Source organism: Sphingobium sp. S6, from assembly GCF_905120495.1.
Taxonomy (GTDB): Bacteria; Pseudomonadota; Alphaproteobacteria; order Sphingomonadales; family Sphingomonadaceae; genus Sphingobium; species Sphingobium agri.
In genome coordinates, this window is sequence record NZ_CAJHOG010000001.1 from 54,205 (window position 1) to 143,772 (window position 89,568).

The window sequence follows — 89,568 nt, forward strand, 5'->3', positions numbered from 1 at the left end:
GGGTCAACCTTGCCCCGCGTCGCCTTCTCATTGAGGTTGACCGTGAACTGCTCCAAGGCACTGTCCTTCTTGCCCTTGCTGTCCTGCGCCTTCTTTTCCTCCTCCTGAGAGCCCTTGGCGGCGCTCTGTTCAGGAGCGGCAGTACCCTTGCCGACGCCGTGGCTGATGTAGCTGACGGCATCCAGTCGGCTCATGTCCTGCTGCTGGAGGAAATAGACGGCGTAACTCTCCCTCTCGGAGAAAAGCGCGACGAGCACATTGGCTCCCGTCACTTCATCCTTTCCGGAAGATTGCACGTGCAGGATGGCGCGCTGGACCACGCGCTGGAAACCGCTGGTGGGGGATGGGTCGCTTGATCCCTCCAGCTTCAGGCTGTCGAGTTCGCTGTCGAGATATTGGGTGACGGCGTCGCCCAGTTCGCCAAGCTCTACACCGCACGCCTGCATCACCTTCGAAGCATGCTCGTCATCGATCAGCGCGAGGAGCAGATGCTCCAGCGTCGCATATTCGTGGCGGCGCTCCGACGCATGGGTCAGCGCGTTGTGCAACGTGGTTTCAAGGGCGGGTGCGAAAGATGGCATTTCTATTCTACTCCTGAGCCCGCAAGAGGGGCTGTCTTGAACCATATGTCGGCATTGCTCGACGGCGGATCAAGGAGGGGTCCCTGATCGCCGGAATTGCCAGACTGCCCGTGCCCGAAGAGACCCTGTTCAGGGCCGCAGGGGGCGGGGCGCGGGTTCATCGCTTGAATAACGCCTCGGCACTTGATTTGTGGTTAACGGCGCTTTCAATCTTTGATCTGGTGCGGGCTATTTCACCCTCCAGCGCCGCGATGCGCTCTTCCAGATCGGCAAGGGACAAGGGACCCAAATCCTGTCGAAGCAGTTGGGCCAGCGGATCATCAATCTTGCGAGGCAGATCGTCGTCCATGTCCATATATGCCAATGTTGACCCTCGCGGCGGCTCTGTCAATAAGGGGCTTGAGCCGCTGGCGAATTTCAGCTGCGGCTTGATGATGGGGCTGGGGGAACGTGATCATGGCGATTGAGGCGGCGTTGCCCCAGGAAATGATGGCGGTCGCCATTCCCGTTCCGGGCGGCCCTGAGGCGCTGGTGCCCGAACGCCGCCCTGTGCCGGTTCCGGCCGAGGATGAGGTGCTGATCCAGGTGGCGGCGGCGGGCGTCAACCGGCCTGATGTCTTGCAGCGGCAAGGAAAATATCCGCCGCCGCCGGGCGCTTCGGACATTCCTGGGCTGGAAGTTGCCGGAACCATCGTCGCGGCTGGCGGCAGCGCCGGACGGCTGATCGGCCAGCGCGTCTGCGCCCTGCTGCCGGGCGGCGGCTATGCGGAATATGCGGTCGCGCCTGCCGGGCAGTGCCTCCCCGTTCCGGACAGCTATGACATTGTCGAGGCGGCGGCCTTGCCAGAGACGCTCTTCACCGTCTGGACCAATTTGTTCGAGCGGGCCTATGTCGTCGGCGGCGACACGGTGCTGGTGCATGGCGGCACCAGCGGCATCGGCACCATGGCGGTTTCGCTTTGCCGCCTGTTCGATATCACCATCATCGTCACTTGCGGCAGCGACGCGAAATGCGAGCAGGCGAAGGCGTGGGGCGCGGATCACGCCATCAATTACCGGGACCAGGACTTTGTCGAGGAGGTGAAGCGCATCACCGGCGGGCAGGGCGTGCAGGCGGTGCTCGACATGGTGGGCGGGAACTATGTGCCGCGCAACCTCCAATGCCTTGCCGAAGATGGCCGCCATGTATCCATCGCGGTGCTGGGCGGCGCCAAGGCGGAAATCTTCATTCCGGCGGTGATGTCCCGGCGGCTGACGCTGACCGGATCGACGCTGCGCCCCCGCTCCTCCGCCTTCAAGAGCCTGGTCGCCGATGAAATTGTCCGTGAGGTCTGGAGCTTCGTCCAGGAAGGCAGGCTGCGGCCGGCGATGGACCAGCGCTTTCCGCTCGCCGAGGCGGCACGGGCTCATGCGCGGATGGATGCCGGGGAGCATTTCGGCAAGATCGTGCTGACCGTCTGACGCGGTGCCACAGTAGCAATTCCGTCACATTCGGTGCGGGATTGTAACATTGCCCGGCTAAGGATTCGGTCCCGAGGACAACAGCTCCAAAGGCCCGTTTCATGAATGCCATCACGCGCTTGCCCTTTCTGGCGGACACGGATGAAGGCACGCACAGCCTCGATACGCCAGAGCGTGCGGGGAAGCGCAAACGCTACCGCACCATCTGGATCTCCGATATCCATCTCGGCACGCGCGGCTGTAACGCCCGGATGCTGATCGACTTCCTCGACAGCGTCGATAGCGACACCATGTATCTGGTCGGGGATATCATCGACGGCTGGAAGTTGAAGCGCCGCTTCTACTGGCCTGCCGCGCATAATGACGTGGTCTGGCGCATCATGAAGCGGGCCAAGCGCGGCACCCGCGTCGTCTACATTCCCGGCAATCATGACGAAATGTTCCGCCAGTTCACCGGCCTCAGCTTCGGCGGCGTCGAAATCAGGCGCAAGGCGATCCATGAGACCGCCGATGGCCGCAAGCTCCTCGTGCTGCACGGGGACGAGTTCGATACCATCATGCTCGCCCATCGATGGCTCGCTTTCGTGGGGGACGCGGCCTACACGTTGCTGATGCGCCTGAACGTCGTGGTGAACGCCGTTCGGCAACGCATGGGCCTGCCCTATTGGTCGCTCAGCAAGACGGCCAAGCACAAGGTCAAGAATGCGGTCGAGTTCATCTCCCGCTTCGAGGAGGTCGTCGCGCATCAGGCGGGCACGCGCGGCGTCGATGGCGTGGTGTGCGGCCATATCCATAATGCCGAAATGCGCGAGATCGGCGGCATCCAATATTATAATGATGGCGATTGGGTGGAAGGCTGCACGGCGCTGGTTGAACATTTCGACGGCCGCATGGAGGTGCTGCACTGGGCCGATGAGGTTGCCGCGCGCACCGCCGCCACTGACGCGAAGATGGCCGCCTGATGCGCATCGTCATCGTGACTGACGCTTGGTCGCCCCAGGTGAACGGCGTCGTCCGGACGCTCCAGACCATCATGGCGGAGCTTGAGGCGCGGGGTCATGCCGTCAAGATCATCTCGCCCGACCTCTACGGTTCTTTCCCTTGCCCGACCTATCCGGAAATCCGGCTCGCATTCGTCCGATCAAGCGTCGTGGGCGAGGCGATCGCGGCCTTTCAGCCGGACGCGGTCCATATCGCGACCGAGGGGCCATTGTGTCTGGCTGCGCGGCGCTGGTGCCTGCGGGGCGGGGTGCCTTTCACCACGGCATATCACACGCATTTCCCCGACTATGTCTCGCGCCGGACAGGGCTGCCCGCCAGCTGGTTCTGGTCCTATATCCGCTGGTTCCATGGTCCTGCTCGGGCGGTGCTCGTCTCCACCGGATCGGTGCGGCAGCAGCTCCGCGCGCATGGCCTGGCGCAGGTGCGGCCGTGGGGCAGGGGCGTGGACCTTGCCGCCTTCACGCCCGAGGCAGAGCCGCCAGCGCTCTTCGCTAGCTTGCCGCGGCCCATCCAGCTCTATGTCGGCCGCGTCGCGATCGAGAAGAATCTCGAAGCCTTTCTCGGCAACGCGCATTCCGGCAGCAAGGTCGTCGTTGGGGATGGTCCCGCCCGGGCCCAGCTGGAAACCGCCTATCCGGACGCGCATTTTCTCGGTCCGCTGTTCGGGGCGGAGCTTGCCGGCGCTTATGCGGGGGCTGACGTGTTCGTCTTCCCCAGCCGCACCGACACGTTCGGCCTTGTCATGATAGAGGCGATGGCCTGCGGGACGCCCGTCGCCGCTTATCCCGTCAGCGGCCCGATCGACATCGTGACCCCGGCGAGTGGCGCGCTTTCCGATGATCTGGAGGACGCCATCGCCCTCGCGCTGCGTGGCGATCGTGCCGCCTGCGCCGCCCAAGGCCGACGCTTCAGCTGGGCACGCAGCGCCGACGAGTTTCTCACTGGCCTTCACTGCATCGATGCCGCCGCGAGAGACAGCGCGGCCTGACGCTTTTCCTTGCTCCACCGGGCTTCTTGCACTATCTCAGGACGGGCGTGGCCGCCCTGCTTGGGCGGCCCTTGTTGTTTTTAGTGCCGGAGAATCCTCGTGTCCCAGCCTCTCATGCCCCATGCGACCGCCAGTTGGCTGGTCGACAATACCGCGCTCGGCTTTGATCAGATCGCGGAATTTTGCGGGCTGCACATCCTGGAAGTACAGGCGATCGCGGATGACACGGCTGGCATCAAATATACCGGCCGCGATCCCGTTCGTGCCCATGAAATCACCATGGACGAAATTCACAAGGGTGAGGCGAACCCCGATTACCGTCTCAAGATGCTGAAGGGTCCCGAGCCGGTTCGCCGTACCAAGGGGCCGCGCTACACGCCGGTGTCGAAGCGTCAGGACAAGCCCGATGGCATCGCCTGGATCCTGCGCAACCATCCGGAAATCTCGGACGGCGCGATCGGCAAGCTGATCGGCACCACCCGCACCACCATTGCCGCGATCCGCGATCGCACGCACTGGAACATCTCCAACATCGTGCCCAAGGATCCGGTGACGCTCGGCCTCTGCTCACAGCGCGAACTGGATGCGCTGGTGACGAAGGCCGCGAAGAAGGCCGGTATTGAAGCGCCGACCGACTCCCGCCTGGATGGCGACCGCGAAGCGCTGATCGAAGAACTGCGCCGCGAGCGCGACGATGCCGCCCGCCGCGCCGAGGAAGCGTTGAAGAGCGAGTCCGACCTGATCTCGGGCGCCGCGACCATCCTCGACCCGTTCAGCAACAACCAGGGTCAGGTCTGATCCTCTTCTGACGCCCTGCTTTACGCTTGCGTAAAGCAGGGGTCCGGCTTACACCTGCCTTAATGGAGAGCAGCGAAGCGGTCTGGAAAGACCATTATAATCATCCCAATGCCTGGGATCAGTCCTTTCCCCCCCTGTCGATGGTCGACATGGTCGTCGCCAGCGCGAAGGCCAATCCCGACGCGGCGATGATCGATTTCCTCGGCCGCCACACAACCTATGGCGAGATGCTGCACGCCATCCGCCGCGTGGCCAAGGGCCTTCAGGACATGGGCGTGCGCAAGGGCGACCGGGTCGGCCTCTACCTTCCCAACGTCCCCCATTATGTCGCCGCCTATTATGGAGCGATGATGGCGGGGGCGATCGTCGTCAATTTCTCCCCCCTCTACACCGCCGCCGAACTGGAACATCAGGTCGAGGATAGCGGCACAAAGATCCTCTTCACTCTGTCCGCCAAGGCGCTGCTGCCGACCGCGCTGGAGGTGCTGGACAATAGCAGCCTGGAACGGCTCGTCGTCGGCTGCGTGGCCGAAGCACTGCCCCCTGCCAAGTCGGTCCTCTTCCGCCTCTTCAAGCGCAAGGAGACGGCGCAGATCCCCCATGATCCGCGCATCACCAACTATGCCGACCTGCTGCGCCATGGCGAAGATCCGGCGGCTGTGGAGATCGATCCCGTCAACGATGTTGCCCTGCTGCAATATACCGGCGGCACCACGGGGCGGCCCAAGGGCGCGATGCTGACCCACCAGAATCTGACCGCCAACGCCCGCCAGATCCGCCTCATCGATCCCCACCCGGAGGCCGTCGATCGCATCATCGCGGTGCTGCCCTTCTTCCACGTCTTCGCCAACACCTGCGTTCTCAACCGCACGGTGCTGAATGGCGGAGAGATGGTCATGCTGCCCCGCTTCGAAGCCGTGCAGGTGCTCGCGGCGATACAGCGGACCAGCCCCACATCGATGCCCGGCGTGCCCACCATGTTTCAGGCGCTGCTCGATCATCCGGCGACGCCCAACATCGACTTCTCCTCGCTGCGCCTCTGCATTTCGGGCGGCGCGCCATTGCCGCTGGAAGTCAAGCAGCGGTTCGAGGCTGCGACCGGCGCGAAGCTGGTCGAAGGCTATGGCCTTACCGAAAGCAGCCCCGTCGTCTGCTCCAATCCCTATGAAGGGCTGAACAAGTCCGGCACCGTGGGCCAGCCGATCCCCGGCACCCACGTCAAGCTGGTCGATCGCGAAGACCCGACCCGCCCGCCGCCCGCCGGAGAACCGGGCGAACTAGTCTTCGCCGGGCCGCAGATCATGAAGGGCTATTGGCAACGCCCCGACGCCGACAAGGACGTGTTTGTCGACGGCTGGCTCCGCACAGGCGATGTCGGCCTCATCGACGAGGACGGCTATGTGAAGATCGTCGACCGTTTGAAGGACATGATCGCCGTCGGTGGCTTCAAGGTGTTCCCAAGCCAGGTCGAAGCGGTGCTCTACCATCACCCCGCCGTCAAGGAAGCGCTGGTGATCGGCATCCCCGACGCCTATCGCGGCGAATGCCCCAAGGCGTTCGTCACGCTTCAGGAGGGCGCGGACATCGATGGCGAGGGCCTGAAAGCCTGGCTCAACCCGCAGCTCGGCAAGCACGAAAAGGTCTGCGAGGTCGAAGTCCGCCTGAACCTGCCCAAGACGCTGGTCGGCAAATTGTCGCGCAAGGAACTGGTCGCCGAGGAACGGGCCAAGGCGCAGTCAGCGACGCGGCAGGCTGGAACCACTGCCTGACCGTCCCTATCTTGTGCGCCACACAGGATAAGGAACCAAGCGAATGGCCGAAGACATCGCGACGCTGGCAGGTGGCTGCTTCTGGTGCACCGAGGCGGTCTACCAAAATCTGAAAGGCGTCCGGTCAGTCGAGAGCGGCTATATCGGCGGCCAGTTGCCAAACCCGAGCTATGAGCAGGTCTGCTCCGGCGCGACCGGCCATGCCGAAGCGATCCGCATCGCCTATGATCCCGAGGAGATCTCCTATGGCGACTTGCTCGACATCTTCTTCGCCACGCATGATCCGACGACGCTGAACCGCCAGGGCAACGACATCGGCACCCAATATCGCTCGGCCATCTTCCCCCATTCGCCAGAGCAGGAAGTGGAAGCCAAGGCCGCGATCGCTCGCGCGCAACCGGATCATCAGAACTCGATCGTCACCACGATCGAGCCTGACGCGCCCTGGTATCCCGCCGAGGACTACCACCAGAAATATTGGGACCGCGTCGGTGACCGGAACCCCTATTGCATGGCGGTCATCCCGCCCAAGCTCGCCAAATTGCGCAAGGGCTTCGCCGAACGGATAGAAGGCTGATTACCAAAAATAGGCCCCTCCCTTTTAAAGGGAGGGGGAAGGCGTGGGTAGCGAGCGCCAGCGAGCCGCTTCTTCCAACACCCTTCCCCGTTCGCCCTGAGCCTGTGGAAGCCTCGTTCTTCCTTTTCTTAGAAGAACGAGGCTTCCACAGGCTCATCCCGGACGGGAATAGATTGGAAACCCCAGAAGCGCTTAGGCTAAGGTTAATCCAGACCATGCCATGCCCGCAGCAGTTCACAGGGGAATATTCATGCGCCCATTCATGACGATCGCCGCAGCCGCTATCATGCTCACGCTGCCGGGCTGCATCGCAAAGACGGCGCTCGACGTCGCCACGCTGCCGGTCCGCGCCGGGGCGCAGGCCGCCGACTGGGCGACCACCAGCCAGGAAGAGTCCGACCGCAACTACGGTCGCCGCATGCGCAAGCAAGAGGCACGCGAAGCCCGCGAACGCAAGGAAGCCGAAGAACAACGCCGTCGCGAGTGCAAACGCGCTGGCTATCGGGATTGTTATTGAGCGCGCAGGCCCCGCTGACCTCAATACTCTCCTCCGTTCGCCCTGAGCCTGTCGAAGGGCTCCACTTTTTAAGGACAGAGGGGCCCTTCGGCAGGCTTAGGGGAGGCTTCGACAAGCTCAGCCCGAACGGGGTGGGCGTGATTTCGATCTAAGGCGCCAAGCCACGATATCCTGTGCCTCCGCGCCCCACGCACCTAAACCAAACAGCCGCCGGATCAAGCCGCCGCCCGCCGCAACCGATCATTGATCGCCACCCCGATCCCTTCGTCCGGGATGGGCGCCACCGCGATATGCGAAGCAGCACTCGCATCGGCCACATGCAAAGCCGCGAACAGGTTGGCCGCCGCTTCCTGCACATCGGCATCGGGGCTGAGGTTCAGATTGCATGGCATCAGACCAAAGCCGATCAGATATTCATCCTTCTCCGCCCGCAATGCATTCAGGCGCACCGGCTTCGATGGCGCATAATGGCTTTCCAGCTGTCCCGGCGCTTCGATCCTGGCCTTCTCCGCCCCGACCACCACCGGAAGCCCGCTCGCTTCCTCCAGCATCGCCGCCGTCACCGGCCCGGGCCGCAGCAGCCGGATGCGATCTTCCTCCGGTGCCGCGATCGTCGACTCCAGCCCCTCGCTCGTCGGCCCTTCGTCCAGGATCAGCCGCACCTTGCCGTTGAGGCTGGCCAGCACATGCTCCGCGCGCGTCGGGCTGATCGCGCCGCTGCGATTGGCGGACGGCGCGGCAAGCGGCCGGTGGCTCTCCCGGATCAGCGCCCGCATCGCGGGGTGCGCGGGCAGGCGTAACGCCACGGTCGGCAGGCCCGCCGTCACCAGCGATGACAGGCCGCTTCCTTCCCGCACCGGCAGCACCATGGTCAGCGCGCCGGGCCAGAAGCGCGCTGCCAGCCGGTCCGCCACTGGCGAAAAGACGGCAAGCCGCTCCGCCATCTGCTGGTCCGCGACATGGACGATCAGCGGGTTGAAGCTTGGCCGCCCCTTGGCGCTGTAGATTGCCGCGACCGCGCTATCGTCCGTCGCATCGGCGGCGAGGCCATAGACCGTCTCGGTCGGCACCGCGACCGGCTCGCCCGCGCGGATCAGCAAGGCGGCCTCGCGCAGGGCTTCGGTGCCATAGCGGCAGATGCGGGTGGAATAGACAGGATTTGGGATGGTCACGGCCCCCGCGATATAAGCCCCTGCGACGTGGAGTAAAAGTCCATTACTACAGAAGAATGACAGGCCCGTTCGCCTTGCCGAGGCGGGGCAGGGGGGCTAAGCCCGCCGCATGACCGACGATATCCTCAGCCGCATCGCCAGCGCGCTGGAGCGCATGGCACCGCCGCCCGCGCCCTCGGCGGACCTCAGCGCCGCATCCGCCTATGTCTGGGATGGCAGCGCGATCCAGGCTGTAGATGCGTTCGAGCCGGTAAATTACGACCTCCTGACCGGCATCGACGCGCAAAAGGCGACGCTGCTCGAAAACACCCGCCGCCACGCCGCGCACCATGCCGCGCATGACGTGCTGCTCTGGGGCGCGCGCGGCACGGGCAAGTCCGCCGTGGTAGCGGCCGTCGTCGACCGGCTCCAGCGGGAAGGGGCGGACATCGCCCTGCTGCAATGCGCGATCGATGAACTGGCCAGCCTGCCGCGCCTCTTTTCGCTCCTGCGCACGACGCAGCGGCCTTTCATCCTCTTCCTCGACGACCTTGGCTTTGACGAAGGCGGCGTCGGCGACGCACGTGCGCTGCGCTCCCTGCTTCAGGGCGGGACGGCGGCGCGGCCCGCCAATGTCCGCCTCTACGTCACCTCGAACCGCCGCCACATCGTTCCGCGCCACCTTTCCGAGCAGGATGACCCCGTCAATCCGCGCGACGTCATCGACGACAAGATGGCGCTGTCCGACCGCTTCGGCCTCAGCCTCGGCTTTCACGCCATCGACCAGCAGGCCTATGTCGACATCGTCACCGGCTATGCCGACAGCCTTGGCCTCAGCTTCGACCCGCTCGAAGCGATTCAGTGGGCCACGCAGCGCGGCAGCCGGTCGGGCCGCGTCGCCTGGCAATATGTGGCGGAACTGGCAGGCCGCAACGGCCGCGCGCTCTGATCCTTTGTTTGCCGATTTCCTAACCAGCACTCGGTTTGGAGCGCTTGGAAATCGTCCATGATCATGTTTTGAATGATCGTCACCCCGGACTTGATCCGGGGTCCCGCTTCTTATCTGACGCCGCCCGGGGAGCGGGACCCCGGGTCAGGCCCGGGGTGACGGAAAAGGAGCCTTGGTGCGGATGCGCCCGCATATGCGATCACGGCCTCAATCACTTGCCCCTAGTCACCCGCCAGATCACGCCGCCGACATCGTCGCTGACCAGCAGCGCCCCCTTCGCGTCGCCAGCGACATCGACCGGCCGCCCCCGCGCATTGCCGTCCGCATCCAGAAAGCCGGTCAGCACGTCGACAGGCTTGGCCTTGCTCACTTCGCCATTGGCGGCGAAGGGCACGAAGACCACTTTGTAACCCGCCGCAGGCTTGCGGTTCCAGCTGCCGTGCAGGCCGACAAAGGCGCCGTTCGCGAACGCGCCGCCGATCTTCACCTTGTCGGCAAAGGCCAGCCCCAGCGGCGCGACATGATTGCCCAGCGCATAGTCGGGGCGCTTGGTATATTCGCGCACTTCCGGCCGCTGCGGCTGGACGCGGCGGTCTTCGTACCCGCCCCAATAATTCCACGGCCAGCCATAAAAGCCGCCGAACTCGATCCGCGTCAGATAGTCGGGCACCAGGTCGCTGCCCAGCATGTCGCGCTCATTCACGACACCCCACAGCGCGCCGCTCTTGGGCTCGAATGCCAGCCCGACCGGATTGCGCAGGCCCGAAGCATAGATGCGATAATCGCCGGTCCTGGGATTGACCTCCAGCACCGCCGCCCGGTTCGCTTCGCCTTCCAGGCCGTCTTCGGCAATATTGCTGTTGGACCCGACGCCGACATAGAGCAGCCCCGTCGGGCCAGCCGTCAGGCTCTTGGTCCAGTGCATGTTCGGCGCATTGGCGGGGAGGTTCAGAATCTTGCGTCCCTTGGCGGCGATCCGCGTCTCGCCCTCCTTATAGGGGAAGGCCATCAGCGCGTCGGTATTGGCGACGTAGAGCGTCCCATCGACCAGCGCCATGCCATAGGGCGAATTGAGCCCGGTCAGGAACGGCGTCTTCACCTCCGCGCGTCCGTCGCCATCGGCGTCACGCAGCAAGGTGATGCGATTGGCCGAAGGCACGCCCGCGCCCGCCTTGTTCATCAGGTAATTCATCACCCGATCGACGAGCCCACCGGAAGGACGGGGCGGGCTGTTCGTCTCGGCTACCAAAATATCGCCATTGGGCAGCACCAGCATCGATCGCGGATGGGCGAGCCCATCGGCAAAGCGCGCGACGGCAAGGCCCTTGGCCGCCACCGGCTTCTCGCCCGCCGTCCACACCTTCACTTCAGCGACGTTGATCGTGGGGATGAGTTCGCTGCGAGGAGCGGTGAACACCGGCTCCTTGCCCGTATCGGCGCCCGCCGCCAGCTTCGCCTTATCCCCTTCCGCCAGATAGAAAATGACGCCCCCAGCGATCAGCAGGAGGATAAGGGTGATGGCGATCAGATGCTTCTTCATGGCGCTTGTCTATGCTGCCGCAACGCGCGCCGCAAGGCGTGCTATCGGTCCCGTTCGCGCAGCCACAGCAGCAGCGCGATCACGCCGCCCAGCGCCGCGCCCGCGAGCAGCCCCGCGCTCGGCTGGCCCATCATGCCGCCGATGATCGCGCCGCCCAGGATCAGCAGCGCGATGATGGCGCCCGCGCCCGTCGGATTCTTCTTGCCATTGGTCATCGCCACCGCCCTTGCCACGACCCGCGGGCCAAGGCCAGCGCTTTGCTCACCGGCTCGCTATGGCACATGCCCGTCCCGATCCAGCACAACTGTACCGCAACGGGACTTGGCTAACGGACCATTCACCCTCGTAACCCGCCGCAGCCCGTCAAAGCATCAAACTGGCACGGCGCTTGAACCCGTGCCTCCCATCGGGGTGAGTTTTTTCAAGGGGTTCTCATGCAGTTGCCATATCTGTCCGGCCGCAAAAGCTATGAGGATGCGGCGGAACTGATGGCGGCCTTTGGTGACAATGCGGGCTATGAAGCGGCAGCGCGCGCAGACCGCAGCCGCGACCTCGGCAACTACATCCATTTCTGCCACTGGCGCCAGATCGAGCGGCTGATCGTGCTGCTCGCGCACGACATGCCGCTCGGCACGGTTCACTAAGCGCCGGGGTTCAGAGCCGCAGCCCGGCCGTCTCCGGCAATCCCGCCAGGATGTTGAGGTTCTGCACCGCAGCACCCGCCGCACCCTTGCCCAGATTGTCGAGCGCCGCCACCAGCCGCACCTGACCCGCATCGTCATTGCCGAAGACGAACAGCGCCAGCCGATCCGTCGCACCGACATGCTCGATCGCGACCTGGCCAAGCACGGCGCTTTCCTCAAGCGGAGCGACGCTCACGATCGGCGATCCCGCATAAGCGTTCGCCAGCGCCGCATGAATGTCGGCAACCTTGGGCGCCCCCGCCATCGCGCGCAGTTGCAAGGGCACCTCGACGATCATGCCGCGATAGGCGTTAGCCACCGCAGGCGCAAAGATCGGCGGATGCGACAGCCCCGAATAGCGCAGCATTTCCGGTATATGCTTGTGCGTCAGGCTAAGCCCATAGGGCCGGAAAGCGCTAGGCGCGCCGCCTTCGCCCTCATATTCCGCAATCATCGCCTTGCCGCCGCCGGAATAGCCCGACGCGCCCGACACCGTCACCGGCCAGTCCGCTGGCAGCAGTCCCCCCAGCACCAGCGGCCGCACCAGCGCCAGGAAGCCAGTCGGCCAGCAGCCCGGATTGGACACGAACCGCGCGTTTGCCAGCTTTTCCTGATGGCCCGGCTCCAGCTCGGCAAAACCATAGGTCCACGCATCCGCCACGCGATGGGCGGTGGACGCATCGATCACGCGCGTTCGGTCATTGTCGATCAAGGCCACCGCTTCGCGCGCGGCGTCATCAGGCAGGCACAGGATCACGATATCGGCGGCGTTCAAAGCCTCCCGCCGTGCCGCCGCATCCTTGCGCTTGTCTTCGTCCAGCGTGATGAAGGACAGTTCGGGCCGTCCGGAAAGCCGCTCGACAATCTCAAGCCCGGTGGTGCCGACCCCGCCATCGATGAAAATCTTGTGAGTCACGCGCCGATCCTCCGCCGCGAAATAATGGGTTCTGCATGATCATCTGCCAGCCGGGCGACCACGTCGGCCAAGGGTTCGACCACCACGGCCATCCAGTGCGCATTGGCATGCAGCAGATTGTCGCCGTCGGTCATGATGCCGACATGGCCGGGGAAGAAGACGAAGTCGCCCCGCCTCGACGGCTCGTCCGAGGGCAGGGGGTCGCCAATGCCCTCGCGCTGCAAATCCGTGTCGCGCGGCGCCTTGATCCCGCACTGGCCAAGCGCGACCTGGACAAGCCCCGAACAGTCGATGCCGCGATGGCCGCGCCCGCCCCACACATAGGGCTGGCCTAGATAGCGCAGCGCCACCGCGACCCAATCGCTTTCCAGAACTTCGGCGCCCACTGCATGGCGCTCATGCACATATCCTTCGGCGCAGGCGACGAAGCCGCCCTCCGCCCAGCCCGTGAAAAGCGCGCCGCCCGGCCAATAGTCGCGAATGGGCGACTTGATGTCGGCCGCGCTGAACAGGGGCGCTGTACCAGCGAACACCCGATGATCGGTCTGTTCGTGCACGTCCAGGGCGTCGCGCCGCACATAGCCGACATAGCCGTCATGCCCGCAAAAGCCCCAGGCCCAGTCGGTCGTGACGTCCAGCGCATGAAAGCTTTCGCCGCGCAGCAATTCGCTTACCGCAGTCGCGGTAACCGCCGCTGAGGCAAGGACCGGCGTCCCAGCGGCGACGCAGGTCAGTTCGATCGAGCGGGCATAATGGGCTGAAAACAGCACCCCTGCCAGTGACAGGTCGGCAAGATCGCCGCGCGCGGCATGGATGCGGCTGTCCAGCTTGACGGAGCGGCCGTCCAGTTTGAACCGGATGCGTTCAGGCGGTGCGTTCCGCAGAGTTGAAGTCGTGGCGTTCATCGCGGCCGGTTCCTGCGATGAAATGGTGAAACGCGTCAAGGAATTCCGCCCCTTTGGCGGTCCGGGTGATGAAAATATTGCGCCGGTCGGCCGCATCCCGCTCCCGGCGAAGATATCCGAGCGCGGAAAGCTTGTTCAGCGCCCGGGTGATCACTGGCTTCGACACATGCAGCGCTTCCGCGAGTCCCCTGACCGTATGCGGCCCGGAACTGATGTACACTGTCATCATCAGCGCCATTTGCCGATTGGTGAGGTCGGGCCTGCCGGATCGCACATAATCGACCAGCGTGCGCATCCATTGGCCGAGTTGTTTCAGACCGGGGCGGTTGAGCTCAGAGCTCTGATCATGTGCAGAGGCGGCATCCATGCCCCCGTAACGCATAATGCACAATCCGGTTGCGTAACGGCCTCATGCCACAGGATCATTTCCGCCCTGATTTTTCATAACGTTGTTCCAGCAGACGGAAAACGGCGCGCAGGCCCAATGCCTCACCACCCTTGGGCCGCCCCGGCTTTGGCGAGGGCCGCCAGGCGAAGGTGTCGAGATGAATCCATTTCGCCTTGTCCGGCACGAACCGCTTCAGGAACAGCGCGGCAGTGATCGCGCCAGCAAAGCCGCCTTCGCCCGCATTGTTGATGTCGGCGATGTCCGACTTCAGCATGTCGGCATAGCCATCCCATAATGGCAGGCGCCAGCTCGGGTCGTCCACTTCGCCGCCCGCCGCGTCCATCTCTGCCGCCAATAAATCATCATTGGTGAAGAGGGCAGGGAGGTCGGGTCCAACGGCGACCCGCGCCGCCCCCGTCAGCGTGGCATAATCGATGACAAGCTCCGGATCATCTTCGCCCGCCAGCGTCAGGGCGTCGGCCAGCACCAGCCGTCCTTCCGCATCGGTATTGCCGATTTCCACCGTCACCCCCTTGCGGCTGCGCAATATGTCCCCCGGCCGGAAGGCGTTCGCGCCCACCGCATTTTCCGCCGCCGGGATCAGAACGTGCAACTGCACCGGCAGGCGCGCGCCCATGATCAGCCGGGCGAGCGCCAGCGCATGCGCCGCACCGCCCATATCCTTCTTCATCAGGCGCATGGCCGATGACGGCTTGATGTCCAGTCCGCCGCTGTCGAAGCAGATGCCCTTGCCGACGATGGCGACGCGCGGATGCTTGGGATCGCCCCAGCGCAGTTCGATGAGGCGCGGGGCAAACTCCTTGCCCGCCGCCCGCCCCACGGCATGGATCATCGGAAAGCCCTGCTCCAGCGGGTCGCCCTTCGTCACCGTGAAGCGCGCGCCGAAGCTTTCCGCGACCTTCGCCGCTTCCTCCTCCAGTTGCGCAGGCCCCATGTCGCCCGCCGGAATATTGACGAGGTCGCGCACCAGCGCCACCGCCTGCGCCAGCCTTACCGCCGCGTCGATCTGCGCCACCTCGCCGGTCAGCAGCACGCGCGGCCCAGCGGCATTGTCGTCGCGGCGATAGCGGTCGAACCTGTATTGCGCCGTCAGCCAGCCAAGCATGGCTGGCCCGGCCGTCCCCTCCGCCAACCGATATTGCCCCTCGGGCAATGTCTCCGCCAGCTTGGCGAGGCACCAGCTGCTGAGTTTCGACCTGTTCGCGACCCCCGCGACCACCGACCAGTCCGAAGGCTCGTCGCCCGGAATGATCGCAAGCTCATATCCCTTGCCCGCGAATTTCTGGGCGGCGACGATGGCGCGCACTCGCTGCGGCTGAGCGGAAAGCCAGCTTTCGAAGCTTTCCGCATCGACGATCTGGATCATATGGGCGGGCTGGTTGTTATCTGCTTTCAGCAGGTCGGAATAATCGGTCATGGGCAGGATTCTGGACAAGGATGGCAGGGTTGGAAAGCCCCATTTTCAACGCGCCGCCGTCTCCATCTGCCCCCGCCATGTTTGCGCCCCGGGCGCGAAAGGCCTAGATTGATGTCAACGCTAACTGGCAAGGAGAGAGACATGGTTATGCATGGCGATGATGCGCGGCAGCAGGCGCTCCGTGCACGTGCCTATCAACTGGCGGAAAGCGGAAGGTTCGACGGCGCGCATGCGGTCGAACAGGCCCTGATCGCGGAAGGTTGGCCGAATGCCTCCGCCGCTCTTCAGAGCAGCTATGCCCGCAAGGCGATCAGCGAGCGCTGTCTGGCGGCCAAGCCGCATTGATGCAGCAATCGATGATGCGAAAGAAGGCGGGGCCGGTCGCAGGACTGGCCCTCTTTCTCTGTGCCTGCACCCCGACCGCCAGTGATCAGCCGGAAGGGCGCGCCGACAAGGGTGAAGATGCCGCTACGGCAAATTTCCTCAACCGCATGGCAGGCGCGGAACAACCCAAACCGCCGTCCGAGCCTTTCCAGCAGGCTGAAAAGACCGATCTGCTGGAGTTTCTCTACGCCTGGCCCGCCCAGGCGTCTGCCGTGCCGCAGATCGCCGCCAAGTTGCGCAAGGATATGGAAAGCGGCAAGGTGGACGCGCTCAAGATGGCTGCGGATGACCGGAAATCGGCGCAGCAGTCCGGCTTTCCCTTCCACGCGCATAGTCTGGAGACGCGCTGGACCGTCGCGGCCGATACGCCGCGCTTCCTGTCGCTTCGCTCCAGCCGCTACACCTATACGGGCGGCGCGCATGGCATGACGGGCTATGACGTGCTGCTGTGGGACAAGGCGCGCAAGCGGGAAACCAGCGTGAACGCGCTCATGACCTCACCCGCCGCCTTTGCCGAAGCCATCCGCACGTCCTTCTGCAACGGCCTGGACAAGGCCCGCGCAAAGAAGCGCGGCGGGCCGATCATGCGGGGAGATGATCCCTTCACCCAATGTATCGATCCGATGAAGGAAGTGCTCGTCCCCACATCGCGCGGCGGCAAGCTGATCGACCGGATCGTCGTCGTCGTCGGCCCCTATAGCGCGGGCCCCTATTCGGAAGGAACCTATGAAGTCCCGCTGGCCGTAGACGCAGCCATGCGGAAGGCGATCAAGACCGAATATCAGAACGCGTTCGCGGGAGGCTGAGCAACCATCTGCGTCGCACGGAAAGAACGCCTTCACCTCCGTTCGCCCTGAGCCTGTCGAAGGGCCCTACTTCCTTCAGGAAGAAGAGCGCCCTTCGACTGCCTGCTTGCAGCTGGCTCTCAGGACAGGCTTCGACAGGCTCAGCCCGGACGGACGAGAGGTTCAGATCAAAGGCACTTTGCTCTAACCGACCGAAGCCTTCGGCCAAGCGTTTCTAAGCCACCGGCGCGCCATAAAGATCATGCTCGTCGGCATCCTCGATCACCACATCCAGGATGTCGCCAGCTTTCACCCCTTCACCAACATCGCGCAGGAACACATTGCCGTCGATCTCCGGCGCATCCGACTGGCTCCGCGCGGTCGCGCCGACCGAACCATCCTCGTCCGGCTCGCCGACCTCGTCGATGATCACCGGCAGCACGCGCCCGACCTTCGCCTGCAACTTGGCGGCCGAGATCGCGGCGGTCTTTTCCATGATCCGCTGATAGCGTTCTTCCTTGACCTCTTCCGGCACCGCGCCCGGCAAGTCATTGGCCGCCGCGCCCTCCACCGGCTCGAACCGGAAGGCGCCCACACGGTCCAGCTGCGCCTCGTCCAGCCAGTCGAGCAGATATTGGAAGTCCGCCTCCGTCTCGCCGGGGAAGCCGACGACGAAGCTCGAACGGATCGCGATGTCCGGGCAGATGTCCCGCCACTTGCGGATGCGGTCGAGCACCTTCGCCTCGTTGGCGGGCCGCTTCATCGCCTTCAGGACGGTGGGCGATGCGTGCTGGAACGGAATGTCGAGATAGGGCGTCAACAGCCCCTCGGCCATCAGCGGAATGACCTGATCCACATGCGGATAGGGGTAGACATAGTGCAGCCGCACCCACGGAGCCGCGCCCTCGCTCGTCCGCAGCTGGCCCAATTCACGCGCCAGGTCGGTCATATGCGCGCGCACCTCGCGGCCCTTCCACTGGCGCGGATCATGCCGCGTATCGACACCATAGGCCGACGTGTCCTGGCTGATCACCAGCAGTTCCTTCGTGCCAGCCGCGACCAGCTTCTCCGCCTCGCGCAGCACCGCATCGATCCTGCGCGACACCAGGTCGCCCCGGATCGAGGGGATGATGCAGAAGGAACAGCGGTGGTTGCACCCTTCCGAAATCTTGAGGTAGCTGTAGTGACGCGGCGTCAGCTTCAGCCCGCCTTCGGGCACCAGGTCGACAAAGGCATTGGGCACCGGCGGCGACGCGTCATGCACCGCATTCACCACCTGCTCATATTGGTGCGCGCCCGTAACGGCCAGCACCTGCGGAAATTTCTGACGGATCAGTTCCGCCTCGTCGCCCATGCAGCCCGTCACGATGACGCGGCCGTTCTCCGCGATCGCCTCGCCGATCGCCTCCAGCGACTCTTCCTTGGCGGAATCGAGGAAACCGCATGTATTCACCAGCACCACATCCGCCCCGGCATAGTCGGCGGACATCAGATAGCCGTCAGACCGCAGCTTGGTCAGGATGCGCTCGGAATCGACGAGGTTCTTCGGACAGCCGAGCGACACCATGCCGACCTTCGGCGCTTCAGGAATTTTGGTTGCCATGATCGGCGCGCACATAGGGATTTTCGCGCCAAATGTCACGCCCGCGCGAAAGATCAGCCGGGGCCGGGCGCCTCACCCACGCCATGCCCTTGAACAATCTCGATGATAAGGTCGCCGGGCTCCAGCCTTTGCGCGCCCTCTTCCCAAAAGCCGATGACCCGCTCGCCACGATAGATGCGCACGCCCAGCCCGGTGCGGATTGCCGAGAGCGGCCCGCCAATCTCCTCCGCCACGGCCGGGCGTTCATGCAGTTTCACCGCGCCGCCGGACGCCGCCAGGTCCGCCATATAGTCCGCGATATGCCGCCCGCTCGTGCTCCCGGCCAGCAGCAGCCCGGCAAAGCTCACCGGGTTGATCACCGTCGTCGCGCCAGCCTGCCGCGCGGGCAGCTCATTATCCTCATTCCGCACGACGATGCTGATCGGCAGCCGAGGGGCGAGATGCCGCGCCGTCAGCGTGATCAGGATCGACGTATCGTCCCGCCCGGCCGACACGATCATGGATCGCGCCCGATCGATTGCCACATCCTTCAGCGTCTTGTCCCGCGTCGAATCGCCGCACATCACGTTGCAGCCCAGATCCTCCGCCTCCACCAGCGGCTTTTCCTGCGGATCGACCACCACGATCTCGCGCGGATCGACGCCCCGTGCCAGCAGTTCCCGCACCGCCTCGCTCCCGCTGGTGCCGAAACCGGTGACGATGATGTGATTATGCAGATCGGCCTGAATGCGAGCCATGCGCCACCTGTAGAAGATGTTGCGGAAAAAGAGATTATAGGCCGTCCCCAGAAAGATCAGCCATACGAACAGCCGGATCGGCGTCACCAGCAGCGCCTCGAACAGCCGCGCTTCCGGGCTCACCGGCACGATGTCGCCATAGCCGACCGTGGTCACGGTGACGGTGGTGAAATAGAGCACGTCAACGAAGCTGATCTGGTCGTCCAGATTGTCCTTCAGCCCGTCGCGCCCGACCCAGTGGATCAGCAGCACCAGCGCGATCAGCCCGAACACCAATCCCACCCGCCAGGCAAGATCGGCCCATACTGGCATGGAGGACCGTCGCCGCAGGAAGCCGGTCTGCGCCAGGGGAGGGCGGGCGGGGTTGATCCTCATCGCGTGCGCCGGACGCCGCTCACGCCTCGAATAGCCGCGCCGTCGCCGCCATCGCCCCATCCTGCGTCAGGTCGTAATGGAGCGGCGTTACGGTCACATAGCCTTCCGCGATCGCGGCCAGATCGCTGCCCTCCGGCACCGAAGAGCTGCTGCCAAGCCCGAACCAGTAATAACGATAGCCGCGCGGATCGGTCCCCTCCACGATATGCGTGCGATCGACGTCATGGAAACCCTGCCGCACCACGCGAATGCCCTTCACCGCTTCGGCGTCGATCGCCGGGAAGTTGACGTTGAACAGCAGGCGGGGGCTCGCGGGCATGTCGACCAGCGGCCGCAGCACCTTTTCGCCCCAGGCTCGTGCAGCGGCAAAGGGCACCGCATCGCCCATCCCCTCGCGCGCATAGACCTGGCTGAGCGCAATCGACTTGATGCCGGAGATCGCACCCTCCATCGCAGCGGACACCGTGCCCGAATAGGTCACGTCCTCGGCCAGATTGGCCCCGCGATTGACGCCCGACAGCAGCAGGTCGGGCGTGGCATCCTTCATCAGGTGCCCGACCGCCATCATCACCGCGTCGGTCGGCGTGCCGGTGACGCTATAATGTTTCTCCCCATGCTGCCGGATGCGCAGCGGCCGGGTCAGCGTCAGGCTGTGCCCCGCGCCGGACTGCTCCTCGGCAGGCGCGACGATCCAGATATCGTCCGACAGCGTGCGCGCAATCTCCTCCAGCACCTTGAGGCCGGGCGCATGCACCCCATCGTCATTGGTCAACAGGACGCGCATGCAGCTTCTTCAACCCTTCTTCCTACCGTCATCCCAGCGAAAGCTGGGATCTCAGGAGATGTCGCACAACCCGGCCTGAGACCCCAGCCTACGCTGGGGTGACGGCGCAAGACGGAAGCCTTACCTCGGCTCCAGCTTGTCAATCCCACCCATATAAGGCTTCAACACCTCAGGCACGATCACGCTGCCATCTTCCTGCTGGTAATTTTCCAGCACCGCGACCAGCGTCCGACCCACGGCGAGCCCCGACCCGTTCAGGGTATGCAGGAAGCGCGTCTGCTTCTCGCCCTCCGGCTTGAACCGCGCATTCATCCGCCGCGCCTGGAAATCGCCGCAATTGGAAATGGAGCTGATCTCGCGATAGGTCTGCTGGCTCGGCAACCACACTTCCAGGTCGAATGTCTTCGCCGCCGCAAAGCCCATGTCGCCGGTGCACAGCAGCACCTTGCGATAGGGCAGGCCCAGCGCCTGCAACACGCCTTCGGCCGCCGCGCACATGCGTTCATGTTCGGCCTCGGACTCTTCGGGCTTGCAGATGGCGACCAGTTCCACCTTCTCGAACTGATGCTGGCGGATGAAGCCGCGCGTGTCGCGTCCCGCCGATCCCGCTTCCGACCGGAAACAGGGGGTCAGCGCGGTCAACCGCATCGGCAGGCTCGCGACATCGACAATCTGCTCGCGCACCAGATTGGTGAGCGAGACTTCGGCGGTCGGGATCAGCCAGCGGCCATCGGTCGTGCGGAACAGGTCCTCGGCAAATTTCGGCAGCTGCCCCGTGCCAAACAGCGCCTCGTCCCGCACCAGCAGCGGCGGGTTCACTTCCTCATAGCCATTGTCGCCTGACTGGCGGTCCAGCATATATTGCGCCAGCGCCCGGTGCAGCCGCGCCATCTGCCCGCGCAACGCCGCAAAGCGAGCGCCCGAAAGCGCTGCCGCGCCCTCGAAATCCAGCCCCAGCGCCGGACCGAAGTCGGCATGATCCTGCGGCGCAAAGTCGAACGCGCGCGGCTCACCCCAGCGGCTCACCTCGACATTGTCCGCCTCGTCCGCGCCCTCGGGCACATCTGCGGCTGGCAGGTTGGGAATGGCCGACAGCAGCGCGTGCAGCTTCTCGCTCACCTCCCGGTCTTCATTCTCCAGCGCGGGCATGCTTTCCTTCAGCGCCGCGACTTCGGCCTTCAGCGTCTCGGCCTTCTCCATGTCCTTGGCCGCCATGGCCGCGCCGATCGCCTTGCTCGCTTCATTCCGGCGCGCCTGGCTCTGCTGCAATTCGGTCTTGATCGCCCTGCTGCGCTCATCCAGCGCCAATATGTCCGCGCTTGAAGCGGCAAGCCCCCTTCGGCCAAGGCCGACGTCGAAAGCTGCGGGATTTTCGCGGATGAAACGGATGTCGTGCATGGGTCAGCCCTATGCCGTTCCGCGATCAGCCGCGCAACCCTGCGCGCTCCCGTCCGTTAGGGACTGCAAGACATAAGGAAAGGAGCCGCTGATGTGGATCGATCATGACGCAATGGTGCTGGTGGCCGATGGTCGCAAGATGCTGTTCTTCCGGAACAAGGGCGACCGCATGGCGCCAAATCTGGAAGCGGAAACAGTGAAGGTTCAGGAAAATCCCGCAGATCGCGATCAATCCACCGATCTGGCGGGGAAAGCGCCATCGATCATTGGTGGCCAGGCGACCATGGGCAAGACCGACTATCATGAACAGGAAGAGGCGCGCTTCGCCGTCGAAGCGGCTGACATGCTGAAGCGTCGCGCGCTCGCCAATGATTTCGAAAAGCTGATCATCGTCGCTCCGCCGAGCGCGCTCGGCGAAATGCGCAAACATTATCACAAGGAAGTGCAGAGCCGCCTGGTGGGCGAAATCGCCAAGGATCTTTCCAACCATCCGGTTCCGGAAATCGAAAAGATCATCGCCCAGAGTTGAGCTTGCCAACGAAAAAAGGGGCGGCCCCCCACAAGCCGCCCCTTCTGCACGCCCCCGCGTGAAAGGCTGAAATGGCCGGATCCGGGCAGCTAACGCCCACCTCCAGCTCCGGTAAATCTTAGCTCCAACCCGTATCTCCGTTCGGGCTGAGCCTGTCGAAGCCCGTCCTGAGCGCCTGCTGTAGGCAGCCAGTCGAACGGGCCCTCTGCTCCTTTCCAAACGGCCAAGCCTGGTCAAGAAAGCACAGGCTCGTCGATACCCAAAGCTTCAGTCCCGCTTCGCCTTCCGCTCGGCAAAGCGCCGCCGCGCGACCAGCGCGACCGCGCCCGCGCCGAACAGCAACACCATCGGCGGCGCAGGCACATCATGCCCGCCGCTGCTGGTGGAACCGCCCGAGCTGCTGGACGAGGTCGATGAAGATGTGCTCGACGATGTCGAGGTGGACGAGGATGTGCTGGACGACGTCGAGGACGATGTCGAGCTGGAGGTGGACGTCGACGAGCTGCTCGTCACATTGCCGCTGGAGGTGGAGGTCGAAGAACTGCTCGTCACGTTGCCGCTGGACGTGGAAACATTCCCGCTGGAGGTTGAGACGTTTCCGCTCGACGTCGACACATTGCCGCTCGACGTGGACACGCCACCAGTCGAGGTGGAGACGCCGCCGGTCGATGTCGACACGCCGCCCGTCGTAGAGCTGGTCGAACTGCTGATGCCGCCGGTCGAGCTGCTGGTCGAGGAAATCACCACCGATCCGCCGCTGCTGCCACCGCCGCTGCCGCCGAAAAATCCTCCGAAGAAACCGCCGCCGCCAAAGCCGCCGCCGCCGCCCGCCAGCACCACGGGGGCAGCGCCGCCGCCGGACATGGGCATTTCAGCCGCTGGAAGTGGAGCGGGCAGGGGAATGGGCGCGCCTTGCGTCACCACAGTGATGGTCTGCGGCTTGCGGGGAGCGGCCCGCTTCACGATCTTGCGCTTGATCGGGCGGACGGCATAGCGCTTTGGCGCGGCCTTCACGCTCTTGGTGCTCTTGACTACGGCCGGGCGCGCACTCTCCGCGACATGGACGGCGCCACCGCCGATGATCGCGCCACCGCAGGTGAAAGCACATAATTTGGCCAGTGCCATCCGTACCGACATAGCTATCCACTCTTCTTCGTCTTGAAGCTTCGGGCCGCGTCAGTCGCCTTTGGCAGCCATGAAACTGTTCTGTGCTTGTAAAAAGGGGGAAGAACAGTTCAACTTCAACGTCATTAACCTTGAATATAGGCTATAAGTTGGTGGGCGATGTAGAACAGCACCAATCTTTATGGTTAACGTCTCGTTTTGATACGCTGGTTGTTAACGATTGGATTGTGTTTTTCTTTGCAGCCGGTGCGCGGGCGGATGAGGGCGGAATCGGCCGGGGCAGCGGCCGTTTCCCCTCCTCGGCGCTCTTGCCTCTCTGCATGGCTGATGATTGCGCGCTTGTGTCGTCCCGCGCCGCTCGTTATTAGGCGCCGTCAATCATAAGTCACGGGCTACCGGCGCTTTTGAGCCGGAGCCTCTCGAGTCGGAGAGCCAGATGGCATCGGTCCTGAATTCCGATAAAGACGGCCATAATCCGCCGAAATCGGCTGTTATACTTCCCCCCGACTATCGTCCTTCGCCCGACGAAGAGTTCATGAATCCCCTCCAGCTTGAATATTTCCGCCAGCGCCTCTGGGACTGGAAGAAGCAGATCCTGGCTGAGGCGGAAGGCACGCTGGCCGTGCTGCAGAATGAACCCCTTCGCGAGCCCGACCTCAACGATCGCGCGTCGAGCGAGACCGACTGGTCGATCGAACTGCGCACCCGCGACCGTCAGCGCAAGCTCATTTCCAAGATCGACGCCGCGCTCCGCCGCATCGATGATGGCGAATATGGCTATTGCGAAGTGACCGGCGAACCCATTTCGCTCGGTCGTCTCGAAGCTCGTCCGATTGCGACCATGACCGTCGAGGCGCAGGAACGGCACGAGCGGCAGGAAAAGGTCTCGCGCGACGATTAACGCTTTATCCACCGATCCCTGCCAATGTCCCGGCAAATAAACGGGTCATTGCAAGGTATTGGACATGGATAAGGATCAGGAAATGGCGGAACGGGGTCCGGCACGGTCGGGTCCGCGAGACAGCCTGTTCCTGCTCACCAATCTGGCGACGGAGGAGGGCAAGCCGCTCGGCCGCGCCCGGGTGCGCAACCTGTCGGCGACCGGGCTCATGGCCGATTGCGAACGGCCCGTACCTCCGGATGCGGCGATCGTCCTCGAACTGCGCGGAGTCGGCCGGGTCAGCGGCCGCGTCGTCTGGTCGAAAGATGGCAAGATCGGTATTGCATTCGATCATGAGATCGACCCTGCGCTTGCCCGCAAACCCGTGGCCTCCGGCACCACCTCCCGCGCCCCTTCCTATCTGCGCCTCCACCAGATAGGACGCTAAAATCGCAAAACGCGGTTTTCCCGCTATTTCCTTCATGAAAAAAGCGGCCCGCCTTCAGCTAAGCCGCATTCCGTGCGTTCAAAATGAGGAAAGGGCGAACTTCCGCTCGCCCTTCTCAAAATGCCGGATCAATTCCGCGTCATTTCCTCTTTCACCCGCAATTTCTGCTTTTTAAGCGAAGCAACCAGGATTGCATCGGGCATCGGCCGACTCGTCTCCGCCTTGATCCGCGCTTCAAGGCCGGCATGCTTGGCTGAAAGAGCTGAAATGTGGCTGTTTTCCATGACATTCTCCTGATGAGGGTAATGGACGAATGAGTAGATCATGATTCGCCCCTCATGTCTTCGCGCTATCCGTGCTTTGCGACGGGCCGCGTGCAAATTTGCGATGGTCCGACCGGGTTTGCGGAGTTATCAGGATGCTGTCCGCAACATGGCCGAGAAAGTGGGTAGTGGGTGAGCCGGGAAGACATCATGCGACGGCTGGAACTGCTGCGCGTCGAGCATCGCGACCTTGACGGCGCGATCGAAGCCCTCGTCGATGCCGGCGGCCGTGACCAGATGCAGGTCGCCCGACTCAAGAAACGCAAGCTCCGGTTGCGAGATGAGATAGCGCTTCTTGAGGATGCGCTCGTCCCGGACATCATCGCCTGATCGCATGTCCGCCTGTTTGTTGGTTAACAACGGCCCTGAATGAGACAATCCAGCCCATGTCCGCTGCATCTTAACTGACAAGCAGCAGCTTTTATGTCAGTGATTCGGTCCATGTCTCCGTCCGTCACTCTTGACCGTGGTTTGCATCGGCGTCTGGTCGATGGCCTGTATCTGGAAGCCATGGTCATGGCCGATGAAGCGCGTGCCTATTTCGACCATCGCGATGCGACAGAGGCTGAGCTGCAGGATCCACTGCGCCGCGTGTCTTTCGCTTGCGAATCCCTCAAGGTCACGACCCGGCTGATGCACATCATCGCCTGGCTGCTCAGCCAGCGGGCGTGGCAACGTGGCGAAATCTCGGACGCGGACCTTGTGGACGAAAAATACCGTCTGGGCCGCGCAACGGAAACGGACCCGGACATTGCGGCCGCTTTCCCCTTTGCCGCCCGCGCCCTGATCGACGCTAGCCAGGAACTATATGGCCGCGTCGCACGCCTGCAGGACCGGATGGATCATATGGCGCGTCCTCGGGGTCAGGTGGAAAGCAGCCCGGCGCGCGCGCTGATGGATCGCCTGAACACTGCCTTTTAAACGGCAATCGCCCATCATCGGCCATCTTACAGGCTGGCGCTTCCTTTCTAACTTGGGCTAGACCGCTGATATGAATACGGGCTTGCGGCCTTGCCGCCGCGTATCAGCCATGTCGCAAGCCTCCCGGCTTCTCCTCCTGCCTCTGCTTTTGGCGGCTCCTGTCGTGCACGCCCAGAGCACCGAACTGCCCGCGGGGGTGGTCGATCAGGACCTGCCGCTTGACCCCATGCCCGACCTGGGTGTCGCATGGCCCGACCTTGGACAGGCCGATACCGTCACGTCCTTGCCGCCCGATGACCTGGACGCTCCAGATATGGCCGGGCAAGCGGCTGATGCCGCCGTTCCGGACCCAGGTGATGAGGTGCCTGCCGAGGTGGCGGCCTTCGCGGACTCCGGCGAAGAAAAGCGCTACTTGGTACAGCTCAATGGCGTGGAGCAGATCGCTGACCCGCAGTTCGACGGCCGGTTCAAACAATTGTCGGTCCTGCGGGAAGGCGAAGGGAAGCCTGCCAATATCGCCCAGATAAACAGGCGGATTAAGGAAGATAGCGAACTGCTCGAGCGGCTGTTGCGAGCCAAAGGCTATTATGCCGCGCGCGTCCGCAGTGCCATTTCCGTCTTGCCCGGCACTGAAGACCGGCTGGCTGTGCAGTTCGATATAGCAGCGGGGCCCCGTTATCAGCTTTCTTCGGTCGATCTCCCGGGATTGAATGAGGCGGGCGAGCGCGAAGCGAAATTGCGCGAAGCCTTCCCTGTCCAGGTGGGCGATCCCGTCGATGCCGATGCGATCCTGGCGGGGCAGGCCTCCTTGTCGCTCGCGCTCAGCGAGAATGGCTTTCCCTTCGCCCGCGTCGACGAACCGGAAGTGCGGATCGATCATGAAGAGCGCAAGGGAGAGCTGGATATCGTCGTTACGCCCGGCGCCTACCGGACTTTCGGCTCGATCATCCTCAACAATGAAAAGCTCTTCAGCGCTCGCCATGTGGCGCGGATCGCGCGCTTCGAACGGGGCGATCCCTATAACATATCGGATGTCGAGGACCTGCGCGGCGCGATCGTCGCCACCGGGCTCATATCCTCGGTCACATTGACCCCCAAGGACGCTGGTGACGGAGAGCATGTCGACCTGGCGGTCGATGTACGCCCAGCACCGTTGCGGACCATTGCGGGCGAATTGGGCTATGGCACCGGAGAAGGCTATCGTGCCGCCGTCAGCTGGCAGCACCGCAACCTGTTCCCGCCCGAAGGCGCCGTCACATTGCGCGGTGTTCTGGGAACGCAGGAGCAGACAGCATCCTTCACCTACCGGCGTAACAATTTCCGGGAGCGCGATCATGTGCTGACCGGACTTGTGTCGATCAGCAACATCAAGCGCGACGCTTATGACGCCCGCACGATCACCCTGTCCGGGGCGCTCGAACGGCAAACCAACATCCTCTTTCAGAAAAAATGGGTGTGGCGGGTCGGAGCGGAACTGATCGCATCGGACGAAAAGGATGCGTTCAGCGGCGGGAACCGGCGAACCTTCTTGATCGGCGCAGTGCCGCTCAGCCTAACCTATGATGGCAGCGACGATCTGCTGAATCCCAGCCGGGGTTTCCGCCTGGGCGGCAGGTTCAGTCCTGAGCTGTCCTTCCAGAACGGCACCTTCGGCTATTCCCGTGTGCAGATCGACGGCAGCGTCTATCAGCCGATGACTGAGCGCGTGGTCCTGGCGGCGCGCGCCCGCTTCGGCACCATATTGGGTTCGACGGTCGACCGGATTGCGCCATCGCGCCGTTTCTACGCGGGCGGCGGCGCTTCGGTCAGGGGCTATGGCTATCAGGATATCGGCCCACGCGACGCGAACAACGACCCGATCGGCGGCAAGAGCCTGGCCGAATTCTCGCTGGAGTCACGCGTCCGTTTCGGCAATTTCGGCGTCGTGCCCTTCATCGACGCGGGCAACATCTCCACCAGCTTCCTGCCGCGTTTCCGCGATCTGCGCATCGGGGCGGGCTTGGGCCTTCGCTATTATAGCAGCTTCGGCCCGATACGGATCGATGTCGGTACGCCGTTGAACCCGCAAAAGGGTGATCCCCTCGTCGCTGTCTATGTGTCCTTGGGCCAGGCTTTCTGATGGCGGAGGAGGATATCCAGCAGCCCCTGCGGCGGCACCGTGCATGGGACGGCCGGTGGCAGCGCTGGATCACAGGGCTGCTGACCCTGCTGGTCGTCATATCGGCAGCAGCGCTTATATGGCTGGACACGTCGGCGGGGCACCGCTTTCTCATCACGCGTATCGACAAGATCAGCCCCCCGTCGGGTTTGCGCATCCATGTCGATCGTATCGAAGGCAGCATCTATCGCCGGGCCATTCTGCATGGCGTGACGCTTGCAGACCCGAAGGGCGCTTTTCTAACGGCGCCGCGGGTAGAGCTGGACTGGTGGCCGCTGGCGTGGCTTTCAAACCGTCTGGATATCGATCGGCTCAATATACCGGCTGCAACGCTGCACAAGCTGCCCCGCCTCAACCCCGCCAAGCAGCAAGGCCCCATCCTCCCAAGCTTCGACATCCGGTTGATGCAGTTTTCGGTCGGGCAGCTGACCATCGACGACAGCATCAGCGGCAAGGTGCAGCAGGCGACCATTTCCGGCGATGCCGACATCCGGGGGCGGAGGGCCGTCATCGATCTTTCCGCGCGCGTATTAGGGCAGGAGGACGCGATAAACCTCGCGCTCGACAGTCGGCCCGACGATGACCGGTTCGATCTGGATGTGACGGTGAACGCCCCATCGGGTGGCGTGCTGGCGAACATCGCAGGGCTGCGGCAGGACGGCAACCTGCGAGTTCGGGGAAAGGGGAGCTGGACCCGCTGGGACGGGCGCTTGTCCGGGACGCTGGACAGCGAACCGGCGATCGACCTCATGTTGGCGGCGCGCAGCGGCACCTATTCAGCAACGGGATCGATCGAGGCGCAGGCGATAGCGGGCAAGGGATTGGTACAGCGCCTGTCCGCACCGCGCCTTTCAATAGAAGCTAGGGGGTCTCTGACAAACCGGATCGTTGACGGCAAGCTGTCGCTGCGATCGGAGGCGATGCAGTTGAATGCCGATGGGGCGCTCGATCTACGCAACTCCGCGTTCGACAATCTGCTGATCGATGTGAGCCTTGTCCGGCCCCAGGCTTTGCTGAAGTCGATGCGCGGGCGGGACGTCACCGCCCGCGTGCGGCTTGACGGTCCCTTCGCCGGGTTTGGCTACGAATATCTTCTAAGGGCCCGGCAGCTGGTTTTCGGCCGCACCCTGATCAGCGACGTCCGCGCCGAGGGCAAAGGGCGCAAGGCTGCCAATGCGCCGTTGCTCATCCCCCTCCATCTGCGCGCGCGGCGACTGGATGGACAGGGCGAACTTGTCGAAGGCATCGTCCGCAATTTCGTGCTCGACGGTGTGCTGCAGATCAAGGGCCAGCAACTCATCAGCAATCCTATGCCGATCCGCTCCGACAAGCTGAGCGGCAAGCTCGTGATGCTCGCGGACCTCAAGACCGGGCGCTATGATTTTGGTCTGGATGGGCAGATACGCGGCCTCGCCATTCGCGGCCTCGGCATCGTGGACCTGACCTCCAAATTACGCGCGGTGCCGGGGAAGAACGGTGTTTTTGGTTTGAGCGGGACTGCGATGGCGCGGATGCGCCGGTTGGACAACAGCTTCCTGCGCAGCTTGGGCGGAGGCCTTCCCGTGGTAAAGAGCGGCCTTTCGCTCGCGCCGGACAAGCGACTGATGTTCACGGGCTTGCGCCTGGAAGCGCCGCTGCTCAGCCTTTCCGCCAATGGCTACCGGCGCCCCGACAGGAGTTTCCATTTCGAGGGTATTGGAACCCACAAGCAATATGGGCCTTTGCGTCTGACGTTGGACGGGAAGATCGAACAGCCGACGATCGATCTGCTGCTTGATCGGCCGCTGGACGCGCTGGGCGTCGCGGGGATGCGGGCGCATCTCGTGCCGGACAGCGCCGGTTATCAGTTTACGGCCCAAGGCGGCTCGACGCTTGGCCCCTTCACCGGTGCTGGCCAGATCCTGCTGCCGCGCGGAGGCCAGGCGGTAGTGAGAGTGGCAAAGCTCGCGGTATCCGGTGTCGTGGCAAGCGGTGATCTGCGCCCGGTGACTGGCGGTCTTGAAGGGCAGCTGAATGTTGCCGGGCCTGTCAAGGGAAGTATCGCGTTCGCGCCGATCAACGCTGTCCAGCAACTGGTTTTGAAACTCGACGCAACAGACGCCAGCTTTGATGGACCAACGGCCATCGCCGTCCGTCGTGGTAAGCTGGATGCGACCGTCCTGCTTGACCCGTCGGGAACGTCGATCAACGCGGTGATGCAAGCCAGGGGACTGCGCGTTGGTGGCGTCCTGATCGGCAGATTGGCGGCCAATGCAGATCTGAAGGGCGGCTATGGCACTGTAAAGGCCAGCCTGTCAGGACAGCGCGGGCGCTTGTTCGATCTTCAGGGCGAAGCGCAGGTGGAACCAGACCGCATCCGTGTGGCGGCTCGCGGGACGATCGACAAGCGCCCGATCCGGCTGACGCGGTCAGCGCTGTTGACCCGCAGCGCGGACGGCTGGCGGTTGTCCCCCATGACCATCAGCTATGCGGGCGGCTCGCTGCAATTGGGTGGAGAGCTGAGCGGGCAGACGACCCGGATCGAAAGCCGTGTGCAAAAGCTCCCTCTTTCGCTGCTGGATATCGTCTATGACGATCTTGGCCTTGGGGGTACGGCCACGGGCTCGCTGACCTATGTTCACAGCCGTGGCCGCATGCCGAGCGGCAAGGCGGAACTGCGCGTGCGCGGCTTGTCGCGGTCGGGATTGTCCCTCAGTTCCCGTCCGGTGGACGCGGGGATCAACGCCATTCTCATGCCGGACCGGTTGGCGGCACGCATGCTGTTCGCAGCCGATGGCCAGACGATCGGAAGGGCTCAGGTGCTGCTGACGCCGCTTGGCACGCAGGGAAGCCTTGTCGATCGGCTCAATAGCGCGCCGCTGTTCGGGCAGCTTCGATTGAGGGGCGCCGCTGATACCCTTTGGCGGCTGACCGGAGTCGAGATCGTGGACATATCCGGACCCGTGAGCGTGTCTGCCGATGCGCGGGGTACGCTGGGCAATCCGGTCATCACCGGCGCGCTTGCAACGGATAGTGCAGCGATAACCAGTGCGGTCACTGGCATGCGGCTGCACGATGTGCAGGCTCGGGGAAGATTTTCGGGCGCTCAACTCGTCATGTCCAGCTTCACCGCTACCGCCAAGAATGGCGGCATCGTGACAGGTACGGGCAGCTTCACTTTTGCCGGGATCGCGGGCGTCGGCATGGATTTGCGCCTGCAGGCGGAAAATGCCGCGCTGCTGGAGCGGGATGACATAGCCGCGACTGTCACTGGCCCGATCACTCTGCATTCGGATGGCGTCAACGGCACCATCGGTGGTGATCTGCTGCTCAACCGCAGCCGCTTCACGCTCGGGCGCGCGGCCGCCATCGCTCAAATCCCCGAGTTGCGAGTGACAGAGGTCAACCGCAATGGGGAAGAAGTCGAGCGCCCTCGCGCAAGTCGGCCATGGGCTATGGCGGTCAAGGCCCGTGCGCGAAATCGCCTGACGGTCAGGGGGCTGGGTCTGGACAGCGAGTGGCGCGCCAACCTGGACATCGGGGGAACCGTTACCAGCCCGGCGATCTCTGGCACGGCAGAGTTGATCCGGGGTGGCTATACTTTCGCCGGGCGCCGTTTTGAATTGCGCGAAGGCAAGATCCAGTTCGACGGCCGCACGCCCGCTAATCCGACGCTCGATATCGATGCCGAGGCAGACGTCAGCGACCTCAAGGCGATGATCCATGTGGGTGGAACCGGCCTGAAACCCGACATCAGTTTCACCAGCATTCCCGCCTTGCCGCAGGACGAACTGCTGTCCCGCATTCTGTTCGGGACCTCGATCACCAATCTTTCCGCGCCAGAAGCATTGCAACTCGCATCGGCGGTGGGATCGTTGCAGGGCGAAGGTGGGCTCGATCCGATCAATGCCGTGCGCAAGGCTGCGGGGTTGGATCGCTTGAGGATCATCGCGGCCGATCCTACGCAGGGGCAGGGAACCTCCATCGCGGCGGGAAAATATCTGACGCGCAAGACCTATGTCGAACTTATCACCGACGGCCAAGGCTACTCAGCGACGCGCATAGAATATCAGGTGACACGTTGGCTTTCCCTGCTGGCGGCGATCTCTACGCTTGGACGAGAGAGCGCAAATGTGCGCATTTCGAAAGACTATTGAGTTCGGGGCGACACCGATTTCGTTGCCCAAATGCCACATTTTCAGCCGTTTATCTTGGGTTCATGAAACCATGAGCTGTGCTTGGGACTTCCAGCACTTCCTCCTGAAGGAGGTGAGTGACAATGGAGTACCCTATGCGGAAAATAATGGTCGCAACCTTGCTGGCCGGATCGGCCGTAGCCGCTCCCGCCTTGGCCCAGGATGCTGGAGCCACTTTCACCGGGCCTCGGGTCGAAGCGATTTTAGGCTATGACCATACTGGCGCGGGCAGCAGCGTGGACAATGACAATGGCGATGATGACCAGTCGATCGATGGCCTGCTCTATGGCGTCGGCGCCGGTTATGACTTCAACCTTGGCAGCGCCGTCGTAGGTGTTGAAGGCGAATTCACCGACTCTACTGCCAAGAGCAGCCGGAATCCTTTCACCGACCAGTTCGGCTTTGGCCGGGTCAGCCAAGGGCGTGACCTCTACATCGGCGCGCGCGCGGGTATTCTCGCCAGCCCCAACACGCTCGTCTATGTGAAGGGTGGCTACACCAACACCAAGTTGAACGTGCTCGCAGGCGACACCAATCAGTCCACCGACACGGCCTTCAAGCTGGACGGCTGGCGGGTCGGCGGCGGCGTTGAGCGCGCGTTCAACGAAAATATGTTCGGTAAGCTGGAATATCGTTACTCGAAATATGACAGCGCTCATATCGACTTCGTAAATGGCGCGACAAGCAGCGAGTTCGATATCGATACTGACCGCCATCAGGTCGTAGCCAGCGTAGGCTGGCGCTTCTGACGGGATGGGAGGACCGGCGTTGGCCGGTCCTCCCATCTCACCACTCTCTTACAATGTTGCTTCGATCTCTCGTGCAGCCTGATCCGGATTTTCCGCCAAGCTGATGGGTCTGCCCACGACGAGGATCGACGCGCCACGATCCAGAGCTTCTCGCGGCGTCACGGCGCGCTTCTGGTCGCCCATGGCCCCTCCTTGCGGACGCACGCCTGGCACCACAAAATATCCGTCGGCCCAGGCCCGTTTCGCAAGCGCGACTTCTTCCCCCGAACAGACGATGCCGTCCAACCCGGCACTGCGCGCCAGGTCGGCAAGACGTGCCACTTGATCTTCTGCCTTGCCGCCGACCCCGATGTCCTGAAGGTCACTGTTGTCGAGGCTGGTAAGGACGGTGACTGCCACCACCTTCGTATTGATGCCCGCCGCCGCCTTTGCATCCTCCAGCATGGCGCGGCCGCCGGCTGCATGTACGGTGAGGATCGCTGGCTCCAGCCCGTTGAGCGCCTGCACGGCCTTTGCCACCGTGTTGGGGATGTCATGAAGCTTGAGGTCGAGGAAGATCGGGAGGTCGAACTTCATCATCTCCCGGACGCCATGATGGCCATGCGCGCAGAAAAATTCGAGCCCCAGCTTCAACCCGCCGACATGCCCGCGCACGCGCCCGGCCAGATCCTGGGCTTTGCTGAGGTCGGGGGTGTCTATGGCGACGTAGATGGGGCTGCTCATGCTGTTCCTGTGACAGGGTGGGAAGGTGAAGCGGTCGTAAGATGGTCAGCGGTGTCGCTGGGCAGGGAAGCAGGCGCCGCCGTCGCGGTTGCCGCCACTAGGGCACGCTCGGTATTTTCCAGCTTCCGCTTCATCCGCCAGCGCGTTGTGCGTGCTATGGTCCAGAAGGGAAGGCACCCCGCGAGAAATGCGATCAGGATGGGAAACCAGATACGTGTCTCCCAAACTATGTCACCCCAAATCTTGATTTCGGTGGGCCGGTTGTTCGCCTTGCAAAAAAGGGCGATCGCGACGGCCAAGACAACCCAGAAGGCAGTCCGTAGGAATTGCATTCGGCATGTCCTTTAGCTGCTGATCCGGTCAGCTTAGGCCATTTCGGCGCAGTTCGAAAGCGCCTCGTCGGATTTACCGGCATCATGCGAAGGGAAGATGCGCTGCTCGATCCCGGAACCCTTGTGCCGGGCTGCGCATTTTTCTCGATGGCAAGGAGGTTGGACCATGGCGGCGCGTGCATATTGGCAGGGGCAGATCAGGCTTGCTCTCGTCTCCATTCCCGTTGAAATCTACGCTGCCACCAAGTCTGGCGCGCAGATCGCCTTCCACCAGATCCATGAGCCCAGCGGCAAGCGGGTGCGATATGAAAAGACGGTGCCCGGACTGGGGCCAGTGAAGCCCGAGGACATCGTCAAAGGCTTTGAGGTCAGCAAGGGCGACTATGTCCTGCTCCAGCCCGACGAGATCGAAGCGGTGAAGCTGGAGAGCAAGAAGACGCTGGAACTGACCCAGTTTGTCGATGCCGACGAGATCGACGTTCTCTATTATGAGCGGCCCTATTATGTCGTGCCCGCCGACGATCTTGCCGAGGAAGCCTTTGTCGTCCTGCGGGAAGCTTTGCGCCGGGCGAGGAAAGTCGGATTGGGCCAGCTTGCGATGCGCGGGCGGGAATATATCGTTTCGTTGAAACCATGCGGGCGCGGAATGGTACTGGAGACGCTCCGATATGCCGATGAGGTCAACAAGGCCCAATCCTATTTCCGTGAAATAGACGATGTGAAACCCGACCCGGAACTGCTCGACCTGGCCGAGGCGCTCATTGAAAAGAAGACGGCGCCGTTCAAGCCGGACAGCTTTCACGACCGCTATGTCGATGCGCTCGAACGGCTTATCGACAAGAAGAAGAAGGCCAAGGGTCGCCGCATCATCGAGGATGAGGACGAAGCGCCTGCCAAGCGCAGCGGCAATGTGATCGACCTGATGGCCGCGCTCAAGAAATCTGTGGATAGCGGCGCGAAAGGCGCAGCCGCAAAGCCTGCGGCAAAGAAACCTGCGTCCCGGCGGAGCTCTGCTACCAAGGCTCCCGCGCGCAAGCGGGCCTGATATATGGCCGAAGCCGACCCCCTGAAGGAATATAATCGCAAGCGCGACTTTACCCGGACGAAGGAACCTGCCGGAAAGCGGGAGCGTCGGGGCGGGAACAGCTTCATCGTCCAGAAACATGACGCCACCCGATTGCACTATGATTTCCGGTTGGAAGTCGACGGCGTCCTTAAAAGCTGGGCCGTGACGCGCGGCCCCAGCCTTGATCCCGCCGACAAGCGCCTTGCCGTCCGCACGGAAGATCATCCGCTATCCTACGCCAGCTTCGAAGGCACCATCCCCAAGGGTGAATATGGCGGGGGCACCGTGATGTTGTGGGATGAAGGCACCTGGGAGCCAGTGCCCGGCAAGAGTGCGAAGGACTTGGCGAAAGGCCATCTCCACTTCGTTTTGCACGGCCAGCGGATGAAGGGCGAATGGCTGCTGATCCGCTTGAAGCCACGGCCTGGTGAAGGGAAGCGGGAGAATTGGCTGCTCCGCAAGATCGATGATGCTTATGCTGGCCCTGCGGAGGATCTGGTCGGGCGTGAACTGACCAGCATCAAGAGCGGCAGGACCATGGGAGAGATTGCGGCCAACGCGCCTGCGATTTCGCTCAAGGGGAAGCGTGGCAAAGCATTCGACGCCGCGATGAGCGAAGTGGAGAGGGCGACCCCGGCGCGCCCTGCGCCCAAGCGGAGTAAACTGGCAAAGGCTCCTCCATTCCAGGCGCCGCAACTGGCGACCCTGGTGGACGCCGTCCCCACCGGCAACAACTGGCTGCATGAAATCAAATATGACGGCTATCGCAGCCTGGTCAGTGTGGGGGGCAGCCGCGTGCAGGTTTTTACCAGGTCCGGCCTGGACTGGACCGATCGCTTCGCATCCTTGGCGAAGGAGGTTGCGGGCATGAACCTTCCCCCTATGCTTATCGATGGCGAAATCGTGGCGCTCGGGCCGAACGGAAATCCCGACTTTTCGACATTGCAGCAGGTGTTGAAGGGCGAGAACAAGGGAGCGCTACATCTCTTCGCCTTCGATCTCCTCTCCCTGGATGGCGAAGACCTGACCTGGCAGCCCAATATCGCCCGGAAGGAGAAGCTCGCGGCCTTGCTTGGGCAGGGGAGCGCGCATGTGCACCTGTCCGACCATATCGTGGGCGCTGGCGAAAAGCTGTTCAGGACGATGTGCGAGGCGGGACAGGAGGGGATAATCTGCAAGCGCGCCGATGCTCCCTATCGCGGCGCGCGGACCAAGAACTGGCTGAAGGTCAAATGCACCCGCCGCCAGGAATTCGTCATCGTGGGATGGACGCCAAGCACCGCCAGTGGCCGTTCGCTCCGTAACATCCTGCTTGCCCAGAATGACGATCAAGGCCTGGTCTATGCTGGCAAGGTCGGCACGGGGTTCAACGCGCAAAATAGCGAACGGCTTCTAAGCCAGCTAAAGGCGCGGGCCCGGCAGACCGCCGCCTTGCAGGTTCCGCGCGGCGAGGCGCGGGGTGCCAAATGGGTGCGGCCTGATCTGGTTGCGGAGATCGCCTTCGCCGAGTTCACCAGCGACAATGTCGTACGTCATGGAAGCTTCCTGGGCCTCCGTGAGGACAAGAAGGCGAAGGACGTTTCCCGGGAGAAGGTGATGGCTGTACCCGAACAGGAAAGCGATGTGCATGTCTCAAATCGCGATCGGCTGATCTTCCCCGAAGCGAAGGTGACCAAAGGACAGCTCGCCGACTATTATGAGGCGGCCGGAGCGATCATGCTGCCCTGGATTGCGCACCGGCCGATCAGCCTGGTGCGTTGTCCGCAGGGACGGGCGAAGAAATGCTTTTTCCAGAAGCATGACAGCGGCAGCTTTGGCGATCATGTGAAGCATGTCCCTATTCGCGAAAAGGACGGGGACGAGCAGGACTATCTCTATGTGGATGACATAGACGGGCTGGTTGCCTGCGTTCAGATGGGCACGATCGAATTTCACGGCTGGGGATCGCGGGTCGAGGATGTCGAAAAGCCGGACCGGCTGATCTTCGACCTCGATCCTGACGAAGGGCTGGACTTCGAGGATGTGAAAAAGGCTGCCCGTGATATTCGCCGCACCCTTGAGGATATTGGCCTCACAAGCTTTCCCATGTTGTCCGGCGGCAAGGGCGTGCATGTCGTAGTGCCGCTTACGCCGGAGGCCGAATGGCCGAAGGTAAAGGACTTTGCCGACCGCTTTTCGCGCGCCCTGGCTTCTGCCGAACCAGACCGCTTCACCGCCACCATGAGCAAGGCGAAGCGGAAGGGGCGGATCTTCATCGACTGGCTGCGTAACCAGCGTGGCGCCACGGCGGTGCTCCCCTATGTGGTGCGAGCACGTGAGAATGCGCCGGTGGCGGTGCCCGTGACCTGGGGCGAATTGGAAGATATCGACCGCCCGGGCGCTTACACGATCACGGACATCGATAAATTGCTCGCGCGAGCGGGATCAAGGGAGTTGCGCGGTTGGGGCGAAGCGCGCCAGACGCTGCCGGACTATTGACGCAGATATGCCGGGGCCATCTTTTCTCGCAGGCGGCCTTGCTGCATAAGCTGATTCACCATGACCCAACCCAACGACAATGCGCCCGAAGGCGAAGCCCCCGAGCAGGCAACTGAAACCAAGTCCGATCTGGCATCCGCTGCGCGGAAGACCGCGGGCAGGGGCGTGTGGATGGGCACTGCGGTCGGGATTGGGTCGGCCGCGATCGTGGCGGCGCTTCTATACGCGAACAAGAAGCGCGGCTGACCAGCTTGGATTTTGGAAAAAAAGAGGCGGCATGGCCTTCGCTCCATGCCGCCCCATGTTGCGACCCTTTTGGGTTGGGGTTTTTCTAATCCGCGTCGAATGCTCCGCGATCAGGAAGCGCCGCGGCTCAGGTAAGAAATCAGCTCGGGCTTGCTCACTGACATGCTCTTGTCGGCGTCGGCCGTCTTGAAAGCGCCGTCAGTCCAGGCCACGACATCAGCGGCCGCAAGCTTTTGGCCGCTGCTCTTCATCTCCTGATCCTTCAGCGCCGCCATCCAGCGTGAAAATTCGGCTTTGTCGAGTTGCGCGTCTCCATTGGCGTCATAAGCTGGAAACTCGCTGTCGACGATCGATGCCACCGTATCTGCCGGAGTTTGGGCTTGCGCGGGTACGTCCGGCTGCACGGCTGCGGGCGCATCGGCGGAAGTCTGCGCGACCGCCGGGGCGGCAGCAGACAGGACAGCAGCAGCAATAAAGGCGCGAAACATAATCTTCTCCATCAGCGATCGAGCAAGTCGGGCGCGACCGCTTCATGGGGCAAGAATACATGAATGACTATCGTGTTTCCTGAATGGTTGTTCAGCATCAACATCTTACCCCATGAACGGCCTCATCTGGTCTTCAAATACTGCCATAATCAGGGTGAAAAGCGGGCGGGACGGGCGAAAGGAAGACGAAAGAAGGCGCGATTTGCCCTTGAAAGGCTCGCCTGCTAGGCGGCGCGCGATCTTTCACCAGCAAATCAGGATTCGTTCGATGGTCCCGCGCTACGCCCGCCCCCAAATGACAGCACTCTGGGAACCAGAAGCCCGGTTTCGCATCTGGTTCGAAATCGAGGCCCATGCCACGGAGGCGCTTGGTGAACTGGGCGTGGTTCCCAAATCCGCCGCAAAGGCGCTGTGGGATTGGTGGGCGAGCAATCCGGCCATCGACGTTCCTGCGATTGACGCGATTGAAGCGGTCACCAAGCATGACGTCATCGCGTTCCTGACTTGGGTGGCTGAACAGGTCGGTGACGAAGCGCGCTTCATGCACCAGGGCATGACCTCGTCCGATGTGCTCGACACTTGCCTTGCCGTGCAGCTATCCCGGGCAGCGGACATCCTGATCGACGATCTTGACCAGCTGCTGGCAGTCATCAAGCGCCGCGCTTTCGAACACAAGCTGACGCCGACCATCGGCCGTAGCCATGGTATTCACGCCGAACCCGTGACCTTCGGGCTCAAGATGGCTGAAGCCTACGCCGAGTTCAGCCGGTGCCGGACCCGCTTGGTTGCCGCGCGCGAGGAAGTTGCGACCTGCGCCATTTCCGGCGCGGTGGGCACGTTCGCGAATATCGATCCGCGTGTGGAAGAACATGTCGCGGCCAAGCTCGGGCTCGCGATCGAACCTGTTTCGACGCAGGTTATCCCGCGCGATCGCCACGCCATGTTCTTCGCGACCTTGGGCGTCATCGCAAGCTCGATCGAGCGCCTGGCCGTGGAGGTCCGCCACCTGCAACGTACCGAAGTGCTGGAGGCCGAGGAATATTTCTCACCGGGCCAGAAGGGCAGTTCGGCTATGCCGCACAAGCGCAACCCGGTTCTGACCGAGAATCTCACCGGCCTTGCTCGCATGGTGCGCAGCTACGCGCTGCCAGCAATGGAAAATGTCGCGCTGTGGCATGAGCGGGACATCAGCCACTCGTCGGTTGAACGCTATATCGGCCCCGACGCCACCATCACGCTCGACTTCGCCCTGGGTCGCCTGACGGGGGTCATCGACAAGCTGCTCGTTTATCCCGAGCGGATGATGAAGAATCTCGACAAGATGAGCGGTCTTGTTCACTCACAGCGGGTGCTGCTCGCCCTGACCCAGGCCGGTGTGTCGCGCGAGGACAGCTATCGTTACGTCCAGCGCAACGCCATGAAGGTTTGGGAGTCGGATGGCCAGCTGTCGCTGCTCGAACTGCTGAAGGCCGATCCGGACGTCGCTGCGGCGCTGACCGCTGAACAGATCGAGGAGAAGTTCGACCTCGACTATCATTTCAGACAAGTGGACACGATCTTCCGCCGGGTGTTCGGCGAAGCCTGACTGGAGCGGCAAGGCTCAAGTCGATGAAAGGGCGCGGAAACGCGCCCTTTTTTGTGCTTGCGAAAGATCAAGAGTTTACGCGAATTCAAGCTGAGCACGAAACCGCGCTCGCGCGTACCAACTTAAACCTTTGATGTGAAGAAAAATGTGGTCGGGGAGAGAGGATTCGAACCTCCGGCCCCTGCCTCCCGAAGACAGTGCTCTACCAGGCTGAGCTACTCCCCGACCGATAGCGGCATTGCTTGCAACGCCGCTGGGCAGGCGGGGTCTATAGAGGGGGCTTTTCGGACTGGCAAGCGGCTGGGCATGCTTTTTTTGCCTTGGTCAAAGCAGGCCTGCGGCGCGGAAGCTGAACTGTTCCCGGCCGCCGTGAATGACATGGTCGGCGAGCGTCACTTCCAGCGGCCGGAGGCGGCGCGCTATCGAGCGGGCGAGGCGGATATCGTCCCGTCGCGGATAGGGGGAGCCTTCGTTTGGGCGCACCTGCTCGACGATGAGCCAGTGGCTGCCCTGAAGCAGCAGTTCCTGCAGGACGTGGCGCCAATCCCTGCCCCCATCGACGCGGCCCAGGGGACGCCACTGATCATCCAACAGCAGGAATCGGATGCTTTCCGTAGCGGCCATTGCCTCAAGATGCTGCGTCCGTCCGCTGCGATCACCGCGAACCATGTCCACTATGGAGTGGAACGGGCGGAGAATGGTCCGAAGCGAAAGCAAGATTGGCGAGCTCGGGCCTGCTCGGCTAAAGCGAGGGCGGCGAATGTGGAATCGCCGCAACAGGGAAGAGCGTCGTTGACCGCAATCATCACTCCGAACGAAGCGCATTATGAGCAGCAATATCTTGACCTGATGCGCCGGATCTGGACGGAGGGGGATGAGCGGGTCGATCGCACCGGCGTGGGCACGCGGTCAGTGCTGGGCGCCACCATGCGCTTTTCGCTGGCGGGTGATGCGGTGCCGCTGCTGACGACCAAGCGTGTCTATTGGAAAGTGGCTGCGCGGGAGATGCTGTGGTTCCTGACCGGGGACACCAATATCCGCGAGCTCGTCCGTCAGGGCGTGCATATCTGGACCGATTGGCCGCTGGCCTCTTATCGCAAAGCCACAGGCGAAGAGATCAGCCGTGACGACTTCGAGACGCGGATTATCGAGGATGAAGCCTTCGCGCGGCAGTGGGGCGATCTGGGCCCCGTCTATGGGGCGCAATGGGTGAATTGGCCGCGCTACGAAGCTATTGGTGATGGGCTGTTCCGCCGGGCCGAGAAGGGGCACAACCAGATCGCGGAACTGGTCGAGGGGATCAGGAACAATCCGGGCTCGCGGCGTTTGCTGTTCACTGGATGGAATGTCGCGGAAGTCGCGCGCATGGCCCTGCCGCCCTGTCACATGACCTATCAGTTCCAGGTGGCCGATGGACGGCTGAATGGCCTGTTGTTCCAGCGCAGCTGTGACCTGGGGTTGGGATTTGCGTTCAACATCTTCGGGCTGTCGATGATCACCCGGATGTTGGCGCAGCAATGCGACCTGGAGCCAGGAGAAGTCGTCTGGCAGGGCGGGGACGTCCACCTGTACCTCAATCATGCTGCGCTGGTGGAGGAGCAGATCAGCCGGACGCCGGGCGGCGCGCCGAAACTGAGGATGAAGAGGCGGCCGGAGAGCATTTTCGGCTATCGGATCGAGGATTTCGAAGTGGTGGATTATGCGCCGCAGAGTCACATAGCGGCGCCGGTGGCGGTGTGATTGCAAGAAGGAATTAGCGGGAAAACGGAACTCTTGCTTTTTGCGAGCGTTGTAATATTATAATTGCATCAAGCAATAATATTGCAAGTGCGAGTAGGAGGCGGGATGGGCGACCGGGATGATTCGGGCGCTGGGAAGGCCGGGAACGAGCAGGGCAAGCGGCTGGGCGAACAAGACGCTCGGCGGGCTGGTGAAAATCTTAATGCTCGGCCGGACAATGCTGACCTGCCGACCGTTCCGTCGGGACCGGGTGAAGCCGACCGCGCTGATTTTGCCGCGGAAACCACGTCTGGTGGCGGACGCAACTTGCCCCAATTGCGCCTGCATGTGCCAGAACCCCAGTTCCGGCCGGGCGACGAGGCGGACTTCAACCATTTCGACATTCCCGCCGCCGGAGCGGCACGGCGGCCCGATGAGGCGGCGGACGCCGGTGCGATGCGGGAACTGGCCTATGACCTGGTCCGCGTACTGGATGAGGAAGGCCGCGCGGTAGGGCCGTGGGACCCGAAGCTGCCGCCCGAGATGCTGCTCCGCATGCTGCGCGGCATGGCGCTGACCCGCGCGTTCGACGCGCGCATGTTCCGTGCCCAGCGACAAGGCAAGACCAGCTTCTACATGAAATCGACCGGTGAGGAGGCGGTGTCGATCGGCGCGGCGGCGGCGCTCGCGAGCGATGACATGTGTTTCCCGAGCTACCGCCAGCAGGGGATATTGATCGCGCGCGGCTGGCCGCTGGTCGACATGATGAACCAGATTTATTCGAACAAGGGCGACCGGCTGAAGGGGCGGCAGCTGCCGATCATGTATTCGGCGCGCGAGGCGGGATTCTTTTCCATCTCCGGCAATTTGGCCACGCAATATCCGCAGGCAGTGGGCTGGGCCATGGCAAGCGCGGCGCGCGGGGACACGCGGATCGCGGCGACATGGTGCGGCGAAGGATCGACCGCGGAAGGGGATTTCCATTCCGCCTGCACCTTTGCCAGCGTCTATCGCGCCCCGGTGATCCTGAACGTCGTCAACAACCAGTGGGCGATCAGTAGCTTTTCCGGCTTTGCAGGCGCGGAGGCGACGACCTTTGCGGCGCGGGCGATCGGCTATGGCATTGCGGGACTGCGGATCGACGGCAATGACGCGCTGGCGGTCTATGCCGCGACGCGCTGGGCAGCGGATCGGGCGCGGGCTAATCATGGGCCGACGCTGATCGAGCATTTCACCTATCGCACGGAGGGACACAGCACGTCCGATGATCCGAGCGCCTATCGCTCCGCTGATGAGGGGAGCCGCTGGCCGCTGGGCGACCCGATCGCGCGGTTGAAGCAGCATTGCATCGCCATCGGCGTCTGGGACGACGAACGGCAGGCGGCGATGGACAAGGAGCTGGCCGAGCAGGTGCGCGACGCGGCGCGGGAAGCGGAGAAGAACGGGATTTTGGGACATGGGCTTCATCATCCGATGGAGAGCATGTTCGAGGATGTGTTCGAGCAGATGCCCTGGCATCTGAGGGAGCAGCAGCGGCAGATGCTGGATGAAGCGAAGGCGGCTGGGTTGTGAGGGGGGAAGCGCCATTTTCCTCGCCCCTTCAGGGGAGAGGATACCGTAGCTTGCCAGTTGTCTGGCTAGCGAAGGTTGGAGAGGGGGATGGGGCGGAGTTACCCCTCACCCAGCTTCGACTAGGCGGCGGAGCCGCCAAGTCTGCGCAACCCTCTCCCCTAAAGGGGCGAGGGGAGACAGGGAATGACTGAAACCCGCCAGATGAGCATGATTCAGGCGATCAACAGCGCTCTCGACGTGATGATGGAGCGTGATCCCGATGTCGTCGTCATGGGGGAGGATGTCGGCTATTTCGGCGGTGTGTTCCGCGCGACGGCGGGGTTGCAGAAGAAATATGGCAAGAACCGGGTGTTCGACACGCCGATCACGGAAATCGGCATCATCGGCGTTGCGGTGGGGATGGGCGCCTATGGCTTGCGCCCCGTGCCGGAAATCCAGTTCGCCGACTATATCTACCCCGCGCTCGATCAGTTGGTGAGCGAGGCGGCGCGGCTGCGTTACCGGTCGGCGGGGGAATTCATCGCGCCGATGACGGTGCGGTCGCCCTTTGGCGGCGGGATTTTCGGCGGGCAGACGCATAGCCAATCGCCCGAGGGCATCTTCACCCATGTGTCGGGCATCAAGACGGTGATCCCGTCGACGCCCTATGATGCCAAGGGGCTGCTGATCGCGGCGATCGAGGATAATGATCCGGTGATCTTCTTCGAACCCAAGCGCATCTATAACGGGCCGTTCGATGGTCATTATGACCGTCCGGCGAAAAGCTGGGCAGGGCATCCGGGCGCGATGGTGCCGGAGGGCTATTATCGCGTGCCGTTGGGACAGGCGCGTACGGTCCGTGCGGGCGCAGCGCTGACCATACTCTGCTATGGTACGATGGAACATGTGATCGAGAGCACCGTCACGGAGATGGGCGTCGACGCCGAGATCATCGACCTGCGCACGCTGGTGCCGCTGGACATCGATGCCATCGAGCAGTCGGTGAAGAAGACGGGGCGCTGCCTGATCGTGCATGAGGCGACGCGGACCAGCGGCTTTGGGGCAGAGCTTTCCGCGTTAGTTCAGGAGCGGTGCTTCTATCATCTGGAAGCGCCGATCGAACGGGTGACGGGTTTCGACACGCCCTATCCGCATAGCCTGGAATGGGCCTATTTCCCGGGGCCGGTGCGGATCAGGGAAGCGATCAAGAAGATCATGAGGGATTGAGCCATGGCGCTGTTCACGTTCAGGCTGCCCGACATCGGCGAAGGCATTTCCGAGGCGGAGATTGTCGGTTGGCATGTGAAGGTCGGGGACCGGGTGGAGGAAGACCAGCCCATCGCCGACATGATGACCGACAAGGCGACGGTCGAGATGGAAAGCCCCGTCGCGGGCGTGGTGAAGCGGCTGGCCGGGGAGCCGGGCGAGCAGATCGCGATCGGCGCCATGCTGGTGGAGATCGAGGTTGAGGGAGAAGGGGAGGTCGCTTCCGGGGCGGAGGCTCCGATGCCTTCGCAGGAGGAGATCGAGGCCGAGACGGCGGGTGGACGCGAGGTCGCGGGCGCGTCGGTTAACGGGATTATTTCTTCGGTTGATCGGCTTTATCCCGACGAGCAAACTTCAGAGCCCTCTCCCCTTCAGGGGAGAGGGTTGGGAGAGGGGGAGCCAGGCGAGACGTCCGCATTACAGCCCCTCTCCCCAACCCTCTCCCCTGAAGGGGAGAGGGAGCAGGTGCTCGCATCCCCTGCCGTCCGCGCCCGCGCCAGGGAACTGGGCATCGACCTGTCCCAGGTGAAAGCCAGCGGCGATCATATCCGCCATTCGGACCTCGACGCATTCCTGCTTTACGGCGCGGGGCAGGGCTATCGGTCGCCCAAGCCGCGCGCGCGGCGGGAGGATGAGGTGGTGAAGGTCATCGGCCTGCGCCGCCGGATCGCGGAGAATATGGCGGCCTCCAAGCGGCATATTCCGCATTTCTCTTATGTCGAGGAAATCGACGTTACCGAACTGGAACGGATGCGCGCGCAGTTGAATGGCGCGCGTGGGGATCGGCCGAAGCTGACCATGCTGCCGCTGCTAATCGTGGCGATTTGCCGCGCGCTGCCGGACTTTCCGATGTTGAACGCCCGCTATGATGACGAGGCGGGCGTGGTGACGCGCTTTGGTGCTGTGCATATGGGTATCGCGACGCAGACTGACGCGGGGCTGATGGTGCCGGTGATCCGCGATGCGCAGGACCGCAATATCTGGCAGCTGGCGGGCGAGATAAAGCGGCTGGCAGAGGTCGCGCGCTCGGGCAAGGCCAAGGCGGAGGAGCTTTCCGGATCGACCTTGACGCTGACGTCGTTGGGGGCGCTGGGCGGGGTGGCGACCACGCCGGTCATCAATCGGCCTGAGGTGGCGATTATCGGGCCCAATCGGGTGATCGAGCGGCCCGTTTTTCGCGGGCGCGAGGTCGTGGCTGCGAAGCTCATGAACCTGTCGATCAGCTGCGACCATCGGGTAGTGGATGGATGGGACGCGGCGAGTTTCGTGCAGGCGGTGAAGCGATTGCTGGAGACGCCAGTGTTGTTGTTTGCGGAGTGAGCATTTCTCCCTCTCCCCTTCAGGGGAGAGGGCAGGGGAGAGGGGAGCAGCAGTCGTGCTTTCAGGCCCCTCTCCCGCCTTCACTACGCTCAGCACCTCGGCCAGAGTCACATGCCTCTGGCCGACCCCTGAAGAGGAGAGGGAATAATTACCGGATCGTCGCCCGGTAACTCAGACGCGCGGTTTCTCCCGGCGACAGGCGCGCAGGGCCTGTCCAGCGGATATGGGTGATGTCGGCCGCGACGGCCCGGCGGACGCCGCCGAGCGGGGTCGGGAGCCATAGCTCGTCAAGGCGGCCCCAGCGTTGCCCGCCATCGACCGACACTTGCATGGACGGATCGGGCGCGGTGAGGAGCGCGCCGCGCGGGACCGCTTTGGTGAGGGCGACGCCTTGGACGGGAGCGCGCCCTTCATTGCGCCAGTTGACGACGAAGAGAATCTGGTCGCCAGGGGCAGCGCGCGTCGCGCTGGCCAGGGTGCGGCGGGCGCGGCCGTTAATGTCGGTATGCACGCGCTCCACGAACATCTGCGTTTCCATCCGCAGGTCCGCACGGGCCAGCAAAGGCGCGGGCAGCATGCCCCATGCCGCCAACCCGAGTAGCGCCAATATCCGCATCATCCGTTCAAAGCCCCGATCCCCGTTTCGCTATGGCTTAGGACGGGGGGAGCGAAAATTTGGTTAACGGGCCTTAGCCATGTTCTGGCGTGGCGGATTGAAATTGACGCGCTGTTGCGGCCCGGTACACATTGCAGAAATGCGGGCAGGGCAGACATGCGGGCAGGATCGACCATTACGTGACACCTCATGAACAGCAGGAAATCAACCGGCGGCGGGATCGGCTGCTGGCGTCGATCGCGCTGACGACCGGGGTTGGGCTGCTTCTTGCCATGCCCTTCGCCTTGCGCGAGGGCGCAGAATTCTTCCTGCCGCTGACGGCCGCGGTGGTGATCGCCATTGCGCTGGTGCCGTTCCTGGAATGGATGGAGCGGCGGCGGGTGCCTTCTGCGGTGGCGGCGCTGGCGGCGGTGATCGCATTCCTCGTGGTCGCGAATACCGCGCTGGTGCTGATCGTGGTTCCGGCGACCGATTGGTTCAGGCTGTTGCCGCAGCGTCTGCCCAAGATTCAGGATAATCTGGCGCCGCTGATCGATTTTTATTCCCAATTGCAGCATTTCGTCGACGAAACGGTGCAGATGCTGGCGACCGGACCGGTGGCGGCGGCGCAGACGGCGGCGGTGGATGCGCCGCGATCGCTGTTGCAGTTCGCCGCGACCTCGGCCCCTTCGGCGATCATCCAGATGGTGTTCGCGCTGCTCATCATTTATTTCTTCCTCGCCGGCTGGACGCGGCTGCGGCGGCGCACGATCAACAGCCGGGGCAGCTTCGATGGGGCCATGGCGGTGGCGCGGGTGATCCAGAATGTGGTCGACGCGACGTCCGCTTATGTGTTGACGATCGCGACGATCAACCTGTGCCTGGGGCTGGCGGTCGCGCTGGCGCTTTGGTTAATCGGCATGCCTTCGCCGCTGATGTGGGGCGGGATCGTCGCCTTGCTCAACTTTGTGCCCTATTTCGGACCGATGCTGGCGGCCGCCTTGCTGGCGCTCGGCGGGCTCATGGTGTTCGATGATGTGTGGCGGGCGCTGGCGCCTGCCGTGACGCAGATCGGCTTTCACCTCGTCGAGGCGAATGTCATCACGCCGATGGTGCTGGGGCGGCGGCTGACGATGAACCCGCTGCTGATTCTGGTGTCGCTGACCTTCTGGGGATGGGTGTGGGGGACGCCGGGCGCGCTGCTGGGCGTGCCTTTGCTGATCATCATCCAGACCGTGGTGGCCGCCGCTGGGACGCCGGATATCGCCGGTTTCCTGTTCGAGCGCGGGACGCTGACGGTGGCGCCGCGCGAAGAAAATGACGAGAAAGAAGAAAGTGGTGAAAGAGCCGGTTGACAGGTCCGGCGCACCCGCATAGATGCCCGCCCACACCGAACGCGGGTGTAGCTCAGTTGGTTAGAGCGCCGGCCTGTCACGCCGGAGGTCGCGGGTTCGAGCCCCGTCACTCGCGCCACTCTTTTGGAAGAGTGGATGGTCCTGAAGGGCCGGATTTATCCCGAAATTTTGATATGTCGTCATGCCAGCGCAAGCTGGCATCTCAGGCCCTGGCGTTTGGCCTCTCCTCACAAGATCCCAGCTTTCGCTGGGATGACGGAGTGGGGCGTTTTAGCAGCGCTGTGAGCGCGTCAGCCGCGCCGCCAGCGTCCGGTTTCCATCCAGGCGAGCAGGCGCTTCAAGGGCAGCACCCAGATCCAGACGATGCCGAGGAAAACATAAACCGGCACCTGCGCGATCATCGGCAGGCTGCCGATAATGCCCGACAGGCTGCCCACCAGCACCGCCCAGAGCAGGATCAGCCCGATGATGAGGAGCATGCCCACAGGCTTGCGCCAGCTGGGTTCGTAGGGAGCAGGCTGGCGGTTCACGCGTCGGGTCCTTCGATCAGTTCGACTTCGGAGAGGATGATGTGGAGCGGCAGGTCCCACGGGTCGGCGGGCAGGGCGTCCTGCTCCTGCACCGACCAGGCGAGGCCGATCCGCAGGGCGTCCGGATAGCGGGCGAAGGCGCGGTCATAATAGCCGCCGCCCTGGCCCAGCCGGTTCATGGCGCGGTCGAAGGCGAGCAGCGGGGCGATGATGATGTCCGGAGCGACGGACGGGCCGCTGGGTTCGGGATGGTGCGTGCCGTAAAGGCCGGGATGGAGCTGATCCTCCGGCGTCCAGGTGAGGAAATCCATGGTGCCGAGCCGGTCGATGACGCGCGGGAGAGCAAGCGTCTTGCCCATCGCCGCGAGTTGAGGCGCAAGCCGCTGCGCGGGCGCTTCGTCGTCCAGCCCCATGTAGAGCGCCACCGTCCGCGCGCTGTCGAGGCGGCGGGCGAGGGGCGAGGGGATCGCCTTGAAGGCCAGCCGATGCGCGAGCGGGTCGAGCGACTGGACGAAGGCGCGGCGGCGCGTCCGGGCGAGGGTGCGCAGGGCGGTCTTGTCGGTGTCTTCGCTCATGGGCTCGCGTTTAGAGCAGCGCGCGGCAAATTGATATTATTTAGCACCGGTGCGTCGACAGGCTCGGCGCGAACGGAGTTTGGGGAGAGCCAAGGAAGGGTGACGGGACCGCCTCGGCCGTTTGCTGGAATATCCTCTGACGCCTCAACGTCAGGTGGGGACCATGTAGATCGGGCCGGAACCCGCCCAGGGACAGCCCCCGTGGATGTGATTATCGCCTCAGGGATGTTCGCTAAAGCTCGTATCGCGCAGTGCCCGTCGCCTGTAATCTAGGCGCCAGGCTCCGGATCGACAAGCCTCTCGCGCAGCTTTTCTATGCGCGCGGCCAGCGCCTCCATCGCTTGCACGGCGAGTTCGTCGTCATCGCCCAGCGCCAGGCTCTGCTGGCGGCCGATCGCCTCGCGCTTCAGGTCATTGAGCTCGTCGGCGAGGAAGAGGGCGGCGAACAGCAGCGTGCGTACTTCAGTGAGGCCCGGCGTATTCTGCTGGGCGAGGCGCGCCTTGCGTTCGATCAAGCCGGCGAGATGAGCAAGATGCGCTTCTTCGCCATCGCGGCAGCGGACCGTATAATGACGCCCGGCGATCTGGAGGGTGGTTTCAGCCACGTTTTTCCCCCTTCAGATCGGCGATAAGTTCATCCAGCGAGCGGAGCGCCGCCCGTGCGGCGACCGGGTCCACGCCGGGGGAGGCCGAAGAGGCCGAACCCGCAGCCGCGAGACCCTGCACATCCTGTTCCAGCTGGCTCACCGCGCGCTCCAGCGCGCCGATAGCCTGCATCATCCGATCGCTTGCCATGATCCACGCATAAACAAAGTTTTCGCCTTGCAAAAGCTGTCATTGGACGGCTTGGCGCGCTCCAAGGTCCTGCCATGGTTGACGCTTTGGGTGCAACGCGACAAAGGGGACCCGATTTCGATTCGCCGGCTCATCAGGGGGCCGTGAGCCAAGTAGGGAAGAAGCCAGCCTAGATGACCGTATCCGAAAAGTCGCTCGCCAGCGCCATCCGGGCGCTTTCCATGGACGCAGTGCAGGCGGCGAACAGCGGCCATCCAGGCATGCCGATGGGCATGGCGGACGTCGCGACGGTGCTGTTCAAGGACTATATCAAGTTCGATCCGACCCAGCCGAAATGGGCAGACCGCGACCGTTTCGTGCTGTCGGCGGGCCATGGATCGATGCTGATCTACGCGCTGCTGCACCTCACCGGCTATGCGCGTCCGACGATGGAGGATATCCGTAATTTCCGTCAGATCGGCAGCCCCTGCGCCGGGCATCCGGAGAATTTCGAGCTGGCTGGCGTGGAAGCGACGACCGGGCCGCTGGGTTCGGGCCTGGCCACCGCCGTGGGCATGGCGATTGCTGAGCGGCACCTCAACGCGCAGTTCGGTGATGATCTGGTTGATCACCGCACCTGGGTGATCGCGGGCGACGGTTGCCTGATGGAAGGCATCAACCATGAGGCGATCGGCCTTGCCGGGCACCTGAACCTTGGCCGCCTGATCGTGCTGTGGGACGATAACAAGATCACGATCGATGGCGCGGTCGACCTGTCGAGCAGCGAAGATGTACGCGCCCGCTATGCCGCGACCGGCTGGCATGTCGTGTCGTGCGACGGCCATGATGTCGCCGATGTGCGCCGCGCGATTGACGAAGCGCTGGCCGATCCGCGTCCGTCGCTGGTCGCCTGTGCCACCAAGATCGGCTATGGCGCGCCCAACAAGGCCGGTACGTCGGGTGTCCATGGTTCCGCTCTGGGCGTCGAGGAAGTCGCGGCGGCGCGGGAGTTCCTGGGCTGGACGTCCGAGCCCTTTGTCCTGCCCGAAGATGTTGCCGCCGAATGGCGCCGCATCGGCTCGCAGGGCGCCGAAGTACGCGCTGCCTGGGAAGGGCGTCTCGATGGCAATGGCCAGAAGACCGAGTTCGAGCGGCGTATGGCGGGTGAACTGCCCGCCGACTTCTCGCTCAACGCCTATATCGACACGCTGATCGCCAATCCGCAGAAGGTCGCGACCCGCAAGGCGAGTGAGTTGGCGCTGGGCGCGATCAACGACCTGTTGCCCGAAACACTCGGCGGTTCGGCGGACCTGACCGGATCGAACAACACCAAGACCAAGTCGACCGGGCCGCTAACCAAGGACGATTATTCCGGCCGCTATGTCTATTATGGCATTCGCGAATTCGGCATGGCCTGCGCGATGAACGGCATGGCGCTGCATGGCGGCGTCATTCCCTATGGCGGCACCTTCCTGGTCTTTTCCGACTATATGCGTGGCGGCATCCGCCTGGCCGCGCTTCAGCAGCAGCGCGTCATCCATGTGCTGACGCATGATTCCATCGGTCTTGGCGAGGATGGCCCGACCCACCAGCCGATCGAACATGTCATGTCGCTGCGCATGATCCCGAACCTGGACGTCTATCGCCCGGCTGACATCGTCGAGACGGCGGAATGCTGGGAACTGGCGCTGAAGGACAAGGATGGTCCGTCGGTGCTGGCGCTGACGCGGCAGAATCTGGCGCAGCTGCGCACCGAGAAGGCGAGCGAAAATCTCTGTGCCAAGGGCGCCTATCGCCTGCGCGCCGCCAAGGGGACCCGCAAGGTCGTGCTGATCGCCACCGGTTCCGAAGTCGAGATCGCGGTCGCGACCGCCGACCTGCTGGAAGCGCAGGGTATCGGCGCGGACGTCGTGTCCATGCCCAGCTGGGCGCATTTCGACGCGCAGCCGCAGGCGTATAAGGATGATCTCCTTCCGCACCATGTGCTGCGCTGCTCGATTGAGGCAGGCACGACATTCGGGTGGGAGCGCTATGTCGGCATTGCGGGCTTGCGTTTTGGCATCGACACATTCGGCGCTTCGGCTCCGGCGGAAGTGCTGTACGAGCATTTTGGCCTGACCGCGGCGAAGATCGCGCCGCAGGTTGCGGCCGCGCTCGATCATTAAGAACATCTACCAATCAGGAGGCTAGTGCAGTGGCAACGAAGGTAGCAATTAACGGTTTTGGACGTATCGGCCGCCTGGTGGCGCGCGCAATCCTGTCGCGCACCGACCATGATCTGGAACTGGTCAGCATCAACGACCTGGGCGATGCGAAGGCAAACGCCCTGCTGTTCAAGCGTGACAGCGTCCATGGCAACTGGGCTGGCGACGTCAGCGCGGAAGGCGACGTGCTGATCATCAACGGTAAGCGCATTGCCGTCACCGCCGAACGCGATCCCGCCAAGCTGCCGCACGCGGCGCAGGGCGTCGAGATCGCGCTGGAATGCACCGGCATCTTCGCTTCGAAGGAAAAGGCGAGCGCCCACCTGACCGCTGGCGCCAAGCGTGTCATCATTTCCGCGCCCGCAGGCGGCGTGGACAAGACCATCGTGTTCGGCGTGAATCATGAAACGCTGACCGCCGATGACGTCGTCATCTCCAACGCCAGCTGCACGACCAACTGCCTCGCGCCGCTGGCCAAGGTCCTGCACGATGCCATCGGCATCGAAAAGGGCTTCATGACGACGATCCACAGCTACACCAACGACCAGAACACGCTGGACCAGCTGCACAGCGACATGCGCCGCGCCCGCGCCGCTGCGCTGTCGATGATCCCGACCACCACCGGCGCCGCGCGCGCCGTGGGTGAGGTTCTCCCCGAACTGAAGGGTAAGCTGGATGGTTCGTCGGTGCGCGTGCCGACCCCGAACGTCTCGGTCGTTGACCTGAAGTTCATCGCCAAGCGCGAAACGAACCGCGACGAAGTGAACCAGCTGCTGAAGGCCGCTTCGGAAGCGGGTCCGCTGAAGGGCGTGCTGGGCTATTCGGACGAACCGTTGGTGTCGATCGATTATAATGGCGATCCGCGCAGCTCGACCGTCGACAGCCTGGAAACCGCCGTCATCGACGGCAATCTGGTGCGCGTGCTCAGCTGGTACGACAATGAATGGGGTTTTTCGAACCGCATGATCGATACCGCAGGCGTGGTCGCAGGGCTGCTGTAAGAATGAGGGGGGCGGGCAGTGGCTCGCCCCTTTTTTCGTCATCCCAGCGAAAGCTGGGATCTCGTTTTTTTGACTACGTCCCGCCCGAGGCATGAGATCCCAGCTTTCGCTGGGATGACGGTAGGGGCGGCTGGGAGCATCATGGTGGCCAAGCCCTTCAAGACGCTGGACGATATGGGCGACATCAGCGGCAAGGCCGTGTTGGTGCGCGAAGATTTGAACGTGCCGATGCAGGATGGATCGGTGAGCGACGATACCCGCCTGCGGGCGGCGATGCCGACGATCCTTGAACTGGCCGATCGCGGCGCAAAGGTGCTGATCCTGGCGCATTTCGGTCGCCCTAAGGGGCAGAAGAACCCGGAATATTCGCTGTCGAAGATCACGCGTCCGCTGACGCAGGTGTTGGGGCGCGACGTTCAGTTCATTCCCGATTGCTGCGGTGAAGCGGCGGTGGACGGCATCGCGGTGATGCGTCCGGGCGACATTTCGATTTTGGAAAATACCCGCTTCCATCCCGGCGAGGAAAAAAATGATCCGGCGCTGGTGGAAGCCATGGCGGCGATCGGCGACTTCTATGTGAACGATGCCTTCTCCGCCGCGCACCGCGCCCATGCGTCGACCGAGGGGCTGGCGCACAAGCTGCCTGCCTTTGCGGGCCGCTCCATGGAGAAGGAGCTGGACGCGTTGCAGGCGGCGCTCGGCGAGCCGGTGAAGCCGGTCGCGGCTGTTGTCGGCGGTGCGAAGGTTTCGACCAAGCTTGATGTACTGAATAACCTGGTCGCGAAGGTCGATCATCTGATCATCGGCGGTGGCATGGCCAACACCTTCCTCCACGCGCGCGGGGTCGATGTCGGCAAGTCGCTGTGCGAGAAGGACCTGGCGGAGACAGCCGAGGCGATCTTCGACAAGGCCGAGGCTGCCGGTTGCACGATCCATCTGCCCTATGACGTGGTGGTGGCGAAGGAATTCGCGGCCAATCCGCCATCGGTGCGGACTTGCAATGTGCATGAGGTCGCTGCCGACGAGATGATTCTGGACGTGGGCCCGGCGGCGGTCGAGGCGCTGGGCGATGCGCTCAAGAACTGCCGCACGCTGGTCTGGAACGGGCCGCTCGGCGCGTTCGAGATCGCGCCGTTCGACAAAGCAACCGTGGCGCTTGCCCAGACGGCGGCAGCGCTGACGAAGGAAGGTGGCCTCACCTCCGTGGCGGGCGGCGGCGATACGGTCGCGGCGCTCAACCATGCGGGCGTGGCGGGCGACTTCACCTTTGTATCGACCGCTGGCGGCGCTTTCCTTGAGTGGATGGAAGGCAAGGAGCTGCCGGGCGTCAGCGCATTGATGGTGTGAACTTCGGAAGCCGCCGTCCAAAAATGGCGGTTTTCTTCACTTTTTTGAAGCCGCCGAAGGGGCGGCGCAACCCAACAGAGAAGGTATGTGCAGATGCTGGATCAGGATATGAAGAACAAGATTGCGGCCGGTAACGGCTTTATCGCCGCGCTCGACCAGAGCGGCGGTTCGACGCCCAAGGCGCTCAAGGGCTATGGCATCGAGGAAGGCGCGTGGAGGAATGACGAGGAGATGTTCGGCCTCATCCACGACATGCGCAGCCGCATCATCACCTCGCCCTGCTTCACCGGCGAAAAGGTGATCGGCGCGATTCTGTTCGAACGCACGATGGACGGCGAAGCGGGCGGCAAGTCCGTGCCTCAGGCGCTGATCGAGCGCGGCGTGGTGCCCTTCATCAAGATCGACAAGGGCCTGGAGGATGAGGCGAACGGCGTTCAGATGATGAAGCCGATGCCTGAACTCGACACGCTGCTGAAGCGCGCCAAGTCGCTGGGCGTATTCGGGACCAAGGAGCGTTCGGTCATCAATCTCGCCAACCGCGAGGGCATTGCGGCCATCGTCAAGCAGCAGTTCGAAGTGGGCAGCCAAGTGCTGGCCGCTGGCCTGATGCCGATGCTGGAGCCCGAGATCAACATCAAGAGCCCCGAGCGCGCCGAGGCTGACCAGATTCTGCTGGAGGAACTGCTCAAGGGTCTGGACGCGCTGCCCGAAGGCCAGCAGGTGATGCTGAAGCTGTCGCTGCCCGCGAAGGCTGGCTTGTTCGATCCGCTGGTCGATCATCCCAAGGTGCTGCGCGTCGTGGCGCTTTCCGGCGGCTTTTCGCGCGCAGAAGCCTGCGTCGAACTGGCCAAGAATCGCGGCATCATCGCGAGCTTCAGCCGTGCGCTGCTGAACGACCTGCGCCACCAGATGAGCGAGGACGAGTTCAACGGCTCGCTCGGTCAGGCGATCGACGAAATCCACGCTGCCTCGACCAACAAGGCGGCTTGACCTGACATGACGGCCGCTGGCGACATTGGTCCAGAGGCCGTCCTTCGCCTGGGCGGCGAGCATATCGACAGGATGCGGGCGGCAAATGCGCTGTTCGCTGAGGTGTTCGACGATCCGCAATCCTATGCGGATCAGCCCCCGTCAGATGGCTATCTGCGCGATCTGCTGGCCGACCCGCGCTTTATCGCCCTGGTGGCGGTGGAGGGTGAGCGGATCATTGGCGCGCTCGCCGCTTATGAGTTGCGCAAGTTCGAGCAGCAGCGCAGCGAAATCTATATCTACGATCTGGCGGTCGCGGCGGATCGGCGGCGTCAGGGGATCGCCACCGCCTTGATCGACGCGCTACGTCCCATCGCCATCGCGGCTGGAGCATGGGTCATCTATGTGCAGGCCGATCTGGAGGATGAGCCCGCGGTTGCGCTTTATACAAAGCTTGGCTCACGCGAAGATGTGCTGCATTTCGACATCGCGCCAATAAGGGCGATGCTCTAGCTGGCCATGGCCTTCAACGCCTGCGCGTCATGGATCGCGTCCGCATTGATGTCGTTATTGAAAAAGGCCCAAACGGCGCGGCCTTGGCGAGCCTGGTCATTCATCCAACCCGCCCATTCGCGCAGGTCATCCTCGGCATAGCGGCCCCAATATTTGCCTTTCCCGCCATGGAAGCGAACATAGGCGGCGTGGCCCGTGGCGATACGCGGGCTCGCTGATCCGGGCATGTCATGTACGCAGAAGCTTGCGCCATGGCGGTCGAGCAGATCGTAGGTGGTGTGTTCGTACCAGCTGCTGTGGCGAAACTCGAAGACGGGGACGATGTCCGGCGGCTGGAGCTTGAGGAAGCTGTCAAGCCGGTCGGGATTGAAGGTGAGGCTGGGCGGAAGCTGGTAGAGGATTGGGCCCAGCGTCGGGCCGAAATGGCGGAAGGACGCCATCATCCGCTCCATCGGCTCCTCGCAATGGGTAAGCTTCAGGGCCTGTGTGAGATAGCGGTTTGCCTTGACCGCATAGAAGAAGCCGGGCGGCGCCTGATCGCGCCAGCCGTCGACGGTTTCCGGCTTTGGAAGGCGGTAGAAGCTGTTGTTGATCTCCACCGTGCCGAAATGTTCGGCGTAGAAGGCGAACCAGCGCTTCATCGCCAGTTTTTCGGGGTAGAAGGCGCCGCGCCAGTGGCGATAGTTCCATCCCGAGCAACCGATCCTGATCATGATGGGACAAGCCGCCGGACCGGGACGCGGTTCCATTCTTTTCCTTGGACGTCGAAACGCGCTAAGGGCTGCCCATGACCGATTTCACTGACGAAGAGCTGGCGCTCGACCCGCATTTTGCCGACCAGTTCGAAAAGGGTTTCCGCCCGCCCTGCCAGCTTTACCTGATCTCGCCGGCCGCGATCGATGAAGGCTTCGTGACGCAGCTCGCAGAGGCTCTGGACGGCGGCAAGGTTGCGGCGTTCCAGTTGCGGCTGAAAGGTTTGGACGAAGACGCGATCGCCCGCGCGGCAGAGCCGTTGCAAAAATTGTGCGCGGAGCGGGAGGTTGCCTTCATCGTCAACGACAGCGTCGCGCTGGCCAAGCGGCTGGGCGCGGATGGCGTGCATCTGGGGCAGGGGGATGGCGATCCGCGAGAGGCGCGGAAGATTTTGGGGCCCAAGGTGCAGATCGGCGTCACATGCCATGACAGCCGCCACCTAGCGATGGAAGCGGGTGAGGCGGGGGCGGATTATGTCGCCTTCGGAGCCTTTTATCCCACCACGACCAAGGAAACCCATCATCGGCCGGAACCTTCGATCCTCAGCTGGTGGACCACGTTGTTCGAACTGCCCTGTGTCGCGATCGGAGGGGTAACGGCGGACAATGCCGCGCCGTTGGTGGAAGCAGGGGCCGACTTCCTGGCGGTGAGCAGCGCGGTGTGGGCGCATCCGGATGGCCCGCGCGCGGGCGTTGCAGCGTTTTCGGCTGTGCTTGGTGGGGCCCAGGAGGTGACGCCCTCGCGCTGAACCTGTCAAAGGCTCCGTATTTCTTGAGGAAGGAAGGGGCTTCGACAGGCTCAGCCCGAGCGGGTTGAATATTTGGATTGAATTTTCCCTGCTTTAATTAGGCTTGCTGGACGCTGTTTGATTGAGGGAGGAAGCTTTCCCGGGCTTTGCGCGTTTCTCTTCCCGAACTTCGGGAGAGCATTGCCTTGAAAACATATCTGCTCGCGATCACGCTGCTTTGCACGGCTTGCAAGGTGTCTGTCACTGACGCGAATGAAAGCGGGGGCGCGCCTCCTGGCAACCAGACGGACGCGGCGCAGCAGGGCGCGGCAGCCAAGCCCGCGTCCGATCCGTACGCCTTCACCATCGTTCCGGAGCCCGGCGGCACGCCAGCGCGCGCGGATTCGATCTTGCAGGCGCAGGTGGCGCTTGACCGGGCGGGCTTTTCCCCCGGCGTGCTGGACGGGAAGGAGGGCATGTCCTTCACCGCCGCGCTGAAGGGTTTCCAGGAGGCCAAGGGCCTGCCGGAGACTGGCAAATATGATGAGGCGACGGCCAAGGCCCTGCTGGGTGACAAGCCGCCGCCAGCTACATGGCTGGTGACGATCCCTGCGGAGTTCGCCCGTGGGCCGTTCACCGCCATCCCCAAGGAATATGCCGATCAGGCCAAGCTGCCTGCGCTTGGCTATCGCAACCTCATCGAAAAACTGGCCGAGCGTTTCCATACCAAGCCTGAAGTGCTGGTGGCGTTGAATGCACCCAACACGAAGCTAGGGCCCGGAGCTACCGTGCGCGTGCCTGCCGTGGGCAACCAGCCGGTGGCCCAGATCGAGGGAGATGAGCGCGGCTGGGGCACTACGCTGGCCAGCCTGGCGGTCGCGAAGGACCAGCCGCAGGCCGACCATGTCGTCGTCGACAAATCCGACGGCGTGCTGCGCGTTTTCGACAAGGCCAACAAGCTGATCGCGCAGTTCCCGGCGACCATGGGATCGGAACATGATCCGCTGCCGCTTGGCACATGGGAGATCAAGGGGATCAGCCGTAACCCCGATTTCCATTATAATCCCGACCTGTTCTGGGATGCCGACGCCAAGGATGAAAAGGCGGTGTTGAAGCCTGGGCCGAATGGGCCTGTCGGTGTGGTTTGGATCGACCTTTCCAAGCAACATTATGGTATTCATGGCACGCCCGAGCCCCAGACGATCGGCCGTACCGAAAGCCATGGATGCATCCGCCTCACCAACTGGGATGCGGCGCGGCTGGCGCAAATGGTGAAGAGCGGGGTCAAGGCGGTATTCCAGGCATGAGGAGGCCAGGACGGCGAGGATGTTTGGGCATTTTACTCGCGGTCCTGCTGCTGCTCCTGTTCCTGAAAATGTGCGTTCGGATCGTTCCGGGAGACGGGCCTGAGCAGCGCGCCGTGTCGGAACGCCCGGCCGCGGCTGAGGCTGGATCGCTGCTGATCCCGGTCGAGGGCGTGCCCCCAAGCGCGCTTACCGACACCTTTACCCAGGCGCGAGCAGGTGGTGTCCGGCCGCATGATGCGATCGACATCATGGCGGCGCGTGGCAGGGCCGTGCTGGCGGCCGCGGACGGGCGTATAGAGAAGCTTTTCACCAGCGCGGATGGCGGGTTGACCATCTATGAGCGGTCGCCCGACGGCCGCCGCATCTATTATTATGCGCATCTGGACGGCTATGCCCCCGGACTGGCGGAGGGGCAGATGGTGAAGCGGGGGCAGAAGATCGCAACGGTAGGCAGCACCGGCAATGCCGATCCGGCGGCGCCGCACCTGCATTTCGCCGTCAATGAAATCGCGCCGGGGGAACGATGGTACAGGGGGCGGGCGATCAATCCCTACCCCTTGCTGGCGCGGCCGATCCGATGAGCCCACTTGCCCTTATCGGCGGCACGATGTAGAGGCGCGGCCAGCCTTTTTACATGAGGCCGGCTCTTTTCACCTTCAGACATATAGGCAGGCTCTTCCCATGAAGATCAGCGGCGTCGAGATTCGTCCCGGCAACAATATCGAATATGACGGAAGCCTGTGGCGGGCCGTCAAGATCCAGCACACCCAGCCCGGCAAGGGTGGCGCCTATATGCAGGTGGAACTGAAGAACCTGATCGACGGGCGCAAGAATAACGTGCGTTTCCGGTCGGCCGAGACGGTGGAACGCATCCGCCTCGACACCAAGGATTTCCAGTATCTTTATGCCGAGGGCGACATGCTCGTCTTTATGGATACCGAGACCTATGAGCAGATCAACCTGCCGCAGGACCTGGTGGGCGACGCGTCCGCTTTCCTGCAGGACGGCATGATGGTCATGCTGGAAATGTACGAGGAACGCCCGATCTCTGTACAGCTGCCCGAAACGGTCGAGGCGACCGTGGTCGAGGCGGACGCCGTGGTGAAGGGGCAGACCGCTTCGGCCAGCTACAAGCCCGCGATCCTCGACAATGGCGTGCGCGTCATGGTGCCGCCGCATATCGTGACCGGAACGCGCATCATCGTCGATGTGTATGAGCGGGAATATGTGAAGCGGGCGGATTGAACTGCTGATTGTTCCTCTCCCGCAGGCGGGAGGAGTTAGGGGTGGGCGCGAGCGTCAGCGAGCCCTTGCCTCGTTCAAAGCGTTGCATGCGATTGCTACGCAATCGTGCCCACCCCCGGCCCCTCCCGCTAGCGGGAGGGGGGAGATTAAGTAAATGGTATCCCATTCCGGCCTTCTCACCGTCATGGAACGCGCCGCACGCAAGGCTGGCGCGAAGCTGCGGCGCGACTTTGGCGAAGTCGAACATCTGCAGGTGTCGCGCAAGGGACCGGCGGACTTCGTGTCCAAGGCCGATCAGCAGGCGGAACGCACCTTGGTCGAGGAGCTTCAGAAAGCGCGGCCGGACTGGGGCTTCCTGCTGGAAGAAGGCGGGGTGATCGAGGGCGATCCCAACAAGCCGCGCTGGATCATCGATCCGCTCGACGGCACCAGCAACTTCCTGCATGGCATTCCGCATTTCGCGATTTCCATCGCCGTGGAAGAGCCCCTTTATAGCGGCAACAAGCGGGAAGTGACGACCGGCCTCATCTATCAGCCGGTGACGGATGAAAGCTATTGGGCGGAAAAGAGCCGCGGCGCGTGGCGGCATGACCAGCGCCTGCGCGTGTCGGCGCGCCGCGATCTGGGCGACTGCCTGATCGCCACCGGTATTCCCTTCATGGGTCATGGCGATTTCGCCCAATGGACGCGCATCTTCGGCGCTGTCGGTCCATCGGTAGCCGGTATAAGGCGCTTCGGCGCGGCTTCGCTGGATCTCGCTCATGTCGCTTCCGGGCGGTATGACGGCTTTTGGGAAAGTGGCTTGCAACCCTGGGATGTGGCTGCGGGCATATTGCTGGTGCGTGAGGCCGGGGGCTTCGTCACTGACTTTCGTGGCGGGGATCAGCCGATCGAGCGCAAGGAAGTCATTGCGGGCAATGACGCCATCCATAGCAAGCTGCACAAGCTTGTTGCCGGAGCGCTGCGCTGAGGCAGGCAATTGTTTCTGCGTACAAGAAGCAAACTCTTGCGAATCATTCTCATGGCGGGGGGCCTTGCTTCGCTTATGCGGCAGGCCTAAAGCGCGCCCATATTCATTTTCGCCCAGGGGATTCCGTTGGTCGATCTAGCCCAATATCTGCCGATCCTTATCTTTCTCGGGATCGCCTTGCTTCTTTCAGGGGCATTCGTGTTCCTGCCGATGCTGGTCGGCCGCCTGACGGGCGCGCATCAGCCCGATCCGGCAAAGCTGTCGGAATATGAGTGCGGCTTCCCGGCGTTCGAGGAACCGCGCAGCCAGTTTGACGTGCGATTCTATCTGGTCGCGATCCTGTTCATCATCTTCGACCTGGAAGCGGCGTTTCTCTATCCCTGGGCGGTCAGCCTGGATCAGATCGGCTGGGCCGGCTGGGCGACGATGATGATCTTCATAGCGGAGCTGGTGCTGGGCCTCGTCTATGCGTGGAAGAAGGGAGCCCTCGATTGGGAGTAGAACTGACCAGTCCCGCGCCCGGCACGATGTTGCCCGCGGGGACGCAGCCCGACCAGAATTTCTTCAACGCGCTCAACAGTGAGGTGAGCGACAAGGGCTTCCTCGTCACGTCGACCGAAGAGCTTTTCCAATGGGCTCGGACCGGCTCGCTGTGGTGGATGACCTTTGGCCTCGCCTGCTGCGCGGTGGAGATGATCCACGTCAACATGCCGCGTTACGACATGGAGCGGTTCGGCGCCGCGCCGCGCGCTTCCCCGCGCCAATCGGACGTGATGATCGTCGCGGGAACGCTGTGCAACAAGATGGCTCCGGCGTTGCGCAAGGTTTACGATCAGATGTCCAATCCGAAATATGTCATTTCAATGGGCAGCTGCGCCAATGGCGGCGGCTATTATCACTACAGCTATTCGGTAGTGCGCGGCTGTGACCGGATCGTGCCGGTCGACATCTATGTGCCGGGTTGCCCTCCGACTGCCGAAGCGCTGCTATATGGCGTGATGCAGTTGCAGCGGAAGATCCGCCGGATCGGGACGATTGAGCGCTGATATGGGTCATTCTGCACCGAAGATCATGAACCCGGACGGGCTCGCCGACAAGATCGCCGGACTGTTGGGTTCGATGCTGATCGAAGCGGTTGATCATGCCGATGAGCTGAGCTTCACCGTCGTGCGCGAGCGGCTATCCGAGGCGCTGGATGTCCTGCGCGTTCAGGGTGAATATCAGCAGTTGATGGAAATCGCAGGCGTCGATTACCCTGAGCGGGCCGAGCGGTTCGAGGTCTGCTATCATCTGCTGTCGGTCACCAGGAACCATCGCATCCGCGTCAAGATAACGACCGACGAGGATCAGCCCGTCCCTACCGTCACGCACATCTGGCCCGTCGCGGGCTGGCTGGAGCGCGAGGTGTTCGACATGTACGGCGTGATCTTCGAGGGCAATGCCGACCTGCGCCGCATCCTGACCGACTATGGGTTCAAGGGGCATCCGCTGCGCAAGGACTTCCCGCTGACCGGCTATGTCGAGATGTGGTATTCCGAAGAGGATAAGCGGGTCGTCTACAAGCCGGTGAAGCTGGCCCAGGATTTCCGCCAGTTCGATTTCATGAGCCCGTGGGAAGGCGCAGAATATGTGCTGCCGGGCGATGAAAAGGCGCCGCAGGCTCCGGGCGCGCCTTCCCCCGTCGCTGCTCCGCCTCCGCCGCCTGCCGCGCCGAAGGGAGAGCCTGCTGGCGCAACGCCCAAGGTGACGGAAAAGTCCGAAGATACCGGTGCGGGCGAACCGGCGAACCGCAAGGGGCATGAAAAGTCCCCTAATGCTCCGGTGCAGCCTGAACACAATACCGACGAAGGCAAAGGCGCCGCCAAGCCCGAGGACAAAGGCTAATGTCCACCTATCTCGACGAACTCGAACATAAGACCAGCGCGGACGATCCGACGCTGGGCGATACCGAGATCCAGAATTATACGATCAACTTCGGTCCGCAGCATCCTGCGGCGCACGGCGTGCTGCGCCTTGTCATGGAGTTGGACGGCGAGATCGTGGAGCGCTGCGATCCGCATGTCGGCCTGCTCCATCGCGGCACCGAGAAGCTGATCGAATATAAAACCTATCTTCAGGCGCTGCCCTATTTCGACCGGCTCGACTATTGCTCGCCCATGGGCATGGAGCACAGCTATGTGCTGGCGGTCGAGAAGCTGCTGAACCTGGAGGTGCCGCTGCGCGCGCAATATCTGCGCGTGTTCTTTGCGGAACTGACCCGTATCAAGAACCACATGCTGAACCTTGGCAGCCACGTCATGGACGTCGGTGCGATGACGCCGAACCTGTGGCTGTTCGAACTGCGCGAAGACTGCATGAATTTCTATGAGCGGGCGTCGGGCGCGCGCATGCATGCGGCCTATTTCCGGCCGGGCGGCGTCCATCAGGACGTGCCGCTGAAGCTGCTGACAGACATCGCCGACTGGCTTGACACGCGCCTGCCGCGCTTGTTCGAAGACGCGATCAGTCTCGTTGCGGACAATCGCATCTTCAAGCAGCGCAACGTCGATATTGCCGTGGTGAGCAAGGAAGACGCGCTGAAATGGGGCTTTTCGGGACCCATGCTGCGCGGTTCGGGCATCGCCTGGGACATCCGCAAGTCGCAGCCCTATGACGTCTATGATCGCATGGACTTCGACATTCCTGTCGGCACCAATTTCGACTGTTACGACCGTTTCATGGTCCGCGTCGAGGAAGTCCGCCAATCTGCGCGCATCATGAAGCAGTGCCTTAATGAGATGCCGGAAGGTCCGGTACTCTCGCTTGACCGAAAGGTCGCGCCGCCGCGCCGGGGCGAGATGAAGCGCTCAATGGAAGCGCTGATCCATCATTTCAAGCTGTACACTGAGGGCTTCCACGTTCCGGCGGGTGAAGTCTATGTGGCGACCGAAAGCCCCAAGGGCGAGTTTGGCGTCTATCTGGTGAGCGATGGGACCAATTCGCCCTATCGCTGCAAGATCCGCCCGACGGCTTTTTCGCACTTGCAGGCGATGGATTTCATGATGAAGGGCCACATGCTGGCCGACACCACCGCCGTCCTTGGCGCGATGGACATCGTGTTCGGAGAATGTGACCGCTAATGGCTGACGCAGTTCATATCCCTGACGAAGCGGAAACGCGCGCCCGCTGGGGCAATTTCGCGTGGACGGCGGACAATGCCGAACAGGCGAAGAAGGTCATCGCGCGTTATCCCGCCGGCCGTCAGCAATCGGCTGTGATGCCGCTGCTCGACCTTGCCCAGCGTCAGGTTGGTGCGGAAACGCAGACCCAGGGCTGGCTACCCGTGCCGGTCATGGAATATATCGCTGACCAGCTCGATATGCCGTACATGCGCGTTTACGAGGTCGCGACCTTCTACACCATGTACAACCTTGCGCCGGTCGGCCGCTATCATGTGCAGGTTTGCGGTACGACGCCCTGCATGCTGCGCGGATCGGACGATGTCTTCTCGGCCTGCAAGAACAAGGGGCTGGTGAAGGGCGGCACGACGCCGGACGGCCTGTTCACACTGACAGAAGTCGAGTGCCTGGGTGCCTGTGCCAATGCGCCAATGGTGCAGATCAACGACGATAATTTCGAAGACCTGACCTATGACAGCATGAGCGCGATCCTCGACGATCTCGCCGCTGGCAAGCAGCCCAAGATTGGGCCGCAAATCGAGCGTCAGACGAGCTGCCCGGAAGGTGGGCCGACCACGCTCAAGGAAATGGTTTCCGAAAATCATGACTATAGGGGGCAGTGGTAATGAGCGACGTCATCGCGCCGCTGGCCGACAAGGACCGCATCTTCACCAACGTCTATGGCTTCCAGGACTGGGGCATCGACGCGGCGATGAAGCGCGGCGATTGGGATAACACCAAGGCGCTGCTGGAGATCGGCCAGGACGAAATCATTGAGCGCATCAAGGCTTCGGGCCTGCGCGGCCGTGGCGGGGCGGGCTTCCCCACAGGTATGAAGTGGAGCTTCATGCCCAAGGAAAGCAAGGATGGCCGTCCGAGCTTCCTGGTCATTAACGCGGATGAATCCGAGCCGGGTTCGTGCAAGGACCGCGAGATCATCCGCCACGACCCGCACAAGCTGATCGAGGGCGCGCTGGTTGCCGGTTTCGCGATGCGCGCGCGCGCGGCCTACATCTATATCCGCGGCGAGTTCATCTATGAGGCGAAGGTACTCTTCGCCGCTGTCGAGCAGGCTTATGAAAAGGGCTTCCTTGGCAAGAACGCATGCGGTTCGGGTTATGATTTCGACGTCTTCGTCCATCGTGGCGCGGGCGCCTATATCTGTGGTGAGGAAACCGCGCAGATCGAAAGCCTGGAAGGCAAGAAGGGCCAGCCGCGCCTGAAGCCGCCTTTTCCGGCGGGCGCGGGGCTTTATGGCTGCCCGACGACCGTGAACAACGTGGAATCGATCGCGGTGTCGCCGACGATCCTGCGTCGTGGATCGGAATGGTTCTCCAGCTTCGGCCGCGAAGGAAACAAGGGCACGAAGCTGTTCCAGATCAGCGGCCATGTGAACAAGCCCTGCGTGGTCGAAGAGTCGATGGGCATCAGCTTCAAGGAGCTGATCGACCGGCATTGCGGCGGCATTCGTGGTGGTTGGGACAATCTGCTGGCCGTGATCCCCGGCGGATCGTCGGTGCCGCTGGTTCCGGCCGCACAGATCATGGACGCGCCGATGGACTTTGATGGTCTGAAGGCGCTCGGGTCGGGTCTCGGCACGGCAGCGGTCATCGTCATGGACAAGTCGACCGACATAGTCCGCGCGATCAGCCGTTTGTCCTACTTCTACAAGCATGAAAGCTGCGGCCAGTGCACGCCCTGCCGCGAAGGCACGGGCTGGATGTGGCGCGTGATGGAACGGCTGCGTTCGGGCGAGGCGGACATCGGCGAGATCGACATGCTCCAGCAGGTCACCAAGCAGGTTGAAGGCCACACCATCTGCGCGCTCGGCGATGCGGCGGCCTGGCCGATCCAGGGCCTGATCCGGCATTTCCGCCCCGAGATCGAGCGGCGGATCAATGAGAATAAGGGTAGCGCCCCCGTCATGGAGGCAGCGGAGTAATCATGCCCAAGGTCAAAGTAGACGGCGTAGAACTCGAAGTTCCGGCGGGCGCGACGGTCCTGCAGGCGTGCGAGATGGCGGGGAAGGAAATTCCGCGCTTCTGCTATCATGAGCGCCTGTCCATCGCGGGCAATTGCCGCATGTGTCTGGTCGAGGTAAAGCCTGGGCCGCCCAAGCCGCAGGCGAGCTGCGCGCTGCCCGCCGCCGATAATCAGGAAATCTTCACGCAGACCGAGATGGTCAAGAAGGCGCGCGAAGGGGTGATGGAGTTTCTCCTCATCAACCACCCGCTCGACTGCCCGATTTGCGATCAGGGCGGCGAGTGCGATCTGCAGGACCAGTCGGTCGCCTATGGCCGGGGCGGCAGCCGCTTCGAAGAGAATAAGCGCGCCGTTACCGAGAAATATATGGGTCCGATCGTCAAGACGGTCATGACCCGCTGCATCCAGTGCACCCGCTGCGTACGCTTTGCGGAGGAAGTCGCTGGTGTGCCGGAAATCGGCGCGATCTATCGCGGCGAGAATATGCAGATAACCACTTATCTCGAACATGCTGCCAAGAGCGAGCTGTCGGGCAATGTGGTGGACCTCTGCCCGGTCGGCGCGCTGACGTCGAAGCCCTACGCCTTCGAAGCGCGTCCCTGGGAGCTGCGCAAGACCCCGGCGATCGACGTGATGGATGCGGTCGGCACCAACATTCGTCTCGATAGTCGTGGCCGTCAGGTGCTCCGCGCCGTGCCGCGCATCAACGATGACGTGAATGAAGAGTGGGCGAGCGACAAGACCCGGCACAATGTCGATGGCCTGGTGCGCAAGCGGCTCGACAAGCCCTTCGTGCGCAAGGATGGCAAGCTGGTTCCCGCCACGTGGGAAGAGGCGTTCAAGGCGATCGCCGCCGTCCAGCATGGCGGGTCGGTTGCGGCGCTGGCGGGCGACCTGCTCGATTGCGAGACGATGTTCGCGGGCAAGCTGCTCGTCGAAAAGCTGGGCGGCACAATGCTCGAAGGGCGTCAGACGGGCTTGGCTTATGACGTGTCGAGCCTGTCGGCGGTCAACTTCAACACGACGCTGAATGGCATTGAGACGGCGGACGTGATCCTGCTGGTCGGCACCAACCTGCGTTGGGAAGCGCCGCTGGTGAACACGCGCATCCGCAAGGCGATCAAGAAGGGCGCGAAGGTCTTTGCGCTCGGGCCGCAGGTCGATCTGACCTACAAGGTCGAATGGCTGGGCAATGATGCGTCGCTGCTGGCGAAGCTTCCGGAAGCTGTGGTCGAGGCATTCGGCAGGGCGGCGCGTCCGGCGATGATCGTGGGCGGCGGCGTGCTGGCCAAGGATGGTGCGCATGGCGATACGCTGGCGCTGGTCGAGACGCTGGGCCTGATCAAGGATGGTTGGAACGGCTATAACGTGCTGCACTTCGCGGCGGCGCGCATGGGCGGTCTGATGCTGGGCTATGCGACCACGGGCGGGATCAAGGCCGTGGCTGCGGCCAAGCCGAAACTGCTCTTCTCTCTCGGTGCGGACGAGGCCGATTATTCGGCATTCGACGACAGCTTCAAGGTCTATGTCGGCCACCATGGCGACAAGGGCGCGCATGCGGCGGACGTCATCCTGCCTGGCGCCAGCTATGCCGAGAAGGCGGGCACCTATGTCAACCTGGAGGGCCGGGTGCAGCGCGGTGAAAAGGCCGTGTTCGCGCCGGGCGATGCGCGCGAGGACTGGTCGATCCTGCGCGCGCTTTCCGAAGTGCTGGGCGCGACGCTGCCGTTCGACAGCTTCGACGCATTGCGGGCGGAGATGTCCAAGGCGGTTCCGGCGCTTGGGGGCGAAGGTCTCGCCGATTATGGATGGTCCGTGCCGTCGCTGCCCACCGGGGCGAGCGGGGAGTTCGGTTCGCCGATCAAGGATTTCTATCTGACCAACGCCATCTGCCGCGCCAGCCCGACGATGCAGCAATGCTCGGCCGAGTTGATCCACGGGACAAGCTTCGCGGAGGCCGCAGAGTGACCGCTTTCTTTCAAAATTGGGGGCTTCCCTTCAACGGAGCGTGGCTGCTGTCCACGGTGATCGGCATATTGGTGATTGCCCTGCCGTTGATGCTGGCAGTGGCCATGATCATCTATGCCGATCGCAAGATTTGGGCGGCGATGGCGCTGCGCCGTGGTCCCAACGTCGTCGGGCCCTTCGGGCTGCTTCAGTCCTTTGCGGACGGGGCGAAGGTGTTCCTGCAGGAAACCATCATCCCTTCGGCCGCTAACCGTGCGCTCTTCCTGATCGCGCCGATCATCACCTTCACCGTGGCACTGATCGCCTGGGCGGTGATCCCGTTTCAGGCGGGCGTGGTGCTGGCGAACATCAATGTCGGCTTGCTGTACATCCTCGCGATCAGTTCGCTCGGCGTGTACGGCATCGTGCTGGCGGGCTGGGCGTCGAACTCGAAATATCCCTTCTACTCGGCCATTCGCGCCAGCGCGCAGATGATCAGCTATGAAGTGTCGATCGGCTTCATCCTGGTCTGCGTGGTGCTGTGGGCGGGGAGCTTCAACCTGACGGCGATTGTCGAAAGCCAGCGCGGCTATTATGGCTTCATCAACGGCCATGCGTTCAATCCGCTGCTGTTCCCGATGTCGATCATGTTCCTGGTGTCGGCCATGGCGGAAACCGGTCGAGCGCCGTTCGACCTGACCGAAGCGGAAAGCGAACTGGTCGCGGGCTACCAGACCGAATATTCGTCCATGTCGTTCGCGCTCTACTGGCTCGGCGAATATGCGAACGTCATTCTGATGTGCGCGCTTAACGCCATTCTCTTCTGGGGCGGATATCTGCCGCCGATCGACTGGGCGCCGCTTTACTATGTACCCGGGATCATATGGCTTTTCGCCAAGATCCTGTTCTTCTTCTTCGTCTTCTCCTGGGTGAAGGCGACGGTGCCCCGTTACCGCTATGACCAGCTGATGCGGCTGGGCTGGAAAGTGTTCCTGCCGGTGTCGCTCTTCTTTGTCTTCCTGGTATCGGGCTTCCTGATGTTTACGCGCTACGGAGGCGCTCAATGAGCCTCGGCTATTACGTCAAATCCTTCACGCTCTGGGAGTTTGTGAAGGCGCACGCTTTGACCTTGAAATATTTTTTCAAGCCCAAGGCGACGATCAACTATCCCTATGAAAAGAACCCGATTTCGCCGCGGTTCCGGGGGGAGCATGCGCTGCGCCGCTATCCCAATGGGGAAGAACGCTGCATCGCATGCAAGCTGTGCGAAGCGGTGTGCCCGGCTCAGGCGATCACCATCGAGGCGCAGCCGCGCGACGATGGCAGCCGCCGCACGACGCGCTATGACATCGACATGACGAAGTGCATCTATTGCGGCTTCTGTCAGGAAGCCTGCCCGGTGGATGCGATCGTTGAGGGGCCGAATTTCGAGTTTTCGACCGAAACCCGCGAAGAGCTTATCTACGACAAGGCGAAGCTCCTTGAAAATGGCGACAAATGGGAACGCGCTCTTGCCGCGAACCTTGCCGCCGATGCCCCCTATCGTTAAGCCGCGACCCGATCGAAGAGGATATATGATCCTGTGATTCACGTGCTTGCCTTTTACCTGTTCGCCACATTAGTGGTGTGCAGCGGCGCGCTGACGATCCTGTCGCGCAACCCGGTTCATTCGGTGCTGTGGCTGATCCTGGCGTTCTTCAACGCGGCAGGGCTGATGGTGCTGCTCGGCGCCGAGTTCATCGCGATGCTGCTCGTCATCGTTTATGTGGGCGCGGTCGCCGTCTTGTTCCTGTTCGTCGTGATGATGCTCGACATCGACTTCGCGGAATTGCGGGCCGGTTTCGTCGATTATCTGCCCTTTGGCATGCTGATCGCGCTGGTTCTGCTGGCGGAGATCGTTCTGGGGATCGGCATCTGGAGCGCCGGGCCGATCGAACTGGCGCAGCGCGCGGCGCCGGTGAACCCGGAAATGTCGAACATACAGGCGATCGGAACGCTTCTTTACACGCGTTACATCTTCCTGTTCGAAGCAGCAGGCATCGTGCTGCTGGTAGCCATGATCGGCGCGATCGTGCTGACTCATCGTGCACGCGGCGGCGTCAAGGGCCAGAACATCGCCCGTCAGAACCGCCGCCGTCCGCAGGATGCCGTGCGCAACGTCAATCAGCCCGTGGGGCAGGGGGTGGAGCTGTGATCGGCCTTCAGCACTATCTGGTCGTCAGTGCGATCCTCTTCGTGATGGGGGTGCTGGGCATCTTCATCAACCGCAAGAATGTCATCATCATCCTGATGGCGATCGAATTGATCCTCTTGAGCGTGAACATCAACCTTGTCGCCTTCAGCGCCTTCCTCGGCGATCTGGTGGGCCAGGTGTTCAGCATGTTCGTGCTGACCGTCGCGGCGGGTGAGGCGGCCATCGGCCTTGCCATCCTCGTCATCTATTTCCGTGGTCGCGGCACGATTGCCGTCGATGATGTCAACCGGATGAAGGGCTAAAGCTCGATGATCCAGCTTATCGTCCTTCTCCCGCTCATCGCGGCTGTCATCGCGGGCCTTGGCAACAAGGCGCTGGGGAAGCTGCCCGCGAAGATCATCACCACCGGCGCGCTGCTCGTTTCCTGCGCGCTTAGCTGGCCAATCTTCATCAGCTTCCTGACCGGCCATGCCGAACCTTATGTGGCCCCGGCCTTCACCTGGATCCAGTCGGGCAGCTTTGACGCGCAATGGGCACTGCGTGTGGACGCGATGACGGCGGTCATGCTGGTGGTCATCACCAGCGTGTCGAGCCTCGTCCACCTCTACAGCTGGGGCTATATGGAGGAGGAGCCGGATCAGCCGCGCTTCTTTGCCTATCTGTCGCTCTTTACCTTCGCGATGTTGATGCTCGTGACGGCGAACAATCTGCTTCAGATGTTCTTCGGTTGGGAAGGCGTGGGCCTCGCTTCCTATCTGCTGATCGGTTTCTGGTTCCGTAAGCCCTCCGCAAACGCGGCCGCGATCAAGGCGTTCGTCGTGAACCGCGTCGGTGACCTCGGCTTCATGCTCGGCATTTTCGGCACCTATCTGGTGTTCAACACCATCTCGATTCCGGAGATTTTGGAAGCCGCGCCCTCAATGGCCGGATCGACCATCGGGTTCCTCGGCTATCGCTTCGACACGATGACAGTGCTCTGCCTGCTGCTGTTCATCGGCGCGATGGGCAAGTCGGCGCAGCTCGGCCTGCACACCTGGTTGCCGGACGCGATGGAAGGCCCGACCCCTGTGTCGGCGCTGATCCACGCGGCAACCATGGTGACGGCGGGCGTGTTCATGGTGTGCCGCCTGTCGCCGATGTTCGAGGTGTCGCCGACAGCGCTTGATTTCGTGACCTTTATCGGCGCTGCCACCTGCCTCTTTGCAGCGACGGTTGGCACGGTGCAGAACGACATCAAGCGGGTCATCGCCTATTCGACCTGTTCGCAGCTCGGCTATATGTTCTTCGCGGCGGGCGTCGGCGCTTATGGGGCGGCGATGTTCCACCTGTTCACGCATGCTTTCTTCAAGGCGCTGCTGTTCCTGGGGGCAGGCTCGGTCATCCATGCCATGCACCATGAACAGGACATGCGCTATTACGGTGCGCTGCGAAAGGAAATCCCGGTCACCTTCTGGACGATGACGCTGGGCACGCTGGCGATCACGGGTGTCGGCATTCCGCTGCTCGGCTATGGTTTTGCGGGCTTCTATTCGAAGGACGCAATCCTGGAATCGGCATTCGCCGCAGGTGGCTATGGCACCGGGGCGTTCCTGGTCGGTGTATTCGCCGCGCTGCTCACCAGCTTCTATAGCTGGCGTCTGGTATTCCTCACCTTCTTCGGCAAACCGCGCTGGGCTGCTTCAGAGCATATCCAGCATGCGATTCATGGGCATCATGAATCGCCGGACGAAGAAACCGCTCATGACGATCATGCGACGCATGGTCATGGGTCGGAGCATGCCAACGCTCCCGCTCAGGAAAATGCGGGCCATGATCCGCACGGACATGAAGCGGACGCACATGCGCTGCACGGCGGAACCGGCGGCTATCACCCACATGAGAGCCCTTGGGTCATGTTGTTGCCGCTCGTGGTGCTCAGCCTGGGCGCGGTGTTCGCGGGCTTCCTCTTCCATGACCAGTTCATCGGAGCCGAAGGCGGCATCGAGTTCTGGAAGGGCGCCCTGGCGTTCGACAGCCATCTGATGCATGCTGCGCATGAGGTCCCGACCTGGGTCAAATTCTCGCCCTTCGCGGTGATGCTGACCGGCTTTGTGATCGCGTGGCTGAGTTACATCAAGAATACCGACTGGCCGCGTCGTTTCGTGGCGGAATTCGGTGTGCTGTACCGCTTCCTGCTCAACAAATGGTATTTCGACGAGCTGTATCACTTCCTGTTCGTCAAGCCTGCCTTCGCCATCGGCCGCTTCTTCTGGAAGTTCGGTGATGTGGGCTTCATCGACCGCTTCGGGCCCAATGGGCTCGCCGCGCTGGTCGTGCAGGGCAACAAAGTCACCCGTCGGCTTCAGTCCGGCTACCTCTACACTTACGCGTTGGTGATGCTGATCGGCCTCGCCGCGGCCGCAACCTGGGCGATGACACGATAATGGACGGCTTCCCCATCCTTTCCCTGATGATGGCAGTGCCGATGGCGGGGGCCATCGCCTGTCTCTATGCGGGCGCGAACACGGCGCGCTGGATAGCGTTGTTGGCGACGCTGGTCGATCTGGCGCTTGGCGTCTTGCTGTGGGCGAATTTCGACCAGTCGGGCAGCGCTGCGCAGTGGCAGTTCCAGGAATATGCACCGATCTTCGGCCGCTTCGCCTGGGCGCTGGGCATCGATGGCATCGCCCTGGTGCTGATCATGCTGACCGTCTTCCTGATGCCGATCTGCATCGGGGCGAGTTGGGAAGCGATTCAGAAGCGGGTCGGCGAATATATGGCGGCCTTCCTGTTCATGGAGGTGCTGATGATCGGCGTCTTCACGGCGCAGGATATCTACCTCTTCTACGTGATGTTCGAAGCTGGCCTGATCCCGATGTATTTGATCATCGGCATCTGGGGCGGGGCGGATCGCATCTACGCATCTTACAAATTCTTCCTCTACACGCTGCTTGGATCGGTGCTGATGCTGATCGCGATGATGTGGATGGTGCATGAAGCAGGCACGACCGACATCCCGACGCTGATGGCGTATAATTTCGATCCGCATGTGCAGATCTGGCTGTTCCTCGCCTTCTTTGCGAGCTTTGCGGTCAAGATGCCGATGTGGCCGGTGCATACCTGGCTGCCTGACGCGCACGTTCAGGCGCCGACCGCTGGCTCGGTCATTCTGGCGGGCGTGCTGCTGAAGATGGGTGGCTACGGTTTCATCCGCTTTTCGCTCCCGATGTTCCCGGAAGCTTCGGCGCAACTCGCCTGGCTGGTCTGGGGTCTGTCTATGGTGGCCGTGGTTTACACCAGCCTCGTCGCGCTGGTGCAGACCGACATGAAAAAGCTGATCGCCTATTCGTCGGTCGCGCACATGGCGATCGTGACGGTCGGCCTGTTCGCCTTCAACCAGGCGGGGATCGAAGGCGCGATGATGGTGATGCTGGGCCACGGGCTGGTATCAGGCGCGCTGTTCCTGTGTGTCGGCGTCATTTACGATCGGCTGCATACGCGTGAGATTTCGCGATACGGCGGGCTCAGCATCAACATGCCGAAATATGCGGTTCTGTTCCTGCTGTTCACCATGGCGTCGGTCGGTCTTCCGGGCACTAGCAACTTCGTCGGCGAGTTCCTGGCGCTGATGGGCATTTATCAGGCGTCGAGCTGGGTAGCGCTGGTCTGCACGACGGGTATCATTCTGGGCGCGGCCTATATGCTCTATCTCTATCGCCGGATCGCTTATGGCGAGCAGAAGAATGCTGACGCCGCCGCTATGCCGGACCTGTCGATGCGTGAGATGTGGCTGCTGGCGCCGATCGCGGCTGCCGTGCTGTGGATGGGCATCTATCCTGAGAGCTTCCTGGCGCCGATGCGGTCCGATATCCGCGCGCTGGAGGCCCGCATCGCCTCTGCGGCTCCGGTGGGTGATAGCAGGATCAAGATGGGTCCCGCCGTCCCGAAGGCTGAAGCCCATCACGGCGAAGACCATAGCGCTATGTCCCAAGAAAAAGCGTCGGGGGAGGCGCACTGATGATTGATTCCGCTTCCCTTTTGGCTGTTCTGCCGGAGCTTGTCCTGACAGCGGGCGGCTTGGTCCTGCTGCTGACGGCTGCTTTTGGCGGTGATGGTACCGCACGCGTAGTGAACTGGCTGTCGGTGCTCACGCTTCTCGTCGCGGGTCTGACGCTGCCGGTGTCTATGGAGCATGGCCCGCTTGCATTTGACGGGTTGGTGCGCGCGGATGCCTTCTCGATCTTTGCCAAGGCGCTGATCTACGCCTCGGCGGGCGCTGCGATCCTGCTCGCGCCGCGCTATTTCGCTGCTGGTGGTGCAGTGCGTCCGGAATATCCGGTTCTGATCCTGTTCAGCAGCGTCGGCATGGGCATGATGGTGTCGGCAGGTGACCTGCTGACGCTCTATGTAGGGTTGGAGATGCAGAGCCTTGCCGCCTATGTGCTGGCGAGCTTCATGCGGCAGGATGAGCGGTCTTCCGAGGCTGGCCTTAAATATTTTGTGCTGGGGTCGCTGGCGAGCGGCATCCTGCTCTATGGCACGGCGCTGCTGTACGGCTTCACCGGCAGCACGAGTTTCGATGGCATCGCGGTGGCGCTGGGCGACGGCGTGGGCAAGGGCGAGCTGTTCGGCATGGTGTTCCTGCTGGCTGGCCTTGCGTTCAAGATGAGCGCGGTGCCGTTCCACATGTGGACGCCCGACGTCTATGAAGGCGCGCCGACGCCAGTCACGACCTTCTTCGGCAGCGCGCCCAAGGTGGCAGCGATGGCGCTCACCGTGCGCGTCGCGATCGAGGCGCTTGGGCCCGCCGGGCTCGACTGGCAGCAGATCGTGATCTTCGTGGCGCTGGCTTCGATCATCTTCGGCGCGGTGGCGGCGATCGGCCAGACGAACATCAAGCGGCTGATGGCCTATTCGTCGATCAACAATGTCGGCTTTGCGCTGATCGGCCTTGCTGCGGCGACGCCTGCGGGCGTGGCGGCGACGATGAGCTATATGGCGATCTATGTCGTCATGACGATCGGTGCTTTTGCCTGCATCCTGCAGATGCGTGATGCGCAAGGCCGTCCGGTGGAAAGCATCGCAAGCCTGGCGGGCTTGTCTCAGTCGCGCAAGGGACTGGCCGCTGCACTGGCGATCTTCATGTTCTCCATGGCCGGCATCCCGCCGCTGTTCGGCTTCTGGGCAAAGTTCCTGGTGTTCGACGCGGCGGTTGCTGCGGGGCTGACCGCGTTGGCGGCATTTGGCATCGCGGCTTCCGTGATCGGCGCCTTCTATTATCTGAAGATCATCAAGACGATGTACTTCGATGAACCGGCTACCGCCTATGAGGCGCGGGGCGGGGCGGTCGAGAATGTTATCCTGACCGCCTGCGCGGTGGTGATCGTCGTTGGATATCTGTTGAACCCGGTGCTCGATCAAGCGAGCGCGGCGGCTGCGGCGTCGCTGTTCTGAGCGACATCCGCTTCGTCGAAGAGACCGGATCAACCAACGCCGACATGCTGGCGTTGGCGGATCAGGGCGTGGCGGAAGGAACATGGCTGCGTGCGGGCCGTCAGGTCGGCGGGCGAGGCCGCATGGGGCGGACCTGGGAAAGTCCTACGGGCAATCTCTATTGTTCCACACTGGTGCGGCTGCGCCCGGGTGATCCGCCTGCCCATTTGCTTGCTCTGGTCGCGGCGAACGCGGTTCATGCGCTCGTTGCGCCATCGTGTGACGGGCAGGCGCGGATCAAATGGCCTAATGATGTCCTGGTCGAGGGCGCGAAGATCGCCGGAATCCTGCTCGAACGCGCAGGCGACGCGATTGTGGTCGGGATCGGCATCAATGTCGTGGATCATCCGGCCGGGTTGGACAGGCCGGTCACAAGTCTTGCAGCGCAAGGTGCCGCTGATGCAGAAGCGGGAGCGTTGCTGGAGAGGTTGGCGCAATTGTTCGGCCATTGGCTGGCTGTCTGGCGGGCCCAAGGACTGGAGCCTGTCCGGGCGCACTGGTTGTTGAACGCTCATCCCACTGGCACGGCAATGCGGGTCGTGCAGCCTGACGGCGAGACGATCGAAGGAGCTTTCGATACGCTTGACCAGCAAGGCATGCTGATCCTCCGCTTGGCGAATGGCGGGACACGTGCCATTCATGCGGGCGACATCCTACTCATCTGATATCCGGGGACGGGCCATGCTTCTCGCGATCGACGCGGGCAATACCAATGTGGTTTTCGCGCTGCTTGACGGGCGTGAGATCCGTGCGCGCTGGCGGATCGCGACAGACCCGCGCCGGACGGCGGACGAGTATGCGGTGTGGCTGAACCAGCTGCTGATGCTGGAGGGCTATGGCATCGCCGATGTCGATGCGGTGATCATCGCGACCGTCGTGCCCCGCGCGCTGCATAATCTTCAGGTGCTGGCGGAGAAATATTTCAAGACGGCTGCGCTGGTCGCGGGGCAGGCGCCGGTCGAATGGGGCGTGGAACTTGACGTCGCGGAGCCTGCTTCCGTCGGCGCGGACCGGGTTGTCAACGCCATCGCCGCGCACCATCTATATGAAGGCGATTTGATCGTCATAGATTTTGGGACTGCAACCACCTTCGACGTCATCGACTATCAAGGGACGTACAAGGGCGGAATCATCGCGCCGGGTATCAACCTGTCGCTCGACGCGCTGGTAGCGGCGGCCGCCAAGCTTCCGAAGATCGCCATTGCGCCACCGGAGAACCGTTCGGTTATCGGTCGGACGACCGAAGCGCAGATGCATATCGGGGTGTTCTGGGGCTATGTGGCGATGATGGAAGGGCTGGTTGCCCGGATGCGGGCGGAGATTGGCCGTCCGGCAAAGGTAATTTCGACAGGCGGCCTTGCCGTCCTGTTCGATGAGAATAGCGAAATTTTCGATGCGATCGCGCCTGACCTCACCATTTTGGGTCTGGCGCTGTTGCACGAGCGGAGTTTGAAGAACTGATGACACCTAAAGACGAGCTGCTCTTCCTGGCCCTTGGCGGGTCGGGGGAGATTGGCATGAACGTCAATCTTTATGGCTGCCAGGGCAAATGGGTGATGGTCGATCTCGGCCTGACATTCGCCGACCCGGCATATCCCGGCGTCGAACTGGTGCTGCCGGACCTGTCCTTCATCGAGGAGCGCCGTGAGGACCTGCTCGGCATCGTGCTCACCCATGGGCATGAAGATCATATCGGGGCAATACCCTATCTCGCCGCCGATCTGGGCGTGCCGCTTTATGCTACCCCATTCACGGCGGGGCTGATCAGGCTGAAGCTGGAGGAAGAAGGCCTTACCAGCGAGGTCGAACTCAACGTCATCGACAATGAGGGAAGCTTCGCCCTGGGGCCGTTCGGGTTCCGCTACGTGCCGCTGGCGCATTCGATCCCCGAAGGCAATGCGGTGTTGATCGACACGCCTCACGGGCGCGTGTTCCATACCGGTGATTGGAAGATCGATGAGAAGCCAGTGCTGGGGCAGCCGTCGACGCCGGAAGAACTGACGGCGATTGGTGATGAAGGCGTGCTGGCGCTGGTGTGCGACAGTACGAATGTGTTCAATCCCGAGGCGAGCGGTTCCGAAGGAGACGTGCGCGAAGGGCTGATGCAGACGATCACCGGCGCGAAGGGACGTGTGCTGGTCACGACCTTCGCCTCGAACGCCGCGCGTTTGCAGACGCTGGGCGAAGTGGCGAATGCCGTCGGACGCAAACTGTGTGTCGCGGGCAGGTCGCTCGACCGGATCATCTCGACCGCAAGGACGGCGGGTTATCTCAAGGATTTCCCGCCCACGGTCGACTGGGACGACGCGATGGCGCTTCCCCGCAACGAGGTGATGATTATCGCCACCGGAGGGCAGGGGGAAGCGCGGGCGGCGCTATCGCGGATCGCTTTCGACAGTCATCCAATCAAGCTCGACACCGGCGATCTCGTCGTTTTCTCGTCCAAGCAGATTCCGGGCAATGAAATCGCCATCGGGCGCATTCAAAATGCGCTGGCGGCGAAGGGCGTGCTGATGGTCACGGATCGTCAGGCGGAAGTGCATGTGTCGGGTCATCCGGGACGGCCGGAACTTGAGGCCATGTATCGGTGGGTGCGGCCGCAGATCCTGCTGCCAGTGCATGGTGAGCGGCGGCATATGGCGGAGCAGGCGCGGCTTGGGCTTTCGAGCGGCGTACCAAGCGCGATTGTCCAGTCCAATGGTGACCTGTTGCGGCTTGCGCCCAATGGCCCCGAGATCATCGGGCATGAAGCGACTGGGCGTCTGGTTCTGGATGGCGACGTGATCCTGCCTGCGGATGGATCAACGATGAATGAGCGGCGCAAGGTCGCATTGCACGGGCAGATCAGCGTCGCGGTGGCTCTCGATCGCAAGGGCAAGCTGATGGGCGAGCCAGCGCTGCGTACGCAAGGCGTGCCGGTGGAAGAGGACAAGGCTGCCTTCCTGGCCGAAGCCGCGGATGAGGCGGCGGAAGCTGTCGGCAAGGGCTCGCAGGAAGAAGAGGCGCTGCGCGAACGGGTACGTCTGGCCGTGCGCAGGACGGCGACACGCTGGACGGGCAAGAAGCCGGTGGTGGACGTGCTCCTCATTCGGGCCTAAGGCTGCGCGCCATGAACTGGTACGCGATCCTCGCCATTTATGTGCTGTTCTGGGTCATCAGCGCGTTCATCGTCCTGCCGTTCGGCATCCGCACGCCCGATGAGACGGGTGAAGTGATGCTGACGGGACAGGCGGATAGCGCGCCCAGCAACTTCCGTCCCGGCATGGTAGCCGTTCGTGCTACGATCCTGTCGGCGGTGCTGTTCGGGCTATATTATGCCAACTATGTCGAGGGCTGGGTAACGCTGGAGCAGATCACGCGCCGTTCGTGAGGGGTTTCGACAAGCTCAGCCCGGACGGTGGTGAGGGGCTGGACAAGTATTGAGCCGTCAAGAATTGCGCGCGGCCGTCAGTGCAATCCAACGGCCGGTATGTCGTTGTCCATCGACAACATCATGATGATGAGTTCGGAGCGGGATTTTATGCCCAGCTTCTGAAAGATGCTGTGTAGATGCACCTTGACCGTTCCTTCGGTCAGGCCGCAGCGGGCCGCGATTTCGCGGTTGCGCAGGCCAGCGCGGATCAGCCCGGCAATCTCCAGTTCCCGATCGGTGAGGGCAGCGAGGCTGTTATTTTCGTTCGATGGGGCGGATATGCTGTGCACCAGGGCCTGCTCCATGACGGTGGGCGAAATGCTTTTATTGCCGTCCAGAACCTCGGTTATGCAGGTGAGCAGTTCCTTGGGGTCGCTGTCCTTGAGGACGACACCGTCCACGCCCAGCTTTATTGCTTCCAAAGTCTGGTCGGGCCGGATGTGGACCGTCATGAAGATGACGGGCACGGTGCTGCCGCTTTCCCGAATGGCTGAAAGGATGGCGAGGCCGCCGCCGTCCTTCATGCTGACGTCGAGGATCAGCAGGTCCGGCTGATCTGCCTTAAGTCGGGCGATCGCCTCGCTAACGGAGCGGGCGCAGAAGATGACGTCATGTCCATGCGAACTCAAAAACTGCGCCATGCCGTCAAGGAAGATCGGGTGGTCGTCTACTATCGCAATCTGCGCCATCATATCGGGGACCTCGGCAGGGATGAAGGAAGCCTAATCGAAATAAGTGAATTCATGCTTAAATTGTGGAAATAGGCGGTGCCGCCGATCTTTCCCAAACGCTTCATGATGGATTGCGACTGGAGTTCAAAGTCGCCGGTATAGCTTTGCTGCTCAATCGGTTGGGCGCCGGGATTGTCCTTCAGTGCGATCAGAATCTCATCATCCGCCTTCGCAAGCGAGACAGTGATGTGTTTCGCGGCGGCATGCTTCACCGCGTTCGCAGCAGCTTCTCTGAGCAGGAACTCGACCTCGGCGGCTGTTTCGGACGTCACCATCATGGGATGATCGATCGGATTGAGCCGGCATTCGATCCCCCATTGCAGGGCAATGAACCGGCAGCAGGCCTCGACATCGTGAACAAGGTCGACATCGTCGGGACCAGTGTCCGTGACATTGAGCAGGCGGCGCAAATGCGCCTGCTCTGCCGTGACGAGTTCCTCCATCGCGAGCAGTTCGGCAAGCTGGTGCGGCGCGTTGATGGCGGCCAGGCCATGTTGAGCAGTGACCAGGCGGACGCGCAGCGCGGCGAGCGTCTGAAGGACGCTGTCATGAAGATCGCGGCTGAGCGCCAGCCGGGCCTCCGCAAACGTCCGGTCCCGCCATGCGATCAAGAAGAAATGCCGTTCCAGGAAGAGTTCCAGCCCTTCCTGAATGCGCAATGCGCGGAGGAGTGCGGCGGGGGACCAGCCATGGCGCGCACCGACATACAGGCGGCCCCGCAATTCTCCAGCCTGGACGTGGAAGCTGACGCCCTGTCCTGGACCCAGCAGGCTAGACAGTGCCTCCGTGAGGTGCGCGGCCTTCTCCGTGCGCGTTATCCCCAGACGGTTGCGCATAAGCAGGCGGCTGGATTGGCTAGCGTAGACAAAGGGCGCGTCCGTAGGTGAAATGCGCGTCAGGGCTTCCACTTGTTGCTGTGTCAGGGAGACGGTGTGAACGCCATCCGCACTCGCGAGTTCGCAGTGGCTTGCGCCATCGCCAATCTGCCAGATGAAAGCACAATAGCGAGCCGCCATAAGCTCGGATATCTGTTCCACCACGAAGCGCGGCAGCGATTTCTGGAAAGATAGTCCCACGGCCTGCAACCGTTCGGACCAGTCGATCAGCCGCCGTTCCAGTATCGACATGCTGAGCATCGACGCAGCGATGGTGCAGCCGATGATGACGGTGATGCCATCGATCGCGCGGTCGACCTCCGCAACATGACGTTCAGCGGCCCAAGGCTCGTAAGACCCTCGCGCCAGGAAAGCGAGGACGAGGCAAAGTGCCAGCACGATGATAGAGCCGCGGCCGAACCGTTCGGAAGCGGACCAGGCAACGAAGAAGAGGCAAGCGAGCGCCGGAATTTGCAAGGGTTGGCAAAGGGCGATCACCGTCAGGAAGATGATCGCGTCCACGATCAATGTCAGTGGCCGGAGCAACAGGCCGAGAGGCGGCGACAGCACGTGCTGGGCCACGCCAAGGGCAGTCCAGAGCCAGAGGCCGCTCTGAATGAGCATTGCGCTGTGCATGAAATCGGGTTCGGGATCGAACATCGCCGTGATCTGCCACGTGGCGGCAACGGCGAAGGCGACGCGGGATATGGCAAAACCCAGCGTCGGTGATCGACCCAACCAAAGCACCAGGCGGTCCATCGCGGTAGATGACGCCTTGGGCATATTCAACATGGTGGCTTGTCCCCCGACTCCCACCGCCATGTTTCACCACAGCCGGGCGACAGAAACAACATATATCAATCTTTTATCCCGATGCACCCAATGGCATGGCGCGGCGAAACATGGGCCGCTAAGGATGATGGATGGCTGTGCTTATCACTCCTGCCCTGATTTGCGGGGTAAGGTCCCATGGCGAACATGGTGCCATTGCACGGCTTTTGACTCCGGATCATGGCCTGCTGGCGGGCTATGTGCGGGGAGGCCGATCCCGCGCATTGCGTCCCGTGCTGCTGCCCGGGAATAGCGTGAAGGCGGAATTCCGGGCACGAACCGAAGAGCAGCTTGCCGGGCTAGCGGTCGAACTGGATCACAGCCGGGCGCCATTGCTGTCCGAGCCGTTACCGGCTGCCGCGATCGATTGGATATGTGCCCTGACGGCAGTGGCTTTGCCGGAGGGAACACCGTATCCGGCCCTGTACCAGGCCTTAGACGGCGTCCTTGGGGCGGTCGATGCCGCGCCAGCGGCGCGAGGCTGGGGCGCTGCACTGGTGCGCTACGAACTGCTGATGCTGGCCGAATTGGGCTTTGGCCTTGATCTTGGGCGGTGCGCGGCGACGGGCGGCAACGAGGATCTGGCCTTTGTAAGCCCGCGCAGTGCTGCGGCGGTCAGCAGGGCGGGCGCGGCGGGATATGAAAAGCGGTTGCTGCCGTTGCCCCGCTTTTTGATCGAAGGAGGCAGCGGCGACTGGCCGAGCATCGTCGACGGATTGCAGCTGACCGGCTTCTTTCTGGAGCGGTCGGTGCTGACCGACTGGCGGGCTGACACGCTTGCCGCGCGCGAAAGGCTGGTCGACCGACTGAAAAGAGCGGTTGCGTGAGGCGCGGCGGCTTCATAAGGGGCGGCCAAGACATTGAAGGAGTTTCGCGCCATGTTGATCGCCCTGTTCCCTGGAGATGGTATCGGTCCGGAGATCATCGCACAGGCGCGGCGCGTGCTCGATGCGCTGGCGATCGAGGGTCTGACCTATGAGGAAGGGCTGGTCGGCGGGGCTTCCTATAAGGCGGTGGGCCACCCGTTGCCGCCTGAAACGCTGGATATCGCCCGTCGTGCGGATGCCATATTGTTCGGCGCGGTGGGTGATCCCGACTGCGACTCGCTGGAGCGGCATTTGCGGCCGGAGCAGGCGATCCTTGGTCTGCGCAAGGCGTTGGGGCTTTTTTCAAACCTGCGCCCGGCCAAGGTCTTTCCGGAACTCGCCGACGCATCTGCCCTTAAGAAGGAGGTGGCGAGCGCCATCGACCTGCTGATCGTGCGCGAGACCAATGGCGACGTCTATTTCGGCGAGAAGGGCATGCGCAAGACGGCCGACGGGCTGCGCGAAGGCTATGACATCATGTCCTATAACGAAGAGCAGGTGCGCAAGATTGCGCATCAGGGCTTCCAGGCCGCACGCGCGCGGCGCGGCAAGCTCTGCTCGGTGGACAAGGCCAATGTCCTGGAAACCAGCCAGCTGTGGCGCGACGTGGTGATCGAGGTTTCGGCCGAATATCCCGATGTCGCCCTGTCCCACATGTATGTGGACAATGCCGCGATGCAGCTGGTGCGTGATCCGGGCCAATTCGACGTCATCGTGACAGGCAATATGTTCGGCGACATCCTGTCCGACCAAGCGAGCATGTGCGTCGGATCGATCGGCATGCTGGCTTCGGCGACCCTCAACGACAGCAATCAGGGCCTGTATGAGCCGATCCATGGTTCCGCGCCCGATATCGCAGGGCAGGGCAAGGCCAATCCGCTTGCAACGGTCCTGTCGGCGGGGATGATGCTGCGTTACTCGCTTGGGCTCCCGGAACAGGCTGACCGGATCGAGGCTGCTGTTGCCAAGGCACTCGCCCGTGGCGCGCGTAGCCCCGATCTGGGCGGAACCATGAACACGGTCGAGATGGGCGACGCGGTGCTCGCGGCGCTGAACTGAGGAAGAAGCGATGAAGCGCAGGAGCGGGCAGGACCCGGCTATCACCAAGAACTGGCGGCCCGCGACACTCGCCGTGCGGGGCGGCAGCGCGCGTAGCGAATGGGGCGAAACGTCCGAGGCGCTGTTTCTGACCAGCGGCTATTGCTACGACCGTGCCGAAGACGCAGCAGCGCGCTTCGCGGGTGATCAGCAGGGCATGACCTATAGCCGCCTGCAGAACCCGACCGTCGAGATGCTCGAAAAGCGTATCGCGCTGCTGGAGGGCGCCGAGGCCTGCCGCGCGACCGCGACGGGCATGGCGGCGATGACGGCGGCGCTGCTGTGCCAGCTGTCGGCAGGGGACCATGTGGTGGCTGGCAAGGCGCTGTTCGGATCGTGCCGCTGGCTGACCGACACGCTGCTGCCCAAGTTCGGGATCGAGACGACCACCGTCGAAGCTACCGATAATGGCGCCTGGGAAGCAGCGGTGCGGCCGAATACCAAGGTATTCTTCTTCGAAACGCCTGCCAACCCGACGATGGACGTTGCGGATCTGGAAGCCATCTGCGGTATCGCGAAGAAGCATGGCATCGTCAGCGTGGTCGATAATGCCTTCGCAACACCGGCGCTTCAGCGGCCGCTGGAGTTTGGCGCGGATGTCGTTGCCTACAGCGCGACCAAGATGATGGACGGTCAAGGCCGAGTTCTGGCAGGCGCGATCTGCGGAACGGAGGATTTCATCCTCAACACGCTGTTGCCGTTCCACCGCAACACTGGGCCGACGCTGAGTGCGTTCAATGCTTGGGTGGTGTTGAAGGGTCTGGAGACGCTGGACCTGCGTATCCGCCGACAGAGCGAGAATGCGCTCAAGGTCGCGAAGTTCTTGGAAGGCAGGGTGGCGAAGGTGCTTTATCCCGGCCTGGAAAGTCACCCCCAATATGCCCTCGCGGCGAAGCAGATGGAGATGGCCGGGCCGATCTTCTCGCTTTACGTGGGCGGGGGGCGGAAAGAAGCTCACGGCCTGCTCAACGGGCTGGAACTGGTCGACATCAGCAATAATATCGGGGATTCCCGGTCGTTGATGACGCATCCTGCTTCGACGACCCATTTCGGCATGGCCGAAGAGGCACGGCTGGAGGTTGGCATCACTGAAGACATGCTGCGGCTAAACGTCGGTCTGGAAGATGCGGACGATGTGATCGAGGACCTCGATCGCGCGCTCAAGTCGATAGGCCGTTGACGAGAGCAGGGGGAAAGGCGCATTTCTTTAGCCGTGAACGCGCTCTTTCCCTTTCATGCGACCACACGCGATATAAACGTGCATGTTGCTGTTACGTTCCTGCCGGAGCAATCGGAGCCTGATCGCGGGCGCTGGTTCTGGGCCTATCATATCCGAATCGAAAATGACGGGGATCAGCCCGTGCAGTTGCTCACACGCCATTGGGTGATCACGGATGGGCGTGGCGCGCAGCATCGGGTGGATGGTGACGGCGTGGTTGGCGAGCAACCGGTGGTACAGCCGGGAAAAAGCTATGACTATGTTTCGGGTTGCCCACTCAACACGCCGACCGGATCGATGCGCGGGCATTATCACATGATCGGCGCCAGCGGGGAGACGTTCGACATCGCTATTCCTCATTTCGCGCTCATAGCCCCGGCGGTTGCCGAATGAAGCGTACGCATTTGCCGTTGAACGGCCTGCGCGTGCTGGATGCTGCAGCGCGGCATTTGTCTTTCACGCGGGCGGCCGACGAACTGGCGGTGACACCCGCAGCCGTTGGCCAGCAAATCCGCGCGCTGGAGGACCTGCTTGGCGTCGTGCTCTTCCGCCGAACGCCCAAGGGCCTGGAGCTTACCCCGGAAACCGAAGCCGGGCTGGAAGCTTTGCGGGCGGGCTTTCTGGAATTTGAAGAAGCGGTAAGAGCGATGCAGGCGGGACAGTCCAGTTCCTCGCTGACCATAGCCGCTCCGCGGGACATCACCGCCAAATGGCTGCAGCCGCGCCTCGCAAGCTATGCTGCCAGCCAACCCGATCTCAAATTCGCACTGGTGGCGGCGGACGAGACGCTGGATTTTACTGAGGCCAATCTCGACCTGGCGTTGCGTTTGACTGACGGGCCGGGCGAACATGAAGGGGTGAAGCTGGGCGAGGCGAGCTTTGTCACTGTTGAAGCGGCGGACGGAGGCCCTGAACTTCGTGTCGATTGGCCCGGCTGTCCCGCAGCGAGCGAACCGGCGGCGATCCGTGTCGCGGACGCCGGGCTCGCCATTGAAGCGGCGATCAACGGTTTCGGGCGAGCTACCGTGCCACTGCTTTTGGCGCAGGCCGATATCGAGGGGGGGCGTGTGAAGCAGGTGGGGGAACAGCAGGCTTCCACGCTTGGCTATTGGTTGATCGCTCCGCTGCCGCAATGGCGCCAGAAGAAGGTGAAGGCCTTGATAGAGGCGCTTCTTTCCTGACCAGCGGTTCGCGGCCTTCTTTGCTGCGGTTGGATTGTTCTGGCTGGGCCATGCGATGAGGGGGGTAGCGCGGTGGTCGTTCGATGCTTCAACGGGAAAGCTGGAGCGTGCGCTCTGTTGCTCCTCTGCCTGACGCCTGCCACCTGGGCGCAAGCGCCCTATGTAGCGGACGTCACTGAGGCGAGGGAGAAGGAATGGCGGTCCTTGGTGGCGGCAGCTCAGGGGGCCTATGCTGCAGGGCGCCCGCTGGAAGGCACTGAGCCCGCGCGAAAGGCACTGGCGCTGGCCGACGATCTGTTCGGGCCTGATGATCCCCGCACGTTGATCTCCGCCAATGATCTCGCCCTATTATCGGAGAGCACAGGTCATTATCGCGATACCGAGCAATTGCTTCGGCGGGTATTCGACAGCTATCTGCGTACGCGTGGCGAAGACGACCCGAATTGCCAGTTGGCGCTGGAGAATTTGATCGACTTTTACCTGGCGCGAAAGCGGCCGGACGCCGCTGCGCCCTTGGTGACTTACGCATTGGCCTCCTTCCGCAGAACAACCGGTGCAACCAGCGAGCGCAGCCGTCGGATGGAAGATATCGCGATGCGCCTGTCCACGCGCGATGCTGCCACGGCGGCGGACTGAGGCGATGTTCATTATACCTAAGGTATAGCCCGTAGGGTTAATTGCTAAACTGTCTGCGGCTGCTATCCCCATGTCACCATCGGACGCAGGCGTTCAATTTTCCGCTATTCGTCGGCAGGATGTCTGCCGTTTGCGGACTTGGCGCGCTAATGAATGTAAATCCGTTGGGTCGCAAATGGGCGGGCGGTCGGCTAATTGGCTGGCCGCCCGCTTATCATTTGCGGGTTAGGCGCTCAGCCGATGGGACATCATCTTACCCGCTGAATGACAAGGCGCATCGTCCGAGTCGCATCAGAGGCCGAAAAGAGAATTAACTTAGATTGCTTTCCAGCTATAAGACGAAGGATATAGTGGTATCTAAATAACTATATCGTTCGAAATAATACGTGAGTTATTTTTTCGACCCTATTGCATTTAAATGGTTAATAAAAGTTGATTTTCCGTGACTCACTTTACCGCCACCGAATAAGATTAGCCGTCGGGTCAGAAGTAATAAGACGATGGGGTTAATCCGGGGCGGTCGAAGGCTTGTTCAGCCTCACCGACGGGAGATTGCAGACAATAGGCAATAGCTGATCCGCTAATGCCATATGTCGATGAAGATGAACTTCTCAATGCTCGTGTAGCGTTGGGGAACGATCTTCTGCGCACTTCTTCGGTCCGTCCCACGGTGACAGATGGGATGGAAAGATGGATTTCGAGCGCGAATGGAATGTCGATGCCGCCGCTGACCGTCAGCAGGCGCATGACCCCGCACTGGATGCACTCGCTGCTCGGGTGAAGGGGCACCATATCCAGCCAGGCACGATGCGCGCTGTCTCGATTGGCACAGACGGCGTCCTTGTCCTCCCCGCGGGAACCGACATCAACGACATAGCCGTTGACGGCCGTAACCTGATCGTCACCCTGCCTGACGGCACACAGATGGCCATTTTGGATGGCGCCGTCGTCGTGCCGCGCATCGTCGTAGGTGACGTGGAAATTCCTTCGGTCAACCTCGCCGCGCTGTTGATCGGCGAAGAACCGCAGCCCGCTGCCGGCCCGGCCCGCAGCTCCGGAGGCAATTTTCTGGCTGCCGAAGGGGACGTGGGCAATCCTCATGGTCTGGGTGACCTGCTGCCGCCGACCGAATTGTCCTTCAGCCAACCTGAAGAGCGGGAAATCCTTCCCATCGCGGCCGATGAAGACGAGGACAATCTGCCTCAGCTTGAGGTTCCTAGCTCAGGCGCTGGCACAGCCGTCGATGAATCAGGGCTGGGCGTAGTGAACCGCCCGGGCGAGTCTCCCGGGTCGAATGAACCGGCTCCGATTGAGACGACTACCGGCACGATCACCTATGTTGCGCTGGACGCACCGGCAACGATCGCGATCAATGGCCAGATCATCACGGCTGTAGGGCAGACGATTGTCGGGACCAGCGGCACGCTGACCATCGTCAGTATCGCTCCGGGCTCTGTCGGCTACACTTACACTGTAACGGACAATACGTCGGGTGACAACGTAACCGACAACTTCACGGTCACGGTGACAGACTCGGACGGCGACAGCGTCACCAAGGATCTGGTGATCAGCGTTATCGATGACGTGCCTACCGCGCATGATGATGTCGTCCAGCAGAGCGCAGAGGATGCCTCGGTCGCCATCAATGCGTTCGCCAACGACGTTTTCGGCGCGGACGGCGTCGACATAGACAATAATCCCGCCGTGCGCGTGACCATCGTCAGTGGTCCGGCCGAAGGCACGGTGGTTTACAATCCCACGACCGGCCTATTCACTTTCACGCCGGTAGCTGGTCAGGAAGGCACGGCCAGCTTCGTTTACCAGATCCAGGACGGTGATGGAGATACGTCGCAGGCCACCGTTACCATAACTCTGCAACCGGATTCGACACCGAGCGTCGAGGTTCAGGCAGGATCGGACACGTTGGTCGATGAGGCCGCGCTGAACCCCAATGGTTCCAATGCCGCTTCGAACGGGGAGACCGCCGCTGGCGTCCTCCTCATTGCCACCGGTAACGACGCGGTCGGTTCGCTGGTCATCAACAATGTTGACGTGACCAATGGCGGAACGGTCAAGGGGAGCTTCGGCACGCTCACGGTAAGCGGTTCGCCGGCGGCCGGTTATAGCTACAGCTATACGTTGGAAACGCCCACGTCGGGCGATGCCACACAGGATAGCTTTGCAGTCACCGTGACCGACAGCGATGGAGATGCTGCAGGTACGACGCTGAACATCGGCATCGTGGATGACCGGCCACAGGCCATCGATGATATCGGCAATGTTGTTGTAGAAGACAGTGCCGCCAGCACCCTCTCCGGCAATGTACTGAGCAACGATGTGTCGGGCGCTGATACGCCCAAGAGCTTTGTCGCCTGGGGTGCGGATGCCGCAGCGGTGGCGGAGCTCAACAGCTACGGCACGCTGACGCAGAACAGCGATGGCAGCTGGAGCTATGTGCTCGACAACAGCCGGGCGGCGACGCAGGCGCTGGGCAGCGGGTTTGCCAAGGACTTCACGCTCAACTACATGATGCAGGATGCCGATGGCGACCAGTCGCCTGCGACGCTGACCATCACGGTGAAGGGTGCCGATGACAGCGCAAGCGTCGTGACAGCAGCAGCGACCGGCCCAGACGCAACCGTCTATGAGGCGGGCCTGCCGAGCGGTACGGCGCATGATGGCAGCCATGTGACCTCCGGCAGCTTCACCGTGTCTGCGACGGACGGCATCGCCAGCATCACGGTGGGAGGCACAAGCTTCACCCTGGCGCAGATGCAGGCGTTCGGCACGACCAATGGGGTGGTGAACACGGGTGAGGGGACCCTGACGCTCACCGGCTACAATGCCGCGACCGGAGCGGTGAGCTACAGCTATACGCTGCTCGCCACCATCGACAATGACAGCAAGACAGGCGCAACCCTCACCGAGTTCGACGACAGCATCGCGCTGAGCGTCACCGGCACCAGCGGCACCAGCGGCAGCGATACGCTGGTCGTGCGGATCGTGGACGACGCGCCGGTTGCGGTGAACGATGCGGGCGGCACGCTGACCGAGGATGTGGCGGGAAGCCTGTCGGGCAATGTGCTGAGCAACGATGTGTCGGGAGCGGATACGCCCAAGAGCTTTGTCGCCTGGGGCGCGGATGCCGCGGCGGTGGCGGAGCTCAACAGCTACGGCACGCTGACGCAGAACAGCGACGGCAGCTGGAGCTATGTGCTCGACAACAGCCGGGCGGCGACGCAGGCGCTGGGCAGCGGGTTTGCCAAGGACTTCACGCTCAACTACATGA

At 62.6% G+C, this 89,568-nt stretch carries 91 protein-coding genes and 2 tRNA genes (1 of these 93 only partly in view); 65 read left to right on the top strand and 28 right to left on the bottom strand.

Annotated features, from left to right (window positions below):
* A protein-coding gene (gene clpA, locus SPHS8_RS00290; protein WP_201513417.1) for an ATP-dependent Clp protease ATP-binding subunit ClpA crosses the window boundary here: on the bottom strand, positions 1 to 581 show its 5' portion. Its footprint begins 1,738 nt before the window's first position; the window shows 581 of its 2,319 coding nt (coding positions 1-581); it begins with the start codon at positions 579 to 581; its stop codon lies beyond the left edge, outside the window.
* Between the two features lie 157 nt (positions 582 to 738).
* Positions 739 to 936 (bottom strand): DUF1192 domain-containing protein, encoded by a 198-nt coding sequence (locus SPHS8_RS00295; RefSeq protein ID WP_097091141.1) that lies wholly within the window; start codon positions 934 to 936, stop codon positions 739 to 741.
* Between the two features lie 101 nt (positions 937 to 1,037).
* Between SPHS8_RS00295 and SPHS8_RS00300 the strand changes: the two genes are divergently transcribed.
* The 7 genes from SPHS8_RS00300 to SPHS8_RS00330 all read left to right on the top strand — a co-directional run bounded on the left by SPHS8_RS00300 (position 1,038) and on the right by SPHS8_RS00330 (position 7,693).
* The gene (locus tag SPHS8_RS00300) at positions 1,038 to 2,042 is read left to right on the top strand and encodes an NAD(P)H-quinone oxidoreductase (RefSeq protein ID WP_201513418.1); all 1,005 of its coding nucleotides are present in this window, start codon (positions 1,038 to 1,040) and stop codon (positions 2,040 to 2,042) included.
* A 101-nt stretch (positions 2,043 to 2,143) separates the two neighbouring features.
* Entirely contained in the window at positions 2,144 to 3,004 is an 861-nt protein-coding gene (locus SPHS8_RS00305; protein WP_201513419.1) for a UDP-2,3-diacylglucosamine diphosphatase, read from the top strand.
* Positions 3,004 to 4,032: a glycosyltransferase family 4 protein gene (locus tag SPHS8_RS00310; protein ID WP_201513420.1), complete on the top strand. Its 1,029-nt coding sequence runs from the start codon at positions 3,004 to 3,006 to the stop codon at positions 4,030 to 4,032. Before SPHS8_RS00305 ends, SPHS8_RS00310 begins: the two co-directional genes overlap by 1 nt.
* 114 nt (positions 4,033 to 4,146) lie before the next feature.
* Positions 4,147 to 4,830, top strand: a complete 684-nt coding sequence (locus SPHS8_RS00315; RefSeq protein ID WP_097091145.1) for a DUF1013 domain-containing protein — start codon at positions 4,147 to 4,149, stop codon at positions 4,828 to 4,830.
* A 62-nt stretch (positions 4,831 to 4,892) separates the two neighbouring features.
* Complete coding sequence (locus tag SPHS8_RS00320) at positions 4,893 to 6,599, top strand: long-chain-fatty-acid--CoA ligase (RefSeq protein WP_201513421.1); 1,707 nt, start codon at positions 4,893 to 4,895, stop codon at positions 6,597 to 6,599.
* Between the two features lie 43 nt (positions 6,600 to 6,642).
* Positions 6,643 to 7,176 carry a peptide-methionine (S)-S-oxide reductase MsrA gene (gene msrA / locus SPHS8_RS00325; RefSeq protein ID WP_201513422.1) on the top strand — a complete coding sequence of 178 codons (534 nt, stop codon included), beginning with the start codon at positions 6,643 to 6,645 and terminating at the stop codon, positions 7,174 to 7,176.
* Between the two features lie 250 nt (positions 7,177 to 7,426).
* Positions 7,427 to 7,693, top strand: coding sequence for a hypothetical protein (locus SPHS8_RS00330; RefSeq protein ID WP_236574897.1), 267 nt, complete (start codon positions 7,427 to 7,429; stop codon positions 7,691 to 7,693).
* A gap of 215 nt (positions 7,694 to 7,908) precedes the next feature.
* On the opposite strand, the gene SPHS8_RS00335 is transcribed toward SPHS8_RS00330, so the two are convergent.
* A complete protein-coding gene (locus tag SPHS8_RS00335) occupies positions 7,909 to 8,865 on the bottom strand; it encodes an L-threonylcarbamoyladenylate synthase (protein ID WP_201513423.1) in 957 nt (318 codons plus the stop codon).
* Positions 8,866 to 8,974: 109 nt separating this feature from the next.
* On the opposite strand from SPHS8_RS00335, the gene SPHS8_RS00340 reads away from it, so the two are divergent.
* Positions 8,975 to 9,793 carry an ATP-binding protein gene (locus SPHS8_RS00340; protein ID WP_201513424.1) on the top strand — a complete coding sequence of 273 codons (819 nt, stop codon included), beginning with the start codon at positions 8,975 to 8,977 and terminating at the stop codon, positions 9,791 to 9,793.
* Between the two features lie 211 nt (positions 9,794 to 10,004).
* On the opposite strand, the gene SPHS8_RS00345 is transcribed toward SPHS8_RS00340, so the two are convergent.
* Positions 10,005 to 11,333: a PQQ-dependent sugar dehydrogenase gene (locus tag SPHS8_RS00345; protein ID WP_201513425.1), complete on the bottom strand. Its 1,329-nt coding sequence runs from the start codon at positions 11,331 to 11,333 to the stop codon at positions 10,005 to 10,007.
* A gap of 41 nt (positions 11,334 to 11,374) precedes the next feature.
* Positions 11,375 to 11,548 (bottom strand): hypothetical protein, encoded by a 174-nt coding sequence (locus SPHS8_RS00350; RefSeq protein WP_201513426.1) that lies wholly within the window; start codon positions 11,546 to 11,548, stop codon positions 11,375 to 11,377.
* A 219-nt stretch (positions 11,549 to 11,767) separates the two neighbouring features.
* Here SPHS8_RS00350 and SPHS8_RS00355 point away from each other — a divergent pair, with 219 nt between their 5' ends.
* The gene (locus SPHS8_RS00355) at positions 11,768 to 11,977 is read left to right on the top strand and encodes a hypothetical protein (protein WP_176502176.1); all 210 of its coding nucleotides are present in this window, start codon (positions 11,768 to 11,770) and stop codon (positions 11,975 to 11,977) included.
* Between the two features lie 10 nt (positions 11,978 to 11,987).
* On the opposite strand, the gene argC is transcribed toward SPHS8_RS00355, so the two are convergent.
* Genes argC through SPHS8_RS00375 form a run of 4 tightly spaced genes read right to left on the bottom strand, consistent with a single transcriptional unit; the run spans position 11,988 to position 15,663 of the window.
* On the bottom strand, positions 11,988 to 12,932 hold the full coding sequence (gene argC / locus SPHS8_RS00360) for an N-acetyl-gamma-glutamyl-phosphate reductase (protein WP_201513427.1): 945 nt from the start codon (positions 12,930 to 12,932) through the stop codon (positions 11,988 to 11,990).
* Positions 12,929 to 13,837, bottom strand: a complete 909-nt coding sequence (locus SPHS8_RS00365; RefSeq protein ID WP_201513428.1) for a C40 family peptidase — start codon at positions 13,835 to 13,837, stop codon at positions 12,929 to 12,931. The genes argC and SPHS8_RS00365 overlap by 4 nt, the downstream gene beginning before the upstream one ends.
* Positions 13,797 to 14,204, bottom strand: a complete 408-nt coding sequence (locus SPHS8_RS00370) for a MarR family winged helix-turn-helix transcriptional regulator (RefSeq protein ID WP_097091154.1) — start codon at positions 14,202 to 14,204, stop codon at positions 13,797 to 13,799. The genes SPHS8_RS00365 and SPHS8_RS00370 overlap by 41 nt, the downstream gene beginning before the upstream one ends.
* 55 nt (positions 14,205 to 14,259) lie before the next feature.
* Positions 14,260 to 15,663 (bottom strand): leucyl aminopeptidase family protein, encoded by a 1,404-nt coding sequence (locus tag SPHS8_RS00375; RefSeq protein WP_201513429.1) that lies wholly within the window; start codon positions 15,661 to 15,663, stop codon positions 14,260 to 14,262.
* A gap of 141 nt (positions 15,664 to 15,804) precedes the next feature.
* On the opposite strand from SPHS8_RS00375, the gene SPHS8_RS00380 reads away from it, so the two are divergent.
* Both SPHS8_RS00380 and SPHS8_RS00385 read left to right on the top strand, forming a co-directional pair.
* Complete coding sequence (locus tag SPHS8_RS00380) at positions 15,805 to 16,008, top strand: hypothetical protein (protein ID WP_201513430.1); 204 nt, start codon at positions 15,805 to 15,807, stop codon at positions 16,006 to 16,008.
* An 11-nt stretch (positions 16,009 to 16,019) separates the two neighbouring features.
* Entirely contained in the window at positions 16,020 to 16,853 is an 834-nt protein-coding gene (locus SPHS8_RS00385; RefSeq protein ID WP_236574898.1) for a DUF4163 domain-containing protein, read from the top strand.
* Between the two features lie 214 nt (positions 16,854 to 17,067).
* Here SPHS8_RS00385 and rimO read toward each other — a convergent pair whose 3' ends face one another.
* The 4 genes from rimO to serS all read right to left on the bottom strand — a co-directional run bounded on the left by rimO (position 17,068) and on the right by serS (position 21,729).
* Entirely contained in the window at positions 17,068 to 18,450 is a 1,383-nt protein-coding gene (rimO, locus tag SPHS8_RS00390; protein ID WP_201513432.1) for a 30S ribosomal protein S12 methylthiotransferase RimO, read from the bottom strand.
* A 38-nt stretch (positions 18,451 to 18,488) separates the two neighbouring features.
* Entirely contained in the window at positions 18,489 to 19,547 is a 1,059-nt protein-coding gene (locus SPHS8_RS00395) for a potassium channel family protein (RefSeq protein WP_201513433.1), read from the bottom strand.
* A gap of 19 nt (positions 19,548 to 19,566) precedes the next feature.
* Positions 19,567 to 20,331, bottom strand: coding sequence for a 5'/3'-nucleotidase SurE (gene surE, locus SPHS8_RS00400; protein WP_201513434.1), 765 nt, complete (start codon positions 20,329 to 20,331; stop codon positions 19,567 to 19,569).
* Positions 20,332 to 20,451: 120 nt separating this feature from the next.
* Entirely contained in the window at positions 20,452 to 21,729 is a 1,278-nt protein-coding gene (gene serS, locus SPHS8_RS00405) for a serine--tRNA ligase (RefSeq protein WP_201513435.1), read from the bottom strand.
* 91 nt (positions 21,730 to 21,820) lie between these two features.
* On the opposite strand from serS, the gene SPHS8_RS00410 reads away from it, so the two are divergent.
* Positions 21,821 to 22,258 carry a host attachment family protein gene (locus SPHS8_RS00410; RefSeq protein ID WP_097091161.1) on the top strand — a complete coding sequence of 146 codons (438 nt, stop codon included), beginning with the start codon at positions 21,821 to 21,823 and terminating at the stop codon, positions 22,256 to 22,258.
* Positions 22,259 to 22,525: 267 nt separating this feature from the next.
* On the opposite strand, the gene SPHS8_RS00415 is transcribed toward SPHS8_RS00410, so the two are convergent.
* Positions 22,526 to 22,621, bottom strand: coding sequence for a PEP-CTERM sorting domain-containing protein (locus SPHS8_RS00415; protein WP_141397805.1), 96 nt, complete (start codon positions 22,619 to 22,621; stop codon positions 22,526 to 22,528).
* Positions 22,622 to 22,640: 19 nt separating this feature from the next.
* Here SPHS8_RS00415 and SPHS8_RS00420 point away from each other — a divergent pair, with 19 nt between their 5' ends.
* From SPHS8_RS00420 to SPHS8_RS00430, 3 genes are all read left to right on the top strand, one after another.
* Positions 22,641 to 23,252, top strand: coding sequence for a hypothetical protein (locus tag SPHS8_RS00420; RefSeq protein WP_236574899.1), 612 nt, complete (start codon positions 22,641 to 22,643; stop codon positions 23,250 to 23,252).
* Positions 23,253 to 23,819: 567 nt separating this feature from the next.
* Positions 23,820 to 24,284: an RNA polymerase-binding protein DksA gene (dksA, locus tag SPHS8_RS00425; RefSeq protein ID WP_097091163.1), complete on the top strand. Its 465-nt coding sequence runs from the start codon at positions 23,820 to 23,822 to the stop codon at positions 24,282 to 24,284.
* A gap of 64 nt (positions 24,285 to 24,348) precedes the next feature.
* Positions 24,349 to 24,711: a PilZ domain-containing protein gene (locus SPHS8_RS00430; protein WP_097091164.1), complete on the top strand. Its 363-nt coding sequence runs from the start codon at positions 24,349 to 24,351 to the stop codon at positions 24,709 to 24,711.
* A 128-nt stretch (positions 24,712 to 24,839) separates the two neighbouring features.
* Here the strand turns inward: SPHS8_RS00430 and SPHS8_RS00435 are convergent, their stop codons facing one another.
* Complete coding sequence (locus tag SPHS8_RS00435; protein WP_097092713.1) at positions 24,840 to 24,995, bottom strand: YdcH family protein; 156 nt, start codon at positions 24,993 to 24,995, stop codon at positions 24,840 to 24,842.
* Between the two features lie 189 nt (positions 24,996 to 25,184).
* On the opposite strand from SPHS8_RS00435, the gene SPHS8_RS00440 reads away from it, so the two are divergent.
* The 5 genes from SPHS8_RS00440 to SPHS8_RS00460 all read left to right on the top strand — a co-directional run bounded on the left by SPHS8_RS00440 (position 25,185) and on the right by SPHS8_RS00460 (position 33,037).
* Positions 25,185 to 25,364 (top strand): YdcH family protein, encoded by a 180-nt coding sequence (locus SPHS8_RS00440; protein WP_097092714.1) that lies wholly within the window; start codon positions 25,185 to 25,187, stop codon positions 25,362 to 25,364.
* Between the two features lie 111 nt (positions 25,365 to 25,475).
* Entirely contained in the window at positions 25,476 to 25,955 is a 480-nt protein-coding gene (locus SPHS8_RS00445) for a DUF1465 family protein (RefSeq protein WP_201514821.1), read from the top strand.
* A gap of 109 nt (positions 25,956 to 26,064) precedes the next feature.
* Positions 26,065 to 28,074, top strand: a complete 2,010-nt coding sequence (locus SPHS8_RS00450; protein WP_443020025.1) for an autotransporter assembly complex protein TamA — start codon at positions 26,065 to 26,067, stop codon at positions 28,072 to 28,074.
* Positions 28,074 to 32,249: a translocation/assembly module TamB domain-containing protein gene (locus SPHS8_RS00455; protein ID WP_201513437.1), complete on the top strand. Its 4,176-nt coding sequence runs from the start codon at positions 28,074 to 28,076 to the stop codon at positions 32,247 to 32,249. Before SPHS8_RS00450 ends, SPHS8_RS00455 begins: the two co-directional genes overlap by 1 nt.
* A 134-nt stretch (positions 32,250 to 32,383) precedes the next feature.
* Positions 32,384 to 33,037, top strand: a complete 654-nt coding sequence (locus tag SPHS8_RS00460) for an outer membrane protein (protein WP_201513438.1) — start codon at positions 32,384 to 32,386, stop codon at positions 33,035 to 33,037.
* 48 nt (positions 33,038 to 33,085) lie between these two features.
* Here the strand turns inward: SPHS8_RS00460 and pyrF are convergent, their stop codons facing one another.
* Together pyrF and SPHS8_RS00470 are read right to left on the bottom strand one after the other, a co-directional pair.
* Positions 33,086 to 33,760: an orotidine-5'-phosphate decarboxylase gene (pyrF, locus tag SPHS8_RS00465; protein ID WP_201513439.1), complete on the bottom strand. Its 675-nt coding sequence runs from the start codon at positions 33,758 to 33,760 to the stop codon at positions 33,086 to 33,088.
* Complete coding sequence (locus SPHS8_RS00470; protein WP_201513440.1) at positions 33,757 to 34,092, bottom strand: hypothetical protein; 336 nt, start codon at positions 34,090 to 34,092, stop codon at positions 33,757 to 33,759. The genes pyrF and SPHS8_RS00470 overlap by 4 nt, the downstream gene beginning before the upstream one ends.
* A 166-nt stretch (positions 34,093 to 34,258) precedes the next feature.
* On the opposite strand from SPHS8_RS00470, the gene ku reads away from it, so the two are divergent.
* Genes ku through SPHS8_RS00485 form a run of 3 tightly spaced genes read left to right on the top strand, consistent with a single transcriptional unit; the run spans position 34,259 to position 37,882 of the window.
* On the top strand, positions 34,259 to 35,137 hold the full coding sequence (ku, locus tag SPHS8_RS00475; protein WP_201513441.1) for a non-homologous end joining protein Ku: 879 nt from the start codon (positions 34,259 to 34,261) through the stop codon (positions 35,135 to 35,137).
* Positions 35,138 to 35,140: 3 nt separating this feature from the next.
* Entirely contained in the window at positions 35,141 to 37,636 is a 2,496-nt protein-coding gene (gene ligD / locus SPHS8_RS00480) for a DNA ligase D (RefSeq protein WP_201513442.1), read from the top strand.
* Positions 37,637 to 37,696: 60 nt separating this feature from the next.
* Entirely contained in the window at positions 37,697 to 37,882 is a 186-nt protein-coding gene (locus SPHS8_RS00485; RefSeq protein ID WP_201513443.1) for a hypothetical protein, read from the top strand.
* A 110-nt stretch (positions 37,883 to 37,992) separates the two neighbouring features.
* Here the strand turns inward: SPHS8_RS00485 and SPHS8_RS00490 are convergent, their stop codons facing one another.
* On the bottom strand, positions 37,993 to 38,370 hold the full coding sequence (locus SPHS8_RS00490; RefSeq protein WP_236574900.1) for an EF-hand domain-containing protein: 378 nt from the start codon (positions 38,368 to 38,370) through the stop codon (positions 37,993 to 37,995).
* 268 nt (positions 38,371 to 38,638) lie between these two features.
* Here SPHS8_RS00490 and purB point away from each other — a divergent pair, with 268 nt between their 5' ends.
* The gene (gene purB / locus SPHS8_RS00495; protein WP_201513445.1) at positions 38,639 to 39,955 is read left to right on the top strand and encodes an adenylosuccinate lyase; all 1,317 of its coding nucleotides are present in this window, start codon (positions 38,639 to 38,641) and stop codon (positions 39,953 to 39,955) included.
* A 148-nt stretch (positions 39,956 to 40,103) separates the two neighbouring features.
* Here the strand turns inward: purB and SPHS8_RS00500 are convergent.
* Both SPHS8_RS00500 and SPHS8_RS00505 read right to left on the bottom strand, forming a co-directional pair.
* Positions 40,104 to 40,180: transfer RNA gene (locus SPHS8_RS00500), tRNA-Pro, on the bottom strand.
* Positions 40,181 to 40,279: 99 nt separating this feature from the next.
* Positions 40,280 to 40,624: a JAB domain-containing protein gene (locus tag SPHS8_RS00505; protein ID WP_236574901.1), complete on the bottom strand. Its 345-nt coding sequence runs from the start codon at positions 40,622 to 40,624 to the stop codon at positions 40,280 to 40,282.
* A 123-nt stretch (positions 40,625 to 40,747) separates the two neighbouring features.
* Between SPHS8_RS00505 and thyA the strand changes: the two genes are divergently transcribed.
* The 4 genes from thyA (at position 40,748) to SPHS8_RS00525 (ending at position 45,811) form a co-directional block, all read left to right on the top strand.
* Positions 40,748 to 41,695 (top strand): thymidylate synthase, encoded by a 948-nt coding sequence (gene thyA, locus SPHS8_RS00510; protein WP_201513447.1) that lies wholly within the window; start codon positions 40,748 to 40,750, stop codon positions 41,693 to 41,695.
* Between the two features lie 105 nt (positions 41,696 to 41,800).
* Positions 41,801 to 43,246, top strand: a complete 1,446-nt coding sequence (locus SPHS8_RS00515; RefSeq protein ID WP_236574902.1) for a 3-methyl-2-oxobutanoate dehydrogenase (2-methylpropanoyl-transferring) subunit alpha — start codon at positions 41,801 to 41,803, stop codon at positions 43,244 to 43,246.
* Between the two features lie 201 nt (positions 43,247 to 43,447).
* Positions 43,448 to 44,452, top strand: coding sequence for an alpha-ketoacid dehydrogenase subunit beta (locus SPHS8_RS00520; protein WP_201514823.1), 1,005 nt, complete (start codon positions 43,448 to 43,450; stop codon positions 44,450 to 44,452).
* A 3-nt stretch (positions 44,453 to 44,455) separates the two neighbouring features.
* Positions 44,456 to 45,811, top strand: coding sequence for a dihydrolipoamide acetyltransferase family protein (locus SPHS8_RS00525; RefSeq protein ID WP_201513448.1), 1,356 nt, complete (start codon positions 44,456 to 44,458; stop codon positions 45,809 to 45,811).
* A gap of 148 nt (positions 45,812 to 45,959) precedes the next feature.
* Here the strand turns inward: SPHS8_RS00525 and SPHS8_RS00530 are convergent, their stop codons facing one another.
* Positions 45,960 to 46,430 carry a hypothetical protein gene (locus SPHS8_RS00530; RefSeq protein ID WP_201513449.1) on the bottom strand — a complete coding sequence of 157 codons (471 nt, stop codon included), beginning with the start codon at positions 46,428 to 46,430 and terminating at the stop codon, positions 45,960 to 45,962.
* Positions 46,431 to 46,606: 176 nt separating this feature from the next.
* Between SPHS8_RS00530 and SPHS8_RS00535 the strand changes: the two genes are divergently transcribed.
* Together SPHS8_RS00535 and SPHS8_RS00540 are read left to right on the top strand one after the other, a co-directional pair.
* Positions 46,607 to 47,761 (top strand): AI-2E family transporter, encoded by a 1,155-nt coding sequence (locus SPHS8_RS00535; RefSeq protein WP_097092717.1) that lies wholly within the window; start codon positions 46,607 to 46,609, stop codon positions 47,759 to 47,761.
* Positions 47,762 to 47,802: 41 nt separating this feature from the next.
* Positions 47,803 to 47,879, top strand: a tRNA-Asp gene (locus tag SPHS8_RS00540).
* Between the two features lie 172 nt (positions 47,880 to 48,051).
* Here SPHS8_RS00540 and SPHS8_RS00545 read toward each other — a convergent pair.
* The 4 genes from SPHS8_RS00545 to SPHS8_RS00560 all read right to left on the bottom strand — a co-directional run bounded on the left by SPHS8_RS00545 (position 48,052) and on the right by SPHS8_RS00560 (position 49,661).
* Entirely contained in the window at positions 48,052 to 48,291 is a 240-nt protein-coding gene (locus SPHS8_RS00545) for a DUF2842 domain-containing protein (RefSeq protein WP_255254702.1), read from the bottom strand.
* The gene (locus SPHS8_RS00550) at positions 48,288 to 48,866 is read right to left on the bottom strand and encodes a 5-formyltetrahydrofolate cyclo-ligase (protein ID WP_097091180.1); all 579 of its coding nucleotides are present in this window, start codon (positions 48,864 to 48,866) and stop codon (positions 48,288 to 48,290) included. Before SPHS8_RS00550 ends, SPHS8_RS00545 begins: the two co-directional genes overlap by 4 nt.
* 269 nt (positions 48,867 to 49,135) lie before the next feature.
* Positions 49,136 to 49,471 carry a cell division protein ZapA gene (locus tag SPHS8_RS00555; protein ID WP_097091181.1) on the bottom strand — a complete coding sequence of 112 codons (336 nt, stop codon included), beginning with the start codon at positions 49,469 to 49,471 and terminating at the stop codon, positions 49,136 to 49,138.
* The gene (locus tag SPHS8_RS00560; protein ID WP_236574903.1) at positions 49,464 to 49,661 is read right to left on the bottom strand and encodes a hypothetical protein; all 198 of its coding nucleotides are present in this window, start codon (positions 49,659 to 49,661) and stop codon (positions 49,464 to 49,466) included. Before SPHS8_RS00560 ends, SPHS8_RS00555 begins: the two co-directional genes overlap by 8 nt.
* Before the next feature lie 173 nt (positions 49,662 to 49,834).
* Here SPHS8_RS00560 and tkt point away from each other — a divergent pair, with 173 nt between their 5' ends.
* From tkt to SPHS8_RS00585, 5 genes are all read left to right on the top strand, one after another.
* Complete coding sequence (gene tkt / locus SPHS8_RS00565; protein ID WP_201513450.1) at positions 49,835 to 51,805, top strand: transketolase; 1,971 nt, start codon at positions 49,835 to 49,837, stop codon at positions 51,803 to 51,805.
* A 29-nt stretch (positions 51,806 to 51,834) separates the two neighbouring features.
* Positions 51,835 to 52,845: a type I glyceraldehyde-3-phosphate dehydrogenase gene (gene gap, locus SPHS8_RS00570; RefSeq protein WP_201513451.1), complete on the top strand. Its 1,011-nt coding sequence runs from the start codon at positions 51,835 to 51,837 to the stop codon at positions 52,843 to 52,845.
* A gap of 141 nt (positions 52,846 to 52,986) precedes the next feature.
* Entirely contained in the window at positions 52,987 to 54,192 is a 1,206-nt protein-coding gene (locus tag SPHS8_RS00575; protein ID WP_201513452.1) for a phosphoglycerate kinase, read from the top strand.
* Between the two features lie 93 nt (positions 54,193 to 54,285).
* Positions 54,286 to 55,182, top strand: coding sequence for a fructose bisphosphate aldolase (locus SPHS8_RS00580; RefSeq protein WP_201514825.1), 897 nt, complete (start codon positions 54,286 to 54,288; stop codon positions 55,180 to 55,182).
* Positions 55,183 to 55,206: 24 nt separating this feature from the next.
* On the top strand, positions 55,207 to 55,674 hold the full coding sequence (locus tag SPHS8_RS00585) for an AAC(3)-I family aminoglycoside N-acetyltransferase (RefSeq protein WP_380800706.1): 468 nt from the start codon (positions 55,207 to 55,209) through the stop codon (positions 55,672 to 55,674).
* On the opposite strand, the gene SPHS8_RS00590 is transcribed toward SPHS8_RS00585, so the two are convergent.
* The gene (locus SPHS8_RS00590) at positions 55,671 to 56,387 is read right to left on the bottom strand and encodes a DUF72 domain-containing protein (protein ID WP_201514826.1); all 717 of its coding nucleotides are present in this window, start codon (positions 56,385 to 56,387) and stop codon (positions 55,671 to 55,673) included. The two genes, SPHS8_RS00585 and SPHS8_RS00590, sit on opposite strands and share 4 nt — an antisense overlap.
* A 74-nt stretch (positions 56,388 to 56,461) precedes the next feature.
* On the opposite strand from SPHS8_RS00590, the gene thiE reads away from it, so the two are divergent.
* The 23 genes from thiE to SPHS8_RS00705 all read left to right on the top strand — a co-directional run bounded on the left by thiE (position 56,462) and on the right by SPHS8_RS00705 (position 78,800).
* Positions 56,462 to 57,175: a thiamine phosphate synthase gene (gene thiE, locus SPHS8_RS00595; protein WP_201513454.1), complete on the top strand. Its 714-nt coding sequence runs from the start codon at positions 56,462 to 56,464 to the stop codon at positions 57,173 to 57,175.
* 185 nt (positions 57,176 to 57,360) lie between these two features.
* A complete protein-coding gene (locus SPHS8_RS00600) occupies positions 57,361 to 58,461 on the top strand; it encodes a L,D-transpeptidase family protein (RefSeq protein WP_201513455.1) in 1,101 nt (366 codons plus the stop codon).
* Positions 58,458 to 59,042 (top strand): M23 family metallopeptidase, encoded by a 585-nt coding sequence (locus SPHS8_RS00605; RefSeq protein WP_201513456.1) that lies wholly within the window; start codon positions 58,458 to 58,460, stop codon positions 59,040 to 59,042. The genes SPHS8_RS00600 and SPHS8_RS00605 overlap by 4 nt, the downstream gene beginning before the upstream one ends.
* A 100-nt stretch (positions 59,043 to 59,142) precedes the next feature.
* Positions 59,143 to 59,706, top strand: a complete 564-nt coding sequence (efp, locus tag SPHS8_RS00610; RefSeq protein WP_066515524.1) for an elongation factor P — start codon at positions 59,143 to 59,145, stop codon at positions 59,704 to 59,706.
* Between the two features lie 154 nt (positions 59,707 to 59,860).
* Complete coding sequence (locus SPHS8_RS00615; protein ID WP_097091190.1) at positions 59,861 to 60,676, top strand: inositol monophosphatase family protein; 816 nt, start codon at positions 59,861 to 59,863, stop codon at positions 60,674 to 60,676.
* Between the two features lie 126 nt (positions 60,677 to 60,802).
* A complete protein-coding gene (locus SPHS8_RS00620) occupies positions 60,803 to 61,177 on the top strand; it encodes an NADH-quinone oxidoreductase subunit A (RefSeq protein WP_097091191.1) in 375 nt (124 codons plus the stop codon).
* Complete coding sequence (locus tag SPHS8_RS00625; protein WP_380800685.1) at positions 61,168 to 61,722, top strand: NuoB/complex I 20 kDa subunit family protein; 555 nt, start codon at positions 61,168 to 61,170, stop codon at positions 61,720 to 61,722. Before SPHS8_RS00620 ends, SPHS8_RS00625 begins: the two co-directional genes overlap by 10 nt.
* Before the next feature lies 1 nt (position 61,723).
* Positions 61,724 to 62,560, top strand: a complete 837-nt coding sequence (locus tag SPHS8_RS00630; RefSeq protein WP_201513457.1) for an NADH-quinone oxidoreductase subunit C — start codon at positions 61,724 to 61,726, stop codon at positions 62,558 to 62,560.
* Positions 62,560 to 63,795: an NADH-quinone oxidoreductase subunit D gene (locus tag SPHS8_RS00635; protein WP_201513458.1), complete on the top strand. Its 1,236-nt coding sequence runs from the start codon at positions 62,560 to 62,562 to the stop codon at positions 63,793 to 63,795. Before SPHS8_RS00630 ends, SPHS8_RS00635 begins: the two co-directional genes overlap by 1 nt.
* Positions 63,795 to 64,460: an NADH-quinone oxidoreductase subunit NuoE gene (gene nuoE, locus SPHS8_RS00640; protein WP_201513459.1), complete on the top strand. Its 666-nt coding sequence runs from the start codon at positions 63,795 to 63,797 to the stop codon at positions 64,458 to 64,460. Before SPHS8_RS00635 ends, nuoE begins: the two co-directional genes overlap by 1 nt.
* On the top strand, positions 64,460 to 65,776 hold the full coding sequence (gene nuoF, locus SPHS8_RS00645) for an NADH-quinone oxidoreductase subunit NuoF (protein ID WP_201513460.1): 1,317 nt from the start codon (positions 64,460 to 64,462) through the stop codon (positions 65,774 to 65,776). Before nuoE ends, nuoF begins: the two co-directional genes overlap by 1 nt.
* A gap of 2 nt (positions 65,777 to 65,778) precedes the next feature.
* Positions 65,779 to 67,785, top strand: coding sequence for an NADH-quinone oxidoreductase subunit NuoG (nuoG, locus tag SPHS8_RS00650; RefSeq protein ID WP_201513461.1), 2,007 nt, complete (start codon positions 65,779 to 65,781; stop codon positions 67,783 to 67,785).
* Positions 67,782 to 68,831: an NADH-quinone oxidoreductase subunit NuoH gene (gene nuoH / locus SPHS8_RS00655; protein WP_097091198.1), complete on the top strand. Its 1,050-nt coding sequence runs from the start codon at positions 67,782 to 67,784 to the stop codon at positions 68,829 to 68,831. Before nuoG ends, nuoH begins: the two co-directional genes overlap by 4 nt.
* A complete protein-coding gene (nuoI, locus tag SPHS8_RS00660) occupies positions 68,828 to 69,313 on the top strand; it encodes an NADH-quinone oxidoreductase subunit NuoI (RefSeq protein WP_097091199.1) in 486 nt (161 codons plus the stop codon). The genes nuoH and nuoI overlap by 4 nt, the downstream gene beginning before the upstream one ends.
* Positions 69,314 to 69,346: 33 nt before the next feature.
* On the top strand, positions 69,347 to 69,958 hold the full coding sequence (locus SPHS8_RS00665) for an NADH-quinone oxidoreductase subunit J (RefSeq protein ID WP_097091200.1): 612 nt from the start codon (positions 69,347 to 69,349) through the stop codon (positions 69,956 to 69,958).
* Positions 69,955 to 70,260 (top strand): NADH-quinone oxidoreductase subunit NuoK, encoded by a 306-nt coding sequence (gene nuoK / locus SPHS8_RS00670; protein WP_037463269.1) that lies wholly within the window; start codon positions 69,955 to 69,957, stop codon positions 70,258 to 70,260. The genes SPHS8_RS00665 and nuoK overlap by 4 nt, the downstream gene beginning before the upstream one ends.
* A 6-nt stretch (positions 70,261 to 70,266) precedes the next feature.
* The gene (gene nuoL / locus SPHS8_RS00675; RefSeq protein ID WP_201513462.1) at positions 70,267 to 72,381 is read left to right on the top strand and encodes an NADH-quinone oxidoreductase subunit L; all 2,115 of its coding nucleotides are present in this window, start codon (positions 70,267 to 70,269) and stop codon (positions 72,379 to 72,381) included.
* Entirely contained in the window at positions 72,381 to 73,955 is a 1,575-nt protein-coding gene (locus tag SPHS8_RS00680) for an NADH-quinone oxidoreductase subunit M (protein WP_201513463.1), read from the top strand. The genes nuoL and SPHS8_RS00680 overlap by 1 nt, the downstream gene beginning before the upstream one ends.
* The gene (nuoN, locus tag SPHS8_RS00685) at positions 73,955 to 75,391 is read left to right on the top strand and encodes an NADH-quinone oxidoreductase subunit NuoN (protein ID WP_201513464.1); all 1,437 of its coding nucleotides are present in this window, start codon (positions 73,955 to 73,957) and stop codon (positions 75,389 to 75,391) included. The genes SPHS8_RS00680 and nuoN overlap by 1 nt, the downstream gene beginning before the upstream one ends.
* Before the next feature lie 5 nt (positions 75,392 to 75,396).
* On the top strand, positions 75,397 to 76,095 hold the full coding sequence (locus SPHS8_RS00690) for a biotin--[acetyl-CoA-carboxylase] ligase (protein ID WP_268933192.1): 699 nt from the start codon (positions 75,397 to 75,399) through the stop codon (positions 76,093 to 76,095).
* Positions 76,096 to 76,111: 16 nt separating this feature from the next.
* Positions 76,112 to 76,891: a type III pantothenate kinase gene (locus tag SPHS8_RS00695; RefSeq protein WP_201513466.1), complete on the top strand. Its 780-nt coding sequence runs from the start codon at positions 76,112 to 76,114 to the stop codon at positions 76,889 to 76,891.
* A complete protein-coding gene (locus SPHS8_RS00700) occupies positions 76,891 to 78,528 on the top strand; it encodes a ribonuclease J (RefSeq protein WP_201513467.1) in 1,638 nt (545 codons plus the stop codon). Before SPHS8_RS00695 ends, SPHS8_RS00700 begins: the two co-directional genes overlap by 1 nt.
* An 11-nt stretch (positions 78,529 to 78,539) precedes the next feature.
* On the top strand, positions 78,540 to 78,800 hold the full coding sequence (locus SPHS8_RS00705) for a DUF1467 family protein (protein ID WP_097091207.1): 261 nt from the start codon (positions 78,540 to 78,542) through the stop codon (positions 78,798 to 78,800).
* A gap of 77 nt (positions 78,801 to 78,877) precedes the next feature.
* Here SPHS8_RS00705 and SPHS8_RS00710 read toward each other — a convergent pair whose 3' ends face one another.
* Both SPHS8_RS00710 and SPHS8_RS00715 read right to left on the bottom strand, forming a co-directional pair.
* Positions 78,878 to 79,534 carry a response regulator gene (locus SPHS8_RS00710; protein ID WP_097091208.1) on the bottom strand — a complete coding sequence of 219 codons (657 nt, stop codon included), beginning with the start codon at positions 79,532 to 79,534 and terminating at the stop codon, positions 78,878 to 78,880.
* Complete coding sequence (locus SPHS8_RS00715) at positions 79,531 to 81,240, bottom strand: histidine kinase (RefSeq protein WP_201513468.1); 1,710 nt, start codon at positions 81,238 to 81,240, stop codon at positions 79,531 to 79,533. The genes SPHS8_RS00710 and SPHS8_RS00715 overlap by 4 nt, the downstream gene beginning before the upstream one ends.
* 131 nt (positions 81,241 to 81,371) lie before the next feature.
* Here SPHS8_RS00715 and recO point away from each other — a divergent pair, with 131 nt between their 5' ends.
* The 7 genes from recO to SPHS8_RS00750 form a co-directional block, all read left to right on the top strand.
* Positions 81,372 to 82,106, top strand: coding sequence for a DNA repair protein RecO (gene recO, locus SPHS8_RS00720; RefSeq protein WP_201513469.1), 735 nt, complete (start codon positions 81,372 to 81,374; stop codon positions 82,104 to 82,106).
* Positions 82,107 to 82,157: 51 nt separating this feature from the next.
* Entirely contained in the window at positions 82,158 to 83,204 is a 1,047-nt protein-coding gene (gene leuB, locus SPHS8_RS00725) for a 3-isopropylmalate dehydrogenase (RefSeq protein WP_201513470.1), read from the top strand.
* Positions 83,205 to 83,214: 10 nt separating this feature from the next.
* Positions 83,215 to 84,423, top strand: a complete 1,209-nt coding sequence (locus tag SPHS8_RS00730) for a trans-sulfuration enzyme family protein (protein ID WP_201513471.1) — start codon at positions 83,215 to 83,217, stop codon at positions 84,421 to 84,423.
* Between the two features lie 33 nt (positions 84,424 to 84,456).
* Positions 84,457 to 84,855, top strand: coding sequence for a Co2+/Mg2+ efflux protein ApaG (gene apaG / locus SPHS8_RS00735; RefSeq protein WP_097091212.1), 399 nt, complete (start codon positions 84,457 to 84,459; stop codon positions 84,853 to 84,855).
* Positions 84,852 to 85,643, top strand: a complete 792-nt coding sequence (locus tag SPHS8_RS00740; protein WP_201513472.1) for a LysR family transcriptional regulator — start codon at positions 84,852 to 84,854, stop codon at positions 85,641 to 85,643. Before apaG ends, SPHS8_RS00740 begins: the two co-directional genes overlap by 4 nt.
* Positions 85,644 to 85,760: 117 nt before the next feature.
* Positions 85,761 to 86,279, top strand: a complete 519-nt coding sequence (locus tag SPHS8_RS00745) for a tetratricopeptide repeat protein (RefSeq protein WP_236574904.1) — start codon at positions 85,761 to 85,763, stop codon at positions 86,277 to 86,279.
* A gap of 690 nt (positions 86,280 to 86,969) precedes the next feature.
* On the top strand, positions 86,970 to 89,568 hold a 2,599-nt coding region (locus tag SPHS8_RS00750; RefSeq protein WP_201513473.1), incomplete at its 3' end, for a beta strand repeat-containing protein.

What these genes read in the sequence shown, in the direction of transcription:
- SPHS8_RS00695 (WP_201513466.1), top strand. Translation starts at nt 76,112, where the DNA reads ATGCTTCTCGCGATCGACGCGGGCAATACCAATGTGGTTTTCGCGCTG.
- efp (WP_066515524.1), top strand. Translation starts at nt 59,143, where the DNA reads ATGAAGATCAGCGGCGTCGAGATTCGTCCCGGCAACAATATCGAATAT.
- rimO (WP_201513432.1), bottom strand. Translation starts at nt 18,450, where the DNA reads ATGTGCGCGCCGATCATGGCAACCAAAATTCCTGAAGCGCCGAAGGTC.
- leuB (WP_201513470.1), top strand. Translation starts at nt 82,158, where the DNA reads ATGTTGATCGCCCTGTTCCCTGGAGATGGTATCGGTCCGGAGATCATC.
- SPHS8_RS00350 (WP_201513426.1), bottom strand. Translation starts at nt 11,548, where the DNA reads ATGACCAATGGCAAGAAGAATCCGACGGGCGCGGGCGCCATCATCGCG.
- SPHS8_RS00330 (WP_236574897.1), top strand. Translation starts at nt 7,427, where the DNA reads ATGCGCCCATTCATGACGATCGCCGCAGCCGCTATCATGCTCACGCTG.
- SPHS8_RS00310 (WP_201513420.1), top strand. Translation starts at nt 3,004, where the DNA reads ATGCGCATCGTCATCGTGACTGACGCTTGGTCGCCCCAGGTGAACGGC.
- SPHS8_RS00490 (WP_236574900.1), bottom strand. Translation starts at nt 38,370, where the DNA reads ATGTTTCGCGCCTTTATTGCTGCTGCTGTCCTGTCTGCTGCCGCCCCG.
- SPHS8_RS00705 (WP_097091207.1), top strand. Translation starts at nt 78,540, where the DNA reads ATGAACTGGTACGCGATCCTCGCCATTTATGTGCTGTTCTGGGTCATC.
- SPHS8_RS00450 (WP_443020025.1), top strand. Translation starts at nt 26,065, where the DNA reads ATGTCGCAAGCCTCCCGGCTTCTCCTCCTGCCTCTGCTTTTGGCGGCT.
- SPHS8_RS00730 (WP_201513471.1), top strand. Translation starts at nt 83,215, where the DNA reads ATGAAGCGCAGGAGCGGGCAGGACCCGGCTATCACCAAGAACTGGCGG.
- serS (WP_201513435.1), bottom strand. Translation starts at nt 21,729, where the DNA reads ATGCACGACATCCGTTTCATCCGCGAAAATCCCGCAGCTTTCGACGTC.
- SPHS8_RS00520 (WP_201514823.1), top strand. Translation starts at nt 43,448, where the DNA reads ATGAGCATGATTCAGGCGATCAACAGCGCTCTCGACGTGATGATGGAG.
- thiE (WP_201513454.1), top strand. Translation starts at nt 56,462, where the DNA reads ATGACCGATTTCACTGACGAAGAGCTGGCGCTCGACCCGCATTTTGCC.
- SPHS8_RS00455 (WP_201513437.1), top strand. Translation starts at nt 28,074, where the DNA reads ATGGCGGAGGAGGATATCCAGCAGCCCCTGCGGCGGCACCGTGCATGG.
- SPHS8_RS00345 (WP_201513425.1), bottom strand. Translation starts at nt 11,333, where the DNA reads ATGAAGAAGCATCTGATCGCCATCACCCTTATCCTCCTGCTGATCGCT.
- SPHS8_RS00635 (WP_201513458.1), top strand. Translation starts at nt 62,560, where the DNA reads ATGTCCACCTATCTCGACGAACTCGAACATAAGACCAGCGCGGACGAT.
- SPHS8_RS00410 (WP_097091161.1), top strand. Translation starts at nt 21,821, where the DNA reads ATGTGGATCGATCATGACGCAATGGTGCTGGTGGCCGATGGTCGCAAG.
- pyrF (WP_201513439.1), bottom strand. Translation starts at nt 33,760, where the DNA reads ATGAGCAGCCCCATCTACGTCGCCATAGACACCCCCGACCTCAGCAAA.
- SPHS8_RS00430 (WP_097091164.1), top strand. Translation starts at nt 24,349, where the DNA reads ATGGATAAGGATCAGGAAATGGCGGAACGGGGTCCGGCACGGTCGGGT.
- SPHS8_RS00575 (WP_201513452.1), top strand. Translation starts at nt 52,987, where the DNA reads ATGGTGGCCAAGCCCTTCAAGACGCTGGACGATATGGGCGACATCAGC.
- tkt (WP_201513450.1), top strand. Translation starts at nt 49,835, where the DNA reads ATGACCGTATCCGAAAAGTCGCTCGCCAGCGCCATCCGGGCGCTTTCC.
- SPHS8_RS00365 (WP_201513428.1), bottom strand. Translation starts at nt 13,837, where the DNA reads ATGAACGCCACGACTTCAACTCTGCGGAACGCACCGCCTGAACGCATC.
- SPHS8_RS00580 (WP_201514825.1), top strand. Translation starts at nt 54,286, where the DNA reads ATGCTGGATCAGGATATGAAGAACAAGATTGCGGCCGGTAACGGCTTT.
- surE (WP_201513434.1), bottom strand. Translation starts at nt 20,331, where the DNA reads ATGCGCGTCCTGTTGACCAATGACGATGGGGTGCATGCGCCCGGCCTC.
- SPHS8_RS00525 (WP_201513448.1), top strand. Translation starts at nt 44,456, where the DNA reads ATGGCGCTGTTCACGTTCAGGCTGCCCGACATCGGCGAAGGCATTTCC.
- nuoL (WP_201513462.1), top strand. Translation starts at nt 70,267, where the DNA reads ATGATCCAGCTTATCGTCCTTCTCCCGCTCATCGCGGCTGTCATCGCG.
- SPHS8_RS00315 (WP_097091145.1), top strand. Translation starts at nt 4,147, where the DNA reads ATGCCCCATGCGACCGCCAGTTGGCTGGTCGACAATACCGCGCTCGGC.
- ligD (WP_201513442.1), top strand. Translation starts at nt 35,141, where the DNA reads ATGGCCGAAGCCGACCCCCTGAAGGAATATAATCGCAAGCGCGACTTT.
- SPHS8_RS00550 (WP_097091180.1), bottom strand. Translation starts at nt 48,866, where the DNA reads ATGAGCGAAGACACCGACAAGACCGCCCTGCGCACCCTCGCCCGGACG.
- SPHS8_RS00340 (WP_201513424.1), top strand. Translation starts at nt 8,975, where the DNA reads ATGACCGACGATATCCTCAGCCGCATCGCCAGCGCGCTGGAGCGCATG.
- SPHS8_RS00460 (WP_201513438.1), top strand. Translation starts at nt 32,384, where the DNA reads ATGCGGAAAATAATGGTCGCAACCTTGCTGGCCGGATCGGCCGTAGCC.
- SPHS8_RS00590 (WP_201514826.1), bottom strand. Translation starts at nt 56,387, where the DNA reads ATGATCAGGATCGGTTGCTCGGGATGGAACTATCGCCACTGGCGCGGC.
- SPHS8_RS00370 (WP_097091154.1), bottom strand. Translation starts at nt 14,204, where the DNA reads ATGGATGCCGCCTCTGCACATGATCAGAGCTCTGAGCTCAACCGCCCC.
- SPHS8_RS00505 (WP_236574901.1), bottom strand. Translation starts at nt 40,624, where the DNA reads ATGGTTCGCGGTGATCGCAGCGGACGGACGCAGCATCTTGAGGCAATG.
- SPHS8_RS00305 (WP_201513419.1), top strand. Translation starts at nt 2,144, where the DNA reads ATGAATGCCATCACGCGCTTGCCCTTTCTGGCGGACACGGATGAAGGC.
- nuoI (WP_097091199.1), top strand. Translation starts at nt 68,828, where the DNA reads ATGAGCCTCGGCTATTACGTCAAATCCTTCACGCTCTGGGAGTTTGTG.
- SPHS8_RS00445 (WP_201514821.1), top strand. Translation starts at nt 25,476, where the DNA reads ATGTCTCCGTCCGTCACTCTTGACCGTGGTTTGCATCGGCGTCTGGTC.
- SPHS8_RS00300 (WP_201513418.1), top strand. Translation starts at nt 1,038, where the DNA reads ATGGCGATTGAGGCGGCGTTGCCCCAGGAAATGATGGCGGTCGCCATT.
- purB (WP_201513445.1), top strand. Translation starts at nt 38,639, where the DNA reads ATGGTCCCGCGCTACGCCCGCCCCCAAATGACAGCACTCTGGGAACCA.
- SPHS8_RS00385 (WP_236574898.1), top strand. Translation starts at nt 16,020, where the DNA reads ATGATGCGAAAGAAGGCGGGGCCGGTCGCAGGACTGGCCCTCTTTCTC.
- SPHS8_RS00700 (WP_201513467.1), top strand. Translation starts at nt 76,891, where the DNA reads ATGACACCTAAAGACGAGCTGCTCTTCCTGGCCCTTGGCGGGTCGGGG.
- SPHS8_RS00440 (WP_097092714.1), top strand. Translation starts at nt 25,185, where the DNA reads ATGCGACGGCTGGAACTGCTGCGCGTCGAGCATCGCGACCTTGACGGC.
- SPHS8_RS00320 (WP_201513421.1), top strand. Translation starts at nt 4,893, where the DNA reads ATGGAGAGCAGCGAAGCGGTCTGGAAAGACCATTATAATCATCCCAAT.
- SPHS8_RS00470 (WP_201513440.1), bottom strand. Translation starts at nt 34,092, where the DNA reads ATGCAATTCCTACGGACTGCCTTCTGGGTTGTCTTGGCCGTCGCGATC.
- SPHS8_RS00395 (WP_201513433.1), bottom strand. Translation starts at nt 19,547, where the DNA reads ATGAGGATCAACCCCGCCCGCCCTCCCCTGGCGCAGACCGGCTTCCTG.
- SPHS8_RS00680 (WP_201513463.1), top strand. Translation starts at nt 72,381, where the DNA reads ATGGACGGCTTCCCCATCCTTTCCCTGATGATGGCAGTGCCGATGGCG.
- SPHS8_RS00435 (WP_097092713.1), bottom strand. Translation starts at nt 24,995, where the DNA reads ATGGAAAACAGCCACATTTCAGCTCTTTCAGCCAAGCATGCCGGCCTT.
- SPHS8_RS00630 (WP_201513457.1), top strand. Translation starts at nt 61,724, where the DNA reads ATGGGTCATTCTGCACCGAAGATCATGAACCCGGACGGGCTCGCCGAC.
- SPHS8_RS00530 (WP_201513449.1), bottom strand. Translation starts at nt 46,430, where the DNA reads ATGATGCGGATATTGGCGCTACTCGGGTTGGCGGCATGGGGCATGCTG.
- ku (WP_201513441.1), top strand. Translation starts at nt 34,259, where the DNA reads ATGGCGGCGCGTGCATATTGGCAGGGGCAGATCAGGCTTGCTCTCGTC.
- nuoG (WP_201513461.1), top strand. Translation starts at nt 65,779, where the DNA reads ATGCCCAAGGTCAAAGTAGACGGCGTAGAACTCGAAGTTCCGGCGGGC.
- SPHS8_RS00560 (WP_236574903.1), bottom strand. Translation starts at nt 49,661, where the DNA reads ATGGCAAGCGATCGGATGATGCAGGCTATCGGCGCGCTGGAGCGCGCG.
- SPHS8_RS00485 (WP_201513443.1), top strand. Translation starts at nt 37,697, where the DNA reads ATGACCCAACCCAACGACAATGCGCCCGAAGGCGAAGCCCCCGAGCAG.
- SPHS8_RS00375 (WP_201513429.1), bottom strand. Translation starts at nt 15,663, where the DNA reads ATGACCGATTATTCCGACCTGCTGAAAGCAGATAACAACCAGCCCGCC.
- nuoE (WP_201513459.1), top strand. Translation starts at nt 63,795, where the DNA reads ATGGCTGACGCAGTTCATATCCCTGACGAAGCGGAAACGCGCGCCCGC.
- SPHS8_RS00605 (WP_201513456.1), top strand. Translation starts at nt 58,458, where the DNA reads ATGAGGAGGCCAGGACGGCGAGGATGTTTGGGCATTTTACTCGCGGTC.
- SPHS8_RS00515 (WP_236574902.1), top strand. Translation starts at nt 41,801, where the DNA reads ATGGGCGACCGGGATGATTCGGGCGCTGGGAAGGCCGGGAACGAGCAG.
- recO (WP_201513469.1), top strand. Translation starts at nt 81,372, where the DNA reads ATGGCTGTGCTTATCACTCCTGCCCTGATTTGCGGGGTAAGGTCCCAT.
- SPHS8_RS00615 (WP_097091190.1), top strand. Translation starts at nt 59,861, where the DNA reads ATGGTATCCCATTCCGGCCTTCTCACCGTCATGGAACGCGCCGCACGC.
- dksA (WP_097091163.1), top strand. Translation starts at nt 23,820, where the DNA reads ATGGCATCGGTCCTGAATTCCGATAAAGACGGCCATAATCCGCCGAAA.
- nuoN (WP_201513464.1), top strand. Translation starts at nt 73,955, where the DNA reads ATGATTGATTCCGCTTCCCTTTTGGCTGTTCTGCCGGAGCTTGTCCTG.
- nuoF (WP_201513460.1), top strand. Translation starts at nt 64,460, where the DNA reads ATGAGCGACGTCATCGCGCCGCTGGCCGACAAGGACCGCATCTTCACC.
- msrA (WP_201513422.1), top strand. Translation starts at nt 6,643, where the DNA reads ATGGCCGAAGACATCGCGACGCTGGCAGGTGGCTGCTTCTGGTGCACC.
- SPHS8_RS00715 (WP_201513468.1), bottom strand. Translation starts at nt 81,240, where the DNA reads ATGTTGAATATGCCCAAGGCGTCATCTACCGCGATGGACCGCCTGGTG.
- SPHS8_RS00740 (WP_201513472.1), top strand. Translation starts at nt 84,852, where the DNA reads ATGAAGCGTACGCATTTGCCGTTGAACGGCCTGCGCGTGCTGGATGCT.
- SPHS8_RS00295 (WP_097091141.1), bottom strand. Translation starts at nt 936, where the DNA reads ATGGACATGGACGACGATCTGCCTCGCAAGATTGATGATCCGCTGGCC.
- SPHS8_RS00710 (WP_097091208.1), bottom strand. Translation starts at nt 79,534, where the DNA reads ATGATGGCGCAGATTGCGATAGTAGACGACCACCCGATCTTCCTTGAC.
- SPHS8_RS00380 (WP_201513430.1), top strand. Translation starts at nt 15,805, where the DNA reads ATGGTTATGCATGGCGATGATGCGCGGCAGCAGGCGCTCCGTGCACGT.
- SPHS8_RS00355 (WP_176502176.1), top strand. Translation starts at nt 11,768, where the DNA reads ATGCAGTTGCCATATCTGTCCGGCCGCAAAAGCTATGAGGATGCGGCG.